This is a genomic window from Sphingomonas pituitosa NBRC 102491 (assembly GCF_001598435.1).
Taxonomy (GTDB): domain Bacteria; phylum Pseudomonadota; class Alphaproteobacteria; order Sphingomonadales; family Sphingomonadaceae; genus Sphingomonas; species Sphingomonas pituitosa.
In genome coordinates, this window is record NZ_BCYY01000020.1 from 1 (window position 1) to 100,968 (window position 100,968).

At 68.3% G+C, this 100,968-nt stretch carries 94 protein-coding genes; 44 read left to right on the plus strand and 50 right to left on the minus strand.

Translation table 11 applies throughout. The features are described from left to right. Positions 1–100 precede the first annotated feature (100 nt). Positions 101–1,579 carry a lipopolysaccharide biosynthesis protein gene (locus SPI01S_RS15710; protein WP_066724588.1) on the plus strand — a complete coding sequence of 493 codons (1,479 nt, stop codon included), beginning with the start codon at positions 101–103 and terminating at the stop codon, positions 1,577–1,579. 6 nt (positions 1,580–1,585) lie between these two features. Here SPI01S_RS15710 and SPI01S_RS15715 read toward each other — a convergent pair whose 3' ends face one another. Further along, entirely contained in the window at positions 1,586–2,014 is a 429-nt protein-coding gene (locus SPI01S_RS15715; protein WP_066724590.1) for a CBS domain-containing protein, read from the minus strand. Between the two features lie 69 nt (positions 2,015–2,083). Here SPI01S_RS15715 and SPI01S_RS15720 point away from each other — a divergent pair, with 69 nt between their 5' ends. Continuing rightward, complete coding sequence (locus SPI01S_RS15720; protein ID WP_066724593.1) at positions 2,084–2,380, plus strand: hypothetical protein; 297 nt, start codon at positions 2,084–2,086, stop codon at positions 2,378–2,380. 5 nt (positions 2,381–2,385) lie between these two features. Here the strand turns inward: SPI01S_RS15720 and SPI01S_RS15725 are convergent, their stop codons facing one another. From SPI01S_RS15725 to phhA, 6 genes are all read right to left on the minus strand, one after another. After that, entirely contained in the window at positions 2,386–3,951 is a 1,566-nt protein-coding gene (locus tag SPI01S_RS15725) for a DUF4139 domain-containing protein (protein ID WP_066724596.1), read from the minus strand. Positions 3,952–3,955: 4 nt separating this feature from the next. Next, entirely contained in the window at positions 3,956–5,338 is a 1,383-nt protein-coding gene (locus SPI01S_RS15730; protein WP_066724599.1) for a DUF4139 domain-containing protein, read from the minus strand. A 109-nt stretch (positions 5,339–5,447) separates the two neighbouring features. Next, positions 5,448–5,771: a DMT family transporter gene (locus tag SPI01S_RS15735; protein WP_066724604.1), complete on the minus strand. Its 324-nt coding sequence runs from the start codon at positions 5,769–5,771 to the stop codon at positions 5,448–5,450. Next, positions 5,771–6,250 (minus strand): GNAT family N-acetyltransferase, encoded by a 480-nt coding sequence (locus tag SPI01S_RS15740; RefSeq protein WP_066724607.1) that lies wholly within the window; start codon positions 6,248–6,250, stop codon positions 5,771–5,773. Before SPI01S_RS15740 ends, SPI01S_RS15735 begins: the two co-directional genes overlap by 1 nt. Then, a complete protein-coding gene (locus tag SPI01S_RS15745) occupies positions 6,247–7,137 on the minus strand; it encodes a DMT family transporter (protein ID WP_066724610.1) in 891 nt (296 codons plus the stop codon). Before SPI01S_RS15745 ends, SPI01S_RS15740 begins: the two co-directional genes overlap by 4 nt. A 62-nt stretch (positions 7,138–7,199) precedes the next feature. After that, entirely contained in the window at positions 7,200–8,066 is an 867-nt protein-coding gene (phhA, locus tag SPI01S_RS15750; RefSeq protein WP_066724614.1) for a phenylalanine 4-monooxygenase, read from the minus strand. Between the two features lie 71 nt (positions 8,067–8,137). Between phhA and SPI01S_RS15755 the strand changes: the two genes are divergently transcribed. Next, positions 8,138–8,866, plus strand: coding sequence for an esterase/lipase family protein (locus tag SPI01S_RS15755; protein WP_157084742.1), 729 nt, complete (start codon positions 8,138–8,140; stop codon positions 8,864–8,866). Here SPI01S_RS15755 and SPI01S_RS15760 read toward each other — a convergent pair. Continuing rightward, complete coding sequence (locus SPI01S_RS15760; RefSeq protein WP_066724625.1) at positions 8,863–9,708, minus strand: S1/P1 nuclease; 846 nt, start codon at positions 9,706–9,708, stop codon at positions 8,863–8,865. The two genes, SPI01S_RS15755 and SPI01S_RS15760, sit on opposite strands and share 4 nt — an antisense overlap. 100 nt (positions 9,709–9,808) lie before the next feature. Here SPI01S_RS15760 and hisS point away from each other — a divergent pair, with 100 nt between their 5' ends. From hisS to SPI01S_RS15780, 4 genes are all read left to right on the plus strand, one after another. Beyond that, positions 9,809–11,059 carry a histidine--tRNA ligase gene (hisS, locus tag SPI01S_RS15765; protein ID WP_066724628.1) on the plus strand — a complete coding sequence of 417 codons (1,251 nt, stop codon included), beginning with the start codon at positions 9,809–9,811 and terminating at the stop codon, positions 11,057–11,059. Between the two features lie 103 nt (positions 11,060–11,162). Next, positions 11,163–12,236, plus strand: a complete 1,074-nt coding sequence (gene prfA, locus SPI01S_RS15770; RefSeq protein ID WP_066724630.1) for a peptide chain release factor 1 — start codon at positions 11,163–11,165, stop codon at positions 12,234–12,236. A gap of 9 nt (positions 12,237–12,245) precedes the next feature. Next, positions 12,246–13,070: a peptide chain release factor N(5)-glutamine methyltransferase gene (gene prmC / locus SPI01S_RS15775; protein ID WP_066724632.1), complete on the plus strand. Its 825-nt coding sequence runs from the start codon at positions 12,246–12,248 to the stop codon at positions 13,068–13,070. A 263-nt stretch (positions 13,071–13,333) separates the two neighbouring features. Further along, positions 13,334–14,203, plus strand: coding sequence for a DUF4167 domain-containing protein (locus tag SPI01S_RS15780; RefSeq protein ID WP_066724635.1), 870 nt, complete (start codon positions 13,334–13,336; stop codon positions 14,201–14,203). Positions 14,204–14,335: 132 nt separating this feature from the next. Here the strand turns inward: SPI01S_RS15780 and SPI01S_RS15785 are convergent, their stop codons facing one another. The 5 genes from SPI01S_RS15785 to SPI01S_RS15805 form a co-directional block, all read right to left on the minus strand. Further along, positions 14,336–15,478, minus strand: a complete 1,143-nt coding sequence (locus SPI01S_RS15785; RefSeq protein WP_066724638.1) for a CehA/McbA family metallohydrolase — start codon at positions 15,476–15,478, stop codon at positions 14,336–14,338. A gap of 41 nt (positions 15,479–15,519) precedes the next feature. Beyond that, complete coding sequence (locus tag SPI01S_RS15790; protein ID WP_066724823.1) at positions 15,520–16,044, minus strand: DUF1345 domain-containing protein; 525 nt, start codon at positions 16,042–16,044, stop codon at positions 15,520–15,522. 140 nt (positions 16,045–16,184) lie between these two features. Then, a complete protein-coding gene (gene ppa, locus SPI01S_RS15795) occupies positions 16,185–16,724 on the minus strand; it encodes an inorganic diphosphatase (protein WP_066724643.1) in 540 nt (179 codons plus the stop codon). Between the two features lie 36 nt (positions 16,725–16,760). Beyond that, positions 16,761–18,650, minus strand: a complete 1,890-nt coding sequence (locus SPI01S_RS15800; RefSeq protein ID WP_066724646.1) for a M61 family metallopeptidase — start codon at positions 18,648–18,650, stop codon at positions 16,761–16,763. Between the two features lie 98 nt (positions 18,651–18,748). After that, on the minus strand, positions 18,749–19,699 hold the full coding sequence (locus tag SPI01S_RS15805; RefSeq protein ID WP_066724649.1) for an isoaspartyl peptidase/L-asparaginase family protein: 951 nt from the start codon (positions 19,697–19,699) through the stop codon (positions 18,749–18,751). Positions 19,700–19,834: 135 nt separating this feature from the next. Between SPI01S_RS15805 and ispG the strand changes: the two genes are divergently transcribed. Then, entirely contained in the window at positions 19,835–20,959 is a 1,125-nt protein-coding gene (gene ispG / locus SPI01S_RS15810) for a flavodoxin-dependent (E)-4-hydroxy-3-methylbut-2-enyl-diphosphate synthase (RefSeq protein WP_066724825.1), read from the plus strand. Between the two features lie 56 nt (positions 20,960–21,015). Here the strand turns inward: ispG and SPI01S_RS15815 are convergent, their stop codons facing one another. Further along, a complete protein-coding gene (locus SPI01S_RS15815; RefSeq protein WP_157084743.1) occupies positions 21,016–21,663 on the minus strand; it encodes a hypothetical protein in 648 nt (215 codons plus the stop codon). Between the two features lie 37 nt (positions 21,664–21,700). Next, entirely contained in the window at positions 21,701–22,570 is an 870-nt protein-coding gene (locus tag SPI01S_RS15820) for a 3-hydroxyacyl-CoA dehydrogenase NAD-binding domain-containing protein (RefSeq protein WP_066724654.1), read from the minus strand. 68 nt (positions 22,571–22,638) lie between these two features. Between SPI01S_RS15820 and SPI01S_RS15825 the strand changes: the two genes are divergently transcribed. Next, positions 22,639–23,628 carry a DUF1176 domain-containing protein gene (locus tag SPI01S_RS15825; RefSeq protein ID WP_066724657.1) on the plus strand — a complete coding sequence of 330 codons (990 nt, stop codon included), beginning with the start codon at positions 22,639–22,641 and terminating at the stop codon, positions 23,626–23,628. 6 nt (positions 23,629–23,634) lie between these two features. Here SPI01S_RS15825 and SPI01S_RS15830 read toward each other — a convergent pair whose 3' ends face one another. Together SPI01S_RS15830 and SPI01S_RS15835 are read right to left on the minus strand one after the other, a co-directional pair. Beyond that, the gene (locus tag SPI01S_RS15830; RefSeq protein WP_245653625.1) at positions 23,635–25,851 is read right to left on the minus strand and encodes a transglycosylase domain-containing protein; all 2,217 of its coding nucleotides are present in this window, start codon (positions 25,849–25,851) and stop codon (positions 23,635–23,637) included. 68 nt (positions 25,852–25,919) lie between these two features. After that, entirely contained in the window at positions 25,920–26,486 is a 567-nt protein-coding gene (locus tag SPI01S_RS15835) for an HNH endonuclease (RefSeq protein ID WP_066724662.1), read from the minus strand. A 100-nt stretch (positions 26,487–26,586) separates the two neighbouring features. On the opposite strand from SPI01S_RS15835, the gene gluQRS reads away from it, so the two are divergent. After that, positions 26,587–27,429 carry a tRNA glutamyl-Q(34) synthetase GluQRS gene (gene gluQRS, locus SPI01S_RS15840; RefSeq protein WP_066724665.1) on the plus strand — a complete coding sequence of 281 codons (843 nt, stop codon included), beginning with the start codon at positions 26,587–26,589 and terminating at the stop codon, positions 27,427–27,429. 9 nt (positions 27,430–27,438) lie between these two features. After that, entirely contained in the window at positions 27,439–27,666 is a 228-nt protein-coding gene (locus tag SPI01S_RS15845) for an HIG1 domain-containing protein (protein ID WP_066724667.1), read from the plus strand. A 155-nt stretch (positions 27,667–27,821) separates the two neighbouring features. Here the strand turns inward: SPI01S_RS15845 and SPI01S_RS15850 are convergent, their stop codons facing one another. Beyond that, positions 27,822–29,114 carry a PQQ-dependent sugar dehydrogenase gene (locus tag SPI01S_RS15850; RefSeq protein ID WP_066724670.1) on the minus strand — a complete coding sequence of 431 codons (1,293 nt, stop codon included), beginning with the start codon at positions 29,112–29,114 and terminating at the stop codon, positions 27,822–27,824. After that, positions 29,114–29,554 (minus strand): DUF2231 domain-containing protein, encoded by a 441-nt coding sequence (locus tag SPI01S_RS15855; RefSeq protein WP_066724672.1) that lies wholly within the window; start codon positions 29,552–29,554, stop codon positions 29,114–29,116. Before SPI01S_RS15855 ends, SPI01S_RS15850 begins: the two co-directional genes overlap by 1 nt. A gap of 115 nt (positions 29,555–29,669) precedes the next feature. Here SPI01S_RS15855 and SPI01S_RS15860 point away from each other — a divergent pair, with 115 nt between their 5' ends. From SPI01S_RS15860 to SPI01S_RS15880, 5 genes are all read left to right on the plus strand, one after another. Further along, entirely contained in the window at positions 29,670–30,236 is a 567-nt protein-coding gene (locus SPI01S_RS15860; protein ID WP_066724674.1) for a cob(I)yrinic acid a,c-diamide adenosyltransferase, read from the plus strand. Between the two features lie 64 nt (positions 30,237–30,300). Beyond that, complete coding sequence (gene egtB / locus SPI01S_RS15865) at positions 30,301–31,572, plus strand: ergothioneine biosynthesis protein EgtB (protein WP_174539117.1); 1,272 nt, start codon at positions 30,301–30,303, stop codon at positions 31,570–31,572. Beyond that, positions 31,572–32,549 carry an L-histidine N(alpha)-methyltransferase gene (gene egtD / locus SPI01S_RS15870; protein ID WP_066724676.1) on the plus strand — a complete coding sequence of 326 codons (978 nt, stop codon included), beginning with the start codon at positions 31,572–31,574 and terminating at the stop codon, positions 32,547–32,549. The genes egtB and egtD overlap by 1 nt, the downstream gene beginning before the upstream one ends. Positions 32,550–32,592: 43 nt before the next feature. Beyond that, positions 32,593–33,594 (plus strand): threonine aldolase family protein, encoded by a 1,002-nt coding sequence (locus SPI01S_RS15875; protein ID WP_066724678.1) that lies wholly within the window; start codon positions 32,593–32,595, stop codon positions 33,592–33,594. Then, the gene (locus SPI01S_RS15880; protein ID WP_066724681.1) at positions 33,591–34,511 is read left to right on the plus strand and encodes a DMT family transporter; all 921 of its coding nucleotides are present in this window, start codon (positions 33,591–33,593) and stop codon (positions 34,509–34,511) included. The genes SPI01S_RS15875 and SPI01S_RS15880 overlap by 4 nt, the downstream gene beginning before the upstream one ends. Here the strand turns inward: SPI01S_RS15880 and SPI01S_RS21930 are convergent. From SPI01S_RS21930 to SPI01S_RS15890, 3 genes are read right to left on the minus strand one after another with little or no spacing between them, the layout of a single operon-like run. Continuing rightward, a complete protein-coding gene (locus SPI01S_RS21930; RefSeq protein ID WP_373278320.1) occupies positions 34,421–35,194 on the minus strand; it encodes a Rossmann-fold NAD(P)-binding domain-containing protein in 774 nt (257 codons plus the stop codon). The two genes, SPI01S_RS15880 and SPI01S_RS21930, sit on opposite strands and share 91 nt — an antisense overlap. Before the next feature lie 50 nt (positions 35,195–35,244). After that, entirely contained in the window at positions 35,245–36,858 is a 1,614-nt protein-coding gene (locus SPI01S_RS15885; RefSeq protein ID WP_245653629.1) for a M28 family peptidase, read from the minus strand. Between the two features lie 21 nt (positions 36,859–36,879). After that, positions 36,880–38,532 carry a M28 family metallopeptidase gene (locus tag SPI01S_RS15890; RefSeq protein ID WP_066724687.1) on the minus strand — a complete coding sequence of 551 codons (1,653 nt, stop codon included), beginning with the start codon at positions 38,530–38,532 and terminating at the stop codon, positions 36,880–36,882. Positions 38,533–38,725: 193 nt separating this feature from the next. On the opposite strand from SPI01S_RS15890, the gene pepN reads away from it, so the two are divergent. Further along, on the plus strand, positions 38,726–41,314 hold the full coding sequence (gene pepN / locus SPI01S_RS15895) for an aminopeptidase N (RefSeq protein ID WP_066724690.1): 2,589 nt from the start codon (positions 38,726–38,728) through the stop codon (positions 41,312–41,314). Beyond that, complete coding sequence (locus SPI01S_RS15900) at positions 41,314–42,822, plus strand: ABC1 kinase family protein (RefSeq protein WP_066724693.1); 1,509 nt, start codon at positions 41,314–41,316, stop codon at positions 42,820–42,822. The genes pepN and SPI01S_RS15900 overlap by 1 nt, the downstream gene beginning before the upstream one ends. A 39-nt stretch (positions 42,823–42,861) precedes the next feature. Here SPI01S_RS15900 and SPI01S_RS15905 read toward each other — a convergent pair whose 3' ends face one another. Then, positions 42,862–44,481: an alkaline phosphatase D family protein gene (locus SPI01S_RS15905; RefSeq protein ID WP_066724696.1), complete on the minus strand. Its 1,620-nt coding sequence runs from the start codon at positions 44,479–44,481 to the stop codon at positions 42,862–42,864. Positions 44,482–44,748: 267 nt separating this feature from the next. Between SPI01S_RS15905 and SPI01S_RS15910 the strand changes: the two genes are divergently transcribed. Then, entirely contained in the window at positions 44,749–46,296 is a 1,548-nt protein-coding gene (locus tag SPI01S_RS15910; protein WP_066724699.1) for a glycosyltransferase family protein, read from the plus strand. On the opposite strand, the gene SPI01S_RS15915 is transcribed toward SPI01S_RS15910, so the two are convergent. The 10 genes from SPI01S_RS15915 to pyrE all read right to left on the minus strand — a co-directional run bounded on the left by SPI01S_RS15915 (position 46,233) and on the right by pyrE (position 55,529). After that, the gene (locus SPI01S_RS15915) at positions 46,233–47,432 is read right to left on the minus strand and encodes a glycosyltransferase (protein ID WP_066724702.1); all 1,200 of its coding nucleotides are present in this window, start codon (positions 47,430–47,432) and stop codon (positions 46,233–46,235) included. The two genes, SPI01S_RS15910 and SPI01S_RS15915, sit on opposite strands and share 64 nt — an antisense overlap. Positions 47,433–47,440: 8 nt before the next feature. Beyond that, positions 47,441–47,959 (minus strand): DUF2141 domain-containing protein, encoded by a 519-nt coding sequence (locus SPI01S_RS15920; RefSeq protein ID WP_066724705.1) that lies wholly within the window; start codon positions 47,957–47,959, stop codon positions 47,441–47,443. Continuing rightward, positions 47,956–48,864 carry a hypothetical protein gene (locus tag SPI01S_RS15925; protein ID WP_066724708.1) on the minus strand — a complete coding sequence of 303 codons (909 nt, stop codon included), beginning with the start codon at positions 48,862–48,864 and terminating at the stop codon, positions 47,956–47,958. Before SPI01S_RS15925 ends, SPI01S_RS15920 begins: the two co-directional genes overlap by 4 nt. 248 nt (positions 48,865–49,112) lie before the next feature. After that, positions 49,113–51,179 (minus strand): TonB-dependent receptor, encoded by a 2,067-nt coding sequence (locus tag SPI01S_RS15930; RefSeq protein WP_066724710.1) that lies wholly within the window; start codon positions 51,177–51,179, stop codon positions 49,113–49,115. Next, positions 51,172–51,813, minus strand: a complete 642-nt coding sequence (maiA, locus tag SPI01S_RS15935; protein ID WP_084253512.1) for a maleylacetoacetate isomerase — start codon at positions 51,811–51,813, stop codon at positions 51,172–51,174. Before maiA ends, SPI01S_RS15930 begins: the two co-directional genes overlap by 8 nt. Positions 51,814–51,817: 4 nt before the next feature. Next, on the minus strand, positions 51,818–52,915 hold the full coding sequence (locus tag SPI01S_RS15940) for an AI-2E family transporter (protein ID WP_066724714.1): 1,098 nt from the start codon (positions 52,913–52,915) through the stop codon (positions 51,818–51,820). Beyond that, positions 52,912–53,802 (minus strand): signal peptidase I, encoded by an 891-nt coding sequence (gene lepB, locus SPI01S_RS15945; RefSeq protein WP_066724829.1) that lies wholly within the window; start codon positions 53,800–53,802, stop codon positions 52,912–52,914. The genes SPI01S_RS15940 and lepB overlap by 4 nt, the downstream gene beginning before the upstream one ends. A 2-nt stretch (positions 53,803–53,804) precedes the next feature. Next, positions 53,805–54,215, minus strand: coding sequence for a holo-ACP synthase (gene acpS / locus SPI01S_RS15950; protein ID WP_066724716.1), 411 nt, complete (start codon positions 54,213–54,215; stop codon positions 53,805–53,807). 4 nt (positions 54,216–54,219) lie between these two features. Next, entirely contained in the window at positions 54,220–54,948 is a 729-nt protein-coding gene (locus SPI01S_RS15955; RefSeq protein ID WP_066724718.1) for a pyridoxine 5'-phosphate synthase, read from the minus strand. Beyond that, the gene (gene pyrE / locus SPI01S_RS15960) at positions 54,945–55,529 is read right to left on the minus strand and encodes an orotate phosphoribosyltransferase (protein WP_066724721.1); all 585 of its coding nucleotides are present in this window, start codon (positions 55,527–55,529) and stop codon (positions 54,945–54,947) included. Before pyrE ends, SPI01S_RS15955 begins: the two co-directional genes overlap by 4 nt. Positions 55,530–55,699: 170 nt before the next feature. Here pyrE and coxB point away from each other — a divergent pair, with 170 nt between their 5' ends. From coxB to SPI01S_RS16000, 9 genes are all read left to right on the plus strand, one after another. Further along, positions 55,700–56,809, plus strand: a complete 1,110-nt coding sequence (gene coxB / locus SPI01S_RS15965; protein ID WP_066724724.1) for a cytochrome c oxidase subunit II — start codon at positions 55,700–55,702, stop codon at positions 56,807–56,809. 3 nt (positions 56,810–56,812) lie between these two features. Next, a complete protein-coding gene (ctaD, locus tag SPI01S_RS15970) occupies positions 56,813–58,471 on the plus strand; it encodes a cytochrome c oxidase subunit I (protein ID WP_066724727.1) in 1,659 nt (552 codons plus the stop codon). A gap of 223 nt (positions 58,472–58,694) precedes the next feature. Further along, on the plus strand, positions 58,695–58,982 hold the full coding sequence (locus SPI01S_RS15975) for a hypothetical protein (RefSeq protein ID WP_066724730.1): 288 nt from the start codon (positions 58,695–58,697) through the stop codon (positions 58,980–58,982). Between the two features lie 44 nt (positions 58,983–59,026). After that, positions 59,027–59,932 carry a heme o synthase gene (locus tag SPI01S_RS15980; RefSeq protein WP_066724733.1) on the plus strand — a complete coding sequence of 302 codons (906 nt, stop codon included), beginning with the start codon at positions 59,027–59,029 and terminating at the stop codon, positions 59,930–59,932. Further along, entirely contained in the window at positions 59,929–60,099 is a 171-nt protein-coding gene (locus tag SPI01S_RS22400) for a cytochrome c oxidase system small membrane protein (protein ID WP_157084745.1), read from the plus strand. Before SPI01S_RS15980 ends, SPI01S_RS22400 begins: the two co-directional genes overlap by 4 nt. Continuing rightward, positions 60,096–60,635, plus strand: coding sequence for a cytochrome c oxidase assembly protein (locus tag SPI01S_RS15985; RefSeq protein ID WP_066724735.1), 540 nt, complete (start codon positions 60,096–60,098; stop codon positions 60,633–60,635). Before SPI01S_RS22400 ends, SPI01S_RS15985 begins: the two co-directional genes overlap by 4 nt. A 36-nt stretch (positions 60,636–60,671) precedes the next feature. Then, positions 60,672–61,556 (plus strand): cytochrome c oxidase subunit 3, encoded by an 885-nt coding sequence (locus tag SPI01S_RS15990; protein ID WP_066724737.1) that lies wholly within the window; start codon positions 60,672–60,674, stop codon positions 61,554–61,556. 1 nt (position 61,557) lies between these two features. Beyond that, positions 61,558–61,959 carry a DUF983 domain-containing protein gene (locus SPI01S_RS15995; protein ID WP_245653626.1) on the plus strand — a complete coding sequence of 134 codons (402 nt, stop codon included), beginning with the start codon at positions 61,558–61,560 and terminating at the stop codon, positions 61,957–61,959. A 1-nt stretch (position 61,960) separates the two neighbouring features. Beyond that, positions 61,961–62,593, plus strand: coding sequence for an SURF1 family protein (locus SPI01S_RS16000; RefSeq protein WP_066724739.1), 633 nt, complete (start codon positions 61,961–61,963; stop codon positions 62,591–62,593). A gap of 737 nt (positions 62,594–63,330) precedes the next feature. Here the strand turns inward: SPI01S_RS16000 and trhO are convergent. The 10 genes from trhO to SPI01S_RS16055 form a co-directional block, all read right to left on the minus strand. Beyond that, on the minus strand, positions 63,331–64,305 hold the full coding sequence (gene trhO, locus SPI01S_RS16010) for an oxygen-dependent tRNA uridine(34) hydroxylase TrhO (protein WP_066724751.1): 975 nt from the start codon (positions 64,303–64,305) through the stop codon (positions 63,331–63,333). A 208-nt stretch (positions 64,306–64,513) separates the two neighbouring features. Further along, complete coding sequence (locus tag SPI01S_RS16015; RefSeq protein WP_066724755.1) at positions 64,514–64,873, minus strand: HesB/IscA family protein; 360 nt, start codon at positions 64,871–64,873, stop codon at positions 64,514–64,516. Next, on the minus strand, positions 64,873–65,340 hold the full coding sequence (locus SPI01S_RS16020; protein WP_066724758.1) for an SUF system Fe-S cluster assembly protein: 468 nt from the start codon (positions 65,338–65,340) through the stop codon (positions 64,873–64,875). Before SPI01S_RS16020 ends, SPI01S_RS16015 begins: the two co-directional genes overlap by 1 nt. Further along, a complete protein-coding gene (locus tag SPI01S_RS16025) occupies positions 65,337–66,542 on the minus strand; it encodes a cysteine desulfurase (RefSeq protein WP_157084747.1) in 1,206 nt (401 codons plus the stop codon). The genes SPI01S_RS16020 and SPI01S_RS16025 overlap by 4 nt, the downstream gene beginning before the upstream one ends. A 2-nt stretch (positions 66,543–66,544) precedes the next feature. Next, positions 66,545–67,627: a SufD family Fe-S cluster assembly protein gene (locus SPI01S_RS16030; RefSeq protein WP_174539118.1), complete on the minus strand. Its 1,083-nt coding sequence runs from the start codon at positions 67,625–67,627 to the stop codon at positions 66,545–66,547. Beyond that, on the minus strand, positions 67,624–68,367 hold the full coding sequence (gene sufC / locus SPI01S_RS16035) for a Fe-S cluster assembly ATPase SufC (protein WP_066724762.1): 744 nt from the start codon (positions 68,365–68,367) through the stop codon (positions 67,624–67,626). Before sufC ends, SPI01S_RS16030 begins: the two co-directional genes overlap by 4 nt. Before the next feature lie 5 nt (positions 68,368–68,372). Then, positions 68,373–68,792, minus strand: a complete 420-nt coding sequence (locus SPI01S_RS16040; protein WP_066724765.1) for a hypothetical protein — start codon at positions 68,790–68,792, stop codon at positions 68,373–68,375. A 205-nt stretch (positions 68,793–68,997) separates the two neighbouring features. Further along, positions 68,998–70,461, minus strand: a complete 1,464-nt coding sequence (gene sufB, locus SPI01S_RS16045; RefSeq protein ID WP_066724768.1) for a Fe-S cluster assembly protein SufB — start codon at positions 70,459–70,461, stop codon at positions 68,998–69,000. After that, on the minus strand, positions 70,461–70,976 hold the full coding sequence (locus tag SPI01S_RS16050; protein ID WP_066724771.1) for an SUF system Fe-S cluster assembly regulator: 516 nt from the start codon (positions 70,974–70,976) through the stop codon (positions 70,461–70,463). Before SPI01S_RS16050 ends, sufB begins: the two co-directional genes overlap by 1 nt. Before the next feature lie 43 nt (positions 70,977–71,019). Beyond that, positions 71,020–71,952, minus strand: coding sequence for an AraC family transcriptional regulator (locus tag SPI01S_RS16055; RefSeq protein ID WP_066724774.1), 933 nt, complete (start codon positions 71,950–71,952; stop codon positions 71,020–71,022). Positions 71,953–72,190: 238 nt separating this feature from the next. Here SPI01S_RS16055 and SPI01S_RS16060 point away from each other — a divergent pair, with 238 nt between their 5' ends. The 3 genes from SPI01S_RS16060 to SPI01S_RS16070 are packed head-to-tail and all read left to right on the plus strand — an operon-like array spanning position 72,191 to position 76,757. Beyond that, positions 72,191–73,168, plus strand: coding sequence for a quinone-dependent dihydroorotate dehydrogenase (locus tag SPI01S_RS16060; RefSeq protein ID WP_157084746.1), 978 nt, complete (start codon positions 72,191–72,193; stop codon positions 73,166–73,168). Between the two features lie 39 nt (positions 73,169–73,207). Beyond that, positions 73,208–74,926 (plus strand): gamma-glutamyltransferase, encoded by a 1,719-nt coding sequence (gene ggt / locus SPI01S_RS16065; RefSeq protein ID WP_084253514.1) that lies wholly within the window; start codon positions 73,208–73,210, stop codon positions 74,924–74,926. 46 nt (positions 74,927–74,972) lie between these two features. Continuing rightward, positions 74,973–76,757 carry an AMP-dependent synthetase/ligase gene (locus tag SPI01S_RS16070; protein WP_066724778.1) on the plus strand — a complete coding sequence of 595 codons (1,785 nt, stop codon included), beginning with the start codon at positions 74,973–74,975 and terminating at the stop codon, positions 76,755–76,757. A gap of 51 nt (positions 76,758–76,808) precedes the next feature. Here SPI01S_RS16070 and SPI01S_RS16075 read toward each other — a convergent pair whose 3' ends face one another. After that, on the minus strand, positions 76,809–79,676 hold the full coding sequence (locus tag SPI01S_RS16075) for a M16 family metallopeptidase (RefSeq protein ID WP_066724780.1): 2,868 nt from the start codon (positions 79,674–79,676) through the stop codon (positions 76,809–76,811). Positions 79,677–79,860: 184 nt separating this feature from the next. On the opposite strand from SPI01S_RS16075, the gene SPI01S_RS16080 reads away from it, so the two are divergent. From SPI01S_RS16080 to SPI01S_RS16090, 3 genes are read left to right on the plus strand one after another with little or no spacing between them, the layout of a single operon-like run. After that, on the plus strand, positions 79,861–80,652 hold the full coding sequence (locus SPI01S_RS16080; RefSeq protein WP_084253515.1) for an aspartyl/asparaginyl beta-hydroxylase domain-containing protein: 792 nt from the start codon (positions 79,861–79,863) through the stop codon (positions 80,650–80,652). 46 nt (positions 80,653–80,698) lie between these two features. Then, positions 80,699–81,115 (plus strand): VOC family protein, encoded by a 417-nt coding sequence (locus SPI01S_RS16085; protein WP_066724782.1) that lies wholly within the window; start codon positions 80,699–80,701, stop codon positions 81,113–81,115. After that, positions 81,112–81,417, plus strand: a complete 306-nt coding sequence (locus SPI01S_RS16090; RefSeq protein WP_174539119.1) for a polyhydroxyalkanoic acid system family protein — start codon at positions 81,112–81,114, stop codon at positions 81,415–81,417. Before SPI01S_RS16085 ends, SPI01S_RS16090 begins: the two co-directional genes overlap by 4 nt. A 15-nt stretch (positions 81,418–81,432) precedes the next feature. Here SPI01S_RS16090 and SPI01S_RS16095 read toward each other — a convergent pair whose 3' ends face one another. After that, the gene (locus SPI01S_RS16095; RefSeq protein WP_066724850.1) at positions 81,433–82,818 is read right to left on the minus strand and encodes a PQQ-dependent sugar dehydrogenase; all 1,386 of its coding nucleotides are present in this window, start codon (positions 82,816–82,818) and stop codon (positions 81,433–81,435) included. A 142-nt stretch (positions 82,819–82,960) separates the two neighbouring features. Here SPI01S_RS16095 and SPI01S_RS16100 point away from each other — a divergent pair, with 142 nt between their 5' ends. The 5 genes from SPI01S_RS16100 (at position 82,961) to SPI01S_RS16120 (ending at position 88,576) form a co-directional block, all read left to right on the plus strand. Beyond that, a complete protein-coding gene (locus SPI01S_RS16100; protein WP_084253519.1) occupies positions 82,961–83,908 on the plus strand; it encodes a C13 family peptidase in 948 nt (315 codons plus the stop codon). A gap of 71 nt (positions 83,909–83,979) precedes the next feature. Continuing rightward, complete coding sequence (locus SPI01S_RS16105; RefSeq protein ID WP_066724786.1) at positions 83,980–84,555, plus strand: Clp protease/crotonase-like domain-containing protein; 576 nt, start codon at positions 83,980–83,982, stop codon at positions 84,553–84,555. A 100-nt stretch (positions 84,556–84,655) separates the two neighbouring features. After that, positions 84,656–85,438 carry a succinate dehydrogenase iron-sulfur subunit gene (locus tag SPI01S_RS16110; RefSeq protein ID WP_066724789.1) on the plus strand — a complete coding sequence of 261 codons (783 nt, stop codon included), beginning with the start codon at positions 84,656–84,658 and terminating at the stop codon, positions 85,436–85,438. A gap of 84 nt (positions 85,439–85,522) precedes the next feature. Next, the gene (zapE, locus tag SPI01S_RS16115) at positions 85,523–86,635 is read left to right on the plus strand and encodes a cell division protein ZapE (protein WP_066724797.1); all 1,113 of its coding nucleotides are present in this window, start codon (positions 85,523–85,525) and stop codon (positions 86,633–86,635) included. Between the two features lie 153 nt (positions 86,636–86,788). Then, positions 86,789–88,576 carry a glycoside hydrolase family 2 protein gene (locus tag SPI01S_RS16120; protein WP_245653627.1) on the plus strand — a complete coding sequence of 596 codons (1,788 nt, stop codon included), beginning with the start codon at positions 86,789–86,791 and terminating at the stop codon, positions 88,574–88,576. A gap of 59 nt (positions 88,577–88,635) precedes the next feature. Here the strand turns inward: SPI01S_RS16120 and SPI01S_RS16125 are convergent, their stop codons facing one another. The 4 genes from SPI01S_RS16125 to SPI01S_RS16140 form a co-directional block, all read right to left on the minus strand. Beyond that, the gene (locus SPI01S_RS16125) at positions 88,636–89,529 is read right to left on the minus strand and encodes a tyrosine recombinase XerC (RefSeq protein WP_066724800.1); all 894 of its coding nucleotides are present in this window, start codon (positions 89,527–89,529) and stop codon (positions 88,636–88,638) included. Between the two features lie 274 nt (positions 89,530–89,803). After that, positions 89,804–90,457 (minus strand): fructose-6-phosphate aldolase, encoded by a 654-nt coding sequence (gene fsa / locus SPI01S_RS16130; protein WP_066724803.1) that lies wholly within the window; start codon positions 90,455–90,457, stop codon positions 89,804–89,806. Between the two features lie 33 nt (positions 90,458–90,490). Further along, the gene (locus SPI01S_RS16135) at positions 90,491–90,907 is read right to left on the minus strand and encodes a hypothetical protein (RefSeq protein ID WP_066724807.1); all 417 of its coding nucleotides are present in this window, start codon (positions 90,905–90,907) and stop codon (positions 90,491–90,493) included. A gap of 63 nt (positions 90,908–90,970) precedes the next feature. Next, positions 90,971–91,438 (minus strand): hypothetical protein, encoded by a 468-nt coding sequence (locus SPI01S_RS16140; RefSeq protein WP_066724808.1) that lies wholly within the window; start codon positions 91,436–91,438, stop codon positions 90,971–90,973. A gap of 77 nt (positions 91,439–91,515) precedes the next feature. Between SPI01S_RS16140 and SPI01S_RS16145 the strand changes: the two genes are divergently transcribed. From SPI01S_RS16145 to SPI01S_RS16155, 3 genes are all read left to right on the plus strand, one after another. Next, positions 91,516–93,681 (plus strand): primosomal protein N', encoded by a 2,166-nt coding sequence (locus tag SPI01S_RS16145; RefSeq protein WP_066724810.1) that lies wholly within the window; start codon positions 91,516–91,518, stop codon positions 93,679–93,681. 75 nt (positions 93,682–93,756) lie between these two features. Next, positions 93,757–95,268 carry a hypothetical protein gene (locus SPI01S_RS16150; RefSeq protein WP_066724812.1) on the plus strand — a complete coding sequence of 504 codons (1,512 nt, stop codon included), beginning with the start codon at positions 93,757–93,759 and terminating at the stop codon, positions 95,266–95,268. A 56-nt stretch (positions 95,269–95,324) separates the two neighbouring features. Next, on the plus strand, positions 95,325–96,875 hold the full coding sequence (locus SPI01S_RS16155; protein ID WP_245653628.1) for a S1C family serine protease: 1,551 nt from the start codon (positions 95,325–95,327) through the stop codon (positions 96,873–96,875). 1 nt (position 96,876) lies between these two features. Here the strand turns inward: SPI01S_RS16155 and ada are convergent, their stop codons facing one another. After that, positions 96,877–97,920 (minus strand): bifunctional DNA-binding transcriptional regulator/O6-methylguanine-DNA methyltransferase Ada, encoded by a 1,044-nt coding sequence (ada, locus tag SPI01S_RS16160; RefSeq protein ID WP_066724815.1) that lies wholly within the window; start codon positions 97,918–97,920, stop codon positions 96,877–96,879. Between the two features lie 136 nt (positions 97,921–98,056). Between ada and SPI01S_RS16165 the strand changes: the two genes are divergently transcribed. Both SPI01S_RS16165 and SPI01S_RS16170 read left to right on the plus strand, forming a co-directional pair. After that, positions 98,057–99,307 carry an MFS transporter gene (locus tag SPI01S_RS16165; protein ID WP_066724817.1) on the plus strand — a complete coding sequence of 417 codons (1,251 nt, stop codon included), beginning with the start codon at positions 98,057–98,059 and terminating at the stop codon, positions 99,305–99,307. Next, complete coding sequence (locus SPI01S_RS16170) at positions 99,304–100,938, plus strand: glycoside hydrolase family 43 protein (protein WP_066724820.1); 1,635 nt, start codon at positions 99,304–99,306, stop codon at positions 100,936–100,938. The genes SPI01S_RS16165 and SPI01S_RS16170 overlap by 4 nt, the downstream gene beginning before the upstream one ends. Positions 100,939–100,968 lie beyond the last annotated feature (30 nt).

A 100,968-nucleotide genomic window follows, 5' to 3' on the forward strand; every position in this document is an offset into this window, starting at 1 on the left:
GAGAAAATGAAACTTTCTGTCGTTTTCGTGACAATGCCCCTGAAAATGGCGGAAAACCGTGCTTTACGGCTTCTCAATCGGCGCGTGCGATAGCGGGCTGGTGACCGAATCAACGCTCGAATCGCCGAATCAGGCCCCGGAATCGCTCCGAAACCAGGTTCGGAAGGCGGTGATCTGGCGTTCGGGCACCCAGATTCTGGGGCAGCTGCTCACCTGGTCGTCGACCTTCCTCGTCATCCGCATCCTCGCGCCGGCCGACTATGGGCTGTTCGCCATGACGCAGGTGGTGCTGGTGCTGCTCAACATGTTGAACGGCTATGGGCTGGCGAGCGCGCTGATCCAGCGCGAGGATGCCGGGCATCGTGCCCAGCGCCAGCTGTTCGGCATGCTGCTGCTGCTGAACGGGGGACTCGCGCTGCTCCAGTTCGCCGCCGCGCCAATTGCCGCAGCCTATTATCGCCAACCGATGGTCGCCGAGCTGCTGCGCGTGCAGGCGCTGCTCTACCTGGCCACCCCGTTCATCGCGCTCCCCTATGCACTGCTCGCCCGCAGCATGGATTTCGCCAGGCAGGCGCAGGTCAATTTCGTCTCGGCCTTGGCCGGCGCGATCACTGCGCTGGTCGGGGCCTATGGCGGCTGGGGCGTCTGGACGCTGGTCGCCGCGCCGATCATGCTGTTCGCCACGCGCGCGATCGGCATGACGGTCGCGGCACGCACGCTGGTCTGGCCGAGCTTCGACTTTCGCGGGGCGGGGGACATGGCACGCTATGGCGGGGTGATGGCGACCGGGCAGATCTTCTGGTTCCTCCAGAGCCAAGCCGATGTGTTCATCGCCGGACGAATGTTCGATCCGCACCTGCTCGGCATCTACACGACCAGCCTGTTCCTCACCCAGATCTTCGTGTCGAAGTTCGTGCCGCCGCTGAACGAGGTCGCCTTTTCCGCCTATGCGCGGATGCGCGACGATCCCGACGCGGTGGCGGCGGCGTTCGTGCGCGGCGCGCAGTTGATCCTGCTCGCGGCGATGCCCTTCTATATCGGGCTGGCGGCAACCGCCGAGCCGCTGGTGGCGGTGGCGCTGGGCCCGAAATGGGCAGAAGCGGCGCCGGTGGTGCACGGCCTCGCGCTGGTGATGCCGCTGATGACCTTGCAGGTACTGTTCGCCCCTGCGAGCGATGCGCGCGGGCGGCCGGGAATCAGTGCGCGGAACGGCGCTAGCGGGGCGCTCCTGCTGCCGATCGCCTTCCTGGTCGGCGTGCACTGGGGAATATCGGGCCTGGTCGCTGCCTGGTACGTCGCCTATCCGCTGTACCTCGCCCTGTCGGCGCGCCGCACGCTGCCGGCGATCGGCGTCTCCTATACACGATTGGCGCGGGCGATCGCGCCGCCGGTGTTCGCGGCGCTGGCGATGGGGTTGATCGTCACGCTGGTCGACCGCGAACTGCCGCCGCTCGCCCCCCTGCCCCGGCTGGCGCTGCTCGTCGGCATCGGGGGCGCGAGCTATGTCGCGGTGCTGTTCGCCTTCGCCCGCAAGACGCTGGCCGGCGCGATCGCCCTGGTGCGCAATCGCGCCGGCTGAGCCGCGTCAGGCCGTCTGGATATAGGCGCGCATCGCTTCGGCCTCGGATTCAATACGATCGATCCGGTACTTCACCAGATCGCCGATCGAGATGAAGCCGATACACGCGCCCTCGTCGATCACCGGCAGATGGCGGATGCGCCGCCGCGTCATCAGCGCCAGCGCGCCCAGCACCGTCTCTTCCGGCCCGACCGTGATCGCCGGCGCCGTCATCACCCGGCTGACCGGCAGCTCCAGCCCGATCGCGCCTTCGCGTTCGATACAGTGGATCACATCCCGCTCGGAAAAGATTCCGGCCACCTGCCCGTTTTCGAGTACCGGCACCGCGCCGATGCGGCGTGCCGCCAACAACGCCACCGCCTGCGCGACAGTGCTGGTAGAGGCAATCGACACGACGTCGCGCCCCTTGCCTTCGAGGATTGCCGCGATGGTCATCGCATTCTCTCCTTGGCTTTCATTTTTTAGGCGTTGTGTATCCCATGAATCCGCCCAAGTTGCAAAACCATGGAACGCCCCGACGGACTCGACGATCCCCAGTATGCCGCCTTCGCCTGGGGGCGGTTCCGCCGCATCCTGTGGGGAATGGCAGTGGCAGCGGTGCTGGCCGCGGGGCTTGCCGAATACTGGCTGTGGGCGGCGATGGGCGAGCTGCACATCGTCACCGCGATCGCCACCTTTCTGGGCGTGTTCTTCACCATCATGATGGCGGCGGCCTTGATGGGCCTGATGTTCCTCAGCTCGGGCAGCGGGCATGACGCCCAGGTGGAAGACCCGCTGAAGGACGAAGTCGACCTCGACTGACGGGATCAGCGCGCGAGACTGCGCGTCGCGTTCAGCACGGCCGTGCCGTTGGCCGGCACGATCACGCGCCAGGTCTTCACGCCCTTGCGTTCGACCAGCGGCGCATCGGCACTCACGTTCGGATACGGGATCGGCAACTCGAAAGTAACCGGCGCGTCGTGGGCATTGCTCACCTCGATGCGGAACGCCTCGCGCCGCCGGCCGGCGGGCTGGCCGATCACGGTGTAGCGCACATCGCTGCTGGTCCCCGGCAGGAGCTCGACCTCTTCCCCTACCGCGCGATCGGCGAGATCCGATTCGCCCAGCAACACCGGCGCGCCATCCCGTTCGGCGAACAGCGCGAGCTTGCCGGCGGGAAGGGGCAGGCCGAGCCCCTCGCTCGTGCGATTCTCGGCGCGCAGCACGATGGCAGTAGGGCTGCTCGGCGGCCGCGCCTCCCCCACGCTGTACGGCAGCGACGGAAAGGCGCCGCGATAGATCCTGGCAATCTTCACCGATTCGCGGTGGAGCAGGGCCACCTGCTTGGTGGACAGCGCGGCGACGGTCACCGGCTCGGGGACGCGGTAGAGCTTGAGGTCGCCCAGTTCCTCCTGCTGCGCCATCATCATAGGGGGCGGCGGCGGGGGTGGCGCTGGGGCGGCCTGAACACGCCCGCGAATGCGGCTGCCGGTGACGACGATCTCCAACGCGCCGATGTCCTCGGCGACGACGCTATCGACGAAGCGCGGTGGCGGCGGGCCTGCCATCGACGTATTGCCCAGCGGCCAGCACTGCAGCCGCAGTTCGGGCGCGGCGCCGCGCGGCAACGGTGCCGCCCGCCCCTTGTTGACCTTGCCCGCAACCGCGCTGGTCCGCGCATCGGCAAAGCCCTGGCTGCCGCCGTTCACCACCGTCATCCAGCCGAACAGGTCGAGCGTATCGCCCTCCCCAAGCCGCGCGACATAGCTCGCCGACCAGTCGAAACCCTGCGCCAGATAGGAAAGCTGCACCGTGACCCGCTGTGCGGTCGCGCTGTCGCTGGTCACCGACAGCGTCGGCTTCGCGGCGAGATCCTCGGGTACGCCGGGATAGCGGATCGCCTCCGGCAGCCCCGAACAGCCGAGCGCCTCCACGCCTTGCGGGGTGCTGAGCAGCACCCCGCCGTCCGGGCCGGCCTGGATCACGGCGTCGCTCTCGGTCACCTTGCCGGTCGCCCGATCGGTGCGGCGCACGATAACGCTGCGCTTGAGATAGGCGTCGACCAGCGTGGCCGGGCCGAGCAGCCGGGCGTCGCGGTTCTTCTCCCCCACGCCGTGCGGCAGGCCGGTGACGATCGCGGTTTCCGGCATCATGCCTTCGGACACGCCGACGAATCGAATCACCGATGGTCCCGCAGGGAGCGGGATCGTCCGCGTCTCGGTGACCAGCGCATAGCCGCCGGGCCAGCCCTGGCCGGGCTCCACCTGGCGGTGCACGTCGCGGTATAGCGTCACCGCCACCGCGTCGGGCTTTTCCGAGAGCACCAGCGCCTGCGCACCCGCCGGCGCAGCGATCAGCAAGGCGAAGACGCCGAAGGGGATGCGGCCAAGCATCGGATCAGTAGCGGCTATCGAACACCACGGTCACCGATGCCTTGCCGTTGGCCGGCACCGGCACCTTCCACTCCATGCGATCGGCCGAGATGCGTTCACCGGCAAGGCTCTGCTCGAGCACGCGAACGTCGCCCCACAGGCCGGTCTGGGCGAGATCCACCGTCACCGCATCGGCGCGGGCATTGGTGAAATCATAGCGCATCGTCGTCTTCCACCGCCTGGAAGAGAGCTTGCGGCGCTCGACCACCACCGCCGCGCCCTTCACGTCGAACGCCTCGCCGGTGCGCAGCGACATGGCCGAGCCCATTGGCGCCGCCTCCACCCGGCTTTCGCCGATGAACTGGGGCTCACCCTTCCGATCGCGCATATAGACACGGATCGTCCCGCTCGGCAGCTGGTCGCCCAGCCCGCCATTCTTCGCGGTCGAGAATTTCAGGACCGTCGCGGCGCTGCGCGGATCGCTGTCCGCACCCAGCCAGCCATTGGTCCATTCATAGGTCTTGCGCGCCGGCGCGCCCTTCACGTCGAGAAAGCTGACCTGCTTCTGCTGGGCATTGGCGATCGTGGTGCGGCGGCCGAGCGGATAGAAGATATAGTCGCCCAGCCGTTCACGCGGACCCGTCTCCGTACCCGGCGTCTCGACGGTCGTGTCGTTCAGGCGGCCGAAGCCGGTGTTGCCGCTGGGGGCGCCGGCGACCAGCGTCACGTCGGCATTGGTGTAGCTGGTGCCGGTATTGTTGGTGAGGGTGATCCACCCCTGCATGTCGATCGCGCTCTTCGCCTCGTCGAACAGCATCACATAGTCGCTGGTCCAGCCCAGGCCCGGCGTGAGGTAGCTGAGCGTCGTGGGCACCCGCCCGCCGCTCGCCACCTGGAGGGTGACCGAAAGCGTGGGGCGCGCGCGGAGATTTTCCGGCACCTTGTCGAAGATCACGCGCACCGGCAGCCCGTCGTCGCGCAGCACCTCGATGCGCGGGCCGATCTGGAGGACGATGCCGCCATTGGCGGAAAGCACCCGCGCCTGTTCGCGCGTCTCGGCGCCGGTCGCGGGATTGGTGCGCACGATGGTGACGACCGAGCCGACCGCCTTTTCCATCAGCTTGTAGGGCGTGAGCAGGTCGAAATCGAAATTCTGCTCGACGATCCCGATACCGGGACCGGAAAGCGTGACCGTCGCCGGGCGGATCTGCGCCGAGACGTCGGGGAATTCCTGGCGTACGCGGCCGGCGGCGAGGTCCAGCGTGCGCACGTCCTGCACCAGCGCCTGGTTGTTCTGGTAGATGGTGATGGCAAGGTCGCCCTGGGCGGTCTTGTCCGGCGCGGGAATCTGCTGGGCCTGCGCGCCGAGCGGCCACGCCGCCGCGAAAAGCCAAACCGCACGCCGCATCACCGATCCTCCCCCTGTTTGCGAACGGACCTAGCACACGCCGCGGGCCCGGCCAGCAGCTTCTGCGCGATTCTTCGGAAACGCTAGCGCAGGCCCGCGTCGATCGCGATCAGTGCCCGCCGCCCGCCAGCCGAAGCCCGGCGATGCAGGCGACCAGGCCCAGGATCAGCAGGATGCGCACGCTACTCACGGGCTCTCCGAACCACAGCATCCCGACGATCACCGTGCCGAGCGCGCCGATGCCGCCCCACACCGCATAGGCGGTGCCGAGGGGGATGGTGCGCGAGGCCATCTCCAGCAGCGCCATCGACGCGGCGATGCAGCCGAGAAAGGCGAGGGTCCAGGGAATGTTGCGAAACCCGTCGGTGAAGCGCATGCAGGTGGTGAAGCCCACTTCGCACAGCCCGCCGAACAGCAGATAGAGCCAGCCCATCAGCGGCCCGCCAGCCTGACGAGCGCGTCGCCGGTCACGCGCTGCACCGTCCACTCGTCCATCGCCTGCGCGCCCATCGCGCGGTAGAGATCGATAGCCGGCTGGTTCCAGTCGAGCACCGACCATTCGAACCGGCCATAGCAGCGATCGACCGCGATTCCCGCCAGATGCCGCAGCAGCGCCTTGCCGACCCCGGCCCCGCGCGCGGCCGGGGTGACGTACAGGTCTTCCAGATACATGCCCGGACGCCCGGTCCAGGTGGAGAAGTTCTGGAAGAACAAGGCGAAGCCCAGTGCCGTGCCGCCCGCATCCTCGGCGATCACCGCCTCGGCGGCCGGGTGCGGACCGAACAAGGCGGCTTGGAGCATCGGCTCGGTCGCGAGCACCGCATCGGGCTCGCGCTCGAAGGCGGCCAGCTCGCGGACGAAGGCGAGGATCTGGGGGACGTCGGCAGGGGTGGCGGGGCGGATCCGGGTCATGCAGCGGCCTCGGTCTGGGGAGCGGGGGCGACGCGGCCGCGGATCGCGGCCAGGCACCCGAGGATGATGAGCAGCGCGCCTGCGACCGTCCAGCCCGAGACGCGCTCGTCGAACACGACATAGCCGAGCAATGCCGCCCAGACGAAGGCGGTATATTCCACCGGCGCCAGCAGCTGCGCCTCGGCATGGCCATAGGCCCAGGCGAGCAGCACCGCGGAGACCGAGCCGACCAGCGCGGCGCCGAGGATCCACGGCCACAGGTTCATCGAGGGCATCGCCGAGAACCACGGCGCGCCCGGCAGCATCACCAGCGCCAGGACGAGGCTGGTGAACAGCGCGACTTCGATCGGATCGGCGATCTGCGCCTGTTGCCGCAGCAGGATCAGGCTGCCGGCATAGAGGATCGAGGCGACGAACACCGCGATCGAGCCCAGCACGACGTCGGTGGAGGCATGCGCCTGCGCCTGCCCGGCGGCGATGGTCAGCACGCCCAGGCTGGCGATCACCGACCCGCCGATCGCCGCCTTTCGGATACGCTCGCCGAGAAAGGCGGCGGCGAGGAACATCGCGATCAGCGGCGCAAGAAAGGTCAGCGCGATCCCCTGCGCCATCGTCACGCGGGCGAGGCCCCAGAAGAACAGCACCACCGAACTGCCCGCCAGCACACCGCGCGCGAAATGGAGCTTGAGCGCCGGCCGCCCCGGCCAGGGCGTGCGCCGGAGCAGGAAAATCGGCCCCAGCAGCACGATGGCGCCGACCGAGCGCCACAGCACCGCGCTATAGGCGCCGTGCGCGATCGACATGCCCTTCATCACCGCGTCCATCACCGAATAATTGGCGATGCCCAGCGCAGCGACGAGAAAGGCAAGGCGGGGCGAACGGGACATGGAGGTGCGGGTAGCGGGAGGCTCGCCAGATTGCGAGCCCCTTCCGCCCCGCCGCTTGCGTGTCAGCCCTTCCCCTCGGCGTACGCCTGCGTCCCCCGCGTGATCACCCCGTCCGCCGGCAGGATCGCCGCGATCGGGATGTCGGGCTGCGCGAGGATCTCGGCATAGAGCGGTGCGAAATCGGTCTCCACCGTCTCGCGCAGCAGCGCCTCGAAGCTCGGGATCACGAAGTAGTTCTGCTGGAAATCGTCGATTCGGTACTCGGTGCGCATCACCCGCCGCATGTCGAAGCGCAGCCGGTTGGGGCTGTCGCTCTCCAGCGCGAACACGCTTTCGGCCGAACTCGACACGATCCCCGAGCCGTAGATGCGCAGCCCCTCCGCCTCCTCGACCAGCCCGAACTCGACCGTGTACCAATAGAGCCGCCCAAGCTGCTTGAGCGCGCCCAGCTCCAGCGCGCGCATGCCGCCGCGGCCATAGGCCTCCAGATAATCGGCGAACACCGGATCCGCGAGCATCGGCACATGGCCGAACACGTCGTGGAACACGTCGGGCTCCTGGATATAGTCGAGCTGGTCCGGCCGACGGATGAAATTGCCCGCGACGAAGCGTCGGTTGGCCATGTGATCGAAGAACACATCGTCCGGCACCAGCCCCGGCACCGCGACCACCTGCCAGCCGGTGAGTTTCATGAGCCGCTCGGACAGTTCTTCGAAATTCGGAATGCCCGATTCGGAGAGCCGCAGCGCCTCCAGCCCCTTGAGATAGGCCGAGGAGGCCCGCCCCGGCAGCAGCTTCGCCTGGCGCGCGAACAGCTTGTCCCAGGTGGCATGTTCCTCCCCCGTGTACGCCGACCAGTCCTGCGGGATCGTCCAGTCCGCCGCCGCACCTTCGGGCGGCACTTGCAACACGTGCGTTTCCTTATTCATGGCGAAGGCATAGCATCGCCGGCAGAGTGGCGAAACGGCGGGCAGGTGCCTGCCGGCCCATGGAACGCAAGATGCCGCCGGCCTGGCCTGTCCCCGAAACCCCTCGCGATCCCCCGCCCCGCCTGACCATGCTGATAGAGGCACCGCGTGCCTTTTATGGCCTGGCCGAACTCGCCACGCGCTGGCGGGCGCTGGGTGACGCCCCACGGGGCGACGGCCATGCGGTGATGGTGCTGCCCGGCCTGTTCAACAGCGACCGGGCCAATATCGTCCTGCGGCGCCACCTTCGCCGCCTGGGCTACCAGGCCGTGGGCTGGGGCATGGGCCGCAACCTCGGCGCGCGCACGATCGGCACCGATGGCGAGCGACTGATGGCGCGGATCGCCGACCTCCACGTGCAGACCGGCAAGCCGATCACCCTGATCGGCATCTCGCTCGGCGGCATCATGGCCCGCATCGCGGCGCATCGCCATCCGGAGCAGGTGCGCGGGGTGATCACGATCAGCTCGCCCTTCGCCGGACATCCGAGCGCGACCAATGTCTGGCGCCCGTTCGAATGGCTGAGCGGCGAGCGAATCGGCGATCCGGCGGTGCTCGATCGGCTGGCCGAGGCGGCCGCGCCGCTGCCGGTCCCCTCCACCGCGATCTGGAGCCGCAGCGACGGGCTGGTCAACGGCCTCACCTGCCGCACCGATCGCTGCGACGCAGTCGAGGTGCGCAGCAGCCATCTCTGGGTGCAGATGCGCGCCGAGGTGCTTGCGGCCGTCGCGCAGGCGCTGGCCGAGCAGCGTCCCGCCTAAGCCAGCGCTTCGTCCAGCAGCTTCGCCAGCCGCAGGCCGCCGCGAACTACCTGGTCGCGGGCGACCGGCACCAGCTTCGCCAGCGTCGCCTCGTCGAGATGCGCCGGATGCTGGCCCGGGGTGCACACCGCCTCGCCCGCAGCGCTGGGGTAGACCACGTCGCGCGCGACCTGCCAGCTTTCGCGGCTCCAGTCCTCGACGCTGCCGCCCCACACGGCATTGCGCTCGCTCGCCGAGTAGGCGCGCACCGGCGAGGGCGGCTGCGAGATCGCGCGCTCGGCGAGATAGCCGTCCCACACCGAATGGAGGTTGAGCTTGGCGCTGGTGAAGGCGCCGTAGTTGGTCTTCACCTGGTTGCCGCCCAGGTCGCTGTGATCGCCCGCGTGGAGCGGCTGGTGCAGATCGCCGACGAAATGGACGAGGAAGGCCAGCGCCATCACCCGCTCGCGCACCGGCACCTTCGGATCCTTGAGCAATTTCACGTCGCGCTCGATCTGCGCCGACACGCAATTGCCGTCGCGGCACGGCGGCTTGAGGTCGAACGGCTTGCAGATGTCGATATTCTGATAGTGCCACGAATAGGCATAGCTGAAGCGCGGCCCCAGCGTCTTGACGCAGTCCGCCCACACCGCCGCCTGCTCGATCGTGTTCGCCGGGCAGGTCGGCGTCTCGAGCAGCGCCTGCCGCTTGAGCAGCGCATCGATCTTCGCGCGCACCGCCGGGGTGACGTTACGATAGGCGATCGCGCCCACGGTCTCGTGACCATATTCCCAATAGGCGGAAGCGGGCGAAGCGGCGGCGAAACCCAGCAGCGCGGCGAGGACAAGCAGGATGCGACTCATGCGGTTCGCCCTAGGCCCGGCGCGCTTCCGCTTCAACACACAGTGCTTCCCCTTGGCCGCATTGCGGCGCGCTCCAAACCAGCCTAATAGCCGCGCCCAAATGGCACGTATCCAGACCCCCCAGCGCATCCGGGGCACCCAGGACATTTTCGGTGAAGACCAGCGGCGTTTCGCCGCGGTGCTCGAGAAGTTCGACCAGGTGCGCAAGCTCTACTGCTTCCAGCGGCTCGAGATTCCGATCTTCGAGGCGACCGGCGTGTTCGCCCGCTCGATGGGCGAAACCTCGGACGTCGTCTCCAAGGAGATGTACACCTTCGAGGACCGCGGCGGCGATTCGATCACGCTGCGTCCCGAATTCACCGCCGGCATCGCGCGCGCCTATATCAGCGAGGGCTGGCAGCAGTTCGCGCCGCTGAAGGTCGCGACTTCGGGCCCGGTGTTCCGCTACGAGCGCCCGCAAAAGGGCCGCTATCGCCAGTTCCACCAGATCGACGCTGAGATCATCGGCGCGCCCGAACCCGCCGCCGATGTCGAGCTGCTGGTGCTGGCCGACCAGCTCCTGAAGGACCTCGGCATCGCCGACGGCGTGACGCTCCAGCTCAACACGCTGGGCGACGCCGCGACGCGCGACGCCTGGCGCACCGCGCTGGTCGCGCATTTCGAGGCGCACAAGGCCGAGTTGTCCGAGGACAGCTTGGCGCGGCTCGAGAAGAACCCGCTACGCATCCTCGATTCGAAGGATCCGCGCGACCGCCCGATCGCCGACAGCGCACCGGACATCGACGCGTATCTGACCGACGAGGCCGCTGCCTTCTTCAAGGCGGTGACCGATGGGCTCGACGCCGCCGGTGTCGCCTGGACGCGCAATGCACGGCTGGTGCGCGGGCTCGATTACTACCGCCACACCGCGTTCGAGTTCGTCACCGATCGGCTGGGTGCGCAGGGCACCGTGCTGGCCGGCGGCCGCTATGACGGGCTGATCGGTTCGCTGGGCGGGCCGGAGACCGCCGGCGTGGGCTGGGCAGCGGGCGTCGAGCGGCTGGCGATGCTGATCGAGGAGCCCAAGGCGGCCTCGATCCAGGTCTATGTCGTGGTCGAGGACGATCGCGTGCAGGCAGACGGTGTGCGTGCGGTCTCGGCGCTGCGCCGTGCCGGGCTGGCGGCCGAGCTGCTCGCCACCGGCTCCCCGCGCAAGCGGTTCGACAAGGCGGTGAAGAGCAACCCCGATGCGCTGCTGTCGCTGGGCGTGGCCGATGGCGCGACGTCGAAGCGGCTCAAGGTCAATGCCGGCGACGCCGCCGCGATCGACGCGGTCCTGGAGACGATCGCTTGGGCGGGTCCGAGCGCATGAGCCAAGCCGTCATCCCAGCGAACGCTGGGATCTCCCGTAGCATGTCCCACCCTAGCAGCCTGCTGTTGGAGACCCCAGCGTTCGCTGGGGTGACGGATAAGGCATGACCCGCATCCCCCCGGACCGCATTGCGGCGATCGAGGCGCGGCGGGACGAGTTGCAGGCGCTGATGGCGTCGGGCGAGCTCGGCGGCGATCGCTTCGTCCAGGTCTCGAAGGAATATGCCGAGGTCGAGCCGGTCGCGGTCGCGGCGGGCAAGGTCCGGCAGCTGCGCGCCGAGGGGCAGTCGCTCCAGCAGATGACGCAGGACGCCGATGACGAGCTGCGCGCGATGGCGGTGGAGGAACTCCGCGCCAACGAAGCCACGCTCGCCGATGCCGAACGCAAGCTCGCGCTCGCGCTGCTCCCGCGGGATTCGGCCGACGAGCGCCCGGCGCTGCTCGAAATCCGCGCCGGCGTGGGCGGCGACGAGGCCGCGCTGTTCGCCGGCGATCTGCTGCGCATGTACCAGCGCTATGCCGATCGGGTGGGCTGGCGCACCGAACTGATCTCGGCCAGCACCTCCGAAGCCGGCGGCTATAAGGAAGTGGTGATCGGCATCACCGGCACCGGCGTGTTCGCGAAGCTGAAGTTCGAGAGCGGCGTCCACCGGGTGCAGCGCGTACCCGCCACCGAGGCGGGCGGCCGCATCCACACCTCCGCCGCCACCGTCGCGGTGCTGCCCGAGGCGGAAGAGGCCGACGTGCAGATCGACGACAAGGATCTGCGCATCGACATCTACCGCGCCTCCGGCCCGGGCGGCCAGGGCGTCAACACCACCGACAGCGCGGTGCGGATCACCCATCTGCCCACCGGCATCGTCGTGATCCAGCAGGACGAGCGCTCGCAGCACAAGAACAAGGCCAAGGCGATGAAGGTGCTCCGCACTCGCCTGTACGAGGCCGAGCGCGAGCGGCTGGCGGCCGAGCGCGTCGGTGCGCGGCGCTCGATGGTCGGCTCGGGCGATCGTTCGGAGCGGATCCGCACGTATAATTTCCCGCAAGGCCGGGTGACCGACCACCGGATCAACCTGACGCTGCACCGCCTGCCCGAGATCCTCGAAGGCGAGCTCGACGAACTGATCGGCGCGCTGGTCGCGCAGGACGAGGCCGACCGGCTTGCGCAGCTGGATGGCTGAGATCCTCCCGTGAGCGCGCGCAGTGTGCGTGCAGCGCTTGCCGACGCCGCCCGCCAGCTGGAATCCGTTTCCGACACGCCCCGGCTCGACGCCGAGCTGCTGATGGCCCACGCGCTCGACACCACGCGCGACGTGCTGCTGCTCGGCCGGCTGGACGATCCCGCGCCGGAGGGTTTCGCCGCCCTCGTCGCGCGCCGGCTGACCCACGAACCGATCGCCTATATCACCGGCACCCGCGCCTTCTGGACGATCGACCTCGCCGTCGGCCCCGGCGTGCTGATCCCGCGTCCCGACAGCGAGACGCTGATCGAAACCGCGCTCGCCTGGTTCGGCGACCGCACGCCCGTCCGCATTCTCGATCTCGGCACCGGGCCCGGCACGCTGCTGCTCGCGGCATTGGCCGAATGGCCCGAAGCGCTGGGCCTCGGCGTCGATGCCTCGGAGGTCGCGCTTGGTTATGCCCGCCGCAATGCGGAGGCGCTGGGAATGCGCGCCCGGGCCGACTTCCGACCCGGTGACTGGACCAAGGGAATCGAAGGCCGCTTCGACCTGATCCTCGCCAACCCACCCTATATCGGAACGGCGGAGCCGCTGCCGCCGCAGGTGCTCGACCACGAACCGGCCGAAGCGCTGTTCGCCGGCAGCGACGGGCTGGACGATTATCGCCGCATCATCCCCGCACTTCCCGCCCTGCTCGCGCCCGGCGGTGCCGCGATCCTGGAGATCGGATGGACCCAGGGCGAGGCAGTTTCTTTGCTCGGACAGGAACACGGGCTTTCGCCAAGCGTCTATAAGGACATGGGTGGAAGGCCGCGCGTGGTCCGGCTGACTTGAAACTACGCGCAGACGTCACATATTTCTGCTTGGAGAATGGTACGCCAGCGGCTAGAAGAAAGCCGGGGCGAGGCACCTTCAACCAAGTTGTTGAGATAAAGGGCTGAGGCCCGACTCCATGGTCATGTGTGCCGCTGCAGTCCGGCGGCCGTGGCAAGCGGAAGGTTCTGGGCACGCCCGGCACCGTCTGCAAACGTAACCCTGCATCCGGAACCTCGATGAATCGACGGACGGCTTTGTAAAGACAGGACAACGAGACCTTGATGAACAATCGTCAGGCCGGCCGCCGTCGCGGCCGTGGCGGGCAGCAACAACGCCAGGGCGGAAGCTCGAACAATCAGGGCAATGGTAGTCGGATCGATAACCGCGCCCGTGGTAACGCCGCCCAGTTGCTTGAGAAATACAAGAACCTGGCGCGCGATGCTCAGATGCAGGGCGATCGGGTCAACGCCGAATATTATCTCCAGTTCGCGGATCATTATTTCCGCGTTCTGAACGAGAATCGCTCGCGCTTCGAGGAGCAGAACCAGCAGCGCCGCCAGCGCGACGAGTTCGACGGCGACGAAGAAGAGTTCGAGATGGAAGGCGAAGCCGGCCGCGAGGACGAAGGCGACGCCCCGCGCCAGCAGCAACCGCAGCAGCCCCGCCGCGAGCGCGAGCCCCGCTACGAACGCGACGCCCGCGAACCGCGCGCTGACCGTGAGCCGCGTGGCGAGCGCGAACCGCGTGGCGACCGCGAGGCCCGCGAACCGCGCGCCGAGCGTGAACCCCGTGAAGCACGACCCGAGCGCGCGCCCCGCGAGCAGCGCACGTACCGCGACGATCGTCGCGAGCGCACCGACGGCGCGGCGAACGGCCATGCCAACGGCAATGTGATCGAAGCCGCCCCGGTCGAGGCAGCGCCTTCTTTCGAAGCGCCCGTCACCGAGGACGCCGCCGAAGCACCCCGCCGCCGCGGTCGTCCGCGTCGCGAGGCGCCGGTCGAAGCGGAGACGTCGCACGGTATCGACCTCGCGGTCCTTCCCCCGGCAATCGGTGCGGACCCCGCCCCGGCCGGGGACGAGGAAGCCCCGAAGAAGCCCCGCCGCCGTCGCACCACCAAGAGCGACGAGGCCGAAGCTCCCGTCGCCTGAGGCGCGGAACACCGGCAAAGAAAAAGGCCCGCTTCCGAAAGGAGGCGGGCCTTTTTCGTTTCTGCCGTTGCCCGCGAGATTGCGCCCGCTGGCGTGTCTCCCCTCCCCCCGGCGGGAGAGGAGATGGCAGGCTCAGAATGCCGGATCGAAGTTGAAGAAGATCGGGTTGGAGATCGCCACCATAGGCCCGGCGACCTTCGCGAAATTGTCCACGCCCGGATAGGGCGTCGCCGGCCCCTCCACCTCGACGCGGTAATAGCTGCGAGCTTCGGCATCGGGCGTGTCGGCAAAGCCGACGCTGCCGTCCGCGCCCACGTCGAGCGTCGCGAACACGTCGCCGTTCTTCACCACGCGGACGTGATAGGCCCCGTCCTCGCGCTTGCCCGCCAGCTTGACGGTGAAGCGCACCGGTCCGGCCGGTGCCCTGGCATTGTCGCCCATCAGCATGTCCGCCTTGCCGTCGCCGTTCACATCCGCGGTGAGCTCGACGCGCGGGGCATAGGGATTGGCGCTGATCGACGCGCGGCCGCGGCCGATCGCGGCGATCACTGCCTCGCGGGTGCGGGCGGGCGCGAAGACCCAGGTGGTCGGCGTGCCGACATTGTTGGCCGTCGCCTCGATCGCCTGCGGTGCGGTGCTGCCCGGCACGGTGCCATGGTGCGAATCGCTGCCGCCGCGCGCGCCGATCTTCCGGCCGGAGCTCAGCATGTCGTCCCACACCATCAGGTTGGTCTTGTTCGGTGCCCAGCGGACGGTGTTCCACACCTCCAGCGAATCGACCAGGTCGTACGAATAGCCGAAATGGTCCTTGTTGGTCGGGTGGTTGGCGGAGAGGTGGACGCCCAGCCCGTCCTTCACCTTCTGCACGACCACGTCGCGGGCGTCGCGGATGTCGAACAGCTTCTTCTCGTCATAGGGCCTGGCCGAGAGGATCACGGCATGGCCGCGCACCGTCGTCCATTCCGCGCCGTAGAGGAGCAACAGCTTGTCCGATCGGAATTCGGGGTCGCTCCAAGTATGGTGGGCGGTGTCGCCGTTCACATGGTTGTCGTGGTCGCTGATCAGCAGGAAGTCGAAGCCCGCGCGCTCGGCATCGGCGATGATCCGCGCCTCGCCATGGTTGGTCGAATCCTTGCTGTGGCGCGAATGGACGTGGAGGTCGCCCTTCATCCAAACGCCCTCGGTAAGGCTGGCCACGACGAACTTGTCGTTGGTCTGGGCATAGGCAGCGGGCGCGAGCGCGGCGGCAAGCGCGAGGGCGACGACACGGAACATGTTTTCTCCGGCAGGCTGGCTTCGGGCGGACGCCCGCCGCCTCAACTACCGCCGAGAACGTTGATCGTGAAGGCCACCACGCCCAGGTTGAACACGAAGGCGGCGAGGCAGTGCAGCGTCACCACCCGGCGCAGCTGGCGCGTCGTGACCGAGACGTCGCTGGTCTGGAAGGTCATCCCCAGGCAGAAGGCGAAATAGAGAAAGTCCCAGTAATTGGGTTCGGGCGTCTTGGGAAACTCCAGCCCGCCCTTGTCGCGCCCGCCCGGCGCCTCGCTGTAGAAGAGGTGGGCGTAGTGCAGCGCATAGACGGCGTTGCTGAACGTCCAGCTGAGCGCGAGCGTGCCGAGGATCAGCACGAGCTGCATGGGCTGGGGCGCCTTGCGCTGCATCAGCTCGCTCGCGATCGCGATCAGGATGATGACGGTGACGGCGCCGGTGATTCCCAGCAGAACCAGCCGATTCGCATCGTTGTTGCAGGCCGAGCGCCGCATCGCATCGGATTGGTGCTTGAGCATCGGGATGCACAGCGCGAGGAACAGCGCCGCGCCGATATCGAAGGCGAGCATCGCCCCCGCCCGCATGCCGAACTGCGGCACGAGGAAAAACCCCGCCGCGATCGTGGTCGCCGCGAAGGCGAGAAAGCGCGGCGGCGCGAGGACATTGCCGACCCCTCGGGGTCGGGCCCCGCGCCGCCGCGGATTCCGGCTCAGGCTGCCTTGGCCTTCTTTGCGGCCTCGATCGCTTCGATCACGATCCGGCGCGCTTCGGCGGCATCGCCCCAATTGCCGATCCGCACCCACTTCTCGGACTCGAGGTCCTTATAGTGGGTGAAGAAATGCTCGATCTGCTGCAGCACGATCGAGGGCAGGTCCGAACGCTCGCCGACGTCCGAATAATAGGGGAAGGTGCTGTCGACCGGCACGCAGACGAGCTTCTCGTCGCCGCCGGCTTCGTCTTCCAACTTCAGCACCGCGATCGGGCGCGCACGCACCACGCAGCCCGGCACGAAGGGCGAGCGGGCGATGACGAGCGCGTCGAGCGGATCGCCGTCCGGCGACAGCGTGTGCGGCACGAAGCCATAGTTCGCCGGGTAGCGCATCGGCGTGTGCAGGATGCGATCGACGAACAGCGCACCGCTGGCCTTGTCGAACTCATACTTCACGGGCTCGCCGCCCGAGGGGACCTCGATGATGACGTTCAGATTGTTCGGCGGATCATCGCCGATGGGAATGAGATCAATGCGCATGATGTCTCTAACCTGTGGTTGGCGGCTACGCCCGTCTCAGCGGGCTTGCAGCAGCTTGTCGAGGCCAGCCTCTCCTTCGACCGTCTTGACGATGTGCGGATAGCGCAGCCCGTCATGATAGTCGATGCTAACCTCTCGGTAACTATCGTCCCGTTTCAGCGTCAGTCGAATCGGCGCCTTGGTGCCCTTGGCGGCCTTCACCGCGTCGATCAGCGCATCGGTGGCGTAGGCGCGACCGTTCACCGCGACGATCTCGTCGGCGACGGTGATGCCGGCCTTGAACGCCGGGCCGTCCCACATCACCCCGGCAATGCCCTTCTTTCCCACCGCAAGGCCCAGCGAATAGCTGAGGTCCGCGGTACCGGGACGGCCCATCTTGTTCGGCACATCGGTGTAGACGAGCTTGTAGCCGTTGCGCTCGAAGCCCTTGAGCGGCGCGCGCTCGGACACGTCGTGCAGCCGCGCGGTGAGCAGCTTGCGCCAGTCATAGGGCTGGATGGTCTCCAGCGTCTTGACCACCTCGTCGAAGGTGTAGGTCACCTCGCCATAGTCGCCGTCACGGCCGCCAAAGAAGGCGCGGGCGAAATCGTCGATCGACTTGCTGCCCTTGCTCTGTTCGCGAAGGATCGAATCGACCTCCATCCACACCAGCAGGCCTTCGTTGTAGTAATCTTCGCTGCGCTGCCAGCTGGTCCAGCCCTTGGGCGCGCGCGCGGTGATGATCGGATCGTTGGTGGTGTCGATCATCGGGCGCCACTGGCGGCCGGCGCGATTGTCGAGGCTCGCCATGATGTTGGCATAGCCCTCCAGCGTCTCTTCCTTCGAGACGAGGCCCGAACGCGCCTGGAACACATAGCCCCAGAACTGGGTCTGGCCTTCATACACCCAGAGCGACTGGTCGCGCATCGGTACGCGGAAATCGGGCGTCCACAGCTCGGCGCCGCGGCGATACTTGCCGTCCCAGCTATGGGTATATTCGTGGGGCAGCAGGTTGCGGGCAGTCGCCTGCTCCGCCCACTTCGTGAAATAGCCCGGGGCGACGCCGTCTTCAGAACTGCGGTGATGCTCGAGGCCGATCCCGCCCATCTTGTCGCTGATCGACAGGAGGAAGTGGTAGTGATCGTAATGCTGGGCGCCGAAGGTCTTCACCGCCTGCTCGACCAGCCGCTTGTGCGCCTCGATCTGCTCGGGCTTGGCTTCCAGTTCCTCGGCGCTGTCCGCGACGACGTCGAGCGTCACGCGCTCGGACAGCGGGAACTTGCGGTAATAGCGGCCGGCGATCACCGGCGAATCCATCAGGATCTCGTAGCTGGTGGTCTCATAGGCGTAGGTCGAACCCGTCACCTTGGCGGGGACGGCGCCGGCGGCGGTCCAGCCCTCGGGATACTTCACCGTCGCCTGGATGGGGATGCGGCGGGTGAAATAGCCGGCCGGATAGAGGCTGAGCGAGTTGAACTGCACGCTCATCATCTCGGGCGTCATCACGATGCGGCCCTGGTTGCCGTCGGTGGCGGAGACGAACTGGAACTCGGCCTCCACCGTCTTCGCGCCGGCCGGCACGTCGACATGGAAGGCGAACACGTCGACATTGTCGCGCGTCCAGGGCAGGCGCTTGCCGTTCGCCTTGATCTGCAGGCCCGCCAGCTTCTCGATTTCGCCGCGCGGCCCGTGCTTGCCGGGGAGCCATTCGGGGAAGAGCAGGGTAAGGCGGCCGGCCTTGGCGACGGGGATGGTCTCGCGCACCCGGAAGATGCCGCGCACGGTGTCGGTCGCATCCACGTCGATTTTCAGCGTGCCGGGATAGGCTACATCGCGCGCCGCCGGAATGGTGTCGACGATCGGCACCGGTTGCGGCGCCGAATTCTGCGCGAAGGCAGGCGCGGTGGTAGCCAGCAACAGGCTGACGAGCGAAACGGCACGAACCATAGTGTAGCGGCCCCTTTGAGTGAATTTTCGCGAGCAAGAAACGGCCCCGATCGGGCAACATTGTTGCTCGCGAATTTCCCATGGGCAAGGGGGTCAGCTCAGTTTCGCGGGTCCTCGTAGATCGCGACCAGCTTCTCGCCCCCCGCCGAGACCCTGCCGCGATACATGCCGGGCGTGGTGAAGCTCCAGTCGAGCTCGCCGGTGGGGGCGACCAGGATCACCCCGCCGACGCCGCCCATCGCGCGCACGTCCGCCATCACCACATCGGCAGCCTGTTTCGCGGTCTCGCCCGTGAACCGCATACGGGCGCAGATCTCGTGCGCGACGCCCTCGCGGATGAAGAACTCGCCCGAGCCGGTGGCGGAAACGGCGCAGGCGCGGTCGTCGGCATAGGTGCCCGCGCCGATCAGCGGCGAATCGCCCACCCGGCCCCAGCGCTTGCCGGTGAGCCCGCCGGTGGAGGTCGCGGCGGCGACATGGCCCTGGGCGTCCATCGCCACCGCGCCGACCGTGCCATATTTCATGTCGACGTCGAACCCGCCGCGCGCGCTGTCCCCTTTCATCGACTCGAGCTGCTGGCGGCGCTCCTCGGTGCCGAACCAGCCATTGTCGACCTGCTCCAGTGCCTGTTCCCGAGCGAACTGGTCGGCGCCCTCGCCGGCGAGCAGGACGTGGCGGCTCTTCTCCATCACCGCGCGGGCGAGCGCGACCGGGTGCCGCGTGGTGGTCGACCCCGCCACCGCACCGGCGGCACGGTTGCGCCCGTCCATGATCGCGGCGTCGAGCGTGTGCCCGCCCTCCCAGGTGAACACCGATCCGCGCCCGGCATTGAAGTGGGGATCGTCCTCCAGCACCTGCACCGCCGCCTGCACCGCGTCGACCGCCGAGCCGCCCGCCTCCAGCACCGCCGCGCCGGCATCGAGCGCGGCATTGAGCCCGGCCTCGGCCCCGGCCGCCTGCGCCGCCGGCACCTCGCCACGCCGCATGCTACCCGCGCCGCCGTGAATCATCAGCGTCCAGCAAGGCTTGGGGGCAGCGGCAATCGACATGGGGCAGGCTCCAACGGACAAAATCAGGCGCGTCCCTAGCAGATCGGGCGAAGCGGCCAAGCTGCGGCCAAACCTGAGCCGGCGCACCATGCATGCCCGCTAGCCGCGGCCGATCGATGCGCCTATATGGCGGCCATGTCCGTACGACCCTGGCGCGATATCGTCCGGCGGCAAAGCCGTCAGATCATGGTGGGCAACGTGCCCGTTGGCGGCGATGCCCCGGTGACGGTGCAGACGATGACCAACACCGACACCTCCGACGTGAAGGCGACGATCGACCAGATCCGCCGCTGCGAGGAAGCGGGCGCGGACATCATCCGCGTCTCCTGCCCCGACGTGGAGAGCACTACCGCCCTCAAGCAGATCGTCCGCGCCGCGCGCGTGCCGATCGTCGCGGACATCCATTTCCACTACAAGCGCGCGCTCGAAGCCGCCGATGCCGGCGCCGCCTGCCTGCGGATCAACCCGGGCAATATCGGCTCGGCGGACCGGGTGAACGAGGTCGTCAACGCCGCCAAGGCGAACGGCGCCGCGATCCGAATCGGCGTGAATGCCGGCAGCCTCGAGAAGGACCTGCTCGAGAAATTCGGTGAGCCCTGCCCGGAGGCGCTGGTCGAATCCGCGCTCGATCATATCAAGCTGCTCCAGGACCGCGACTTCCACCAGTTCAAGGTGGCGGTGAAGGCCAGCGACGTGTTCCTTGCCGTCGCCGCCTATCAGCAGCTGGCCGACGCGGTCGATTGCCCGCTGCACCTCGGCATCACCGAGGCGGGCGGATTCGTCGGCGGGACGGTCAAGTCGGCGATCGGCATCGGTTCGCTCTTGTGGTTCGGCATCGGCGACACGATCCGCGTCAGCCTCTCGGCCGAGCCCGAGGAAGAGATCCGCGTCGGCTTCGAGATCCTCAAGTCGCTCGGCATCCGCAACCGTGGCGTGCGCGTCGTCTCCTGCCCGAGCTGCGCGCGCCAGGGCTTCGACGTGATCCGCACCGTGCAGGCGCTGGAGGAACGGCTCCAGCACATCCGCACGCCGCTGTCGCTCTCGGTGCTCGGTTGCGTGGTCAACGGCCCCGGCGAGGCGCGCGAAACCGATATCGGCCTGACCGGCGGCGGCAACGGCAAGCACATGGTCTATCTGTCGGGCCTGACCGATCACACGGTCGAGGATGCCGACATGCTCGATCACATCGTCAAGCTGGTCGAGGCCAAGGCCGCCGAGATCGAAGCGGCGAACGCGGAGCCGGCGCAGGCGGCGGAGTAAGCACCGATCGATTCGACACCGGCGGAGCGCCTGGTCGCACGCCAGACCGACGGAGGCTATTTAGGCGGAGCGACTGGGGCGATGGGCAACGCCTTGCCCTTGCAACCTGCGGAAGGCGGCCTGCCATCAGCGTACCGGAAGCATTCGCGCATCTCGTCCGGAAACCATCCATTGGCCTCCAGCGCGTAGGTGAGCGCGAGCGCCGAAAGAAGCCGCGCATATAGTTTCGAGAAGCGCGCGCGCATGTCCCCGGCATCGGCCGCTGCACGACGGGGGGAGAGGGGATGTTCGGCGCAGGCAATCTCCGAACGAAGCCGCGCGGCCATCACACCCTGCCGGGTCCGGCTGGCAAACGCCTGATCCGCATAGGCGGCAGACTCGACGCAGCGCGCATAGCCGATCGCCTCAACAAACAAAGGCGAATTCCGTTGACGATCCGGGCCGCGGTTGATCGCCGCCCACATCGAGACGGCGTGCACTTCAAAATCGCCCAGTGATCTCGGCTCCGCGACGTTGTCGTTGAAACGCAGTCCGGTCGGTGTCACGCATCGCCGGACTGCCGCTTCATCGTCCAAGGGCGCGGCGTCGAGGCAGGCGATCGCCGGCGCCAGCCGCGGCAGGTCGTCTAGCAGCGAGGGCCGCTTGGTAGCGGGCTCCAACGCCAAGGCGGCTGCGACAGCCGCAAGGTGCACCAGACTCGCCAACTTCGCCGCCCCCTCTCGCTTCAAATAAAGCGGCCCCTCACCGCGTCGGCACGGGCTCCGCGCCGGTGTAATCGTAGAACCCCCGCTTGGTCTTGCGGCCGTACCAGCCGGCTTCGACATACTTCACCAGCAGCGGCGCCGGGCGGAACTTGGGGTCGCCGGTGCCTTCGAACAGCACGCGGGTGATCTCCAGGCAGGTGTCCAGCCCGATGAAGTCGGCCAGCGTGAACGGGCCCATCGGGTGGTTGAGCCCCAGCTGGCACGCCGCGTCGATGTCCGGGATCGTCGCCACGCCCTCGCCCAGCGCAAAGCACGCCTCGTTGAGCATCGGCATCAGCACCCGGTTGACGATGAAGCCCGGCGCATCGTTGGCATGGACGATTCGCTTGCCGAGCGACTGGCCGAACGCCTCCACCGCCGCGACGGTCGCGTCGCTGGTGGCAAGGCCGCGGATCAGTTCGATCAGGCCCATCACCGGCACCGGATTGAAGAAGTGCACGCCCATGAAGCGCGCCGGATCGGGCGCCGCCTGGGCAAGCCGGGTGATCGGGATCGACGAGGTGTTGCTCGCGAGGATCGCATCGCCGCCCAGCGCCTTGCCCACCGTCTCGAAGATCTGGCGCTTGATCGCTTCCCGCTCGGTCGCGGCTTCGATCACCAGTTCGCAGGGGCCCATCGCGGCGAGGTCGCCTACGGCCGTGATCCGGCCGAGCGCCGCTTCGGCATCGGCGGCGGTGATCTTTTCCTTCTCCACCGCACGCGCGAGCTGCTTGCCGATGCCCGCCTTGCCGGCCTCGGCGCGGGCCTGGTCGACGTCGGACAGCAGCACGGCATAGCCCGCCTGTGCCGCAACCTGGGCGATGCCCGCCCCCATCTGGCCCGCACCGATCACGCCTACCGTCTTCATGTCCGTCTCCTGAAACTCTGTTGCCGTCCTACTACGCAAGCGCGCGCGGCTCGGCTAGCGTCGGCGGCATGTTCCTGCTTGCCCTCTCCGCCGCCACGCTCGGCCAGCCCGCGCCCGGCCCGTTCAAGTCCTTCGGCGACTGGGCGATCGCCTGCGACAATGTCCGCCGCTGCGAGATGACTTCGCTCCAGCCCGAGGATGGCGACATCGACACCAGCGGGGCGGAGCTATCGCTGACGCGCGAGCCCGGCCCGGCCGGCGATCTGACGATCAGCCTGTGGCCGGCAGGCGACGCGCCCGGCACGCTGACGCTCACGATCGACGGCAAGCGCATCGCCAGCGGCGCCTTGGAGAAGGGCGTGTTGCGGGTCGGCGGCGACGCCGCGCTGCCGGTCGCACGCGCGCTCGCCAATGGCCGCAGCGCGCAGATCAGCGTGTCGGCGGGCGGCAAGACCGCGACGCTGTCGCTGGCCGGCGCATCCGCGGCGATGCGCTTCCTCGATGCCCAGCAGGGCCGGGCGGGCGGCGTGACCGCGCTGGTCGCGCGCGGCGCCAAGCCGGCCAATACCGTGCCTGCGGCGGCGGCGCTGCCGATGGTGCCGGCGATCGCCCCCGGCGGGCAGGCGGCGGCGATTTCCCCCGCGCTGCTCGCCCGGCTCAACAAGGCGTCCGGCTGCGGCGGAGACTATTCCGCCAGCTTCCCCCAGCCGGAGCCGGAGACCGGTGCGCTGGGCGGCGGCGCGACGCTGGTGCTGCTCGCCTGCGGCTCGGGCGCCTATAATCTGTCGAGCGCCGCCTATGTGGTACGCGCCGGCAAGGCGGCGGCAGCCCGCTTCGACGACGCCACCGATCCGGCGGAACTGATCAACGCCAGCTGGGACGCGGGCAGCGGCACCCTTTCCACCCATGGCAAGGGCCGCGGGATCGGCGATTGCGGCGAGGGCGCCAGCTATGTGTGGGACGGCGCCCGCTTTCGCCTGACCGAGGCGACGCGGATGGACGAATGCCGCGGCTCGGCGAACTGGCTCACCGTCTGGCGCGCAACCGTCCGCCGCTGAGCCGCGTCACTCCTCGCCTTCGGGATCGGCGGGCGGGGGCGCGCGGCGGCGGCGATCGGCCTCGCTGCCGGGCACCGGGATCCGCAGGTTGCGCGGGATCGCATCGCGCGCCTCGCCCTCCGGCACCAGTTCGCGCACCCGGTTCAGGTCGAGCTGCACGCCCTCGCCGTCGATCTGCACCCCGGCACCATTGAGCACGTCGTCCAGCTCGATGCCGTTCTCGTCGATCGCATTGTCGGGCTCGACCGGCACCGGCGGCAGGGTGAGGCCCAGCGCGCGCACCATGAAGTCGCGCCAGATATGCGCCGGCAGGCCGCCGCCGGACGCGCCCGAGACCGGGCTGTTGTCGTCATTGCCGATCCACACGCCGACGACGAGGTCGCCCGCCCAGCCGACGAACAGCGCGTCGCGGCCGTCCTGCGTGGTGCCGGTCTTGCCGAACGCCGGCACCGGTAGCGCCGCCGCGCGGGCGGTGCCCGATTGCACCACCGTGCCGAGCATCGAGCGGAGGTCGTCGAGCAGCCGTTCATCGAACCGGCTCGGCCCGCCGAGGCGGCGCGCCAGCCAGTCGTCGGCCGATTCCTCGGCATCCAGCCCGCGCGGGCGGACCGGGTAGCTGCCGTTCGCCACGGAAGCATAGGCCGCGGTCAGCTCGAGCAGCGAGCCGGTCGAGGTGCCGAGCGCGATCGAGGCGTCGTTGCCGAGCGGGGTGGAGATGCCGAGGTCGCGGGCCGCCTGGGTCACCCGGCCGACGCCGAGCTTCTGGATCAGCCGCGCGGCGACGACGTTGCTCGACTTGGCCATCGCCTGGCGCAGCGTGATGCGGCCGGCATAACGGCCGTCGCTGTTCGAGGGCTTCCAGTCGCCGATCTGCACCGGGGTGTCGTCGACCATCGTGTCCGGCGTCATCCCCGAACGCAGCGCGGCAAGGTAGACGAACAGCTTGAACGCCGATCCCGGCTGGCGCCGCGCCTGGGTGGCGCGGTTGAACGGGCTGGCGCCGTAATTGCGCCCGCCGACCATCGCGACGACGCGCCCGTCGGGCCGCATCGCGACCAGCGCCACCTGCGCCTTGCCGAGGCCCGATGCCTTGATCACGCGCTCCGCCGCGGTCTGCAGCCGCGTGTCGAGCGTGGTCGTCACCGTCTGTTCGGTGGCGACGCCGCCGGCGCGGTCGCGTGCCTCGGGCAGCACCCAATCGGCGAAATAGGTGCCGTTCGGCAGCGTCTCGTCGCTGTCCTGCACGTGGAGCACCGCAGGCCGCACGCGGCGCGCCTCGGCCGCCGTGATGAAGCCGGCCTCCTGCATCGCGCCGATCACCAGCCGCTGCCGCTCGCGCGCGCCGTCGAGATTGCCGGTGGGGGCAAGGCGGCTCGGCGCCTTGACGAGACCGGCGAGCAGCGTCGCCTGGCTGAGCGTCAGACGCTCGGGTTCGATCGAGAAATAATGCCGGGCTGCGGCACGGAGACCGTACACATTGTCGCCGAAATACACGTTCGAAAGGTAGCGCGAGAGGATCTCGTCCTTGCTCAGCCAGCCTTCCAGCCAGAAGGCGATCAGCACTTCCTGCGCCTTGCGCCCGAAGGTGCGGCGCGAATTCAGGAAGGCGTTCTTGGCGAGCTGCTGGGTGATCGTGCTGCCGCCCTGCGCGCCGCCCGAGCTGACATTGTGGAACGCAGCCCGGGCGATGCCGCGCGGATCGACACCCCAGTGGCTGTAGAAGCGCCGGTCCTCGATCGCGATGAAGGCCTGGGCGACATGATCGGGCAGCTTGGACACGTCGACCGGCTTGCCGATCACCGCTCCCCGCCGCGCGATCGGGGTACCGTCGGCGGCGAGCAGCGTGATCGACGGCGGCGCCGGCGGCCGCAGCGACTTGGAGAGCGGCGCGGTGATCGCCAGCCAGGCGACCGCGGCGATGAACAGCAGGATCAGCACGGCGAGGCCGCGGATGATCCAGGGGCCCCAGCGGATGCGGCGCTTGGCCGGCCCGGCGGGCGGGAGGTCGTCGCCGCCGTCGAAGCCGCCACCGGCGCCATAGCCCCCGCGATACGGCTCGTTCGGCGCGGCGCTCTCGCCCGCACCCATGCCGGGCCGCCAGATCGGCTCGCGCTGGTCGCGCCGGCCCTGCGGACGCCAGCCCTGCGGTTGCGCCACATCGTCATCGGCGCCATCGCGCCGCAACGGGAATCGACTATCGGGGATGCCGGGCTCGCGCGCCATGGCCCCGCCTTAGCCGACTATCTGTGTTATCGCAATAACACACAGGGATTTTGCGGAGGTGCGGTCGCTCAGGCCTCCAGCTCGATGTCCCAGTAGAGCCAGTCGCGCCAGGTGTCGTGGAGATGATTGGGAGGGAAGCGCCGGCCATGCTCCTGGAGCTGCCAGCTCGTCGGCCGGATCGGCTGGATGTACAGCGGCATGCTCGCCTGCTGGGGGGTGCGGCCGCCCTTTTTCAGGTTGCAGGGGGCGCAGGCGGTGGCGACATTTTCCCAGGTAGTGCGGCCGCCCTGGGCGCGGGGAATGACGTGGTCGAAGGTGAGATCCCGGTGCGAGCCGCAATATTGGCAGGCGAACTTGTCGCGAAGGAACAGGTTGAACCGGGTGAAGGCAGGGAATTGCGAGGGCCGGACATATTGTTTGAGCGCGATGACCGAAGGGAGCTTCAGCACCGCGCTGGGACTTCGGACCTCGCGTTCGTAATAGGAGACCACGTCGACGCGTTCGAGAAAGATCGCCTTAATCGCCGTCTGCCAGGGCCACACGCTGAGGGGGTAATAGCTCAACGGTGTGTAGTCGGCGTTCAGCACGAGCGCCGGGCACCCATCCGGATGGCGGATCAGATCGGGATGGTACATGCAAGAACCTCACCCTCGATGTCGGTGCCTCGCCTCTTGCGCAGAAGCGTGACGTCCGCATGACAGCATATGCCGCGACTCGCGGTCAAGAGCCGGATTGATGCGTATCCACACCCGCTTTGCCCCCAGCCCTACCGGTCGCCTCCATCTGGGCCATGCATACGCCGCCGTCCAGGCGCACGATTTCGCGAGGGGAAATGGCGGCATCTTCACCCTGCGGATCGAGGATATCGACGGTACCCGGTCGCGTCACGACCATGTGGCAGCGATCCTCGCCGATCTCGACTGGCTGGGGCTGGCATGGGACGAACCGCCGACGTTCCAGTCTGCGCGGCTGCCGCTGTACCAGGAAGCGCTCGATCGGCTGCGCGGCATGGGCCTGCTCTATCCCTGTTTCTGCACCCGCGCCGACATCGCCGCGAGTCTCTCCGCGCCGCACGGGCCGGACGGCCAGCTCTACCCCGGCACCTGTCGCGATCTTGCCGATCCGGATCTGTCCCGCCCGCATAGCTGGCGCCTGGACATGGCCAGGGCGGTCACGCGGGTCGGGCCGCTCACCTGGCACGACGCCCATGCCGGCGAGGTGGCCGCCGATCCGCAACGCCATGGCGACGTGATCCTCGCCCGCAAGGATGCGCCGGCCAGCTACCACCTTGCCGTGACCGTGGACGATGCCGCGCAGGGCATCACCCATGTCGTGCGCGGCGCGGACCTGTTCGCCGCCACGCATGTCCACCGCCTGCTCCAGGCGCTGCTCGACCTGCCGACCCCGGAATATCGCCACCACGCGCTGCTCGCGGGCCCCGACGGCACCCGGCTCGCCAAGCGCCACGGCGCACCGACGCTGGAATCACTGCGGCTGGCCGGGGAGGACGGCCGCACGCTCTCCGACAAACTGCGCAAAGGGGAAGTACCGATTGGCTTCGCGCGAATCGGGGCGTAGGGTAACCCGATGTTGTTTCTCGCGATCCTGTTCCTCGCAGCGGTCCTGGCGACGCTGTTCTTCCTCATCAAGGGGCTGGTCACCATGGCCGGCACCACCACGCAAGATCTGGAAGGCGACGGCCCGAGCGAGCGCGCGATCCGATCGAACAAGCTGATGCAGAAGCGCATCCTGTTCCAGGCCGTGGCGATCGGTGTCGCCGCGCTGATCCTGCTGATCGCCTCCGCCAAGAGCTGAGAGGGGGCGGCTTCAGCCTTTCCTATGAATCGTCATCCCGGCGGAAGCCGGGATCCATTTGCCAGGACGTTCGGGCTCGAGCCGAAACCGTGAGGCGACTGGATCCCGGCTTCCGCCGGGATGACGGCTTTGACGGTGAATAGGAAACCCGCCGCTTACCCGCCGCTTACCCGCCACACGGTATTGCCCAGATCGTCGGCGATCAGCAGCGCGCCGGTCTTGTCCAGCCCGAGGCCTACCGGCCGGCCATGCGCCTTATCGCCCTCGACGAAGCCGGTCACCACGTCCACCGCCTTGCCCGAGGGCCGCCCTTCCGCGAACGGCACATAGATCACCTTGTAGCCGTTGAGGTGGCCGCGATCCCAGCTGCCATGCTCGCCGATGAAGGCGCCCGAGCGCCACTGCGCCGGCAGCCCGGCGGCGTTGGCGGAGAACACCATGCCCAGCGGCGCGACATGGCTGCTCAGGCCGTAATCGGGCTTGATCGCCTTGGCGACGAGGTCCGGCCGCTGCGGCTTCACCCGCGGATCGACATTCTGGCCCCAATAGCTGTACGGCCAGCCATAGAAGCCGCCGTCGCGCACGGAGGTGAGATAGTCCGGCACCAGGTCCGGGCCGAGCTCGTCGCGCTCGTTGACCACCGTCCACAGCACGTTGGTCAGCGGCTCGAACTGCAGGCCGTTCGGATTGCGCAGGCCGGTGCCGTAGAGCCGCGAGGCGCCGCTGGCGCGATCGACTTCCCAGATTGCGGCGCGGCCGCGCTCGGCGTCCATGCCGTTCTCGGTGATGTTGCTGTTCGAACCCACGCCGACATAGAGCTTGGTGCCGTCGGGGCTGGCGACCAGGCTCTTGGTCCAGTGATGGTCGATCGGGCCGCCCGGCAGGTCGATCAGCCTGGTGCCGGGTGCCGTGATCCGCGTCTGGCCCGTCTGGTAGGGGAAGCGCAGGATCGCATCGGTATTGGCGACATAGAGGTCGCCGCCGACCAGCGCCACGCCGAACGGCGAGTTGAGCCCGCTCAGGAACCTGGTCTTGAGCTCGGGCACGCCGTCGCCGTTCGCGTCGCGGAGCAGGACGATGTCCATCCCCGCCTTGCCGCCGCCATGGGCATGCGCCTGGATGAGGTTCATCACCACGTCCTTGGGGCGGTGGATCGGCTCGGAGGGGCCGTCGGTCTCCACCACCAGCACGTCGCCATTGGGCAGCGTGTAGACGGTGCGCGGCTTGGCGAGACCGGTGGCGAAGGCCTGGACCTTCATGCCCGCCGGGACCCTGGGCTTGCCGCTGCCCCAGGGCGCAGGCGGCACCACGTGCATCGGCGGGATGAGATATTGCTGAATATCCGGCAGCTTGGGATCGCCGCCGATCTGCTGGCTGGTGTCGCCGCCCTTGCTGGCGCACCCGGCGAGCGCGAGCGTGGCGCCCGCGGCGAGAAGCAGTGCGCGCATCAGCGGAACCCTCCGAAACGGCTTTGACGCAGCAGGATCGCGCCGAGCACCGAGGCGCCGGTGAGCACGAGAACGGTGAGCACCGACAGGATCAGGCCTGCCGGCATCGCCCCGAAAGCATCGCGGCTGTGGATGAAATTATTGAGCAGCGCCAGCACCATGGCCACCGCGTAGGCGATCGCATAGGGGGTAAGCAGCCGGTTCGCCCGCACCGTCGGCCGCAGCAGATCGACGATGCCCACGATCGCCCCGAGCGCGCCCAGCACCATCCCGCCGGCGAGCAACCAGTCGGCAAAATTCTTCCACGCGATGTCGTAGCTGCGGAAATAGGCGATGTCCGCGATCATCGCGGCAAGGAAGCAGAGGAAGGGCAGGCCGAGCACGACCGGGTGCAGCGGCAGGCCATAGGATCGGGTGCGAAGCGGTACGGGATCGGGCACGGAACGTCTCCCCAGACGAGGCAGTCCCTTCGAACGGTCGCGCTTTCAACGGGTTCCGCCGCTTCCCCTGAAGACCCTAGCCCCGCAGCGCCATCCGCCTTACCTTTCCGCCCCTATGGTCAAGCTCAACAAGATCTACACCCGCACCGGCGACGCCGGCACCACCGGCCTTGCCGACGGCTCGCGCGTCTCCAAGGCCTCGGCACGGATGGAGACGATCGGCGACGTCGACGAGGCGAACAGCGCGATCGGCGTCGCGCGCACCACGCTGACGCCCGGCGATCCGCTAGATGCCACGCTCGCGCGCATCCAGAACGACCTGTTCGATCTCGGTGCCGATCTCGCCACGCCCGGCGAACGCGAAGGCGCGCTGCGGATCACGCCGGAGCAGATTGCGTGGCTCGAATCGGCGATCGACGCGCTGAACGACGATCTGTCGCCGCTCAACAGCTTCGTCCTGCCCGGCGGCAGCGCGGCGGCTGCGGCGATCCACCTCGCCCGCGCGATCACCCGCCGCGCCGAACGCGCCGCCGTCGCCGCCAACGACCAGGGCACGCTCAGCGCCAACGCCCTCATCTACCTCAATAGACTGTCCGATTTTTTGTTCGTCGCCGCGCGTACCATGAACCAAAAGGGGGCGGACGACGTTCTGTGGGTTCCCGGGGGGCCGCGTACCCAATAGCGGCCGCTTCGCGCATCCCTCCGTATGGGTTGCTTCCGCAGCCCGATTGCGGCAGGAGAACAGAGTGAGAACACGACCGGCCGATATCGCGGCGCCCGACGCCCTGGCCCGCCGCTTCACGGCGGTGCGCGGGCTCAGTTCCGCCCTCGTGGCGCCGCTCTCCGATGCCGATGCGACGGTCCAGTCGATGGACGACGCCTCCCCGGCCAAATGGCACCTCGCGCATACCACGTGGTTCCTGGAGACCTTCGTGCTGCGCGATCACGTGCCGGGCTACCGCCTGTTCGACGAACGCTGGCCGTTCCTGTTCAATAGCTATTACGAAGCCGAGGGCCAGCGCCATGCCCGCCCCCGCCGCGGCATGCTCGCGCGGCCGACGCTGGACGAGGTGCATGCCTATCGCACCGCGGTCGACGGCGCGGTCGTCGCGGCGCTGCCGACGCTGCCGCAGGCGGCGCTCGATCTGATCGCACTCGGCTGCCAGCACGAGCAGCAGCACCAGGAACTGCTGCTTACCGACATCCTCCACCATTTCGCAGCCAACCCGCTCGAGCCGGCGGTGTGGCCCGGCGCCGCCAAGGTGCCGGTGGCGATGCCCGGTCCGATCGGGTGGATCGAAGGCGCGGCCGGGCAGGTCGCCGCGGGGGTCGATGCGTCCGACACGCTCTCGGCGTTCGCGTTCGACTGCGAGACCCCGCGCCACCCCACCCTGCTCCACCCGCACGCGCTGGCCGACCGCACCGTCACCAACGGCGAATGGGCCGCGTTCATCGCCGAGGGCGGTTACGCCGATCCGCGCCATTGGCTGTCGGACGGCTGGGCGTGGGTGCAGGCCAACCAGATCACCGCGCCACTCTACTGGCAGCACATCGACGGCATCTGGACGCGCTTCGGCCTCGACGGCCGCCGGCCGATTGATCCGGCCGCGCCGGTCACCCATGTCAGCTTCTTCGAGGCGGACGCTTATGCCAGCTGGGCCGGCGCCCGGCTGCCGACCGAGTTCGAATGGGAAGCCGCCGCGGCGAGCGCCGATCCGCTGGGCGGCAACCAGCTCGATATTGCAGGCCCGGTCGAGCCGCGCCCGTCCACCGGCGGCCCGGCATGGTTCGGCGATGTGTGGGAATGGACCGGCAGCGCCTATCGCCCCTATCCCGGCTTCCGTGCCGCCGAGGGCGCGGTAGGCGAATACAACGGCAAGTTCATGAGCGGGCAGTTCGTGCTGCGTGGCGGCAGCTGCGCCACGCCGCGCGGTCATGTGCGCGCCAGCTACCGCAATTTCTTTTATCCGCACCAGCGCTGGCAGTTTACCGGCGTGCGACTGGCGAAGGACCTCTGATGCTCAAGCAGGAACTCGAAGACGGCCAGACGAGCCTTGCCGATCCCCATTTCCGTGCCGACGTGCTGACCGGCCTCGCCGCCAGCCCGCGCGCGATCCCCGCCCGCTGGTTCTACGACCGGCGCGGCTCGGAGCTGTTCGAGGAGATCACCGAACTCCCCGAATATTACCCGACCCGCACCGAAACCGCGCTGCTCGAGTCCATTTCCGGCGACCTGGGCGACCTTGCCGCCCCCAATGCGGCGGTGGTGGAATTCGGCTCGGGCTCGTCGGTGAAGACGCCGCGGCTGCTCCGCGCGATCGAACCCGCCGCCTATGTGCCGATCGACATTTCCGGCGAGTTCCTGCGCCACTCCGCCGCACAGCTCTCCCAGGCCTTTCCGGGCCTGCCGGTCTATCCGGTCGAGGCCGATTTCCTCCGCCCGGTGCCGCTGCCCGAGCAGGTGGCGAAGATGCCGAAGCTCGGCTTCTTCCCAGGCTCCACGATCGGCAACATGAACGCCTGGCACGCGGTCGACCTGCTGCGGGCGATGCGCGAGTGGCTGGGCGAAGGCGCGCGGCTGCTGATCGGGATGGACCGGGTGAAATCGCCCGACATCCTCGTCCCCGCCTATGACGATGCGGCGGGCGTGACGGCGGCGTTCAACCTCAACCTGCTGACGCGGATCAACCACGAGCTGGACGGCACAATCCCCGTCGACGCGTTCCGCCACCGGGCGATCTGGAACACCGACTATGCGCGCATCGAAATGCATCTCGAAGCGCAGCGCGACGTCGACTTCACCGTCGACGGTCGCCCGTTCTCGATGGCGGCAGGCGAGACCATCCACACCGAGAACAGCCATAAATACGGGCCCAACGGCGCACGCCAGCTGCTCCGTTCCGGCGGCTGGACGCCGATCGAGCAATGGACCGACGAGAAGGACTGGTTCGCGCTGATCCTGTGCGAGGCCCAGCCGCTGCGCCGGGCACCGTAACAGAGCGTTGACCGGGCGCGTGCCAGGCCGCAAGGGTCTGGCCATGCGCTTCTTTTCGGACAATGCCGCCGCCGTCTGCCCGCCCGTGCTCCAGGCGCTGGTGGACGCCAACACGCTCGACACCGCCTATGACGGCGATGCCTGGTCGAAGCGGCTCGACGGCGCGTTTTCGGAGCTGTTCGGGACGCAGGTCCGCGCGCTGTGGGTGCCAACCGGCACGGCGGCCAACTGCCTCGCGCTGACGGCGATGTGCGCGCCGCACGGCGGCATCGTCTGCCACCGCGACGCGCACATCCACTGCGACGAAGGCGGTGCCCCCGAATTCTACACCCACGGCGCCAAGCTGCTCACCGCCATCGGCCCGGGCGCCAAGCTGACGCCCGAGGCGATCCACGCGGTGGTCGATCCGATCCGCAACGACGTCCACCAGGTGCAGCCGCACGCGATCTCGATCACCAACGCCACCGAATATGGTCTGGTCTACACGCCCGACGAGGTCGCCGCGATCGGCGATCTGGCGAAGGCGCGGAAGCTGGGCCTGCACATGGACGGCGCGCGCTTCGCCAATGCGGTGGCGCATCTCGGCTGCCATCCGGGCGACGTCACCTGGCGCGCCGGGGTCGACGCGCTCAGCTTCGGTTTCGTCAAGAATGGCGGCATGAGCGCCGAGGCGCTGGTCTTCTTCCGCCCCAAGCTGGCCGACGTGACCCTCTATCGCCGCAAGCGCGCCGGGCTGCTCTTCTCCAAAGGCCGCTACCTCGCCGCGCAGCTGCTGGCGATGATCGAGAACGACCTCTGGCTTGCCAATGCCCGCGCTGCCAATGCCGGCGCGCGGCTCCTGGCCGAAGCGGCGGGCGACCGGCTGGTTCATCCGGTGCAGGCCAATGAAGTGTTCCTCAAGGCCAGTCCGGACGAAGCTGCAGGTTTGCGCGCGCTCGGCTTCGATTTCTACGACTGGGCCGAAGGCGAGGTCCGCCTCGTCACCAGCTGGGACCAGGCCGAAGACACCATCCGTCCGCTGGCGCAAGCGATCGCGGCACTGTGATCGGCGCGCCCGCCCCGCCCCGCTCGGCGCGGATCACCGTGCTGATCCCGTTCCTGCTGGTCACCCTGATCTGGGGCTCGACCTGGCTCGTCATCAAGGACCAGCTGGCGGTGGTGCCGCCGAGCTGGTCGGTAACCTATCGCTTCCTCGTCGCCGGTGTGACGACATTGCTCTGGGCGGCAGCGCGGCGCGACCGGCTGTGGCTCGATGCACGCGGGCTCACCTTCGCCGCGTGCCTGGGGCTTGCGCAGTTCGTGCTCAACTTCAACTTCGTCTACCGCGCGGAGGTGCACGTCACCTCGGGCGTGGTGGCGGTGGTCTATGCGCTGCTGCTGGTACCGAACGCGATCCTCGCGCGGATCTTCCTCGGCCAGAAGATGGGGCGACAGCTGCTGATCGGATCGGTCGTGGCGATGGCGGGCGTGGCACTGCTGTTCGTCCATGAAGCGCGGCTCAATCCCGTCGGCCCGCACGAGGCGCTGATCGGCATCGGCATCGCGCTCGCCGGCGTGCTCTCCGCCTCGGTCACGAACGTGATGCAGGCGACCGGCACCGCCAAGGCCTATCCGATGGCGACCACGCTCGGCTGGGCGATGCTGATCGGTGCCACGCTCGATGCAGGCTTTGCGCTGGCCACGGTCGGCCCGCCGGTGATCGAGACGCGGCCGGCCTATCTGCTCGGCATCCTCTATCTCGGCGTGATCGGATCCTCGATCACCTTCACCATCTATTTCCAGCTGATCCGCACCATCGGTCCCGCAAAGGCCGCGTACACCAGCGTGCTGATCCCGGTGATCGCGATGCTGCTGTCGACGCTGTTCGAAGGCTATCGCTGGTCGCTGCTCGCGGTAGGCGGCGGCGTGCTGGTGCTGGTCGGGCTGGTGCTGGCCTTGAGGGCGCGCAGGCCCAACCGGTAATCAGTGTAGCGCGGCCGCCAGCCGAGCAGCCGCTTCGCCTTGCCGTTCGCCACCCGCCGGTTCTCGGCATAGAAGGCACGCGAGGCGGCGCTGAGCGCCACCTCGTCCGGGGTCACCGCCGGGCCGGGATCGAGGCCCAGCAGCTCGGCGGCATAGGCGAGCACCTCGGCCTGCGGGGCCGGCAGATCGTCCGAGAGGTTGTATGCGCCCGGGGGTCCCTCGAACGCGGCGATGACGCCGGCGACGAGATCGTCGACATGGACGCGGCTGAACACCTGGCCGGGGAAGAACACCCGCACCGCTCCCGCCGCCATCCGCTCCAGCGCGGAGCGTTCGGGGCCGTAGATGCCGGGCAGGCGGAAGACATGCGCGTTCGGCAGGGCGCCCCAGCCACGGTCGGCATCGAGCCGGCCACCCCGCCGCCCGCGCAGCGGCGCGCTTTCGTCCACCCAGCCGCCGCCGGCATCGCCATAGACGCCGGTGGAGGAGAGATAGCCCAGCCACTTGCCGCCCGCCGCCAGGTCTGCGCCATAGGCCGCGAGCACCGGGTCCGCATCGCCCGGGGGAATGCTCGAGAGAATGTGCGTCGCCGCGGCGATCTCGGCGCGGGTGCGGTCCCGATCCGCGAAGGTGGCGCGAGTGACGGTCGCCACCGCGCCGCCGTCGGCCTGCACCGCCGCCATCAGCCGCGAAGCGGTATAGCCGGGGCCGAAGACCAACAACCGCACCCTGTTCACTCCGCGCCCGCGCCCCCGAACAGCGTTCCGAAGAAATCACCCCTGTTCCAGCTCGGCCGCGCATCCCCGTTGGCGAGCGCGCGCACCGTGGCGAGGCCGACATGCTTGTACTGCACCGCCGAATTCCAGTCGAACGGCAGGTCGATCTGGTCCGACGGCTTGTGGTAATTCTCGTCGAGGAACTTGCGCGCCGCCACCGCGCCGGTGCCGCCGGGGCCCGTGTCGATCGACACGGCCGGGATGCCGGCCTGCACGAAGCTGTAATGGTCGGAGCGGACGAAGAACATCTCCTCCGGCTCCGGATCGGGCACCACGCCCAGTCCCTCGGCCTTGGCTGCCGCTGCCACCGCCGGGCCGATGCTCGACCGCTCGCCGCCCAGCACGACCAGGTCGACCAGCGGATAGGTGAGGATCGGCATGTCGAAATTGACGTCCGCAACCACCGAGCCCCTGGGGACGGTGGGGAAATGGGCGAAATAGTCGGAGCCGATCAGCCCCTTCTCCTCGGCGGTCAGCGCCACGAACAGCAGCGAACGCCGCGGCTTCTTGCCGCTTTCCTGGATCGCCTTGGCGATCTCGAGCACCATCGACACGCCGATCGCATTGTCCATCGCGCCGTTGTAGATCGCGTCGCCCTTCACCGGCTCGCCCACGCCGACGTGATCGAGATGGGCGGAAAGCACCACCGCCTGCGCCTTGAGCGCGGGATCGCTGCCCTCAATCATCCCCACCACGTTGCGGCTATCGCGCGTCGACAACCGGGTCTTGCTGGCCACGGCCAGGGTGCCGGTGAGCAGCCCGGTGGGCATGCGCCCGCCCTTGGTCTGCGCCGCGAGCACATCGGACCAGCGGATCTTTGCGCCCTCGAACAGCTTGGCGGCGCCGGCCAGGCTGACATAGCCGACCACCGGTGCCCGGGGCGACACGTCGTTGGCGACGCCGTCCGGGCCCGCCCAGCCGGTACGCGGATAGGCGTAGATCTCGGCGTAGCGTGCCAGATTGTACTTGCTGGCGCGCTCGACCGTTTCGATGATCAGCACCGCCTTGGCGCCGCGCGCCGCCGCCAGCCGCGCCTTCTGCCCGTCGTCGCCGAAATGCGCGTTGACTTCGTTCGGCAGCCCCTTGGGCGTGCGGCCGAGGATCGCGACGATCTTGCCGCGTACGTCCAGGCCCTTGTAGTCGTCGCGCTTGCCCTCGGGATAGACGATCCCGTAGCCCGCGAACACGACCTCGCCCTCGGTCTTGAAATCGGGCGCGGAAGGCACCGGCTCGTTGACGAAATCCTTGCCGAAGGCGAAGGCCACGTCCTTGTCACCGCGCTTGAGTGTCCAGACCGCCTTTTCGGCGGGCCGATAGGTGGTGAGCTTCACCGGCTGGAACCAGCTGCCGTTGGCGCCGGGCTTGAGCCCGATCGCCAGCATCCGCGCCGCGACATATTCTGCCGCCACGTCGAAATCGCGCGTCCCTGCCTCCCGGCCACGCAGGGCATCGGAGGCGAGGAACTGGACATGCGCCTTGATGCCGGCCTGCTCGGGCGTGAGCGGGGCGGCCTGCTGCGCCAGCGCGGGGCTGGCGAACAGCATCAGGGCGAGCAGCGGGCGAAGCGTCATCACGATCAGGTCCTTCCGGGCTTACTTGGCGCCGGGGCCGTCATAGGTGAGGCCGAAGAAGTCGCCCTTGTTCCACACCGGCTTTTCGGCGCCATTCGCGATGGCGTTCGCGATGCGGAAATTCACATCGACGAAGCGCACGCCCGACTGCCAGTTGATCGCCGGCTGCTGGTCGATCTGGTCCGAGGGCTGGTGATAGTGGTTCTTCATGAAATGGTCGATCGCCGCGCGGCCCGGGCCACCGGCACCCGGCCACAGGAACACCGAGGGCACGCCCTTGCGCACGAAGTTGTAATGGTCGCTGCGCACGAAGATATTTTCGCCGGGCAGCGGATCGTCCGACATTTTCACGCCGATCTCCCCCGCCGCCTTGGCGACGATCGGGCCCAGCGTCGAATGGTTGGCGCCGTACACCACGATATCCTCGAACGGATAGGTGATGATCGGCATGTCGAGGTTCACGTCGGCGACGATCGTGCCCTTCACCGTGGGGTTGTTGGAGAAATAGTCGGAACCGACCAGCCCCTTCTCCTCCGCGGTCACCGCCAGGAACAGGATCGAGCGGCGTGGGCGCGTGCCCGCCGCCTTGAAGCGCTTTGCCTCCTCGATCAGCGAGGCGGTGCCGATCGCGTCGTCGAGCGCGCCGTTGTTGATCGTGTCGCCCTTCGCGTCGGGCCGACCGACGCCGATATGGTCGAGGTGCGCGGAAAGCACGACCACTTCGCCTGCCAGCCTGGGATCGCTGCCCTCGATCATGCCGGCGACGTTGAAGCTCGGCATCGGCGTCAGCGTGGTCTTGGTCGCGATCGTCAGCGTGGCGGGCAGCTGGATTGCCTTGAAGGTGGCGCCGTCCACCGCCGCGGCCTTGGCGATCGCCGCCCAGGGGGTCTTGGCGCCGGCAAACAGCTTCTCGGCACCCGCGAGGCTGAGCAGCCCGAGGCCCGGCACGCCGGGCGCAGCGATATGGCCGGTGCCGTCGGCATTGCCCCAGGTGACCCGCGGGCGGCCCGCATAGGCGGCGTACATCGAAAACGGACGGCTCTTGGCGGTGAGCGGAGATTCGAGCGTGATATAGCCGACCGCACCGTGCTTCTTCGCGATCTCGGCCTTGGCGGCCGGGTTCTGGAAGTGCGCGCCTTCCTCGCCGGGGAAGCTTGACGGCGCGCCGCCGAAGAAGGCGACGATCTTCCCCTTCACGTCGACGCCCTTATAGTCGTCGCGGCCAAGCCCGACGATGCCATAGCCGACGAACACCACCGGCGCGGTGACGCTGTATTCGGGCTTCTCCGGGTTCGCGCCGGCGATGAAGTCCTTGCCCGCCTCGAGCGCGACCGGCGGCGCCTTGGCGCGGCCGATCGACATCGCGCCGGTGCCCTCCAGCTTGTAGCTGACCAGCGGCACCTTCTGCAGGTAGCCGCCGTCATCGCCGGCCGGCTTCAGCCCGGCGGCATAGAATTGCGAAGCGACGTAATTGGCGGCGATCTCGAATTCCGGCGAGCCTGCATCGCGCCCCTTCAGCGCGTCCGAGGCGAGGAACATCACATGGCTCTTCAACGCCGCCTGGTCGGCGGGGAGCGGGGCCGTGATGACGGCGTTTCGCTCGGCGGCGGTCTGGGCGAACGCGGGGGACGCCGCGCAAAGGACGAGGGCAAACGGCGCAGTCGATCGAAGCATCGGGGATCCCTGGAAGTCGCAACAATATTTCAAGCCTAGCAGGGCATCGTTCGTCGTCAATCGGTCGAACCGTTCGTCGCAGCATTTCCTTTCCGAAACGATTTTGCCGCGTGGCAAGCAGCGCTTTTCCCGCACATGGAAATCGACAGAATTAGAGTAGCAGGCGCCGCCGCTTGTCCTATATCCCACCGGTATGAGTGACGCCCGCATCGCCGCCGCAGCTCCCCAGGCCATTCGCCGCGAGGACTATCGTCAACCCGACTGGCTGGTGCCGGAAATCGCACTGGACTTTGATCTCGACCCCGCCGCGACCCGCGTGCGCGCCGCGCTCCACGTCACCCGCAACGGCGCGCATGATCGCGCGCTGGTGCTGAACGGCGACGGCCTGGTCGCCGTATCGGTCAAGGTCGATGGCGCGGACGCCGCGGGCTGGCGGATGGACGGGCAGGATCTCGTGATCCCGCTTACCGGCGACGCGCACACGATCGAGACCGAAGTGGTGATCGCGCCGGAGCGCAACACCCAGCTCCAGGGCCTCTACGCCTCGTCGGGGATGCTCTGCACCCAGTGCGAGGCCGAGGGCTTCCGCCGCATCACCTTTTTCCCCGATCGGCCGGACGTGCTCTCCACGTACAAGGTCCGGATGACCGCCGACAAGGCGCGCTTCCCGGTGCTGCTCGCCAATGGCGACCCGATCGCACAAGGCGATGGCGAGAACGGCCGCCACTGGGCGGAGTGGCACGATCCGTTCCTGAAGCCGAGCTATCTGTTCGCACTGGTCGCGGGTGATCTCGTCGCCAATACCGGCACGTTCACGACGATGTCCGGCCGCGAGGTGCAGCTCGGCATCTATGTCCGCGCGCCCGACCTGCCCAAGACCGATCATGCCCTCCACGCGCTGAAGCTCAGCATGAAGTGGGACGAGGACGTCTATGGCCGCGAGTACGATCTCGACGTGTTCAACATCGTCGCGGTCGACGACTTCAACTTCGGCGCGATGGAGAACAAGGGGCTGAACGTCTTCAACAGCCGCTACATTCTCGCCGACCCCGATACCGCCACCGACTGGGACTATGACGCGATCGCCGCGGTGGTCGCGCACGAATATTTCCACAACTGGTCGGGCAACCGCGTCACCTGCCGCGACTGGTTCCAGCTGAGCCTGAAGGAAGGCTTCACCGTCTTCCGCGACCAGAGCTTCTCGGCCGACCAGGGCTCGGCGGCGGTCAAGCGGATCGAGGATGTGCGCAGCCTCCGTGCGAGCCAGTTCCCCGAGGATGCCGGCCCGCTCGCCCATCCGGTCCGCCCGGACGAGTATATCGAAATCTCGAACTTCTACACGGCGACGATCTACAACAAGGGCGCCGAGCTGATCCGGATGATGGCCACCATCCTGGGGCCGCAGAAATTCCGCGCGGCGACCGACCTCTATTTCGATCGGTTCGACGGCACTGCCGCCACCTGCGAGGATTTCGTGGCGAGCATGGAAGAGGCCGGCGGCGTCGATCTCGGCCAGTTCCGCCGCTGGTACAGCCAGGCCGGCACCCCGCGCGTCTCGGCCAACCTGATGCAGGACGGCGCCACCACCCGGCTCGCGCTCGCCCAGACCGTACCGCCGACGCCGGGCCAGCCGGTCAAGGAGCCGATGGTCCTGCCGCTCAAGATCCGCCTGTTCGGCGAGAAGAGCGGCACGCCGCTGATCGACGAACAGCTGGTGCTGCTCGACAAGCCCGAGCAGGAACTGCGGTTCGAAGGGCTGGCCGAGCGCCCGGTGCTTTCGATCAATCGCGGCTTCTCGGCGCCGGTGATCGTCGACGCCAATCGCAGCGCCGCCGATCTGGCGTTCCTCTCGGCGCATGACGACGATCCCTTCGCGCGCTACGAAGCGATGCAGCAGCTGATGCTCGATACGCTGGTGGCCGCGGTGACCACCGGCAAGGGCGAGCATGCAGCGCTGATCGACGCCGTCCGCAATACGCTGACCGATCCTTCGCTCGACCGCGCCTTCATCGCAGAAGCCGTGCTGCTCCCCTCGGACAGCTTCATCGGCGACCAGATGGCGGTGGTCGATCCCGAGGCGATCTTCCGCGCGCGGGAAGCCCTGCGCGCCGATCTCGGCAACCTGCTCGCGGCCGAATGGCGCGCCGCCTATGAAGGCGCGCGGGCCAACCGCTTCGAATATTCGCCGGCAGCCAAGGGCGCGCGCCGCCTGAAGAACGTCGCACTCGGCTATATCGCCGCGAGCGGCGCGAGCGACGCGGCGGAACTCGCCTTCGCCCAGTTCGACGCGGCCGACAACATGACCGATCGCCAGGGCGGCCTCGCCACGCTGGTCAACGGTGCGTCGTCCTTCCGCGAACAGGCGATCGAGGCCTTCTACCAGCGCTATGCCGGCAACGCGCTGGTGCTGGACAAGTGGTTCCAGACCCAGGCGCTTTCCTCGCGCGACGATACGCTGGCGGCGGTCGAGAAGCTGGCCGCGCATCCGGACTTCACCCTCGCCAACCCGAACCGGGCACGCGCGCTGGTCGGCGCGTTCAGCATCAACCAGCGGGCGTTCCACGATCCTTCGGGCCGCGGCTATCGCTTCGTCGCGGACCAGCTGATCGCGCTCGACAAGCTCAACCCGCAGACCGCCGCCAAGCTGGTGCCGCCGCTCGGCCGGTGGAAGCGCTTCGATCCGGCCCGCGCTGCGCTGATGCGGGGCGAGCTGGAGCGGATCGTCGCCAGCCCCGGCCTCAGCAAGGACATGTTCGAGCAGGCCACCAAGTCGCTCGACTGATGCTCCGGCTGCTCACCGCCACGGTGCGCGACTCCGCCCGCGTGCGGACCGTTGCGGCCGTGGCGGCACGCTTCGGGCTGGGCGTGCTGCTCGAACGGCTGGGGTTCGCCGGCGAGGCGGACGCCGCCGACCCGGAAACCGGCGCGCTGCCGCTGCCCCGCCGCACCCGGTTGGCGCTGGAGGCGCTGGGCCCCACCTATGTGAAGATCGGCCAGATCCTGGCGACGCGCGGCGACCTGCTGCCGCCCGACTGGATCGCCGAACTGGAACTGCTCCAGAGCGCCGCCCCCACGCTGCCGTTCGAGGAAATCCGCGGCGAAGTGGAAGCGGCACTCGGCATGCAGCCCGAACAGGCCTTTGCCTGGTTCGACGCCACCCCGCTCGCCGCCGCGTCGATGGCGCAGGTCCACCGCGCCCGGCTGGCGGACGGCCGCGAGGTGGTGCTCAAGGTCCGCCGCCCCGGCATTCGCGCGGCGATGGAGGCAGACCTGCGGCTGATCGGCGAGCTTGCCGCGCTGGTCGCGCGGAGCAGCGCCGAGGCGCGCCGCTTCGAACCCGTCGCGCTCGCCCGCCAGCTGCGCCAGGCGCTGATCGAGGAGCTCGACTTCACCAACGAAGGCCGCAACGCCGATCTGCTCCGCGCCGACATGACCGGCAGCCCCCGCGTCGTGGTGCCGGAAATCCATTGGCAATGGACGTCCGAAACGCTGCTGGTAATGGACTTCGTCGACGGTACGAAGCCGGTCTCGGGCGAGGCCTTGCGCGCGGCCGGCATCGATCCCGAGGCGATCGCCGAACTCGGCGCCGACACCGTGATCGCAATGGTGCTGGTCAACGGCCGCTTCCATGCCGATCCGCACCCCGGCAACCTGCTCTGCCTGCCCGGCGACCGGCTGGCGCTGCTCGACCTCGGCTCGATCGGGCATATCGGCCCGAAGCGGCGCGACGAATTCATCGCCTTCGTGCTGGCGCTGACCGGCGGCAATGCGCGGTCGCTGGCGGACACGCTGGCGCTGTGGAGCGACGGCCATGACGTCCCCCGCCGCACGATCGATCGTGCGGCCGAGGCGATCGTCCAGCGCCATGGCGGCGGCACGCTGGTCCTTTCGGCGATGATGCCCGATTTCCTGCGGCTGCTGCGCGAGGAGGGGCTGGTGCTGCCGCCGGACCTGCTGCTGGTGTTCAAGGCGATGGTGACGCTGGACGGCGTGCTCGCCCGCATCGCACCGGGCTTCGACCTGTCGGGTGCGATCCGCCGTGCGCAAGTGGCGCTGGTCGCCAATCGCTTCGGCCCCGCGCGGATGGCGGCGAGTTCGGCGGCGCTGGCGATGGCGCTGGCGGAGCTGGGCGAGGACGCCCCGCGCCTGTTGCGGGCGGCGGCTGCCCGGCTGGAGACGCCGCCCGTCGATACCGGCACGGCCCGCGCGATCGCCCAGGCCGGCCGCTGGATCGCCACGTCCCTGCTGGCCGGCACCGCGCTGATCGCTGCCGCACTCTGGCTGCGCTGAGCCATCGGCCCCCTCCCGCAGCCGGGAGGGAGCACGGCATCATGCCATCACGTTGCGGCCGCGCTGCACGATCGCGCTGTGCCCCACACTCGCCTTCAGGCTGCGCGCGGTGACGGTCTCGACGAACACCCAGTCGTTGCGCGCCTGATCGGGCGTGAGCGTCAGCGCCATGTAGCCGCGGCGGCTGGTGTCGCACCATTTCAGCTCGGGATTGGCGCGCACCATGGCGGCAGCCACCAGCTTGGGATCGGTCTTGAGCGCGCTCTCGAACCCCGGCGAGGTCACCGCATGGCCCGCGAATTCGACGCCCGCGGCCTTGCCGTCCTGTGCGAGATCGAACGCCCAGGCATTGTGGCTGTCGCCGCACACGACGAGCAGGTTGGCGCCCATGCCTTGCGAGGATTTGAGGAACCGCGCACGCGCCGCCGGATAGCCGCCCCAGCTGTCATAGCCGAGCGGCAAGCCCAGTCTGCCCGCCGTCACGCCCGCCTGGACATAGGCCCTGGCGCGCGGATCGGCGTCCGGTGCCAGCCAGCCCATCGCATCGGCCGGGGTCGACAGATTGCCCAGGATCGTGCCGAAGCCGACCACCTGCCAGCGCTGCCCCGCCTGCACCGAGCGGCGCATCGCATGATCCAGCCACACCTCCTGCTCGCTGCCCAGCATCGTCACGGCCGGATCGTGCCAGGGGCCGTCGCGGAAGGCGGTGAGCGCCTTGACCGGATCGGCGTCCTTGAACAGCGGCGCGACATCGGGCTGCTGGCTGCGCGCGAGCAGCCGGCTCTCGGTGCGGAAGAAGGTCGCCAGCGTGCCGATCTCGTAGCTGCCCCACGGCGTCTCGGAGACCGGCATCCACTCGCGGAACACCTGCATCGCCGCGGCCTTGCGCGCGCTCCAGTCGCCTTCGTCGTCCTGATGATTCTCGGCGCCGCCTTCCCAGCTGTCATTGGCGCTTTCATGGTCGTCCCACTGGACGAGCATCGGCTTGGCCGCGTGCAGCGCCTGCAGATCGGGGTCGGCGCGGTAGCTGGCATAGCGCAGGCGATAGTCGGCAAGGTGGATCATCTCGCCGGCGGGCTCGGGCCAGCGGCCGCCGATCGCGCCGCCGGCGGGGGCATAGCCGCCCTGCTTATACTCGTAGAGATAGTCGCCGAGATGGACCCACAGGTCGATGTCGTCGCGCGCCGCCGCGTGACCATAGGCGTTGAAATAGCCGAACGGCAGATTCGAGCAGGAGAAGATCGCGATGCCGAAGCGGCGCGCATCGCCCAGCGGCAGCGTCTTGGTGCGGCCGACGGGGGAAAAGCTGCCGTCGGGCGCCACGAAGCGGTAGAAATAGCGCGTGTCCGGCGAAAGCCCCGCCACCGTCACTTTCGCGGTGTGGTCGCGCCACGGCCCGGTGATCTGCTCGCCTTCCGCCACGACGCGGGCGAAGTCGGCGCTGGCGGAGACCTGCGCGCGCAGCTTCACCGCGCCGCCATCGGCCGGGACGTAGCGCGTCCACAGCAGCATCGTGTCGGGACCGGGCTCGCCGCTCGCCACCGAATGGGTGAAGCCGCGCGCCGTCGCCTGGGCGAGCGCCACGCCCGGCAGCGACAATGCACCGATCCCGAGCGTTCCGGTGAGCAATAGCGAGCGGCGGTCGATACGGAATTTCATCTGGTCGCGTCCCTTTTTCGGTCCGCCGCTCCGTGCCGCCAATTGGTGTCGTGTTCGTGACAGCTGAACAAAGCTCGGCTAGGCAAAGACCCGAATCGGCATTTGGGGCGTTGAAAATGGGGGAACGCACCTGCCGGACGGGAAACCCGCCGGCCGCAAAGAGACGAAGGCGTACGTGAAGCTATCTCGAACTGCGCGGGGCACGGCCCGGCCGCACCGTGACGACCGCACGGCATCGCATGGCGTCGAACCAGGCACGGCGCGCTGATGGCAACGCGCGTTGCTACGGTCGCCGTCGGTGCGCCCAAAGCGGGCCTGGGAGCGGCGGCAGCGGCACTGCCGCGCTGGCTGGTCCTGTTCGCCACCGCCGTCGCGGTTCGCGCCGTCACCTTCGGCAACCCGCTCGTGGCCGTGGACGAACAATTCTACTGGGTCACTGCCCAGCGGATGCTGCACGGTGCCGTGCCCTTCGTGGACATCTGGGATCGCAAGCCGGTCGGCCTGTTCCTGCTCTACCTCCCCGCCGCCGCGCTGGGAATGCCCTGGGGAATCCTTGCCTATCAGCTGATGGCGCTGGCCTGCGTGGTGCTGACCGCGGGCATGATCGCCCGAATCAGCGACAGGGTGGGCTGGCAGGCCGGCGCGCTGCCGGCCGCGCTGCTCTACATCCTCATGCTGAACGTGGTCGACGGCCAGGGCGGCCAGGCGCCGATCTTCTACAACCTGCTGACCATAGGCGCGGTCGCGCTGCTGCTGCCTCGGCCGACCGATCGCGACGGCGACCCCGTCCGCGTAGGTCGCAACCTGCTGGCGATGCTGCTGATCGGCCTGGCCCTGCAGGTGAAATACACCGTGCTGTTCGAAGGCCTGTTTTTCGGCCTCTGGCTGCTCCGCCGCGAGGCGGTGCTGGGCGCCGGGCTGCACCACATCGCACGGCGCGGACTGGGCTATGCCGGAATGGCGATGCTGCCCACGCTGCTGGCTGCGGCAACCTATGCGTGGCTCGGCCAGTTCGATGCCTGGGCCTATGCCAATTTCGGCTCGATCCTCGATCGCCGCGGCGATCCCTTCATCGATCTCGTCGGCGCCTTTTTCGAAGTGATGGTACCGCTGGCGCCGCTGCTGGTGCTGAGCGGCCTCGGCTGGGCGCGGCTGCGGCGCGGCCGCGCGGTAACGCCGGCGGCGCGGCTGCTGATGGGCTGGCTGATCGCCGCGATGGTCGGGCTGCTCGTCTTCGGTTCCTGGTACCCGCATTACGCGCTGCCGGTGCTGGTACCCGCCAGCCTGTGCTGTGCCGCGACCTTCGCGCAGGACCGCCGCGCCCGCCGCGTGATCGCGCCCGCGCTACTGGCGGTGGCGCTGGTAGCCGGCACGCTCTGCGTGGTCGTCGCGCAGGCCAAGCGCGGCAATGCGGCGCAGCTGGCGGCGATCGCCGACGGGATCGGCCATGGCAGCGGCTGCCTGTACGTGCACTCGGGCAATTCGATGCTCTACGGCGCGACCGAGCGCTGCGCGCTGAGCCCCTGGCTGTTCCCGGATCACCTGTCCCGCGAGCGGGAGGACGGTGCGCTGGGCATCGACCAGATCGCCGAAGTCGATCGCATCTTCGCGCAGCGGCCGGCGGTGGTGGTGATGCGCACGCCGTTCCGCGGCGAGCGCCCGGCGGTGCGGGCCCGGGTCCAGCACTATCTGCGCCGGCTCGGCTACGGCGTGCGCGGCACCTATCTGCTCGGCACCGTGCCGACCACCGTCTATGCGGCGCCGGCGGTTTCCGCGGCGGCACCGCCCCGGCGCGCGGCGAGCAGGCCGGCATAATAGTCCATCAGCGCAGCGGCGTGGTCGGCGTCGCTGCGTACCTTCGCTGCGCCTATCCGGGCGGCATGCCGCAGGATCGTCTGGTCGCGCGCGAACAGGCGGCGGATGGCATCGGCAGCCGAGAGCGTGTCGCGGGCGGCGTAGGTTTCCGCGAAGTGCGGATCGGCGATCTCGGCGAAACCGCCCTCGTCGGGCCCGATCAGCGGCAGCCCGGAGGCCAGCGCTTCCCATGCGACGAGCCCGAACGGCTCCGCATCCGATCCATGGATCAGGCCGTCGCAGCTCGCCATGATGCGCGACAGCCGCAGCCGGTCATATACCGGGCGGAAGATGCGGATGTGCGGGCTGTCGGCGATCAGCGCTTCCAGCTGGTGCCGCTGCGGGCCGTCGCCCAGCAGCATCAGCCCCACCGGCAGATCGTTCGCCGCCGCCTCCACTGCCTCGATCACCAGCGGCCAGCGCTTCTCCTTGTGGTGGCGCCCCAGGCCGAGCAGCAGATGCCCCTCCGGCGGCAGGCCAAGCTGGGCAAGCAGCGACACGCGCAGCTTCTCGTCGCGCAGGTCCGGCGAGAACCAGCCGCGGTCGATCCCGAGCGGTACCGAGGCATCGACGTTCAGCCCGCGCCGCTCGAATCGCTTGGCGAGCGCGGGGCCGTTGGTGACGAAGGCATCATAATGGCTGAGGAAGCGCGCCATGTAGCGGGTGTACCAGCCGAACGCCTGTTCCACCTGCAGCGGCGTGGCGACGCTGTCGAGCCAGCGCTGCGGATAGGTGCCGACCAGATCGCCATGGGCGAAATAGACCTTCAGCGCATCGCCCTGCCAGCGCCCCACCGTCCAGGCCGGCAGCCAGGGTGAGCTGTTCTCGACGATGTCGGGCTTGAGCCGGTCGAGCGCTTCCCAGACCGGCTCGTCCTTGACGAAGATGCGATAATTGCGGTCGAGCAGCAGCGGCGGGGCCTTGATCCAGTGGATCGCGCCGCCCCCCGGCCGCTCCTCCACCGCCGTCTCGGCGCCAGGCGCGACGACGATCAGCTCGTGCCCCAGATCGGCCATCAGGCCCATCTTGCGGTCCAGATAGGTGCGCACCCCGCCGCCCGTGGGAGAGTAGAACTCGTTGACGTCAACGATGCGCATGCAGGCCCTCAGTTGAGCGGCGCAAAGCCCCCGAGCCCGCGCAGATACTGCGCTCGAATGTTCACGTTGGTCACTCCGTTCCCGACGTGCACGATCGCCTGACGCAATTTGGGACGGCTGCGGCCGAGGCGCTGGTTCGACGGGAAGCCCGCGCCGTCGGTCCAGAAGTCGAACTTGTTCTTGCCGTCCCGGTCGTGGGTGAACAGCACGGCATAGGTGCCCGGCGCGGGCACCCGGATGCACATCACCACCGCGCCGGCGTGCGGCGTGTCGGCCCAGATGCGCCGGAAGGTCTTGCCTTCCTTCGCCAGGTCGCGATCGTCCTTGAGGAAATCCTCCTCGGTCGCGGGGTAGAGTTCCAGCTTCAGCCGGCCGGCGCGATCCTTGAGGCCGCTGACCTCGACCTGGATGGCGGGGCCGCGCCCGCTGCTGCAGGCGGCGGCATCCTCGCCGAGCACCTGTGCCGACGCGCCGGGTGCGGCGGTGGCAGCAAGCACGGTCGCGACAAGAAGGGCGGAGCGGTTCATGCGTCTTTCCTCGTGAGCAGTGCATGCAGGCCGAAGCCCGCGATCAGGATCATATGGGCAACCAGCGACAGCCCGGCGATCAGCGCCATCAGCTCGGACAGCGCCTCGCCCTGGCCGATGATCATGATGGCGAAGCTGGCGAACAGCAGTTCCTTGTTCGGGACCAGCGGCAGGCGCCAGGCGAGCAGCCGCCCGGCGGAAAGCAGCAGCCAGATGCCGACCGAGACCTGCGGCATCGCGAAATGCCAGGCGAAGGCGACCAGCACCGAGCTGGTGATGATGCGCACGCAGTGGATGCCGAACACCCACCACAGCTGTCCGCGGGGGAGCGAGAAGACCCGCTTCGAAAAGATCAGAAAGGGCAGCGACATCGCGAAGATCACCGCGATCGAGCCCATCAGCGTGTTGAACTCGGCCGGCTTCAGCAGGTCGATGCCGAACGGCAGCGCGAGGGCGAGCACCGCCAGCGTCATCGCGTTGCCGGCAATGGCGGAAAGGATCGTCACGTCCTTCACCGCGCCGAACGGGGCCGCCACCATCTGCGTGCGCTGGCGCGCCCAGGCGTAGAAATAGGCCTCGCCCGAATAGCCGAGCAGCACTTCGTTCGCGATCCGCTTCTTGTGGAGCGCGATCATCCCGTCGATCGGAATGCGCCACAGCTTGCGGAAGATGATGAAGTCGAAGGTCGGCGAGCAGATGTAATAGAACAGGAAAACGACGTAGAAGCGCGGATCGGCGGGCATGGCGAGCTTGGCAACCCCGCCGCCGAACAGCTCGCGCGCCAACCCCACCACCATCAGCAGCGTGAGCGCGCCGCCGAGCCACATCGGCCAGCGGCGCTTGATCTTCTCGACGGGCTCCAGCCCTGCCAGATCGGGTGCAGCCGGAACCGCTGCTTCGGCCATGCGCGTGTTCACCGAAGCGTCCCCAGCCTGCCTGTTCAATCCATTCAAAAGCGCCACCGAAAAGACCGAAACACTCTCACTCTTCCGCGGATCGGCGCTCCCGGCTCTCCGGCGCGTCGCGCGACATCAGGGTGTTTCGCAACACATTGCGGTTTATTCCGGCAGCGATTTGGGCGTTACAAAGGCAAACCGCAAGTAGAGGGCCAGCCCGGCCCGGCCCGCCGCGCGCGCTGGAGGCGGCGCACGCCTCAGCGCATCGCGTAGCGCAGCCCGATCCAAAGCGTGCGCGGGGTGGCGCGTTCGATGACGCCGCCGCCGCTGATTCCCGCCTGCACCTCGGCATCGAACAGGTTCTCGGCCCGGCCCTCGACCCGCAGCCTCCCCGTGACCGGCACGCCCAACGTGGCATCCACCGTCCAGGCTGAATCGAGCCGCGCGCTGTTCTGGTCGTCCTCGAACCGTTCGCCCGCGTAACGCGCGGTGATCGACGCATTGGCCGGCGCCGTCCGCCAGGCGAGCGTCGCCGAACCCTGGAAGCGCGGCGTCTGCGCCGGTCGCAGCCCGTCGAGCGATGCCGCGGCGCCCGAGGCTTGCACGCGGGAATCGGCATAGGCCCAGGAGCCTGCCAGGCTCCACGCGCCGAGCGACCACCGCGCGTCCAGCTCGATGCCCTTTGCCTCCACCGCGTCGAGGTTCTGCCGCTGGCGATAGGCGCCAGACGCAGAGACGAAGCCGACGCCGGGGAAGGTCCCCGGGCCGCGCGCCAGCGTCACATTGGCGATCGCGCCGTCCAGCCGGTTCCAATAGCCGGTTGCGCGCACGACGAGATCCGGCGCGGGGCGCAGATCGATGCCGAGCTCCCCGCCCCATAGCCGCTCGGGATCGAGGCCGGCATTCGCCGCCGTGGCGTCCGCCCCGGCGCGGAACGGGCGGTAGAGTTCGTTCAGGGTCGGCAGGCGCCACCCCCGATACCCCGCGGCCCGCAGCGTGACCGGGCCCAGCGCATAGGCGGCACCCAGCCGCCCGGTCGGCTCCCAGCCATGGCGGTTGCCGTAGCGCGTGTCGGTGAGGACGGGACCGGATGCCAGCGGCACCTCGACCAGGCTGCCGTCGGTGATCGTCCAATGATCCAGCCGGCCGCCGGCATCCAGCGTCCATCCCCCGCCGGAATAGCCGGCATTGGCGAAGCCGCCGGTGGTGAGGCTCGCGCCGCCCGCGACGCGCCGCCGCGTCGGACTGGTGCCGACGAAGGTGTAGAGCTCGCGCGTCTCGCCGGAAACGCGGCGAAGATCCCCGCCCAGCCGCAGCGTCACGCCCCCGCCGACCGGCGGTGCGACTTCGATCCGGCCGCCGATGCCGGTCGCCGGGACGTCCTGCTGCACGACGGGACTTACGGTGTCGCGCGCGGCGGAGATGCTAGCGAAGCCGCTCTCGAACTGTCGCACCTGCAGATAGGCAAGCGCGGACCAGCCCCACTCGCCCTTCTGCCCGTTGCCGCGGCGGACGAGGCGCAGGCTGGCATCGGCGCCCTTGCTCCGCACGTCGGTAAAGGCGGTGCCGCGGTCGCGCTGGTCGATAAAGCCGGAGACGTTGGTCTGGAGTTCGGTGCCGCCCCCCAGATCGGCGACGCCGCGCACCGCGACGCTTGCCTGCTCGTACGGCGCGGCGCGGTCGACGCGGCCGGGGTTGACGATCGGCACGAAGCCGTCGCTGCGGCCATATTGCCCGGCGAGGGTGAGGAACCCGCCGTTCACCGGCACCGCCGCCACGGCACTGGCGTCGACGCTGTCGCGGCTGCCATAGAAACCGGCGAGGTTCAGCGTGCCGAGTTCGGCCGGGGTGCCGCTCTCCAGTTCGACGGTTCCTGCGAGTGCGCCGGGCCCGGCAAAGCCGCTGCCGCCGCCGCGCGTCACCCGCACGCCGGCCAGGCGCCCCGGCATATAGGCGGGGAACGGCACCCAGCCGCCGAACGGATCGGTCTGCGGCACGCCGTCGAGCAGCAGCAGCGCGCGGCTGGAGGCATTGCCGCCCAGTCCGCGCAGCGTGATGCCCTGGCTGGTCGGATGCGCGGAGGTGGAGGTGGAGCGCCGGAACTGCGCGAGGCCCGCGACGTCGGCCAGCACGTCCTCGATCCGGTTGCTCGCCGTGTCGGCCAGCCGCGCCCGGTCGATCGTTACCACGTCATAGGCGGCGTCGCCCGGCGGCACGTCGAGCCCGCGGCCGGTGACGATGATCTCGGTCGGCCCCGATTCCTGCGCGATGGCCGGCGCCGCCACGCACAGCGCCGCGACGGCGCACCCCAGTCTTTCAAGCATTCGGTGCGACTCGATCCGGATGGGCGGCGGCGAAGGCCGGATGCGCGACGGCCGCCGCTTCCGCCTGCAGCAGGAGAGGATAGGCATCCAGCGGCACGGCGAAGCGCCGGGCGTTGAACAATTGGGGCACGAGGAAACAGTCGGAGACGTCAGGAGCGGCACCGCCGAGGAAAGGGCCCCCGCCGCCGGCATTGCGAACCATCGCCTCCAGCGCCGTGAACCCCTCGGTCATCCAGTGCGCCGTCCAGGCCGATCGGGCTTCCGCGCCGGCGCCCACCTGCTGCTCGAGATAGCGCATGACCCGCAGGTTGTTGATCGGGTGGATGTCCATGCCGATCACCATTGCCCGCGCCAGCGCTTCCGCCCGCGCGTCCGGGTCCACCGGGATCAACCGCGGCTCGGGATAGCGGGCGTCGAGCCAGTCGAGGATCGCCAGGCTCTGGGTGAACACCCGCCCCTCCGCCTCCAGCGCGGGCACCAGTCCCTGCGGGTTGCGCGCGAGATGCTCGGGGCTCCGCTGGGCATTTTCCAGCAGGGGCACCTCGTGGCGGACATAGCCCACCTCCTTCAGGTTCAGCGCGATCCGCACCCGGTAGCCCGCCGAGGAGCGGAAATAATCGTGCAGCACCAGCATGGGCTCAATCCTCGTCGGGATGGTCTTCGCCCTTCGGCTTCTTGCCGTTCTGGCGGGCGTTGCTCTCCAGCGCGACCTTGATCATCGCCACCATCGGATCGGCCAGCGCCAGGCCGAGGATGCCGAAGAGCGTGCTCGCCAGGATCTGCGAGGAGAGCGTCAGCGCCGGGGGCAGATCGACGGTGCGCTTGGCGACCATCGGAATCACCACATAGCCGTCGAAATTCTGCACCGCGAAATAGATGATCAGCGCCCAGATGCCGGTTTCCTGGCCCGCGCTGAACCCCACCGCCGCCATCAGCACGCCGGAGATGATCGCGCCGACATTGGGGATGAAGGCCAGAACGCCGGTGATGATGCCGAGCAGCAGCGCCATCGGCACCCCTGCGATGCTGAGGAAGATCCAGGTCAGCACGCCTTCAAACAACATGCCGAGCAGGCGGCCGGCGAGCAGGCGGCGCATCGTCGTCGCCATGCCGCCCAGCATCTGCGCGAAGGCATGGCGCTGGTCGAGCGGCACCATCCATTGCAGCCCGCGCTCGTAGATGCGGGGATCCAGCGCCACGAACAGGCCGATGATCAGGATCATGATCATGCTGGTGACCGCGCCGATCGCGGTGCCCACGGCGGTGGTGAGCCGCCCGATCGAGCCGAGCCCCTCGCGGACCAGCCCGTTGAGGTCCGACCGCCCTGGCATCAGCCCCATGTCCGCGGCCCAGCGCGCAACGCGATTGGCCTGCGCCTCCAGCGTGGTGCGCAACTGCTCCGCCTGATCGGCTATCTGCATGCCGGTGCGGTAGAAGACGAGGCCGAAAAAGGCGAAGACCAGCAGCAGCACCAGCGCGATGCGCAGGCCGCGCGGAATCGGCAGCACCTTGCCGATCAAGCGCGCGCCGCCGTCGAGCATCGAAGCGAAGACGAGGCCGCCGAAGATGATCAGCAGCGGCTGGACCAGCAGCACGACGAGCGCGATGCCCACGGCCATGCCCAGCCAGACGGCCGCCTTCTTGAACTCGGCGCGGGTTGCGGGGTCGCGAAACTCGTTCGGGCCCGGCTCGCGCACGACGCGGACGCGCGCGGACTCCAGCGGATCGTTGCTCATTTATCCTCGTGGGTAGGGTGCAGCGAAATGCCGAACCGGTCCCCACGGAAACCCGTGAACCACGTCAGCGGGTTCCAGGTGGAAGAGCCGTCGCGCGAAAAAGTGATGAATTCGGCCCGGCCGCCGATATTTTCCCACGGCACCGGGCCGCCCAGCCCGCCCTGGTCCAGGCCGAACCGGCTGTCGGCGCTGTTGTCGCGATTGTCCCCCATCAGGAACACATGATCCTTCGGCACGACGGTCGGCGGGAAATTGTCGCCGGCGGAGTCGCCCAGATCGGCGACGTCGTAGCTGGCGCCGTTCGGCAGCGTCTCGCGGAACAGGGTCAGGCTGCAATAGGCCTTGCCCTGGTGCACGACCCGGCGGCCTTCGTAGAAGATCGAGCCGCCACGCTCGGGATCGGGGTCGCAGCGGGTGTTGCCGTCGATCGGCACCAGCCGGTCGCCCAGCGGCTCGCGCCGCACCGCCACGCCGTTCAGCCAGACGACGCCGTCGCGCACCGCGATCGTATCGCCGGGCAGGCCGATCACGCGCTTGATGTAATCGGTGCTGTGCTGCGGCGGCGTGACGATGACGATGTCGCCGCGCGCCGGCAGGCGGCCGAGGATGCGGCCGGGGATCGGCGGCAGCAGGTGGAAGGTCGGCGTGACGAAGGAATAGCCATAGGGATATTTGCTGACGATCAGCTGGTCGCCCACCCGCAGGTTCGGCAGCATCGATTCCGACGGGATGTAGAAGGGCTTGGCGATGAGGCTGTGGAAGGCCAGCACGCCCAGCACCAGCCAGACGAGACCGCGCAGTTCGGCCCACCAGTCGGTGCCTTGCCGGGTGGCGCTCTGGCGTCGCTCGCTCCGCTTGCTGCGCAACACCAGTTCGTCCACCCCCATCATCATTCCTTTTCCGCCGGCACGGCCTCGATCATCACCATCGCGAACGCCCAGGGTTGATCGTCCGTGAGCGTCAGATGCACCTTGGCCACGTGTCCCGCGGGCGTCATGGCGTCAAGTCTCGCCTTGGCGCCGCCGGTCAGCGCGAGCGTGGGTGCGCCGGACGGTGCATTAACCACGCCGATGTCCTTCATGAACACGCCGCGTTTGAAGCCGGTTCCGACCGCCTTGGAAAATGCCTCCTTCGCCGCAAAGCGCTTGGCGAGCGTGGCAGCGTAATTGTGCGGTCGCTTCGCGGCCTTGGCGAGCTCCAGATCGGTGAACACCCGCTGTTCGAACCGCTGGCCGTAGCGATCCAGCGAATTCTGGATCCGCTCGATGTTGCAGAGATCGGAGCCGAGGCCGAGGATCATGCGCTCACCGCGCCGAATCCATCAGATCCCGCATCCGCCGGACGACCGGCCCCAGCCCGTCGAAGATCGCTTCACCGATCAGGAAATGGCCGATGTTGAGTTCCATCACCTGCGGGATCGCGGCGATCGGCACGACATTGTCGAAGGTGAGGCCGTGGCCGGCATGCGGCTCGATGCCGTTGCGCGCCGCCAGCGCCGCCGCATCGGACAGGCGCTTCAGCTCCGCCGCCAGCGCTTCGCCGACCAGCTCGGCATAGGCGCCGGTGTGCAGCTCGATGACCGGCGCGCCGAGTCGGATGGCGGCATCGATCTGCCGTGCCTCGGGCTCGATGAACAGCGACACGCGGCTGCCGTTGTCGCGCAGCTTGGCCACCATCGGCGCGAGCTGGTCGAACATGCCCGCCGCGTCGAGCCCGCCCTCCGTGGTGCGCTCCTCGCGCTTCTCCGGCACGATGCAGACGGCGTGCGGGCGGTGGCGAATCGCGATCGCCAGCATCTCCTCGGTCGCCGCCATCTCCAGGTTGAGCGGCACGGTAAGCTCGGCGACCAGCCGGGCGATATCGACGTCGGTGATGTGCCGGCGATCCTCGCGCAGATGGGCGGTGATGCCGTCCGCCCCGGCTTCCGCCGCCAGCAGCGCTGCGCGCACGGGATCGGGATAGCCGCTGCCACGCGCATTCCGCACGGTGGCAACATGGTCGATATTGACCCCGAGGCGCAGCTTGCCGGTCATGCCACGATGGCCCTGCTCCCGGGCTTGATCGCCGGGATCGCCGCCAGCTCGGGCGGCAGTTGGTCCGCCGGATAGGCCGGCACGTCCAGCTTGGTCAGCGCGATCAGCGGCACGCCGACATCGGCCTTGCCGTTCGAGCGATCGACGATGCAGGCCGCGCCCAGCAGCGTGCCGGGGTGCTTCTGGATCGCGGCGATGCACTCGCGCGAGGAAAGACCCGTCGTCACGATGTCCTCCACCATCACCACGCGGGCGCCTTCGGGAATCTCGAAGCCGCGGCGCAGCTGGAATTCGCCGTCCTCGCGCTCGACGAACACCGCCTTGCAGCCCAGCGCCCGCGCCGTTTCATACCCGGGGATGATGCCGCCGATCGCGGGGGACACGACCATGTCGACCTCGCCGAAGGTCTCGCGAATCAGCTTGCCCAGCGCGCCGCACACGCGTTCGGTACGTACTGGATCTTCGAAAATACGCATCTTCTGGAGAAATACGGGAGAGCGCAAACCCGAAGACAGGATAAAATGCCCCTCAAGCAACGCGCCTGCGTCGCGAAATTCGTCGAGGATGGCGTCTCCGGTCAATGTCTGGGCTCCTGAAGTCAACGGTGGAACGATCCTTTAAGTGGCGGGCGCTGCTACCGCAACCGCGCGCGAAAAAGGTTGAGCATGGCCTTTTCCCAGCTATACCTTTGGTTCAAAGGGCCGCTAGGATGCCCCGGTTGTGCGTTCCTGGAGAGGGGTGACAACACCTTATGCGCAGTTTCTTGGTACCGACGATCTTGCTGGCCGCTGGTCTGGCCTTCGCTTCCCCGGGATCGGCGCAACCTGCCGCCCCCGCCCCTGCCGCGTCGCCGGCAGCAGCCGCACCCGCGGCGTCCGCCGCTAAGGTCGCCGATCCGACGCTCGATGCCGCCGGCAAGCCGCTGCATCAGGCTGTACCCGGCGTCGGCGAACCCGTCGACAAGGCCTTTTCGCTCCAGCAGCAGGTGACGCCCACCGGCCAGGAGGCGCACTGGTTCCACAACACGATCCTGCTGCCGCTGATCACGATCATCTCGATCTTCGTGCTGCTGCTGCTGGTGTGGGTGATCATCCGCTACCGCCGCGCCGCCAATCCCACGCCGTCGCGCACCAGCCACAACACCGCGATCGAGATCGTCTGGACGCTGGCGCCGGTGCTGATCCTGGTGGCGATCGCGATCCCCTCGATCAAGCTGCTCGCCGCGCAGTTCAAGCCGGCGCCCAAGGGTGCGGTGACGCTGAAGGCGATCGGCAACCAGTGGTTCTGGTCGTACGAATATCCGGACAACGGCAATATCCAGCTGACCGCCAACATGCTCAAGGAAGAGGGCCAGGTCGGCAAGGACCAGCGCTATCGCACCGACGCCGATGGCCCGCGCCTGCTCGCCACCGATCAGCGCGTGGTGCTGCCGGTCGGCGTGCCGATCCGCCTCGTGACGACGGCGACCGACGTAATCCACAGCTGGGCGATGCCCGCCTTCTGGATCAAGCTCGACGCGATCCCGGGCCGGCTGAACGAGACGAGCTTCATCATCCAGAAGGAAGGCGTCTATTTCGGCCAGTGCTCCGAGCTGTGCGGCGCTCGCCACGCCTTCATGCCGATCGCGGTCGAGGCGGTGAGCCCCGCCAAGTTCGCGCAGTGGGTCGCCTCCAAGGGCGGCACCATGCCGGGCGCCAAGGCCGAGCCGGCCAGCACCACCGCCATGGGCAACGACGCGACCGACGCCACCGCCAACGGCACGACGGAGGCCGGACCCACCGTCGATGCCACCGCCACCCCGGCACCGTCCAACAAGCCTGCGACCGCGAACCCCGCCGGCGCCGGCAACACGGGCAACTGAGCCATGACCGATACCGCGCTCCCCTACACCGCCGCGCACGATCACTCGCACGCGGAGCATGATGCCGATCACAAGCCCGGCTTCTTCGCCCGCTGGTTCATGTCGACCAACCACAAGGACATCGGCACGCTCTACCTGATCTTCGCGATCTTCGCCGGGATCATCGGCGGCGCGATCTCGGGCGTGATGCGCGCCGAGCTGATGCAGCCGGGCATCCAGTATCTGCCCTGGTGGGTCGCTAAGCTGCACGGCGAAGGCACGTTCGACGAGGCAATGCACTTCTGGAACGTGCTGATCACCGCGCACGGCCTGATCATGGTGTTCTTCATGGTGATGCCGGCGATGATCGGCGGCTTCGGCAACTGGTTCGTGCCGATCATGATCGGCGCACCGGACATGGCCTTCCCGCGGATGAACAACATCTCGTTCTGGCTCACCGTGGCGGGCTTCGTGCTGCTGATGCTCTCGCCCTTCGTCGGGGTGGGCGCGGGCACGGGCTGGACGGTCTATGCGCCGCTCTCCACTTATGGCGAGCCGGGGCCGTCGGTCGATTTCGCGATCTTCTCGCTCCACCTCGCGGGCGCGGCGTCGATCCTCGGCGCGATCAACTTCATCACGACGATCTTCAACATGCGCGCACCGGGCATGACGCTGCACAAGATGCCGCTGTTCGCCTGGTCGGTGCTGGTCACCGCCTTCCTGCTGCTGCTGGCGCTGCCGGTGCTCGCCGCGGCGATCACGATGCTGATCACCGATCGCAACTTCGGCACCGCCTTCTATGATCCGCAGTACGGCGGCGATCCGGTGCTCTACCAGCACCTGTTCTGGTTCTTCGGCCACCCCGAAGTCTACATCATGATCCTGCCGGGCTTCGGCATCGTCAGCCACATCATCGCGACGTTCAGCCGCAAGCCGGTGTTCGGCTATCTCGGCATGGCCTATGCGATGGTCGCGATCGGCCTGGTCGGCTTCGTCGTCTGGGCGCACCACATGTTCACCACCGGCCTGCCGGTCACCGTGAAGATGTACTTCACCGCAGCGACGATGGTGATCGCGGTGCCCACCGGCGTGAAGATCTTCTCGTGGATCGCGACGATGTGGGGCGGATCGATCAGCTTCAAGACCCCGATGGTCTGGGCGATCGGCTTCATCTTCATGTTCACCGTCGGCGGCGTGACCGGCGTCGTCCTCGCCAATGGCGGCGTCGACGATTATATGCAGGACACCTATTACGTCGTCGCCCATTTCCACTATGTGCTGTCGCTGGGCGCGGTGTTCAGCCTGTTCGCGGGCTTCTATTACTGGTTCCCGAAGATGACGGGCAAGATGTACAGCGAAGTGCTCGGCCATGTGCACTTCTGGGTGTTCTTCGCCGGCGTGAACCTGCTGTTCTTCCCGATGCACTTCCTGGGCCTGCAGGGCATGCCGCGCCGCATCCCCGACTATACGGACCAATATGCCTATTGGAACCACATGGCGACGGTGGGCTACATGGTGATGGCGGCCGGCATGGCGGTGTTCTTCGTGAACATCATATACTCGCTGCTCGCCGGCAAGAAGGCGGAAGCCAATCCCTGGGGCGAAGGCGCGACCACGCTCGAATGGACGCTGTCGAGCCCCCCGCCCTTCCACCAGTTCGAGACGCTGCCCAAGATCGACTGATCCGGTCCGGGCCGACAAGCGGAAAGCGCTCCGGGGGCACACCTCCGGGGCGTTTTTCTTTACCTGGCGCTGCCGCCGATGGGCGCATCCCGCGCGCGCCCGAAGCGCAGGGGGCACCTTCCGTAAACCTCCTTTGGCTATACCGGATCCGATTTAACGCCTATGCCGGCCCCAACGCTGATGCTGGCGCGTTCAACCTGCGCGGCACCCCTGGAGTACCCCCATGCGCAACTCGCCTTTTTCGGACTGGATGAAGATCGGCATGGACAGCTGGATGCTGAGCATGGAGGCCTCCACCGTAATCGGCCTTCGCATGGCGAAGCTTGCCGCCGGCGGCCCCAACGCGGCGGCGGAAGCGCAGCACATGGTGACCGAGAAGATGCAGGCGGCTTGGGAGCTGCAGGTCGCCGCCGTTACCGGCCGACTCGGCAGCACCCCCGAAGCTCAGGCCAGCAAGACGCTGCGCCATTATCGCCGCAAGGTGCGGGCTAACGCCAAGCGGCTCGGCTGACGGGCCTCTTTCACGCGCCTGAATAGCGCCGTATATCGGGACCGATGATGTCCGTAACCAACGCCAATCCCGCAATGCCCGCCGATTGGCGCGATTTCCTTGCCCTCACCAAACCGCGCGTGATGACGCTCGTCGTGTTCACCGGGCTGTGCGGGATGCTCGCCGCCCCCGTGCCGATCCACCCGGTGCTCGGCTTCACCGCGATCCTGTGCATCGCGTTGGGCGCCGGCGCGGCGGGGGCGCTCAACCAATGGTATGAGTCCGATCTCGACGCCAAGATGAAGCGGACCCAGGGCCGCCCGCTCCCCGCCGGTCGGATGGAGCGGCAGTCGGCGCTGCATTTCGGCGTCGGGCTCGCGGTGTTCAGCCTCGTGCTGATGTATGTCGCGATCAACCTCGTGGCGACGCTGATCCTCGCGGTCTCGATCCTGTTCTATGTGTTCGTCTACACGATCTGGCTCAAGCGCCGGACGCCGCAGAACATCGTCATCGGCGGCGCTGCCGGCGCGTTTCCGCCGCTGATCGGCTGGGCCGCCGCCACCGGCGACGTCGCGACGCTGCCGCTGCTCCTCTTCGCGCTCATCTTCCTGTGGACACCGCCGCATTTCTGGGCGCTCGCGCTGTTCGTGAAGACCGATTACGCCAATGCCGGCGTGCCGATGCTGCCGGTGGTCTCGGGCGAGCGTGCCACCCGCATCCAGATCGGCCTCTACACGCTGCCGATGATCGCCGCCGCCGCCGCGCCGTGGCCGCTGGGGCTGAGCGGCATGGTCTATGGCCTCACCGCCGCGCTGATGTCGGGTATCTTCCTCGCCATGGCGGTGCAGGTCGCCACGCGCCGCTCCGGGGCCGACGACCGTATGATCCCGGAAAAGCGCCTGTTCAAATTCTCGATATTGTACCTTTTCGTGCTATTCGGCGCGCTGGTGATCGACAGGTGGGTGGCATGAACGACTCACGCGGAGAGGATGTACTGCGGATGCCGGCATCGGAGCTGGAGCTGATCCGCGCCCGCCAGCGCGCCCGCGCGCGGGTGATGGCGCTGCTGCTCGGCGGCTTCGTCGTGCTGGTGTTCGCGATCTCGATCGTGAAGATGCAGCTGGGGCATGGCGGATGAGGATCAGCCGCAACCTGCGCGTAGGCCTGATGGGTGCCGTGCTGGTGTGCAGCATGACCGGGCTCGGCTTTGCGGCGGTACCGCTCTACCGCATGTTCTGCGAGGCGACCGGCCTCAACGGCACCACCCAGCGCGGCCTGCGCGCGCCCGGTGCCACCGGCCAGAAGATCACGGTGGCGTTCGACAGCAATGTCAGCCCCAAGCTGCCCTGGAAGTTCGTCCCCGAGCGCCGCGCCGACACGATCGACATCGGCGGCCGCGACATGGCGTTCTTCACCGCCACCAACACCTTCAGCCGCCCGCTCACCGGCACCGCGACGTTCAACGTCACGCCCGCGCAGGTCGGCAAATATTTCACCAAGATCCAGTGCTTCTGCTTCACCCAGCAGACGCTGCAGCCGGGCGAAACCGTGCGCATGCCGGTGATCTTCTTCGTCGATCCGAAAATTCTCAACGATCCCGACGCGCGCGACGTCGAGGAGATCACCTTGTCCTATACATTTTATCCAGTGGATTCACCGAAGACACCGAGCTAGCATCGCGCAAAATAGAGAGAGGATTGGGATACGCCCATGGCTGGAGCAAAGAACCACCAGTACCATATCCTGCCGCCGAGCATCTGGCCGCTACTCGGCTCGCTGGGCGGGCTGATTCTCGCCTCGGGCGCCGTGCTGTGGATGCACAAGATGGCGAACGGCACGCTGGTGCTCACCACCGGCTTCGCCCTGATCCTGCTCACCATGTTCGGCTGGTGGGGCAAGGTGATCCAGGAGGCGCATGCCGGCGATCACACGCCGATCGTCCAGCTCCATCTTCGCTACGGCATGATCCTGTTCATCGCCTCCGAAGTGATGTTCTTCGTCGGCTGGTTCTGGGCCTGGTTCGATTTCTCGCTGTTCCCCTCCACGGTCGAGGCGGTCGGCGGCACCTGGCCGCCCAAGGGCATGGAGGTGCTCGACGCCTGGCAGTTCCCGCTGCTTAACACGCTGATCCTGCTCTGCTCGGGCTGCACCGTCACCTGGGCGCATCACGGGCTGATCCACAACGAGCGCGGCGGCGCGCTGCATGGCCTGTGGGGCCTGATCGGCGTCGGCGAGAACGATACGGTGAAGAAGGGCCTGTGGCTCACCGTGGTGCTGGGCGCGATCTTCAGCTGCCTCCAAGCCTATGAGTATATGGAGGCTCCCTTCCCCTTCAAGGCGGCGAGCGAAGGCGGCTCGAGCTATGGCGGCGCCTTCTTCATGGCGACCGGCTTCCACGGCTTCCACGTGATCGTCGGCACGATCTTCCTCGTGGTGAACCTGGTGCGCGCCTATCGCGGCGACTTCACCCCCCGCCAGCATTTCGGCTTCGAGGCCGCTGCCTGGTACTGGCACTTCGTCGACGTCGTCTGGCTGTTCCTCTTCGCGTCGATCTATGTCTGGGGCGGTTGGGGCGCGCCGGTCCACGCCGGCTGACGTGGCCGATCCGAAACCCGATCCCACCGGGGGCGGCAGCGCTGCGTTGCCGCCCCCGATCGCATCCGGCCTCTATGGCTGCTGCCCCCGCTGCGGCGCCAAGACGCTGTTCCGCAGTTTCCTGGCTTATGCGGATCGCTGTTCGGCCTGCGGGCTGGACTTTTCCGCATTCAACGTGGGCGACGGCCCGGTGGTGTTCCTCACCCTCGGCATCGGCACGCTGGTGACGATCCTCGCGCTGTGGCTGGAGTTCACCTTCTCCCCGCCCGTCTGGCTCCACCTGCTGCTCTGGCCACTGGTTACCCTGGGCATGGTGGTGGGATCGCTGCGGGTGGCGAAGGGGCTGCTGCTCGCGCTGGAATATCGTAACCGCGCCCATGAGGGCCGGATCGCCGAGGACTGACATGCGCCGCGTGCCGCTGCTCCCCACCCTACTCGTCGGCCTCGCGGTGGCGGCGATGATCGCGCTCGGTTTCTGGCAGCTCGACCGGCGGAGCCAGAAGCAGAGCGCGCTGGCGGTGTTCGCGGCGAACACGATGCAGCCGACCGTCACCATCGAGAGCGGCGCGGCCGACGCCTCGCTGTTGTTCCGCCATGCCCGCAGCGCCTGCCAGTCGGTCACCGGCTGGACCCGCCAGGGCGGGCGTGGGGTGAAGGGCATGCAGGGCTGGCGGCAGATCGCCACCTGCCGCACCCATGCCGATGCCACGCTGCTGGTCGACATGGGGGTGACGCGCGATCCCATGTTCCGCCCGCGCTGGCCCGGCGGGGTGGTGAGCGGCACCCTCACCCGCGCGCCCGATCACCGCCCGCTGATCGCGAGCATCTTCGATCCGGCCCCACGGCCGCTGATGCTGGTATCCGACCAGGCCGCGCCGGGGCTGGAGCCGAGCACCCCGCCGGACATCGCCAGCGTGCCGAACAACCACCTCGCCTATGCGGTGCAGTGGTTCCTGTTCGCCGGTGTGGCGGTCATCATCTATGCGCTCGCGCTGCGCCTGCGCGCGCGGGCGGCGCCGCAGCCTCGGGTGGGGTAATGTTCCATTGGCCGACTGGGATCGCCGGTCCGCTTCCGACGACCTAGGCAGGGCACCTTCGCGGCAAGCCTCCAACGACTGAAACTGGGTGGTTAGCGGACATCCTGGCTCGCCAAGGAGACGCTAAAAGCCCAGACAACGGCGCGTACGCTGCCACCACGAGCCACGCCTCACGGGCTTGGATGCCAAGAGCCGCTTCGCTTGCGCCGCGGTGACACCCAACAGAAGCGCGACCTCCTCCGCTGAGATGTCGGGTCGCTCCTTCCGTAGGTCTTCTGCAGTCCACGTCAGCGACGGAGAGAGCGGCTCAAGGAAGACGCAAGGGCGAATGCCCATGGCGTGTCCTGTCTGGAGCACGCGCTCGTAGCTAAGAAACTCGGCCGGCCATTCGCCATTAGTGGAGATGCAGTTGGCCTCATTAACGTTTACACGTCGCAGAAAGTGCTCATCGAAGATGCGTTCTTCTTGAGCGATCATCCAATGCTGCCCGCAGGCCTGACACTGTGAGAGATGTAGCCACCAAGCGTCTCCACCATGATCGACGACATTCTCGACGGTCGCAAACACGCGCTCGTCGAGACCGTCGCCACCCATCGGCACTGCGGCTAAGTCCGGCAGGGATGCGCAACAGCAGGGGCTTGATGCTTCATTCATTGAAGCATGATGCAGTCAGGAACGAACGTCGGCAATTAGGCGTAAGCCGACCAACGCGATGACGCACTTCGGCCGGCGGCACGTCAGCCTTCCCCATCCCCCGCCGGATAGACCTTGCCGACATGCGGCTCGCCCCGCGTCGCGGCCAAGCGCTCCTGCCGGTGGCGTTCGCGGTAGCGTTCGCGGTCCTCGTCGGTCCGTTCGTCATAACAGGCCGCGCAGCTCACCCCCGCCTCGTACCGGGCCGAGCGGCGGTCCTCGACGCTCACCGGCCGACGGCAGGCATGGCAGAGTTCGTAGCTGCCGGGCGCCAGGCCGTGGCCCACCGTCACCCGCTGGTCGAACACGAAGCATTCGCCGTCCCACAGGCTCTTCGCCGCGGGCACCTTTTCCAGATAGTTGAGGATGCCGCCCTTGAGGTGGAACACGTCCTCGATGCCCTCGGACTTGAGGAACGCGGTCGACTTTTCGCAGCGGATGCCGCCGGTGCAGAACATCGCCACCTTGGGCGGCGTCTCGCCCTTGCCCAGCAGTTCCTCGCGGTGGGCGCGGAACCAGTCGGGGAAGTCGCGGAAGCTCTTGGTGTGCGGGTCGATCGCGCCGCGGAAGGTGCCGGCGGCGACCTCGTAATCGTTGCGCGTATCGATCAGAATCGTGTTCGGATCGGCGATCAGCGCGTTCCAGTCCTCGGGCGCGACATAGGTGCCGACGCTGGCGAGCGGATCGATGTCCGGCTGGCCCATCGTCACGATCTCGCGCTTGAGGCGCACCTTCATGCGGTAGAAGGGCTGCTCGGGCGCGCGGGCGTACTTCACGTCAAGGTCGGCGCAGCCCGGCAGCGCGCGGAGTTGGTCGATCACCGCGGCGATCGCTTCATCGCTACCCGCGATCGTGCCGTTCACGCCCTCGCGCGCGAGCAGCAGCGTGCCCTTGACGCCGCGCGAACAGCAGAGCGCCGCCAACGGGCCCTGCAGCGCCGCCGGATCGTCGAACCGGGTGAATTGGTAGAGCGCTGCCACACGGATCGGCAGCGCGGCATCGTCCGCAGTCTGAGTCATTTCGGCAGATCTACCCCAGCCAGCGCGCTTATACCAAGGGTCGTTGACGCGAGCGCCCTCGCCTTCAGCCGTCATCCCGGCGGAAGCCGGGATCCATTCGCCCCTCGGCTGGAGAAAGAGCTGGGGCGGAGACCCCAATGGACCCCGGCTTTCGCCGGGGTGACGATGGGAGGTGGCAGCGCGGACCTCCCATCGATGCGGTCCGGTTTCAGACCATGAAGCTTTCGCCGCAGCCGCAGGTGCCCTTGGCGTTGGGGTTGGTGAACACGAAGCCGGCGGTGAAATCGTCCTCCACCCAGTCCATCGTCGAGCCGATCAGGTAGAGCACCGATCCGCCATCGACGAACAGCGTGCCGCCCGCGGTTTCGATCTTCTCGTCGAACGGCTTGGCTTCACTGACATAGTCGACCGAATAAGCGAGGCCCGAACAGCCCTTGCGCGGGGTGGAGAGCTTGACGCCGACCGTGCCGTCCGGCGCCTTCGCCATCAGCGCGGCGATGCGCGCCTCGGCGGCGGGCGTCAGGAGCAGCGCGGCGGGGCGCTGGCGGGAGGTGGCCGCGGTGGTCATCACAGCATCCCCAGTTCGAGCTTGGCGTCGTCGCTCATCTTCTGCGGGTCCCAGGGCGGATCCCAGACGAGGTTGACCTCGGCCGTCGCGATGCCGGGCACCGCGCTCACGCGAAGCTCGACTTCGCCCGGCATCGATTCGGCGACCGGGCAGTGCGGCGTGGTCAGCGTCATGGTGATCGCGGCATGGCCGTTGGCGGTGATGTCGACGCCATAGATCAGCCCGAGGTCGTAGAGATTGACCGGGATTTCGGGGTCGTAGATTTCCTTGAGCGCGTCGATCACCGCCTCGTACAGCGGCCCGCCCGGCTCACCGGCGGAAGGCGCCTCGACCTTCTGCGAGAGGAAGCCGGAGAGATAGTCGCGCTTGCGCTCGGTGGGTTCCGCAACGGCATCGTCGACGCGCGCCTTGGGCGGCGCTTCGACCGCGTCGACCTCTTCCACCACGATCCTGCGTTCTTCGTTCATCCGAAGATCCTCGTCACTCGTTCGATACCCTTCACGAGCGCGGCCACATCGGCCGGCCCGTTGTACACGCCGAAGCTCGCCCGCGCGGTGGCGGGGACCTCCAGCAACTCCATCAGCGGCTGGGCGCAGTGGTGCCCGGCGCGGATCGCGACATTGCCCTCGTCGAGGATCGTCGCGACGTCGTGCGGGTGCACGCCTTCCACCGCGAAGCTGACGATGCCGGCGCTGTCCGCCGGCCCGAACAGCCGCACGCTGTTGATTCCCGAAAGCGCCGCGCGCGTATTGGTCACCAGCGCGGCCTCGTGGGCATGGATGCGCTCCAGCCCGATGTCGTCGACATAGTCGATCGCCGCATGCAGCCCGACCACGCCGACGATGTGCGGCGTGCCCGCCTCGAACCGGCCCGGCGGCGGGGCATAGGTGGTCCTGGCGAAGCTGACGCGGTCGATCATCGATCCGCCGCCCTGATAGGGGGGCATCGCATCGAGCAGGTCGTACCGGCCCCACAGCACGCCGATGCCGGTCGGGCCGTAGAGCTTGTGGCCGGAGAAGACGTAGAAATCGCAGCCGATTGCGGCGACGTCGACCGGCAGCCGCGCGACCGCCTGGCAACCGTCGATCAGGATCTTCGCACCCACGCCGTGCGCCAGTTCGGTCGCGCGCCTGGCGTCGAGCACCGAGCCGAGCACGTTCGAGACATGGGCGAGTGCTACCAGCTTGTGCCGCTCGGTGAGCATCGCCGCCATCGCATCGAGGTCGATGCGGTGATCTTCGGTCAGCGGCACCACGTCGATTTCCGCGCCGACCTTCTCGGCGGCCATCTGCCAGGGCACGATGTTCGAGTGGTGCTCGAGCGCCGAGAGCAGGATGCGGTCGCCGGCCTTTAGTTGGGTGGCCGCCCAGCACTGCGCGACGAGGTTGATTCCCTCGGTCGCGCCGCGGACGAACACCACCTCTTCGGTGCGGCCGCCGATGAACTTGGCCACCCGCGCCCGCGCTGCCTCGAAGGCGAGCGTCATGTCGGCCGAGCGCTGGTACACGCCGCGATGGACGGTGGCATAGGTCTCGCCATAGCCGCGCGCGATCGCATCGAGCACCGGGCGCGGCTTTTGCGAAGTGGCGGCGGTGTCGAGATACGCCCAGCCGGCCGGGATCGCGGGGAAGTCCGCCAGCACGTCGAGCGGGGCGGCGGTGGTCAGCACGATCACAGCGCCGCCTCCAGCCACCGGGCCGCATCGGCCGCGAAGGCGTCGCGCACCGGCTCCTCGCCGATCCGGGCTAGCGCGTCGGCGACAAAGGCGTGGGTGAGCAGCGCCTTGGCCTGCGCCTCGCCGATGCCGCGGCTCTGGAGGTAGAACAGCGCGTTGCGATCGAGCTCGCCCACCGTCGCGCCGTGCGCGCACTTCACGTCGTCGGCGAAGATTTCGAGTTCGGGCTTGAGGTTCACCGTCGCCGTGCGCTGGAGCAGCAGCCCGCGCAGCGACTGTTCGCCGTCGGTCTGCTGCGCACCGCGCGCGACTTCCACCCGGGCGGCGAGGCTCGCTGCCGACTGGTCAGCGGCTACCGCACGCCAGATCTGGCGCGACGTGCCTTCGATCTGCTCGTGCCGCACCGCGACCGCGGCTTCCTGGCGCTGCGTGCCGCTGGTGAGCAGCGCGCCGCCCATCTCGGCGAACGCGCCCTTGCCGGTGAGCGTCAGCGCGCCGTCGATCCGGCTGCCCATCCCGCCGGCGCCGAGGAAGATCGACACCAGGCTCGCCGCCTCGCCGATTTCCGCCTCGTCGCGGATCGAGACGAAGCCGCCGGTCTGCACCAGCCGCACCGAACGCATCAGCCGCGCGCCCTTGCCGAGCGCGATCGCGGTCAGCCGGTTCGCCCAGCCGGTGCCGGCAAAGGTCTCGACCACCGTCGCCACGGCATCGTCAGCGAGCAGGATGCGCGCCGGCACATGGTTCTCGCCGCCGGTGCCGACATGGACGATCTGGATGCAGGTCGCGGCATGCTCGGGGCCGAGGTGAAGCGCCCAGCCCTCGCCGATCGCCAGGCTGCCGAGCGGATGGTCGGTCGCGGCGATCTGCCGCGTCACTTCCACCGGGCCCGGGCGGCTATGCGCGGGTTCGAACACGCCGTCGACGAAGCACAGGCGCGGGCCGTCAATGTCGAGGAACAGGTCCGCCGGGTCGACGCCGGCGGGCGTCGGCGGCAGGGCTGCGGCGGCGCGCAACGTCGCCATGTCGGCCCAGCGCCATGCCTCCTGGCGCGTCGAAGGGAGGTCGAGCACGGTCACGCCGCCAGCGCTCCATAGCCTTCGCGCTCGAGTTCGTGCGCCAGCTCCGGCCCGCCCGAGCGGACGATGCGGCCATCGGCGAGCACATGGACGAAGTCCGGCTTCACATAGTCGAGCAGGCGCTGATAATGGGTGATCAGCAGCACGGCCTTGTCGGGCGCGCGCATGATCCGGTTGATGCCTTCGCCCACCGCCTTCAGCGCGTCGATGTCGAGGCCGCTGTCGGTCTCGTCGAGAATGGCGAGCTTGGGGTTGAGGATCCCCATCTGCACCATCTCGTTGCGCTTCTTCTCGCCGCCCGAGAAGCCGACATTGACCGGCCGCTTGAGCATTTCCGCATCCATGCCGAGCGCCGCCGCCTGGGCGCGCGCCAGCTTGAGGAACTCCGCACCCGAGAGCGGGGCCTCGCCCCGGTGGCGGCGCTGGGCGTTTGCCGCCTCGCGCAGGAACTGGACGTTCGACACGCCGGGGATCTCGACCGGGTACTGGAAGCCGAGGAACAGGCCGGCGGCGGCGCGCTCGTGCGGCGCCAGTTCCAGCAGATCCTGCCCGTCGAAATCAACGCTGCCGCTGGTGGCCTCATAGCCATTACGACCGCCCAGCACGTAGCCCAGCGTCGATTTGCCGGCGCCGTTCGGCCCCATGATCGCGTGCACTTCGCCCGCGTTCAGCGACAGGGTCAGGCCCTTGAGGATTTCCTTGCCGTCGATTTCGGCGTGCAGGTTCTGGATGTTCAGCATGGGGTTCAGATCGCCACGGTCACGAGAGAAAGGGTCTTGGGCGGAGCGCCCGCGCCATAGGCATCGACCAGGGCGCCGTCGGGCAGCTTCCACATGATCTTGTACTGCTTGGGCGCGGTGACGCTGGCCTTGATGTCGGCTTCGATCGCATCGAGCACCGGGGTCAGCTTGCGCCAGGCGCTCGGCTGATAGGGCCGATCGTTGAGCAGCAGGCGGCCGGCCTGGAAATCGGAATCGAGGAAGTCGCGGCACTGCTTGATCGCACCGGCGACCTTGGCGGTGCGCGCGCCCGCGTCCGCCGGCGCCACGCCGATCGCGCGGACGATGCAGCGCGCATGGTTGGTCGCCGCGCCGAACTGCGACGCGCTGTCGACCGCGACACCCCCCTGGAGGGCGAAGGCAGCGGCGAGAAGGGCGTTCAACATGCACGATACTCCTGCGGGCCCGGAACGCGGCCCTGCGTCGTCGCTACAATGCCGCGCATGAGCGCAGGCTGAGCGACGCCCATTTCGTCATTCCCGCGAAGGCAGGAATCCATTTGCCAGGACGTTCGCGGAAAGAACCGCGTCCGCAACCCCAATGGATCCCCGCCTTCGCGGGGATGACGGCGAAGATGGATGGCAGGCTGCATCACCCCACCGAACCTTCGAGCGAAATGCCGAGCAGCTTCTGCGCCTCTACCGCGAATTCCATCGGCAGCTGCTTCAGCACTTCGCGCGCGAAGCCGTTGACGATCAGCGCGACAGCAGCCTCCTGGTCCAGCCCGCGCTGGAGCGCATAGAACAGCTGGTCGTCGCTGATCTTGCTGGTGGTCGCCTCATGCTCGATCTGCGCCGAGGGGTTCTTCACCTCGATGTACGGCACGGTGTGTGCGCCGCACTGGTCGCCGAGCAGCAGCGAATCGCACTGGGTGAAGTTGCGGACATTCTCCGCGCTCGCCGCCACGCGGACGAGGCCGCGATAGGTGTTGTCGCTGCGCCCGGCCGAGATGCCCTTCGACACGATCGTCGAGCGGCTGCCCTTGCCGAGATGGATCATCTTGGTGCCGGTATCGGCCTGCTGGCGATTGTTGGTCACCGCCACCGAATAGAATTCGCCGACGCTGTTCTCGCCCGCCAGCACGCAGCTCGGGTATTTCCAGGTGATCGCCGATCCGGTCTCGACCTGGGTCCAGCTCACCTTCGAATTGCGGCCCTGGCACAGCGCCCGCTTGGTCACGAAATTATAGATGCCGCCGACGCCGTTCTCGTCGCCCGGATACCAGTTCTGGACGGTCGAATATTTGATCTCGGCATCGTCGAGCGCGACCAGCTCCACGACGGCTGCGTGCAGCTGGTTCTCGTCGCGCATCGGCGCGGTGCAGCCTTCGAGATAGGAGACATACGCCCCCTTGTCGGCGACGATCAGCGTGCGCTCGAACTGGCCGGTATTCTCCGCGTTGATGCGGAAATAGGTGGAGAGCTCCATCGGGCAGCGCACGCCCTCCGGCACATAGACGAAGGTGCCGTCGGAGAAGACCGCGCTGTTGAGCGTGGCAAAGTAGTTGTCGCGCTGCGGCACCACCTTGCCGAGCCACTTCTGGACCAGCTCGGGATATTCGCGGATCGCCTCGCTGATCGACAGGAAGATGACGCCCGCCGCCTTCAGCTCCGCGCGGAAGGTCGTCGCGACCGAGACCGAATCGAACACCGCGTCGACCGCGATCTTGCGCGATCCCTCGACACCGGCGAGCACCTTCTGCTCCTCGATCGGGATGCCGAGCTTCTCATACGTCCGGCGGATTTCCGGATCGAGCTCGTCGAGGCTAGCGATCGTCTTCTTTTGCTTCGGCTCGGCGTAATAATACGCGTCCTGATAGTCGATCGGCGGCACGTTGAGCTTGGCCCAGTCCGGCGCCTCCAGCGTCTGCCACAGGCGAAACGCCTTCAAGCGCCAGTCGAGCATCCATTGCGGCTCGTTCTTCTTGGCCGAGATATAGCGGACGGTATCCTCGCTCAGCCCCTTGGGCGCGAACTCCTGTTCGACGTCCGAGGCGAAGCCCCATTCATACTTCTTGTTCGCGGCGGCGAGCGCCTCGGCATTCTTGGTGGCCATCAGAACGTTACCTGGCTTTCCCCGACAAGCGCCGGAGAAGGGGAAGAAGAAAGGTCGGGAGGCGAAGGCGCGTGCCCATGCACCGGTGCAGCGGCGCCCGCAAGCGCCGGCGGATTGCTCAGGCTGGCAAGGCTGACCTGGGCGAGCGCCGAGCGCACCGCGTCGCTCACCACGCCCCAATGCGGCTTCACCCGGCAATTGCCCTCGACCGCACAGTCATGCCGGGCCGAATCGACGCACACGGTCAGCGCGATCGGCCCTTCGATGGCTTCGACGATGTCGGCAAGGCTGATCGCCGCGGGCGGCCGGGCGAGGCGGAAGCCGCCGCCGGTGCCGCGCGCACTCTCGATCAGGCCCGCGGCGGAAAGCTTGCTGACCAGCTTCTGCACGGTGGGCAGCGGGAGGCCGGTTTCGCTCGCCAGCAGCGTCGCATTCAGCCGGCACGACGCGCCGCACTGGCGCGCGGCGGCGGCCAGCATCACCACGGCATAGTCGGCAAGGCTCGAAAGACGCATCGACTCCCAATCGGACAAAGTTGATCCGATTGGGCATGTGGGCTCAGCGACCGCTCAGGTCAACTGTCTCGGGGATCACATCGGGGAGAAAGTGGAACTTCTCGTTCTCGAGCGTGGCGGCGAGCACCGGATCGATGCCGTCACGCAGCGATCCCGGTGTCTGGCCGGTGAAATGCTTGATCTCGTTGATCATGTGCGACTGGTCGGCGAAGGGCGCCATCACCTCGGCGAGCGGCGCGCCCTGGTGGATGCGCATCGCGGCGCCGATTGCGCGGAACTTGCGCCGCAGGTGATTCGGCGGTCCCGCGAAATACTCCTTGCAGAGCCGCTGCACCTGGCGCTGGCCCATGCCGGTTTGCGCTTCCATCGCATCATACAGCGCGTCGATCGTCGGATCGCCGGAAGCTGCCCATTCGCGCACGATCCGAAGGAAGGCGACATGCGCCCGCGGCACCCGCCGCGCGGCGTCCAGCCGGCGGATCAGCACGGGCTCGATAAGCGCGACCATCTCCTCCAGCGTTTCAAGCTCGCCAAGCTGCGCATGCAGCGTGTGGATCTCCGGTCCGAAGATCTCGCTGCCATCGACCAGCCGGTCCGCTACCTGGTCGGCCGGTCGGCCGATCAGTGTCCGCCAGCCGATTCCGCGCAGCGACATGCCGAAACAGCGGAACGGGCCCTCTATACGGTAGGTCCAGTGCGCAGTGCCGGGGCCGTTGACCATCACCGGCAGCGTGGCCTCGCGGTGCCCGTCCGGGAAGGTTACCTCGCCACTGCCCCCGAGACAGAAGCGCCACTGCCCCAGATCGACGCGCTCGACGCCCTCGATGCACGGTGCATCGATATGCGCGAGATAAAAGCTTTCGACATGGGGTATCAGCCGCCCGGCGGACGGTTGAAAAACGATGTCGAATGGTTGGCGTGCCCCAGCGCGACTGCGCGCTGCAATCGCCACCTGGCCCTCTTCGGCGCCACGCATGCGAAGCTGTTCCCCTGTGCTCCGGTTCGTTGCACAGCAGGAGCATGACCGCGCGAAAAGCGCAACGGAAAAGAGGCCCGGCCGGTTGCCCGGCCGGGCCATAAGGAAAGGGTTCCCCCCGTTAAGCGGAACCCCTCGGGTCGCAGGGGTTCTCTACCCGATTCGGGAGCCCCGGTATTGTACGGAATCGACATTCCAGCCTTTGACGACGTTTGCCTAGCGATGCATGAGCCCCTTCATGGGCAAGATTCTTCGCAGCGCGGTCTATTCTCTCGATCCGGAGCAGGCGCATCGCGCGGCGATTCGCGCGCTCGCGCTCTGGGGCAGCGTTGGGACGCCGCTGGGCGGCGGGCCGGAGTCGGCGACGCCGGTCACGCTGGCTGGCCTCACCTTTCCCAATCGCGTTGGTCTTGCCGCCGGGCTCGACAAGGATGCCGAAGCGATCGCCGGACTTTTCGGGCTGGGCTTCGGGGCGGTCGAGGTCGGCACGCTCACCCCGCGCCCGCAACCCGGCAATCCCCGCCCTCGCCTGTTCCGGCTGGTCGAGGATGAAGCGGTGATCAACCGCATGGGGTTCAACAATGGCGGGATCGACGCGGCGCTGGCCCGGATCGCGGGGCTGAAGAAGCGGCCTGGCGTGCTCGGCATCAATGTTGGCGCGAACAAGGATTCGACCGATCGGGTCGCCGATTACGCGCTGGGCGTGACCAAGGCGGCGCCGCATGCCGACTATATCACGATCAACGTCAGCTCACCCAATACACCAGGGTTGCGCGACCTGCAGTCGCGGCCCGCGCTCGACGAGCTGCTCGCGGCATCGCACGAAGCCCGTGGCAGCACCCCGCTGTTCCTGAAGGTCGCGCCGGACCTCGACCGCGCCGGACTGGAGGGCGCGGTGCGCGCCGCGATCGACCACCATGTCGACGCGCTGATCGTCTCCAACACCACCATCTCGCGCCCGCCGCTCGCGTCGCCGCAGGCCGGCGAGGCGGGGGGCCTGTCGGGCAAGCCGCTCAAGGAACTCGCCCGCGCCAAGCTGATCGAGGCGCGTGAGATCTCGGGTGGGCAGCTGCCGCTGATTTCGGCCGGCGGGATCGACGGGCCGGACGAGGCCAAGCGGCGCATCGACGCCGGTGCGGTGCTGGTGCAGGTCTATTCGGCGCTGGTCTATCGCGGCCCCGGTCTGGCACGCAGCATCGCCAGGGCACTCGCCTGACCGCTTGCCTATGGGGCAAAGCGCGCTACCCCTAGAGGCATGAAGAAAACGGTCGCGCTGCTCCTGTTGCTGTTCACGCCGCTGCTCGCCCATGCCCAGGGCATGGTGAGCGCGGCAGATCCCCGCGCCGCCGCCGCGGGCGTCGAGATCCTGCGTGAAGGCGGCAGCGCCACCGATGCGGCGATCGCAACGATGCTGGCGCTGGGCGTGGTCGAGCCGCAGAGCTCGGGCCTGGGCGGCGGCAGCTTCCTGGTGCTGTACGATGCGAAGACGCGGGCGACGACCACGGTGGACGGCCGCGAGACCGCGCCGATGGCCGCCGACGATCGCTGGTTCTACGATGCGGCCGGGAAGCCGCTCAGCCATTTCGCGGCGGTGCCGGGCGGGCGCAGCGTCGGCGTGCCCGGCGCGGTGCGCGCGATGGCGCTGGCGCACCGCACATCGGGCAAGCTGGCCTGGGCCAGGCTGTTCGCCCCCGCGATCCGCCTCGCCCGCGACGGGTTCGAGGTGACGCCGCGGCTCAACAATTCGCTCACCCGCTTCTCGGGCCATGTCGACCCGGCCTATCGCGCGTTGTTCTTTGGGGCCGACGGTGCGCCGCTGCCGGTAGGCGCCAGGGTCCGCAACACCGAGCAGGCGGCGCTGCTGGAACGCATTGCGACTCAGGGGCCGGACAGCTTCTATGTCGGCCCGCAGGCGGCGAAGCTGGTCGCCGCGGTCAACGGCGCGACACGGAATCCATCGAAGATGACCACCGGCGACCTCGCCGCCTATGATGCCAAGGCGCGGCCGGTGCTGTGCGGGCGCTATCGCGGCTACAAGGTCTGCTCGATGGGTCCGCCCTCGTCGGGCGGCATCACCGTGCTGATGATCCTGGCACAGATCGAACGCTTCGACATGGGGCATCTCGGCAAGGACTCGCCGACGGCCTGGCATCTGTTCGCCGAAAGCTCGCGCCTCGCCTATGCCGATCGGGACCTGTATCTCGGCGATCCGGACTTCGTGGCGGTGCCGCTGAAGGGCCTGCTCGACCGCCGCTATGTCGCCAGCCGCTCGGCGCTGATCGATCCCGCCAGGACGATGGCGAGCGTTGCAGCCGGCACTCCGCCGGGTGCGCCGAAACGCATGCCGGCCACGGTGCGGGAAGTCGCCGGCACCACCGACCTTGCAGTGACCGACGGCGCCGGCAACGTCGCCCAAGTCACCACGACCGTGGAAGGCCCGTTCGGATCGGGCCTCACCGTCGACGGCATGATCCTCAACAATCAGCTGACCGATTTCGACACCGTGCCGGTGAAGGACGGCTATCTGGTCGCCAACCGGGTCGAAGGCGGCAAGCGGCCGCGCAGCTCGATGGCGCCGACCATCGTGTTCGGCCCGGACGGCAAGGTGCGCCTCGCGGTCGGCGCGGCGGGCGGTTCGACGATCATCGCGCAGGTGGCGAAGGCCATCGTCGGGGTGATCGACTGGAAGCTTTCGGCGCAGGACGCAATCGGGCTCGGCCTGCTCTATGCGCCGGGCAAGACCGCGATCGCGGAATCGGGTACGCAGCTGGACGGGATGTTGCCGGCGCTGCGCGCGCTGGGCGAGGATGTCCGCGCGGCCCCCCTCGGCCTCAAGGCCAATGCGATCGAGCGGGTCGGCGGTCGCTGGGTCGGCGCTGCAGATCCGCGCAGCGAAGGCGTGGCGATGGAGCAGGACGGGTCGACAACGGTTATACGGCGGGTGGGCGCGACGCCCAACCGCCCCTCGGAATGACGCGGGACGCTCGCAGGATAGAAGCGGCGCTCGCTGGGGAGAGACAATGCGCAAGCTCGAACATTTCGATAATCTGGTGGCGATGTTCTTCACGCGAGCCGCGGAGAAGCGCGACGCGCCGTTCCTGTGGCACAAGGCCGGGGGCACATGGCACCCGACCAGCTGGGCGGAAGCCGCGCGGCAGGTGGCGAGTCTCGCCACCGCGCTGAAGGGCCTGGGGCTGAAGCCGGGCGACCGGGTGATGCTCGTCTCCGAGAATCGCCCGGAGTTCTGCATCAGCGACCTCGCGATCATGGCCGCGGGCTGCGTCACCGTACCGACCTACACCACCAACACCGAGCGCGATCACCAGCACATCCTCGAGAACTCCGGCGCCTGCGCGGTAATCGTCTCGAACACCAAGCTCGCCAAGACGCTGCTGCCGGCGATGCTGCGCTCCTCGGCGGGACGCATCGTGATCGGCATCGACGATGTCCGCCTGGGCCAGCAGGGCACGCTGGAGGTGCACGACTTCCGCGAACTCATCGCGGCACATCCCACCGATGCCGCCGGCGCAGCCGCCCTGGCGACCTTCCGCCGCACGGACCTGGCCTGCATCATCTACACCAGCGGCACCGGCGGATCGCCTCGGGGGGTGATGCAGCATCACGGCGCCATCCTGCACAACTGCCAGGGCTGCGTGACGATCATCTCGGAGGATTTCGGCTGGGAGGACGAGGTCTTCCTTTCCTTCCTGCCGCTGTCGCACGCCTATGAGCATACCGGCGGGCAGTTCTTTCCGATCGCCCTGGGCGGCCAGATCTACTATTCCGAAGGATTGGAGAAGCTTGCCTCGAACATCGAGGAAGTTCGCCCCACCATCATGGTCGTCGTGCCGCGCCTGTTCGAGGTGCTGCGCACGCGCATCACCAAGCAGGTGGAGAAGCAGGGCAGCGTCGCCAGCTATCTGCTGGAAAAGGCGGTGGCGATCGGCGGGCGCAAGGCGGCGGGCAAGTCTGGCATCGCCGACATGCCGATGAACCTGCTGCTGAACGCGACGCTGCGGCCCAAGCTCGCCAGGCGCTTCGGCGGGCGGATCAAGGCGCTGGTCTCGGGCGGCGCGCCGCTCAACCCCGAGGTCGGCATTTTCTTCAAGTCGCTCGGCCTCACCTTCCTACAGGGCTACGGACAGACCGAGTCGGCGCCGGTCATCTCGTGCAATCGGCCCAAAGTTGGGCTGAAGATGGACACCGTCGGCCCGCCGATGGAAGGCGTCGAGGTCAAGATCGCCGGGGACGGCGAGATCCTCGTGCGCGGCGAGCTGGTAATGCACGGCTATTGGCGCAACGAGGCAGAGACCGAGCGCGTGCTGAAGGACGGCTGGCTGCACACCGGGGACATCGGGGTGATCGATCCGCAGGGCCGCATCAAGATCACCGATCGCAAGAAGGACATCATCGTCAACGACAAGGGCGACAATGTCTCGCCCCAGAAGATCGAGGGCATGCTGACGCTGCAGCCGGAGATCCTGCAGGCGATGATCTATGGCGACAAGCGGCCCTACATGACCGCGGTGATCGTGCCCGACCCCGAGTGGGTGCAGGAATTCTGCGCCAAGACAGCCACGCCCTGCAAGTTCCGAAACCTCTCGCGCGATGCCGATTTCAAGGCGACGATCGGCGTTGCGGTGGAACGGGTGAACCGCGATCTCTCGGTGATCGAGCGGGTGCGCAAGTTCATCCTGGCGGATGAGGCGTTCACCATCGAGAATGAGCAGCTGACGCCGAGCATGAAGATCCGCCGCCACGTGCTGAAGGCGGCCTATGGGGAGCGGCTGGACGAGTTGTACTGACCTTGGCCCCCCTCCCGCTTGCGGGAGGGGGGAGAATGATGACTCGCTCGCTTACTTTGCCGCCTTCTCCGGCACCACCACCATCGTCCAGTCCTTGTCCGGCCGCAGATACTTGGCGGCCAGCGCCTGCAGCTCGGCCGGCGTGGTCGCGGCATAGTCCCGGGCGAGGCTGCGCATGCCGGCGATCCGCGCCGGATCCTGGGTGCCGCCCTCGACCAGGCTCATCCAGAACATGTTGCCGCTCGACATGCGCAGCAGCTGCTGCTTGAGCGGGGTCAGCGCGCGGTTGAGCTCGTCGGCGTCGATCGGTTTCGCCACCAGGTCCGCCGCGATGTCGCGGGCGAGCTTGAAGAAGAAGTCGGTCTTGTCCGGCGGCACCATGCCCAAGGCGGCGAGCTTGCCCCCGCTCGGCAGGCCCAGCGGCCAGTCACTCATCACATTGGGCGAATAGCTCACGCCCGCCTGGATGCGCAGCTGCTCGATCAGTCGGTCGCGGAACACCGCGGTCAGGATCTCGAGCTTGCGGCTCTCGGCAAGACCTGCGGTGCCGCCGCCGGTCGGCCAGGCGATCACCGCTGCGGCCTGATCCACCGCACCGGTGTGCGTGCGCACCACCGGCGTGGCGACGTGCGCCGGGAAGCGCACCGGCGCGCCGCTTTCCTTGCCCTCGGCACGGGGCTTCAGCGCACCGAAGCTCGCCGCCACCGCCTGCACCGTCGCATCGGCGTTCATGTCGCCGAAGATATCGACCTCGATCGGGCCGGTCTGGAGCAGCGGCTCCCACAGCTGTCGGAACGCCTGCGGGGTGAGCGCCGTCACTTCCTCGCGGCTCGGCACGCCCCAGCGCGGGTCGCCGTCATGGAGCAGCGCGTCGAGATCGCGGCCGAGCACCGCGTCGGGCGAGGCCGAGAGGCCGGCGTACGACGCGAGCGTCGCCGCCTTGGCGCGGGTGATCGGGTTGGGATCCCAGCCGGGCGCGGCCAGCTTGGTCGCGAACAGGCGGAGCTGGTCGGCCAGATCCTGCTTGTTGGTCTGCGCCTGGAAGACGAAGGCATCCTCCTCGATGTCGAAGCCGAGGCCGATCTGGCGGTTGCCGGTCAGCGCGTCGAGCTCCTCCTGGCCGAACTTGCCGATGCCGCTGGCCATCAGCGCGGTCTTGCCCGCCCAGCCCGGCACGCGCTTGTCGCCCGGCAGCGCCCGCAGGCCACGGCCGAAGCGGACATTGACCCACACCTTGCCGGTCTCGGACGTGTCTTCGCGCATGAGCAGCTTGACGCCATTGGCATAGGTGACCTCGTCGATCGCGAGATCGGGATCGACGCGCTTGCGCTCCACCACCTTGCCCGGCGCGCCGATACGCGGCAGCTGATCGAACTTCACGTTGAGCGCGCGGCGCTTCATCGCCGCCGCCTTCACATCGGCCTGGAGCGCCGTCGTCACCTTGCGGACCACGTCCGGATCGGGCGCATGGGTGTTGACCAGCGCGCGCGTCGCCGTGCCCTCGAACACCTTCTTGGCCGAGGCCTGCACCGCCGCCGGCGTGAACATGCGCTGCGCGATCGCGCCCTTGAAGATCGCGTAGGAGGCTTCCGGCGTCGTCACCGTCTCGTTGATGTCGACCGCCTGGACCAGGTCGTCGGCCAGCGACACCGCCGATTCGACCGGCGCGGTGGAGATGCGGTTGCGCATCACCGCGTCAATCTCGCCCAGTTCGCGGTCGATCTCGGCCTGGCTCGGCGGTGCGGCCATCAGCTCGGCGGCGGTACCGCGGACGTCGCGGAGCGCGCTTTCCCAGTCGTCGCCGGTCGGCAGCACGGTCAGCGTCGTGACGTTGGCCGAGCGGGCGATGTCGTCGAGATCCGCACCCGCGCCGAGGAACGACGCGCCCGAACGCGCCCGCGATTCGAGGCGGCGGTTGAGGATGCGGATCGCCACCATGTCGATCATGCGCTTCTGGTTGAAGATCACGGTGTCGGCATAGACCGTCCAGGGCCGCACGATCGCCATCAGCGCCACCGGCTGCAGCGCCGGCTCGACGATGCTGGCGGCGATCGGGTGATCGGCCTCGGGCTTGCCGAAATCGGGGGTCTTGGGCGCCTCGCCCTTGCCCTGCCAGCTGGAGAAATACTTGTTGATCATCGCCTCCAGCACCGCCGGATCGACGTCGCCGATCGCGATTACCGTGGCGCGTTCGGGGCGGTACCAGCGATCATGGAAGGCCTGCACGCTGGCCGGGGTAGCGGCGTTGAGCGCCTCCACCGTGCCGATCGGCTCGCGATCGGCGAGCAACTGGCCGGCGAAGATCAGCTGGTAGAGCGCGTCCTGCATCCGCTTCTGCGGCGCGGGCTGCTCGCGGCCTTCGGCCAGTACTACCGGCCGCTCGGCGGTGAGCGAGGCCTGGGTGATCGCCGGATTGGCCATCATGCCCGAAAGGATCTTGAAGCTCTCGTCGAGCCCCTGCGGCGTCGCATTGGGCAGGTCGAGCTTGTAGGTGGTGCTGATGAACGTCGTCGCGGCGTTGCTGTCCGAGCCGAAGGTAACGCCGAGGCGCTGCCAGATCCGCTTCGAATCGCCGTCGGGCACATAGGTCGACCCGCGGAAGCTGAGATGCTCGAGCAGGTGCGCGAAGCCGCGTTCCGAATCGCGCTCCATCAGCGAGCCGGCGTCGATGCGCACCCGGATCGAGATCTGCCCCGGCGGCACGCCGTTCTTGCGCACCGCGTAGCGCACGCCGTTGGAAAGCCGCCCGAACTTCCATTTGTCGTCATGGACGAGGTCGCTGCCCTTGTAGAGCCAGGGATCCTCGGCGGTCTGGACACCCTCGGGCCGGCCTTGCGCCAGCACGGGGGTGGGCAGCGACGGGGCAGCGAGTGCGAGGAGAAGCAGGGCGAAGCGCGGCATGCGCGGACGTGAGAACATGAAGCCCTTTCTAGAGGCGAGTGGGTCGCCATGCCACTGGCAACCTTTCTGCCGGATGTACGCCACAAGAATCCATGGACGCGCCATGTTTTGGACCCAAGTGGCGGCCTAGACCGGAGGCAGAGATTGTTGCGTTGCAGCACCGAATTCCGGGCCCAACGCGAAAGTTGCGGGGAAGTTGCGCGTGGACATTGCCACCAGCGAGGCGCCGATCGGGCCTGTGGGCGACATTGCTGCCCGCGCCGATTCTTGCCCCCGCCCATTGCTGCTGCGGTGGGGCAAGCATCTGCGCGGCACCTTCGACCGGCTGATCGCCGCCTCCTCGCTGGTACCCAACACGCCGGTGCTCGACATGCGCGCCTTCCCCTGGACCACAGCCTTGCGCGACAACTGGGAAGCGATCCGCGATGAGGCGCTGGCGGTGATCGGCACACAGCCGGGGGCGCCCTCGCTCGCGGCGATTTCGCCCGACCACCGCGCGATCGCGCCGCTGGGCAAATGGCGCAGCCTGTTCCTGTGGGGCTATGGTTACCGCGTCGACGAGAATCTGGCGCGCTGCCCGCATACCTCGCGGCTGATCGAACAGGTGCCGGGCCTGAACAGCGCGATGTTCTCGATCCTGGCGCCCGGCACGCACATCCCTGCGCATCGCGGCGTCACCAAGGGGCTGATTACCTGCCATATGGGGCTGGTCGTGCCGCGCGACGGCGACGTGCGGATGCGGATCGGCAGCCGCACCGTGCGCTGGGCCGAGGGCGAGACTCTGGTGTTCGACGACACCTATGACCATGAGGTGTGGAACGACAGCGCGCATACCCGCATCGTGCTGCTCATCCAGTTCCGCCGGCCCTTGCGCAATCCGGGCCGCTGGATCGCCGACACGCTGCTCGGCGTGCTGCGCCGCTCGGCCTTCGTGCAGGAGGCGCGGGCGAATCTGTGCCGCTGGAATCGCGGCGAAATCGCGGCCGACGCCTGAGGATTGCCACGTTGTCGGAGCCGGACGGCCGCGCTAAGCCAGCGGCATGCCGCGCCCCTTCCATCTCGCCTTCCCGGTCCACGACCTGGCGGCCGCCCGTGCCTTTTACGGCGACCTGCTCGGCTGCCCGGAGGGGCGCTCGTCCGAACAGTGGATCGACTTCGACCTGTATGGCCACCAGATCGTCGCGCATCTCCATTCCGCCGCGAAGCCGGTCGCGACGACCAACCCGGTCGACGGCCACGACGTGCCCGTCCCCCATTTCGGCGTGGTGCTGACGATGGACGACTGGCAAGCGCTCGCCGCCAAGCTCGAGGCCGCCGGCGTTGCCTTCGGCATCGCCCCGCACATCCGCTTCCAGGGCCAGGTAGGCGAGCAGGCGACGATGTTCTTCCGCGACCCCAGCGGGAACGCGCTGGAGTTCAAGGCGTTCGCCGATGACGCCATGGTATTCGCCAAATGATCCCGCAGACGATCAGCGTCGACATTCCGCACCAACTGGGCCGCGAGGCGGCGCGCGCGCGAATCGCGTCGAAGATCGGCCGGCTCGCCGACAAGATCCCCGGCGGCGCCACCGTCGAACATCGCTGGGAGGGGGACAGCCTGCACTTCACCGTCACGGCGATGGGCCAGCAAGTGGTCAGCCGGCTCGACGTACAGGATGCCCAGGTCCATGCCGAGATCGCGCTGCCGGGCATGCTCGCGCTGTTCGCCGGCAAGGTGCGCGAGATGCTGGCGAAGGAAGGCCCCCGGCTGCTCGCCTGAGGGCCTTCGATACGCTCAGCGCGCTGCGCTGACCCGCCACACGGTGTTGCCGACATCGTCCGCCACCAGCAGCGCCCCGCCAGCGCCGGTGATCACGGCGACGGGGCGGCCCTGCGCCTCGCCCTCGGCGTTGAGGAAGCCGGTGAGCACGTCCTGCAGCTTGGCCCCCTTGGCGGGGAAGCCGTTGTCGCCGAACGGCACGAACACGACCTTGTAGCCCGACGGCGGCTGGCGGTTCCACGAGCCGTGCAGGCCGACGAACGCGCCATTGGCATAGGCATCACCCAGCCGTGCCCCGTCCGCAAAGGTCAGGCCCAGCGGCGCGGTGTGCGCGCCGAGCGCGAAATCGGGACGGCGGACATATTCGCGCAGATCCGGCCGGCCGGGCTCGACGCGCTTGTCCTCGTACCCGCCCCAATATTGCCAAGGCCAGCCGAAGAAGCCGCCGAGATCGACCCGGCTCATATAGTCCGGCGGCATGTCGGAGCCGAGCATGTCGCGCTCGTTCACCACCGACCACAGCGCCTGGGTCTTGGGTTCGAACGCCATGCCGTTGGCGTTGCGGATGCCCCAGGCGAAGATGCGGCTGGTCTTGCGCTCGGGATCGACCTCGAGGATCACCGCACGGTTGGTCGGCTGCGCGGCAGCCGCGGCCATCTGCGCCGGGCTGTCGGCAGTGTAGATCGGGCCTTCGGCCTCCAGGCCGTCCTCGGCGATGTTGGAGGCCGAGCCGATGCTGACATAGAGGCTCTTGCCGTCGAGCGACGCCACCACGTTGCGCGCCCAGTGATTGCCGCCGCCGGGCAGCGACAGGATCTTCTGCGGCGCGGCGGTGATCTTGGTCTGGCCTTCCAGATAGGGATAGCGGACCAGCGAATCGGTGTTGGCGACGTAGAGCGACCCGTTCACCAGCGTCATGCCGCTCGGCGAGTTGAGGCCGGTGAGAAAGACGGTGCGCATATCCGCCACGCCGTCGCCATTGCTGTCGCGCAGCAGGGTGATGCGGTTCGCCGAGGCGACGCCCGCGCCCGCCTTGTTCATCAGCAGCCCCATCACCCAGCCGGTGATGCCGCCCTTGTCGCGCTTCGGCGAGTTGCTCTCGGCCACCAGAATGTCGCCATTGGGCAGCTGGTAGAGCCAGCGCGGATGGTCGAGCTTGTCGGCGAAGGCCTGCACCTTCAGGCCCGCTGCCGGCTTCGGAGTCGCGCCCGCCGGCCAGCCGACCGCCTTGGCAACGCCAACGGTCGGCACCGTCTGATAGCGCGGCTCGGTGATCTCCGGCGTGCGGCCAGTCACGGCGACTTCCTTGAGCGTGGCGATGTCCGGGCGGCTGAGCCAGTACCAGGCGGCACTACCGGCGACGACCAGGAGAGCGAAGGCGATCAGAAGGCGCTTGAGCATGCCCCAGCGATAGGGGCCGGCGCTGCGGAAGCCAATGCGATTCTGCGCCGATGCCTTGACTTCGCGCCTGCGCGGACAAGAGTAGGGGTTCACCTGTTCCGGGGGATCGGCCCGAATGCGGTTCTGGTTGCTTGCGTCCGTGATGTTGCTGTCCCTGTGCGGTGCGGGCGCCGCCCTTGCGCAGCGACAGCCCCCCGAACACACCACCGAATGGCCCGGCCTCGTCTCCGGCGACAGCGGCATCGACGGAATGGAAAGCGGCCCCGAACTGCAACGCGGCCGTGCTCCCCAGGCAATGCTGGCCGACCAGCGGCGGCTGGGGACGGCGCTCGCCACCCTCCAGCCGGAACGCAAGGGCGTGGTGGACGCCTATGTGCTGAGCGTCGCGCTCGACAGCGATCCCGTTTTCGCCCGCGAGGCGCGGGAAAGCGGCCGGGTTCTCACCCGCCGCTTCGATGCGGAGGGGCGTGTGCTCGTGCTTGCCGGACCCGACGGACGCGGCGCGGCGCCCCTGCCCGGCGGCAGCATCACCACGCTCACGCTGGCGCTTGCCCGCATTGCCGAACTGATGAACCACGAGCAGGACGTGCTGGTCCTCTACGTCACCAGCCACGGCGCGCCGGATGCGGGGCTCGCCTATCACGACGGCGACCAGGGCTTCGGCGTGCTGCCGCCGGCGCGGCTGGCCGAGCTGCTCGACGGGCTCGGCATCCGCAACCGGCTGCTGCTGCTCTCGGCATGCTATTCGGGCGCATTCGTGAAACGGCTGATCAGCGACACGACGGCGATCCTTACCGCCGCCTCGGCGACGCGCGCCTCCTTCGGCTGCCGCGCGGAGAACGACTGGACCTTCTTCGGGGACGCGCTGGTCAACCATGCGCTGCGCAAGCCGCAGCCGCTCGCCGATGCCGCTGAGGAGGCGCGCAGGACGATCATCGGCTGGGAACGGGCGGGGCGGCTGGATCCCTCCATGCCGCAAGTCACGATCGGCGACGGCGTCGGCGCGTGGCTCGCCCCCCTGGAGGCGCGGATGCCGAAGATGGCGACGGCACCGGTGGGTGCCCCGGCAACGGATGCGCTGAAACCGTGAACCTCCCCCTCTCGCACGTGGGAGGGGAACAACATTGCGGAACTCCACCTTTCCTCGCCGGTTGGCGGCGCATGTCCGAATCCGAGAGCCCGCTTCAGCACTACCCGCTGCTCGCCACCCCGCACGTACGGCTGCAGGGCACCGTCGACGACGCGATGTACCGGAATTTCCGCGAGCAGCTGGGCAGCGCGCCTGCAGACGGTCCGCTGGTCGTGGCGCTGTCCACGCTCGGCGGCGATCCCGAAGTCGCGCGGCTGATGGCGGACGAGCTGCGGCTGCTCCGCGAGGCGACGGGGCGCGAGCTGCTGTTCCTGGGCAAGGTTGCCGTCTATTCCGCCGGTGCCACGTTCATGTCGGGTTTTCCCGTCGACAAGCGCTTCCTCACCCGCGGCACGCGGCTGATGCTGCACGAGCGGCAGATGCATTCCAGCGTCGACCTGTCCGGCCCGTTGCGCGCGCTGCCAGCGATTCTCAAGGCCAAGCTCAACGAGATCGAGCATTCGATCGCCATCGAGGAAGAGGGCTTCCGCGCCCTCGTCGCCGGATCGCACGTCGATTTCGAGGAACTGCGCCGCCGCGCGCCCTATAACTGGTATATCGAAGCCGAAGAGGCGCGCGACCTGGGGCTGGTGCTGGACGTCATCTGAGGGGCTTGGCCCAAAGGGCACTTGCGCTGCGCCCGCGAAAGGCATAGCCCGCGCCGCAAAACCGACGCGTCGCGCCGAAGCGAAAGAGGAAGTTTCAGGAATGGCCGAATTCCGCCTGCCCAAGAACAGCCGTATCACCAAGGGCCAGGAGCACAAGGCAAGCCCCGAAGCCACCCGGGTGAAGAAGTTCAAGATCTACCGCTACGATCCGGATTCGGGCGAGAACCCGCGCTACGACACGTTCGAGGTCGATCTCGACGATTGCGGCCCGATGGTTCTCGATGCGCTGATCAAGATCAAGGGCGAACAGGATTCGTCGCTGACCTTCCGCCGCTCGTGCCGCGAAGGCATCTGCGGTTCGTGCTCGATGAACATCGCCGGCAAGAACGGCCTCGCCTGCACCACGGCGATCGAGGACGTGAAGGGCGAGGTTCAGATCACCCCGCTGCCGCACATGGACGTGATCAAGGACCTGGTCCCCGATTTCACGCACTTCTACGCGCAGTACGCCTCGATCAAGCCGTGGCTGCAGACCGTGACCACCACGCCTTCGGGCAAGGAGCGGCTGCAGAGCCCGCAGGACCGCGAGAAGCTCGACGGCCTGTACGAGTGCATCCTGTGCGCCTGCTGCTCGACCTCGTGCCCGAGCTATTGGTGGAACAGCGACAAGTTCCTGGGCCCGGCGATCCTACTCCAGGCCTATCGCTGGCTCGCCGATTCGCGTGACGAGATGACCGGCGAGCGGCTCGACCAGCTCGAGGATCCGTTCCGCCTGTATCGCTGCCACACGATCATGAACTGCGCGAACGCCTGTCCCAAGGGCCTGAACCCGGCCAAGGCGATCGCCGAAGTGAAGAAGCTGGCGGCCGAGCGCGTGCTCTGAGCGTCTTTTCTTCACGCATTTGAGAGATACCGAGCTGCCAGGCCCTACGGCCCGGCAGCTCGTTTTCGTTGGTAGACCTGCCCCATGACCCGCGTCCTCGATCGTTACCGCGCCCTCGTCTCCGCCGGCGAGCTTCGCCCAGATCGCGAGCAGGAAGCAGCCGCCGCCCGCCTCGACGCCCTCGCCGAGGAACTCCAGGCCGCGCCGCGCAAGGGCAGCGTGCTGTGGAAGCTCACTGGCCGCAAGCCGGCGGTGCCCCGCGGCCTGTATCTCTGGGGCGACGTCGGCCGCGGCAAGTCGATGCTGATGGACCTGTTCTTCGACAGCCTCGACATTCGCAGGAAACGTCGCGTCCATTTCCACGAGTTCATGCTCGAGGTACACGAGCGCCTGAACGTCGAGCGGCAGAAGGATACCGCCGATCCGGTGGTCGCGGTCGCCGACGCGCTGGCCGGCGACATCCGCCTGCTCGCCTTCGACGAGCTGGTGGTGAACAACCCGCCGGACGCGATGATCCTCTCGCGGCTGTTCACCGCGATGATGGCGCATGGCTTGACCGTGGTTGCCACCTCGAACCGCCCGCCCAAGGACCTCTACAAGGACGGGCTCAATCGCCAGCTGTTCCTGCCCTTCATCGAGCTGATCGGCGAGAGGATGGACGTGCTCGCACTCAACGGCCCGGTAGACTATCGCCGCGACCGGCTGGGCAGCGTCGATACCTGGCTCGTCCCGAACGGCGCGGAAGCGACAGCCACGCTCTCCGCCGCCTTCTTCCGCCTGACCGACTATCCGGTCGAGGACCGCGCCCGCGTGCCCACCTGCCAGGTGCCGATTCCGGGCGGTCGCGAGATCCTGGTGCCGAAATGCGTCAAGGGCGTCGCCGTCTTCTCGTTCAAGCGACTGTGCGGCGAGGCGCGCGGGGCGCCCGACTATCTCGCCGTCGCCCGGCGCTTCCACACCGTGATCGTCGTCGGCATTCCCAAGCTGGGCCCGGAGAACCGCAACGAGGCGGCGCGCTTCGTCACGCTGGTCGACGCGCTGTACGAGCACAAGGTCAAGCTGCTCGCGGCCGCCGACGCCGAGCCCGAGCATCTCTACGAGGCCGGCGACGGCCGTTTCGAGTTCGAACGAACCGTGTCCCGGCTGCTCGAGATGCGATCCGATGCCTATCTGGCCCAGGGCCATGGGGCGGATTGATCAGGCCACGTTGTAAGTCCATTCTCCTGTTCTACAATGATAATGGGCTCCGGGATTCCCCGGAGGAACAGGGAGAAGATGATGCGGCGGTTACGCCTTCTCGCGGCCATCGGGCTCGCATGTCTCGGAATATCCTCGGCCTGGGCGCAACCGGTGCTCGTAGCCGCCGATCTGCGCCAGCAGCAGAGCCTGGATGGACCGTGGCACTGGTCGATTGATCCGTACCGGGATGGCCTGGCCGGTTTTCATGGCGAGCCGCCGAACCAGCGCACCCAGCGCGCCGCGGACATCATCCAGGCCGAGGTGATGCAGGCCAAGCCGCGCACCTTCTTCGAATTCGATATGCAGCAGTCGCCGGTGGTCAGCCTGCCGGGCTCGTGGATCGGCCATTCGCCCGAGATGCGGCTGTACCAGGGGCTGGTATGGTACCAGCGCGAGTTCACCGCCAAGGCGCCGTCGGCCGGCAACCGCGTGTTCCTGCGGATCGGCGCGGCCGAATATCGCTCCTATGTCTACCTCAACGGCAAGCCCCTGGGCGAGCATCGCGGCGGCTATACCCCCTTCGCGTTCGAGGTGACCAAGCTGCTGCGGCCGGGCCGCAACCAGGTGACGATAGGCGTCGACTCGGTCCGCACCGCCAATGACGTGCCACCGCCGGTCACCGACTGGGAGACCTATGGCGGCATCACCCGCAGCGTCTCCCTCGTCACCGTGCCCGACACCTATGTCGACGACGCGTTCGTCCGGCTGACGCCGGACGGCACCCGCATCGCCGTGTCAGTGAAGCTGGAGGGGCCCAGGGCCGCGAACACCGCGGTCAAGTTCCGCATTCCGACGCTCAGCGCGATGCTCGACGGCAAGACCGACGGCGAGGGCAAGTGGGAAGCCACCCTGCCGGTGCCGCGGTCGCTGGTCCGCTGGTCGCCGGAGAACCCGAAGCTCTACGACATCAGCATCGATGCCGGCGCCGATCACTTCACCGATCGCATGGGCTTCCGCACCATTGCGGTGAAGGGCACCGACATCCTGCTGAACGGCAAGCCGATCTTCCTGCGCGGCATCTCGATGCACGAGGAGGAGCTGGGTGCCGACCCGGTGCGCGCGATGACGCCCGCCGCCGCCCGCGCGCTGCTCGGCGAGATCAAGTACGGCCTGCACGGCAACTTCGTCCGCCTCGCCCACTATCCGCACAGCGAATCGACCACTCGCATGGCGGACGAGATGGGCCTGCTCGTGTGGAGTGAGATTCCGCTCTACTGGCTGGTCAACTGGTCCAATCCGGAAACGCTGGCCGATGCCCGCCGCATTCTCGCCGAGAACATCCACCGCGACCGCAACCGCGCCTCGATCGTGCTGTGGAGCGTCGCCAACGAAACCCCGACCAACGATGCGCGCAACGCCTTCCTGCGCACGATGATCGCCGATGTCCGCAACCTGGATTCCAGCCGCCTCGTCACCGCGGCGCTGCTCAGCGGGCGCGAGGGCAAGGGCATCATGAAGATCGACGATCCGCTCGCCAATGACCTCGATGTCATGGCGATCAACACCTACAATGGCTGGTACACCGACGACGCGCTGGAGGACCTGGCCAGCCAGGAATGGCGCGGACCGGCGAACAAGCCGCTGATCTTCTCCGAATTCGGCGCCGACGCCCGCGCCGGCTATCGCGATGCCGTCGCCGCCCCGCACAAGTTCAGCGAGGACTATCAGGCGGACTATTACCGCGCGACGCTGGCGATGGCAGCCAAGGTCCCGTTCCTGCGCGGCATGAGCCCCTGGATCCTCAAGGACTTCCGCTCGCCGCGGCGGCAGCACCCGATCTATCAGCAGGGCTGGAACCGCAAGGGGCTGATCTCCGAGACCGGCCAGCACAAGCTCGCCTTCGACGTGCTCGCCGGCGACTATGCCAAGCGCGAGGCGGCCGACTCGGCCAAGCGCTGAGGGGTTCGGGCTGGGGCGAGCATGACCCGCTCCAGCCTGCCTCTATTCCTTCCCCCTGATCAGGCGCGGGGGTGCGCGGCGCGATAGACGTCGAGCAGATGCGCCGCATCGACCGCGGTATAGACCTGCGTCGAACTGAGACTCGCATGGCCGAGCAGTTCCTGCAGCGCGCGCAGATCCGCCCCCCGACCCAGCAGATGCGTCGCGAAACTGTGGCGCAGCGCATGCGGCGTGGTGCGATCGGACAGGCCCAGGCTGGTGCGCGCCGAGCGTACCGCCTTGCGGATCGCCCCCGGCGGCAGCGGGCCGCCCTTGGCGCCGCGGAACAGCGGCAGGTCGCGCGCGGTGCCCCAGGGGCAGGCCTCGACATAGGCCTCGATCGCGGTGCGGACCTCGGGCAGCAGCGGCACGTCGCGCATCTTGTCGCGCTTGCCGGTGACGCGCAGCGTCGCCCCGAGCGGCAGCACCGCGCCGGTGAGCGCCACCGCCTCGCCAATGCGCAGCCCGGCGCCGTAGAGGAGCAGCAGTACCGCCCAGTCGCGCGCGGCGATCCAGGGCTCGCTCGCCTCGTCCGACGCCCATTCGGCGAGCGCCACCGCCTCGTGCGGCGCGATCGGGCGCGGCAGGCCCTTCTTCACCTTGGGTCCGCGCAGCCGCGGCAGCTGGGCATCGTCGCCGCCGGCGAACTTCAGAAAGGCGCGGACGGCGGAAAGCTCGCGCGCCGCGGAGGTGTTGGACAGTCCTTCGTTGCGGCGATGGGCAAGGTATGCGCGCAGATCGGCGGCGCTCACCTGGGCGAGCGCCTCCTGCGCCACAGGGCCGCCCCAATGGCCCTGGAGGAAGGCGATCAGGCGGATGGCCGTCGCCTCATAGGCGCGGATCGTGTGCGCCGAGCGCCGCCGGTCGCGGCCGAGATGTTCGGCGAAACGGCGCGGGAGGGGCAGATCGGTCATGGCTGTGCTCCCGCCCCGTTGGAACGGCGGCTTGCGGCGAAATCGTCGTCATTCCCGCGAAGACGGGAATCCATTGCCCTGTGCGCCGAAAGCAAGAACCGCGGCATCAGCGCCAATGGATCCCCGCCTTCGCGGGGATGACGGAATATTTGGCTGCACGCGATCGCATCGCATGGCCGGGGGGGGGATGGCCGCAGCGGAATCCGAAACGTCCACGTCACACCCTCCCCTAACCCCTCCCGCAAGCGGGAGGGGAACCAAGTCGTCGTCCCGCTCAGCCGATCGTCTGGCCGGTCTTCGCCCAGTCGGCCATGAACGATTCGATGCCCTTGTCGGTCAGCGGGTGCTTGACCAGCTGCTTGATCACCGCCGGCGGGGCGGTCATCACGTCGGCGCCGATCTTGGCCGCCTGCAGCACATGGATCGGGTGACGGACGCTGGCGACCAGGATCTCGGTGCCGTAATCGTAATTGTCGTAGATCAGGCGGATGTCTTCGATCAGGTCCATGCCGTCGAAGCCGATATCGTCGTGGCGGCCGACGAACGGCGAGACGAAGGTCGCGCCCGCCTTGGCCGCCAGCAGCGCCTGGTTCGCCGAGAAGCAGAGCGTGACGTTGACCATCGTGCCGTCGTCGGTCAGCGCCTTGCAGGCCTTGAGGCCGTCGATCGTCAGCGGCAGCTTGACCGCGACATTGTCGGCGATCTTGCGGACGATTTCCGCCTCGCGCATCATGCCCTCGAAATCGAGCGCGACGACCTCGGCCGAGACCGGGCCCTCGACGATCCCGCAGATCTCCGCCACGACTTCGAGGAAGTTGCGGCCCGACTTGGCGATCAGCGACGGGTTGGTGGTGACGCCGTCGAGCAGACCGGCATCGGCCAGGTCGCGGATGTCGTCGATGATGGCGGTGTCGGCGAAGAACTTCATGGCAAAACCTTCCAGTGGAGCTTTGCCGCCCGCCTAGCCCAGCCGGCCGCGCCGGGCAAACCCCTGCGTGCGGTTGCCATAGACCAGCATCAGCTTCACCTGCGGCTTCTGGAGCTTGCCCACCCTCACTCGATAGGTGCCGGGCTCAAGCCGGTAATAGACGATCTTCTCGATTTTCGCGCAGGCCACGCCGGGTCCGCGTGAGGCCATGCGCAGCGGCCTGCCGCTGCCCTTCGCCACATCGACCCAGCCCGGCTGATCGGCGGCGATCCCGAAGGTGCCCGCCTTTCGGATGGTCACCTGCGTTTCCGCCGCGCCGTTCTTTGCCGGAATCGTCGTCGCGTGGCGGGTGTCGAGCCCTTCGCCGCTGCGTTCCCAGCCCGAAAACGATCGTGGAAGCTCGGCGCACTGCGGCACCGTCGTCGCCAGTCCAACTACGAATATCAGCATCGCCGACTCCCCTGTTCAGCGAGTCGCTGTTCTATATTCGTTCCCGATTCAAAACAAGCCGATTCAATTCGGCACCAGCATCAACTTTGCCTCGGCTTGCGCCAGCCCGCTGGCAAAGGCGCGGTAGCTGCCCGGCGCCAGTTCGAAGCGGACGATCTTGCGGATCGTCGAACAATCCGGCCCGTGTCCGTGCGCGACGGACTTCAGCGGTTCGCCGCCGTTCGCCCCGGGCAGCACGTCGATCCAGCCCGGCTGGTCGAGCGCGACGCCATAGGTGCCCGGTTTCGCGATCCGGAACGCGATCATCGCCGCGCGCCCGGGCTTGGCGCCCCTGGGCAGGCCCTTGAGCGTCTTGCCGTCCACCGTCGCGAGCGACACCGCCTTGTCCGCCACCAGTTCGTCGCCCGGCGTGCTCCAGCCGGTGAGCGCAGTCGGCAGGCTGGCATCGGGCGCCTTGCAGGCCGTGGTCGCCTGGGCGGGGACGGCCTGAGACGAAGCGATCGGCGCGAGCAGCAGGGCAAGGAACAGCATCGGCGGGTCTACTTGCAAGACGAACCTGCGATACGGGATTCCCGTTCCGCCGAAAATGCCCATATGAGGGGCCGATCATGGCCCGCGCGCGCATTCTCGTCCTCCATCCGGCTCTGGGGCCGCTCGACTATCGCGTGCCGCCGGGCATGGAGGTCGCGCCCGGCAGCATCGTGATCGTGCCGATCGGGCCGCGCCAGTTCGCCGGCGTAGTGTGGGAGCCCGAACGGCTGCCGACCGAGGAGATCGGCGACAATCGGCTGCGCGCGATCCTCGCGGTCGCCGATGCACCGCCGATCCCCGCCCCCGTGCGGCGGCTGATCGAATGGACCGCGGACTATTATCTCGCCCCACCCTCGGCCGTGCTCGCGATGACGCTGCGTACCTCGGCGGCGTTCGAGGCGGCGCCGACGATCACAGAATATCGCGCGACCGGCCAGATTCCCGATCGGCTGACGCCGCAACGCATCCAGGCGCTGGAGCGGATCGGCGAGCGTCAGGGACTGGTGCGCGAACTCGCCGCGGTCGCCGAGGTCTCCGACGCGGTGATCCGCGGGCTGGTGAAGACCGGCGCGATCGAGGCGGTGACGGTCGACACCCAGGCGCCCTATCCCCTGCCGGACCCGAGCTTCGCGCCCCCCGAACTCAACCCGGCGCAGGCAGCGGTGGCGGCCGCGCTGCGCACCGCGGTGGAGACCGCCGCCTTCCAGCCCTTCCTGCTCGACGGCGTCACGGGATCGGGCAAGACCGAGGTGTATTTCGAAGCCGTCGCCGCGGCGATCGATGCGGGCAGGCAGACGCTGGTGCTGCTGCCCGAAATCGCGCTCACCGAACCCTTCCTCACCCGCTTCTCCGGCCGCTTCGGCTGCGAGCCGGTGGCATGGCATTCGGGCCTGCGCAGCTCGGAGCGCCGCCGCGCCTGGCGCGCGATCGCCGGCGGCGAGGCGATGGTGACGGTGGGCGCCCGCTCGGCGCTGTTCCTGCCCTATCCCAAGCTGGGCCTGATCGTGGTGGACGAGGCGCACGAAACCAGCTTCAAACAGGAAGAGGGCGTGCATTACCACGCCCGCGACGTCGCGGTGATGCGCGGCATGTTCGAGCGCTGTCCGGTCGTCCTCGCCTCCGCCACCCCCGCGATCGAGACGCGGCACCAGGTCGAAGTCGGCCGCTACGCCGAACTCAAGCTTCCGGGCCGTTACGGCGCCGCCGAGCTGCCGAAGATCGAAGCGATCGACCTGATCCGCGAGCCGCCGGAGCGCGGCCGCTGGCTGGCGCCCCGGCTGGTCGCGGCGATCGACGAAACGCTGAAGCGCGGCGAGCAGTCGCTGCTGTTCCTCAACCGGCGCGGCTATGCACCGCTGACGCTGTGCCGCCACTGCGGCCACCGTTTCCAGTGCCCGAACTGCACGGCATGGATGGTCGAGCACCGGCTGCTTCACCGGCTTTCCTGCCATCATTGCGGCCACACGATGCCGACACCGAGCATGTGCCCGGAGTGCAAGTCCGACGACACGCTGGTCGCCTGCGGCCCCGGAGTCGAGCGGATCGCCGACGAAGTGGCGGCGCTGTGGCCCGAGGCAAGGACGGCCATCGTCACCTCGGACACGCTATGGTCGCCCGCCAAGGCGGCGGAGTTCGTGGCGCGGATGGAGCATGGCGCCATCGACATCGTCGTCGGCACCCAGCTCGTCACCAAGGGCTATCACTTCCCCAACCTGACGCTGGTCGGCGTGGTCGACGCCGATCTCGGGCTCGACGGCGGCGACCTGCGCGCGTCCGAGCGCACCTTCCAGCAGATCATGCAGGTGTCTGGGCGGGCGGGCCGCGGCGAGAAGCCGGGTACCGTCTTCATCCAGACCCATGCGCCCGAGGCGCAGGTGATGCAGGCGCTGATTTCGGGCAATGCCGAGGCCTTTTACGCGGCGGAGACCGACGCACGCCGGGAAGCAGATGCCCCCCCGTTCGGCCGCTACGCGGCGATCATCGTCTCGTCCGAGGACAAGGCGGCAGCGGAGGAAACGGCGCGGATGATCGGCCGCTCGGCGCCGGAGCTGGCGGAGATGCACGTCTACGGCCCCGCCCCCGCGCCGCTCGCCATGCTGCGCGGGCGGCACCGCTTCCGCCTTCTCGTCCACGCGAGGCGCAGTTTCGCGGTGCAGGAGGTGATCCGCGACTGGCTGGGCGGCCTCGCCTGGAGCCCGCGCGTGCGCGTGGCGGTGGACGTGGATCCCTATAGCTTCGTCTGAGAGTCGGTGATTCCGGTATTTGCCAACGCGCCGCGGGCCGCTATCCATGCGGCGGGGAATATCGGGGGGATTGCGATGAAGACGTGGGCGTGGCTGCTGTTGCTCGTGCTGTCCTGTGCGCCGACACCGGCGTCGGCGGATTGGCGGGTTGCGGAGACGGCCCATTTCCTCGTCTACGCCAACACGTCGGACGCGAACCTGCGCCGCAATGCCGAGCGGCTGGAGAAGTTCGACAAGGCGCTGCGTCTCGCGCGGGGCATTACCGAATCGCCGCTGGGCAAGGCGGGGCGCGTGACGGTCTATTTCGTCAGCGACGAAGATCGCGTGGCCAGTCTTGCGGGCAAGTCCGATGTGGCCGGCTTCTATATTCCACGTGCCGGCGCTTCGGTGGCCTTCGTGCCGGGCGACCTGTCCGGCGACGGACCGCGCGCGCTCGGCCCGCAGCAGGTGCTCCAGCACGAATACGCCCACCATTTCATGTTCACCACCTGGGCCGACGCCGCATTCCCCTCCTGGGTCGCGGAGGGCTGGGCGGAGTTTCATGCGACCGCCAGCTTCGACGGTGCCGGCAACCTCCAGTTCGGCGCCGCCCCCCAATATCGCGCTTATGGGCTGCTGACCGGCAACCCCCTGCCGATCCGTCAGATCCTGGCCGGTGCCGCTGGCAAGCTGCAGCCGGAGCAGCGCGAAGCCCTGTACGGGCGCGGTTGGGCGCTGGTCCATTACCTCACCTTCGAGCCCAGCCGCAAAGGCCAGCTCGGTGCCTATCTCGACGCCATCACCAACGAGCGGAAGTCGCCCGAAGCGGCGGCGGCGGTGTTCGGCGACCTGACTGCCCTGAACAAGGAGCTGGAGCGATTCCTCGCCAGGCCGAGGATCAGCGGGTTTCGCGTGCGGGCGGAAAATCTGACGATCCCCCCCGTCACCACGCGGCTCCTGACGCCGGGCGAGGCGGCGATCGTGCCGGTGCGGATCCGCTCGGCTGCGGGCGTGAACGAGAAAAGCGCGCCGGGCGTCTATGCCGATGCGAAGAAGGTCGCGGCGCGCTTCCCCAACGACCCGATCGTGCAGCGCGCGCTGGCCGAGGCCGCCTATGATGCGGGGGATCATGCCGCTGCGCTGGCCGCCGCCGACCGGGCGATCGCCGCCGATCCCCGGTTCGTCGAGGCGCATTGCTATCGCGCGATGGCGCAGATGGCGATCGCCCTTGCCGCCAAGGACGACAAGATCGAAACATGGGCCGCGATTCGCAGCACCATTGCGCGCGCCAATCGGCTGGATACCGAGGATCCGCGGCCGCTGGTCCTGTTTTTCCGCAGCTATGCCGACCAGGGCAAATGGCCGCCCAAGATCGCCCGCGACGGCCTGTTCCACGCCTATCAGCTGGCGCCGCAGGACCGCGGGCTGCGCATGCAGACCGCCTCGATGCTGATCGCCGAGGAGAAGCTTGCCGAGGCGCGATCGATGCTGCTGGCGCTCACCTATGACCCGCACGCCTCGGGGATGGGGGAGGCCGCCTCCAAGATGATCGAGACCATCGACGCCCGGCTGAAACAGCCCGCGCCGAAGACGCCTGCGGAGAAATGACGGTCGCGCCCCGCGCGCGCTTGAACCCCCGGCGCTTTTCGCCGAAAGCGCCCGCCATGGCTAGAACCGGGGTGTTTCCGCGCGTGCGGCAGATGATCATGCTGGTGGCGATGATGCTCGCCTGGAACGCGCCCGCGCGCGCCGACGACATCTCGGCGGCGGGTCGGGGCGTGGTGCGGATCGTCACCATCGCGGTCGCGGACGATGAAGTGGTCGGCTTCGGCCATGGCAGCGGCTTCGCGGTGGCGCCCAATCGCGTCGTCACCAACGCGCATGTCGTCGAACTCGCCTCGCGCTATCCCGGCAACGTCGTGATCGGCGTGGTGCCCTCGGAAGGCAGCAAGTCGTTCCAGGGCAAGCTGATCGCGATCGACACCAAGCGCGATCTGGCGCTGATCGAATTCAGCGGCGCCAAGCTGCCGACGCTGGCGCTGTCCAGCGGTGCCGTCACCGATGGCGAGACGCTGATCGCGCTCGGCTATCCCGGCAATGTCGACATCGCGACCGCGCGCTCGGCGGCGGACTTCATCACCCCGCAATCACCGGTCCGTTCGCAGGGCGGCTTTGCCGGCACGCGGACGCTGGAGGGCATTTCGGTGCTGCTCCACACCGCGAGCATTGCGCGCGGCAATTCCGGCGGACCACTGCTCGACGCCTGCGGGCGGGTGCTCGGCGTCAATTCCGCGATCACCAACAGCGAGGAAGGCGATTCGACCTTCGCTTTCGCGATCTCGGACACGGAGCTGACCGGCTTCCTCACCCAGGCCAAGCAGCCCTTCGTCTCGGTGGCCGCGCCCTGCATCAGCGTCGACCAGCGCAACGCGCTCGACAAGGCGGCCGAGGAGAAAGACCGTGCCGACGCGGCGAACCGCACCGCACAGGCCGAATCCGCCGCCGCCCGCGCCCGCGAGGCCGCGATCGACAAGGCGCGCGCGGCCAACGAGTCTACCCGCGAGACCTATATGGCAGGCGCGGCGGTGCTGCTCGTGTTCGGCGCGCTGGCGCTGGGCGCAGCCGGACTGCTGCTCTCCCGGGACAAGCAGCGGCCGGGGATCTGGACCGCCGTCGGCGGCGGCGCGCTGCTGCTGGGCGCGGTCGCGCTGTTCGTGCTTCGCCCGAGCTTCGACGAAGCGAGCATCGCCCCGCCGGGCGAAGGGAACGAGACCGTCGAAGCCAAGCTGCCGGCGGATGCGGCGGAAGGCCCGCTGGTCTGCACGCTTCAGCCGGATCGCAGCCGCATCACCGTTTCGCCCGGCGACGCGGCAAAGGTGAATGTCGGCCCGGACGGCTGCTTCGACGGCGGCACCCAATATGCCGAATCGGGCCGCCGCTGGCAGCGCGTGCTGGTGCCCGCCGACGAGCAGACGGTGACGGTGCGCGAGTTCGATCCGGATAGCGAGACGCTCACCGACACGCGCTATTTCCTCTCCGCCGCGGACATGCAGAAGGTACGGGACGTCAAACCGACGGTGCCGGTGAACCAGTGCACGGCCGATCAGGCAAAGCGGGCCAGCCTCGCCAGCGTGCAGCAGCTGATGCGCGCGGCGCTTCCGCCGACGTATAACGAGAAGCTGGTCTATCACTGCGCGGCGGGCGGCGCGCAGTAGACTATTTCCGGTCGCGCACCCCTTCGCGGGCGCGCAACACCCGCTTGCGGTCCAGCCCATAGGCATAGCCGCCCATGCTGCCGTCCCCCCGCTGGGCGCGGTGACACGGAATCGCGAGCGCAACCGGGTTGGCGCCGCAGGCGGTGCCGGCCGCGCGCACCGCCGCCGGATTGCCCGCCAGTGCCGCGAGTTCGGCATAGCTGCGCGTCTCGCCCGGCGGAATCGCCCGCAGCGCCTGCCACACCGCTTCCTGGAAGGCGGTGCCCTGTACGTCGAGCGGCAGGTCGCGCTGGCGGCGGGGGTCCTCGACCAGCGCCACCACCTCCGCGGCGAGTGCCGCGAAATCGACGTCACCGGGCACCACCGTCGCCGCGGGGAAGCGGCGAGCAAGCATGTCCGCGTTTTCGTCGAACGCGATACGGCACAGGCCCTTGCCGGTCGCGGCGATCAGCAGCGGGCCGAGGCTGGTCTCGGCCAGGGTCCAGCGAATCGTCTCCCCCGCCCCGCCCGCCCGCCAGGCGCTCGGCGCCATGCCGAGCCGGGCGCCGGCCTCCGCATAAAAGCGGCTGGGGGCCGAGTAGCCGGCGGCATAGATCGCCTGGGTCACGCTGTCCTCCTCGTGGAGCGCCGCGGCCGCGCGCCGCGCGCGCAGCCCCCGGGCATAGGCTGCGGGCGTTACGCCGGTGGCCCGCTTGAACAACCGGTTGAAGTGATGGGGCGCATAACCGACCGCCGTGGCCAAGGCGTCGAGGCCGATCGGCGCCTCCGCCGCGTCGAGCAGCGCAGTGGCGCGGGACACCGCCGTCGCATCGCGCGCAGCTTCGTCGGGCCTGCAGCGAAGGCAAGCCCGGAACCCGGCCGCGGCAGCATCCGCGCCGGCCTCGAAGAAGCGTACATGCTCGGGGCGCGGCCGGCGCGCGGGGCAGCTTGGCTTGCAGTAGATGCCGGTCGTCGTAACCGCGACGACGAAGCGACCGTCCTGCGCCCGGTCGCGTGCGGCGAAAGCGGTCCAGCGGTCCCGGTCCAGGGCAAGAACATCGTTCATGGCGGTTGCTATACTCCGCCCGATCCGCCCAGGCATCCCGCAGCCTGCGTTCAAAGCAGGACCCGCTCTTGCGGATCGCACGCTTTGCTGGCAACGTTAACGTTAACACGCGTGCTGCGCGGTTTGGGGAGAGTGCATGTCCTTCTGGCACCGCACGGGCGCGCTGCGCTGGTGGATCATCGGCATCGTCATGCTGGGCACGATGCTCAACTATCTGACGCGCAGCACCCTTGCCGTCGCCGCGCCGAGCTTCATGGTCGACCTGCACATCGACGAGCGGCAATATTCCTACATCACCGCGGCGTTCCAGGGCGGCATCATGCTGCAGCCGGTGGTGGGCTACATCCTCGACGTGGTCGGGCTGCGCTCCGGCCTGGCGCTGTTCGCCGCGGGCTGGGGCCTGCTGAGCATGGCGCATGGCCTCGCCTTCAGCTGGCAATGGCTGTTCGCGCTGCGCGGGCTGCTGGGTTTTGCCGAGGGGACCTCGCACACCGGCGGGCTCAAGGTCGTCTCGGAGTGGTTCCCGGCGCGCGAGCGCGGCTTTGCGGGGGGCATCTACAATCTCGGGGCCTCGGCGGGCGCGGCACTGGCCGCGCCGCTGGTCGCGGGATCGATCGCGCTGTGGAACTGGCGCGCGGCGTTCGTCGTCACCGGTGTGCTGGCGCTGCTCTGGGCGCTGCTCTGGCTCGCCAACTACCGCTCGCCACACGCGCATCCGAGCATCTCGGACCGCGAGCGCGACCTGATCGTCAGCGGCCAGGAAGCGCATATCCAGGAACGCGCCGAGCGCCCCTCGCTCGTCCGCCTGCTCACCCAGCGAAACTTCTGGGGCATCGCCCTGCCGCGCTTCCTCGCCGACCCGACCTGGGGCACGCTCACCTTCTGGATGCCGCTCTATCTGGTGAAGGTGCGCGGCTTCAACCTCGGCGAGATCGCGGTTTCCGCCTTCCTGCCGTTCATCGCCGCCGATCTGGGCTGCATGTTCGGGCCGGCGCTGACGCTGTTCCTCCAGCGGCGCGGGATCAGCCTGATCAACGCCCGGCGCTGGACCTTCACCTTCGGCGCGCTGCTGATGACCGGCATGGCCTTCGTCGCCAGCGTCGAGAGCGCCTGGACCGCTGTCGCGCTGCTCTGCCTGGGCGGCTTCGCGCATCAGACGCTGTCCGTTACCGTCATCACCATGGCCAGCGACCTGTTTCCCCGCAACGAGCTCGGCACGGTGGCAGGCTTGGCGGGGACCTTCGCCAATGGCAGCATCCTGATCTTCTCGCTGCTGATCGGCGGCCTGGTCGCCTCGCTCGGCTATGGTCCCTTCTTCGTAGCACTCGGACTGCTCGACCTGCTCGCCGCCGTGCTTCTCTGGACCCTCGTCAAGGCGCCCCGATGATCCGCAACCCGATCCTCCCCGGCTTCAACCCCGATCCGTCGATCTGCCGCGTCGGCGACGATTATTATATCGCCACCTCGACGTTCGAGTGGTTCCCCGGCGTGCAGATCCACCACAGCCGCGACCTGGCCAACTGGACACTGATCGCAAGGCCCCTGATGCGCGCGTCGCAGCTCGACATGCGCGGCGATCCGGACAGCTGCGGGGTGTGGGCGCCGTGCCTCACCCATGACGGCGACCGCTTCTACCTCTGCTACACCGATGTGAAGCGCTATGGCCGCACGACGATGGGCGGCGCCTCGGGCGCGTCGCTGCGCGACTTCCACAATTATCTCGTGACCTGCGAGACGATCGACGGCGACTGGTCCGATCCGGTCCACCTCAACTCCAGCGGGTTCGACCCCTCGCTGTTCCACGATGAAGACGGCCGCAAATGGGTGGTGAACCAGCTCTGGGACCACCGCCCCGGTCGCAACCGTTTCGCCGGGATCGTGCTGCAGGAATATGATGCCGCCGCCGGCAAGCTGGTCGGCGAACGGACCAATATCTTCCCCGGCACCGCGCTGGGGCTGACGGAGGCGCCCCACCTCTATCGGCGGGGCGACTATTACTATCTGCTCACCGCCGAGGGCGGCACCGGCTGGAACCATGCCGTCACCATGGCGCGGTCTCGGGCGATCACCGGGCCGTACGAGTTGCACCCGGACACCACCATCCTCTCCAGCCGCACCCGCCCCGACGCGGTGCTGGCGCGCGCAGGCCATGCCGATCTGGTGCACACGGCGGACGGGGAACCCTGGCTCGCCTATCTGTGCGGGCGCCCGCTGCCGAATCGCGGCCGCTGCGTGCTCGGCCGCGAGACCGCGATCCAGCCGATGCGCTGGGGCGAGGATGGCTGGCTCTACACCCGCAACGGGCTGGGGCTGCCCGAACTCGACATGCAGGAGCTGGCCGGAGGTCCCTCGCCCGCGCGCGCTACCGAGGAACGCCACGACTTCGATTCGGCGGAGCTCCCGATCGACCTGCAATGGCTGCGCACGCCCGAGCCCGACCGCATCTTCAGCCTCACCGCACGGCCCGGCCATCTCCGCCTGTTCGGGCGCGAGACGATCGGCAGCGTCTTCACCCAGGCGCTGGTCGCGCGGCGGCTCCAGGCCTTCTGTACGTCAACGACCTGCGTCCTCGATTTCGAACCGCAGGACTTCCAGCAGGCGGCGGGGCTGGTCGCCTATTATAACGGCACCAAGTTCCAGTATCTGCATGTCAGCCACGACGAAGAGATCGGTCGCCATCTCCGCGTGATGACAGCGCTGCCCGATTCGCCGCAGGGCGACGCCTTCACCGCGCCGATCCCGCTGTCGGCGGGCCCGATCGAGCTGCGCTGCGAGATCGATTACGAGCGGCTGCGCTTCGGCTACCGGATGGCGGGCGCGGAGCGCTGGGAATGGCTGCCCGAACTGTTCGACGCCTCGATCCTCTCCGACGAGGCGAGCGCGCCGGGCCTGCCCAACTTCACCGGCGCGTTCATCGGCATGGCCTGCCAGGACATGGGCGGCGTGGGCATGCCGGCGGATTTCGACTGGTTCGCCTATCGCGAGCGGGCGTTTTTGGCCGATCCGACGGCGGGCTAGGCTCGTAGGCGTGCGGCCGAATGGCAAACG

What these genes read in the sequence shown, in the direction of transcription:
- SPI01S_RS15715 (WP_066724590.1), bottom strand. Translation starts at nt 2,014, where the DNA reads ATGACCATCGCGGCAATCCTCGAAGGCAAGGGGCGCGACGTCGTGTCG.
- SPI01S_RS15720 (WP_066724593.1), top strand. Translation starts at nt 2,084, where the DNA reads ATGGAACGCCCCGACGGACTCGACGATCCCCAGTATGCCGCCTTCGCC.
- SPI01S_RS15725 (WP_066724596.1), bottom strand. Translation starts at nt 3,951, where the DNA reads ATGCTTGGCCGCATCCCCTTCGGCGTCTTCGCCTTGCTGATCGCTGCG.
- SPI01S_RS15730 (WP_066724599.1), bottom strand. Translation starts at nt 5,338, where the DNA reads ATGCGGCGTGCGGTTTGGCTTTTCGCGGCGGCGTGGCCGCTCGGCGCG.
- SPI01S_RS15735 (WP_066724604.1), bottom strand. Translation starts at nt 5,771, where the DNA reads ATGGGCTGGCTCTATCTGCTGTTCGGCGGGCTGTGCGAAGTGGGCTTC.
- SPI01S_RS15740 (WP_066724607.1), bottom strand. Translation starts at nt 6,250, where the DNA reads ATGACCCGGATCCGCCCCGCCACCCCTGCCGACGTCCCCCAGATCCTC.
- SPI01S_RS15745 (WP_066724610.1), bottom strand. Translation starts at nt 7,137, where the DNA reads ATGTCCCGTTCGCCCCGCCTTGCCTTTCTCGTCGCTGCGCTGGGCATC.
- phhA (WP_066724614.1), bottom strand. Translation starts at nt 8,066, where the DNA reads ATGAATAAGGAAACGCACGTGTTGCAAGTGCCGCCCGAAGGTGCGGCG.
- SPI01S_RS15755 (WP_157084742.1), top strand. Translation starts at nt 8,138, where the DNA reads ATGCCGCCGGCCTGGCCTGTCCCCGAAACCCCTCGCGATCCCCCGCCC.
- SPI01S_RS15760 (WP_066724625.1), bottom strand. Translation starts at nt 9,708, where the DNA reads ATGAGTCGCATCCTGCTTGTCCTCGCCGCGCTGCTGGGTTTCGCCGCC.
- hisS (WP_066724628.1), top strand. Translation starts at nt 9,809, where the DNA reads ATGGCACGTATCCAGACCCCCCAGCGCATCCGGGGCACCCAGGACATT.
- prfA (WP_066724630.1), top strand. Translation starts at nt 11,163, where the DNA reads ATGACCCGCATCCCCCCGGACCGCATTGCGGCGATCGAGGCGCGGCGG.
- SPI01S_RS15780 (WP_066724635.1), top strand. Translation starts at nt 13,334, where the DNA reads ATGAACAATCGTCAGGCCGGCCGCCGTCGCGGCCGTGGCGGGCAGCAA.
- SPI01S_RS15785 (WP_066724638.1), bottom strand. Translation starts at nt 15,478, where the DNA reads ATGTTCCGTGTCGTCGCCCTCGCGCTTGCCGCCGCGCTCGCGCCCGCT.
- SPI01S_RS15790 (WP_066724823.1), bottom strand. Translation starts at nt 16,044, where the DNA reads ATGCTCGCCTTCGATATCGGCGCGGCGCTGTTCCTCGCGCTGTGCATC.
- ppa (WP_066724643.1), bottom strand. Translation starts at nt 16,724, where the DNA reads ATGCGCATTGATCTCATTCCCATCGGCGATGATCCGCCGAACAATCTG.
- SPI01S_RS15800 (WP_066724646.1), bottom strand. Translation starts at nt 18,650, where the DNA reads ATGGTTCGTGCCGTTTCGCTCGTCAGCCTGTTGCTGGCTACCACCGCG.
- SPI01S_RS15805 (WP_066724649.1), bottom strand. Translation starts at nt 19,699, where the DNA reads ATGTCGATTGCCGCTGCCCCCAAGCCTTGCTGGACGCTGATGATTCAC.
- ispG (WP_066724825.1), top strand. Translation starts at nt 19,835, where the DNA reads ATGTCCGTACGACCCTGGCGCGATATCGTCCGGCGGCAAAGCCGTCAG.
- SPI01S_RS15820 (WP_066724654.1), bottom strand. Translation starts at nt 22,570, where the DNA reads ATGAAGACGGTAGGCGTGATCGGTGCGGGCCAGATGGGGGCGGGCATC.
- SPI01S_RS15825 (WP_066724657.1), top strand. Translation starts at nt 22,639, where the DNA reads ATGTTCCTGCTTGCCCTCTCCGCCGCCACGCTCGGCCAGCCCGCGCCC.
- SPI01S_RS15830 (WP_245653625.1), bottom strand. Translation starts at nt 25,851, where the DNA reads ATGGCGCGCGAGCCCGGCATCCCCGATAGTCGATTCCCGTTGCGGCGC.
- SPI01S_RS15835 (WP_066724662.1), bottom strand. Translation starts at nt 26,486, where the DNA reads ATGTACCATCCCGATCTGATCCGCCATCCGGATGGGTGCCCGGCGCTC.
- gluQRS (WP_066724665.1), top strand. Translation starts at nt 26,587, where the DNA reads ATGCGTATCCACACCCGCTTTGCCCCCAGCCCTACCGGTCGCCTCCAT.
- SPI01S_RS15845 (WP_066724667.1), top strand. Translation starts at nt 27,439, where the DNA reads ATGTTGTTTCTCGCGATCCTGTTCCTCGCAGCGGTCCTGGCGACGCTG.
- SPI01S_RS15850 (WP_066724670.1), bottom strand. Translation starts at nt 29,114, where the DNA reads ATGCGCGCACTGCTTCTCGCCGCGGGCGCCACGCTCGCGCTCGCCGGG.
- SPI01S_RS15860 (WP_066724674.1), top strand. Translation starts at nt 29,670, where the DNA reads ATGGTCAAGCTCAACAAGATCTACACCCGCACCGGCGACGCCGGCACC.
- egtD (WP_066724676.1), top strand. Translation starts at nt 31,572, where the DNA reads ATGCTCAAGCAGGAACTCGAAGACGGCCAGACGAGCCTTGCCGATCCC.
- SPI01S_RS15875 (WP_066724678.1), top strand. Translation starts at nt 32,593, where the DNA reads ATGCGCTTCTTTTCGGACAATGCCGCCGCCGTCTGCCCGCCCGTGCTC.
- SPI01S_RS21930 (WP_373278320.1), bottom strand. Translation starts at nt 35,194, where the DNA reads ATGGCGGCGGTGCAGGCCGACGGCGGCGCGGTGGCGACCGTCACTCGC.
- SPI01S_RS15885 (WP_245653629.1), bottom strand. Translation starts at nt 36,858, where the DNA reads ATGACGCTTCGCCCGCTGCTCGCCCTGATGCTGTTCGCCAGCCCCGCG.
- SPI01S_RS15890 (WP_066724687.1), bottom strand. Translation starts at nt 38,532, where the DNA reads ATGCTTCGATCGACTGCGCCGTTTGCCCTCGTCCTTTGCGCGGCGTCC.
- pepN (WP_066724690.1), top strand. Translation starts at nt 38,726, where the DNA reads ATGAGTGACGCCCGCATCGCCGCCGCAGCTCCCCAGGCCATTCGCCGC.
- SPI01S_RS15900 (WP_066724693.1), top strand. Translation starts at nt 41,314, where the DNA reads ATGCTCCGGCTGCTCACCGCCACGGTGCGCGACTCCGCCCGCGTGCGG.
- SPI01S_RS15905 (WP_066724696.1), bottom strand. Translation starts at nt 44,481, where the DNA reads ATGAAATTCCGTATCGACCGCCGCTCGCTATTGCTCACCGGAACGCTC.
- SPI01S_RS15910 (WP_066724699.1), top strand. Translation starts at nt 44,749, where the DNA reads ATGGCAACGCGCGTTGCTACGGTCGCCGTCGGTGCGCCCAAAGCGGGC.
- SPI01S_RS15915 (WP_066724702.1), bottom strand. Translation starts at nt 47,432, where the DNA reads ATGCGCATCGTTGACGTCAACGAGTTCTACTCTCCCACGGGCGGCGGG.
- SPI01S_RS15920 (WP_066724705.1), bottom strand. Translation starts at nt 47,959, where the DNA reads ATGAACCGCTCCGCCCTTCTTGTCGCGACCGTGCTTGCTGCCACCGCC.
- SPI01S_RS15925 (WP_066724708.1), bottom strand. Translation starts at nt 48,864, where the DNA reads ATGGCCGAAGCAGCGGTTCCGGCTGCACCCGATCTGGCAGGGCTGGAG.
- SPI01S_RS15930 (WP_066724710.1), bottom strand. Translation starts at nt 51,179, where the DNA reads ATGCTTGAAAGACTGGGGTGCGCCGTCGCGGCGCTGTGCGTGGCGGCG.
- maiA (WP_084253512.1), bottom strand. Translation starts at nt 51,813, where the DNA reads ATGCTGGTGCTGCACGATTATTTCCGCTCCTCGGCGGGCTACCGGGTG.
- SPI01S_RS15940 (WP_066724714.1), bottom strand. Translation starts at nt 52,915, where the DNA reads ATGAGCAACGATCCGCTGGAGTCCGCGCGCGTCCGCGTCGTGCGCGAG.
- lepB (WP_066724829.1), bottom strand. Translation starts at nt 53,802, where the DNA reads ATGGGGGTGGACGAACTGGTGTTGCGCAGCAAGCGGAGCGAGCGACGC.
- acpS (WP_066724716.1), bottom strand. Translation starts at nt 54,215, where the DNA reads ATGATCCTCGGCCTCGGCTCCGATCTCTGCAACATCGAGCGGATCCAG.
- SPI01S_RS15955 (WP_066724718.1), bottom strand. Translation starts at nt 54,948, where the DNA reads ATGACCGGCAAGCTGCGCCTCGGGGTCAATATCGACCATGTTGCCACC.
- coxB (WP_066724724.1), top strand. Translation starts at nt 55,700, where the DNA reads ATGCGCAGTTTCTTGGTACCGACGATCTTGCTGGCCGCTGGTCTGGCC.
- ctaD (WP_066724727.1), top strand. Translation starts at nt 56,813, where the DNA reads ATGACCGATACCGCGCTCCCCTACACCGCCGCGCACGATCACTCGCAC.
- SPI01S_RS15975 (WP_066724730.1), top strand. Translation starts at nt 58,695, where the DNA reads ATGCGCAACTCGCCTTTTTCGGACTGGATGAAGATCGGCATGGACAGC.
- SPI01S_RS15980 (WP_066724733.1), top strand. Translation starts at nt 59,027, where the DNA reads ATGATGTCCGTAACCAACGCCAATCCCGCAATGCCCGCCGATTGGCGC.
- SPI01S_RS22400 (WP_157084745.1), top strand. Translation starts at nt 59,929, where the DNA reads ATGAACGACTCACGCGGAGAGGATGTACTGCGGATGCCGGCATCGGAG.
- SPI01S_RS15985 (WP_066724735.1), top strand. Translation starts at nt 60,096, where the DNA reads ATGAGGATCAGCCGCAACCTGCGCGTAGGCCTGATGGGTGCCGTGCTG.
- SPI01S_RS15990 (WP_066724737.1), top strand. Translation starts at nt 60,672, where the DNA reads ATGGCTGGAGCAAAGAACCACCAGTACCATATCCTGCCGCCGAGCATC.
- SPI01S_RS16000 (WP_066724739.1), top strand. Translation starts at nt 61,961, where the DNA reads ATGCGCCGCGTGCCGCTGCTCCCCACCCTACTCGTCGGCCTCGCGGTG.
- trhO (WP_066724751.1), bottom strand. Translation starts at nt 64,305, where the DNA reads ATGACTCAGACTGCGGACGATGCCGCGCTGCCGATCCGTGTGGCAGCG.
- SPI01S_RS16015 (WP_066724755.1), bottom strand. Translation starts at nt 64,873, where the DNA reads ATGACCACCGCGGCCACCTCCCGCCAGCGCCCCGCCGCGCTGCTCCTG.
- SPI01S_RS16020 (WP_066724758.1), bottom strand. Translation starts at nt 65,340, where the DNA reads ATGAACGAAGAACGCAGGATCGTGGTGGAAGAGGTCGACGCGGTCGAA.
- sufC (WP_066724762.1), bottom strand. Translation starts at nt 68,367, where the DNA reads ATGCTGAACATCCAGAACCTGCACGCCGAAATCGACGGCAAGGAAATC.
- SPI01S_RS16040 (WP_066724765.1), bottom strand. Translation starts at nt 68,792, where the DNA reads ATGTTGAACGCCCTTCTCGCCGCTGCCTTCGCCCTCCAGGGGGGTGTC.
- sufB (WP_066724768.1), bottom strand. Translation starts at nt 70,461, where the DNA reads ATGGCCACCAAGAATGCCGAGGCGCTCGCCGCCGCGAACAAGAAGTAT.
- SPI01S_RS16050 (WP_066724771.1), bottom strand. Translation starts at nt 70,976, where the DNA reads ATGCGTCTTTCGAGCCTTGCCGACTATGCCGTGGTGATGCTGGCCGCC.
- SPI01S_RS16055 (WP_066724774.1), bottom strand. Translation starts at nt 71,952, where the DNA reads ATGCGTGGCGCCGAAGAGGGCCAGGTGGCGATTGCAGCGCGCAGTCGC.
- SPI01S_RS16060 (WP_157084746.1), top strand. Translation starts at nt 72,191, where the DNA reads ATGGGCAAGATTCTTCGCAGCGCGGTCTATTCTCTCGATCCGGAGCAG.
- ggt (WP_084253514.1), top strand. Translation starts at nt 73,208, where the DNA reads ATGAAGAAAACGGTCGCGCTGCTCCTGTTGCTGTTCACGCCGCTGCTC.
- SPI01S_RS16070 (WP_066724778.1), top strand. Translation starts at nt 74,973, where the DNA reads ATGCGCAAGCTCGAACATTTCGATAATCTGGTGGCGATGTTCTTCACG.
- SPI01S_RS16075 (WP_066724780.1), bottom strand. Translation starts at nt 79,676, where the DNA reads ATGTTCTCACGTCCGCGCATGCCGCGCTTCGCCCTGCTTCTCCTCGCA.
- SPI01S_RS16085 (WP_066724782.1), top strand. Translation starts at nt 80,699, where the DNA reads ATGCCGCGCCCCTTCCATCTCGCCTTCCCGGTCCACGACCTGGCGGCC.
- SPI01S_RS16090 (WP_174539119.1), top strand. Translation starts at nt 81,112, where the DNA reads ATGATCCCGCAGACGATCAGCGTCGACATTCCGCACCAACTGGGCCGC.
- SPI01S_RS16095 (WP_066724850.1), bottom strand. Translation starts at nt 82,818, where the DNA reads ATGCTCAAGCGCCTTCTGATCGCCTTCGCTCTCCTGGTCGTCGCCGGT.
- SPI01S_RS16100 (WP_084253519.1), top strand. Translation starts at nt 82,961, where the DNA reads ATGTTGCTGTCCCTGTGCGGTGCGGGCGCCGCCCTTGCGCAGCGACAG.
- SPI01S_RS16105 (WP_066724786.1), top strand. Translation starts at nt 83,980, where the DNA reads ATGTCCGAATCCGAGAGCCCGCTTCAGCACTACCCGCTGCTCGCCACC.
- SPI01S_RS16110 (WP_066724789.1), top strand. Translation starts at nt 84,656, where the DNA reads ATGGCCGAATTCCGCCTGCCCAAGAACAGCCGTATCACCAAGGGCCAG.
- zapE (WP_066724797.1), top strand. Translation starts at nt 85,523, where the DNA reads ATGACCCGCGTCCTCGATCGTTACCGCGCCCTCGTCTCCGCCGGCGAG.
- SPI01S_RS16125 (WP_066724800.1), bottom strand. Translation starts at nt 89,529, where the DNA reads ATGACCGATCTGCCCCTCCCGCGCCGTTTCGCCGAACATCTCGGCCGC.
- fsa (WP_066724803.1), bottom strand. Translation starts at nt 90,457, where the DNA reads ATGAAGTTCTTCGCCGACACCGCCATCATCGACGACATCCGCGACCTG.
- SPI01S_RS16135 (WP_066724807.1), bottom strand. Translation starts at nt 90,907, where the DNA reads ATGCTGATATTCGTAGTTGGACTGGCGACGACGGTGCCGCAGTGCGCC.
- SPI01S_RS16140 (WP_066724808.1), bottom strand. Translation starts at nt 91,438, where the DNA reads ATGCTGTTCCTTGCCCTGCTGCTCGCGCCGATCGCTTCGTCTCAGGCC.
- SPI01S_RS16145 (WP_066724810.1), top strand. Translation starts at nt 91,516, where the DNA reads ATGGCCCGCGCGCGCATTCTCGTCCTCCATCCGGCTCTGGGGCCGCTC.
- SPI01S_RS16150 (WP_066724812.1), top strand. Translation starts at nt 93,757, where the DNA reads ATGAAGACGTGGGCGTGGCTGCTGTTGCTCGTGCTGTCCTGTGCGCCG.
- SPI01S_RS16155 (WP_245653628.1), top strand. Translation starts at nt 95,325, where the DNA reads ATGGCTAGAACCGGGGTGTTTCCGCGCGTGCGGCAGATGATCATGCTG.
- ada (WP_066724815.1), bottom strand. Translation starts at nt 97,920, where the DNA reads ATGAACGATGTTCTTGCCCTGGACCGGGACCGCTGGACCGCTTTCGCC.
- SPI01S_RS16165 (WP_066724817.1), top strand. Translation starts at nt 98,057, where the DNA reads ATGTCCTTCTGGCACCGCACGGGCGCGCTGCGCTGGTGGATCATCGGC.
- SPI01S_RS16170 (WP_066724820.1), top strand. Translation starts at nt 99,304, where the DNA reads ATGATCCGCAACCCGATCCTCCCCGGCTTCAACCCCGATCCGTCGATC.